This window comes from Pseudomonas sp. NFACC08-1 (genome assembly GCF_900106735.1).
GTDB lineage: Bacteria > Pseudomonadota > Gammaproteobacteria > Pseudomonadales > Pseudomonadaceae > Aquipseudomonas > Aquipseudomonas fluorescens_Q.
Genome location: NZ_FNNL01000005.1, coordinates 1 through 114,894 on the forward strand (window position 1 = coordinate 1; position 114,894 = coordinate 114,894).

104 protein-coding genes and 2 pseudogenes (1 of these 106 only partly in view) are annotated in these 114,894 nt (G+C 60.5%); 91 read left to right on the forward strand and 15 right to left on the reverse strand.

All coding sequences use genetic code 11. The features are described 5' to 3' along the window. The 59 genes and pseudogenes from BLU76_RS11940 to BLU76_RS12230 form a co-directional block, all read left to right on the forward strand. A partial coding sequence (locus BLU76_RS11940) for a calcium-binding protein (protein ID WP_092222818.1) occupies nt 1-2,034 on the forward strand: 2,034 nt, incomplete at its 5' end. A gap of 271 nt (nt 2,035-2,305) precedes the next feature. Beyond that, nucleotides 2,306-4,045 (forward strand): type I secretion system permease/ATPase, encoded by a 1,740-nt coding sequence (locus tag BLU76_RS11945; RefSeq protein ID WP_092222819.1) that lies wholly within the window; start codon nt 2,306-2,308, stop codon nt 4,043-4,045. Then, nucleotides 4,045-5,355: an HlyD family type I secretion periplasmic adaptor subunit gene (locus BLU76_RS11950; protein ID WP_092144997.1), complete on the forward strand. Its 1,311-nt coding sequence runs from the start codon at nt 4,045-4,047 to the stop codon at nt 5,353-5,355. The genes BLU76_RS11945 and BLU76_RS11950 overlap by 1 nt, the downstream gene beginning before the upstream one ends. 214 nt (nt 5,356-5,569) lie before the next feature. Then, the gene (rfbF, locus tag BLU76_RS11955) at nt 5,570-6,343 is read left to right on the forward strand and encodes a glucose-1-phosphate cytidylyltransferase (RefSeq protein ID WP_092222821.1); all 774 of its coding nucleotides are present in this window, start codon (nt 5,570-5,572) and stop codon (nt 6,341-6,343) included. Continuing rightward, nucleotides 6,325-7,407, forward strand: coding sequence for a CDP-glucose 4,6-dehydratase (gene rfbG, locus BLU76_RS11960; protein WP_092222823.1), 1,083 nt, complete (start codon nt 6,325-6,327; stop codon nt 7,405-7,407). Before rfbF ends, rfbG begins: the two co-directional genes overlap by 19 nt. Continuing rightward, entirely contained in the window at nt 7,404-7,964 is a 561-nt protein-coding gene (locus tag BLU76_RS11965) for a dTDP-4-dehydrorhamnose 3,5-epimerase family protein (RefSeq protein WP_092222824.1), read from the forward strand. Before rfbG ends, BLU76_RS11965 begins: the two co-directional genes overlap by 4 nt. Continuing rightward, a complete protein-coding gene (locus tag BLU76_RS11970) occupies nt 7,961-9,187 on the forward strand; it encodes a class I SAM-dependent methyltransferase (RefSeq protein ID WP_092222826.1) in 1,227 nt (408 codons plus the stop codon). Before BLU76_RS11965 ends, BLU76_RS11970 begins: the two co-directional genes overlap by 4 nt. Continuing rightward, the gene (locus BLU76_RS11975; RefSeq protein WP_092222828.1) at nt 9,184-10,305 is read left to right on the forward strand and encodes a DegT/DnrJ/EryC1/StrS family aminotransferase; all 1,122 of its coding nucleotides are present in this window, start codon (nt 9,184-9,186) and stop codon (nt 10,303-10,305) included. Before BLU76_RS11970 ends, BLU76_RS11975 begins: the two co-directional genes overlap by 4 nt. Beyond that, entirely contained in the window at nt 10,302-10,967 is a 666-nt protein-coding gene (locus BLU76_RS11980; protein WP_092222830.1) for a DapH/DapD/GlmU-related protein, read from the forward strand. The genes BLU76_RS11975 and BLU76_RS11980 overlap by 4 nt, the downstream gene beginning before the upstream one ends. Nucleotides 10,968-10,993: 26 nt before the next feature. Next, a complete protein-coding gene (locus BLU76_RS11985; RefSeq protein WP_092222832.1) occupies nt 10,994-11,722 on the forward strand; it encodes a cephalosporin hydroxylase family protein in 729 nt (242 codons plus the stop codon). A gap of 44 nt (nt 11,723-11,766) precedes the next feature. Then, a complete protein-coding gene (locus BLU76_RS11990; RefSeq protein WP_092222835.1) occupies nt 11,767-14,694 on the forward strand; it encodes a TIGR00180 family glycosyltransferase in 2,928 nt (975 codons plus the stop codon). 30 nt (nt 14,695-14,724) lie between these two features. Continuing rightward, nucleotides 14,725-15,724, forward strand: a pseudogene (gene pseB, locus BLU76_RS11995) (UDP-N-acetylglucosamine 4,6-dehydratase (inverting)). Further along, on the forward strand, nt 15,721-16,881 hold the full coding sequence (gene pseC, locus BLU76_RS12000; protein ID WP_092222839.1) for a UDP-4-amino-4,6-dideoxy-N-acetyl-beta-L-altrosamine transaminase: 1,161 nt from the start codon (nt 15,721-15,723) through the stop codon (nt 16,879-16,881). Before pseB ends, pseC begins: the two are co-directional and overlap by 4 nt. 4 nt (nt 16,882-16,885) lie before the next feature. After that, on the forward strand, nt 16,886-17,587 hold the full coding sequence (gene pseF / locus BLU76_RS12005; protein WP_092222841.1) for a pseudaminic acid cytidylyltransferase: 702 nt from the start codon (nt 16,886-16,888) through the stop codon (nt 17,585-17,587). Beyond that, nucleotides 17,584-19,087: pseudogene (gene pseG, locus BLU76_RS12010) on the forward strand (UDP-2,4-diacetamido-2,4,6-trideoxy-beta-L-altropyranose hydrolase). Before pseF ends, pseG begins: the two are co-directional and overlap by 4 nt. Then, the gene (gene pseI, locus BLU76_RS12015; RefSeq protein ID WP_092222843.1) at nt 19,080-20,132 is read left to right on the forward strand and encodes a pseudaminic acid synthase; all 1,053 of its coding nucleotides are present in this window, start codon (nt 19,080-19,082) and stop codon (nt 20,130-20,132) included. Before pseG ends, pseI begins: the two are co-directional and overlap by 8 nt. A gap of 197 nt (nt 20,133-20,329) precedes the next feature. Next, entirely contained in the window at nt 20,330-21,256 is a 927-nt protein-coding gene (locus tag BLU76_RS12020; protein ID WP_092222845.1) for a ketoacyl-ACP synthase III, read from the forward strand. 83 nt (nt 21,257-21,339) lie between these two features. Beyond that, nucleotides 21,340-22,632 (forward strand): motility associated factor glycosyltransferase family protein, encoded by a 1,293-nt coding sequence (locus BLU76_RS12025; protein ID WP_092222847.1) that lies wholly within the window; start codon nt 21,340-21,342, stop codon nt 22,630-22,632. Next, nucleotides 22,629-22,898, forward strand: coding sequence for a hypothetical protein (locus tag BLU76_RS12030; protein ID WP_092222849.1), 270 nt, complete (start codon nt 22,629-22,631; stop codon nt 22,896-22,898). The genes BLU76_RS12025 and BLU76_RS12030 overlap by 4 nt, the downstream gene beginning before the upstream one ends. Nucleotides 22,899-23,149: 251 nt before the next feature. Continuing rightward, on the forward strand, nt 23,150-24,001 hold the full coding sequence (locus BLU76_RS12035; RefSeq protein ID WP_092222851.1) for a flagellin domain-containing protein: 852 nt from the start codon (nt 23,150-23,152) through the stop codon (nt 23,999-24,001). 72 nt (nt 24,002-24,073) lie between these two features. Next, a complete protein-coding gene (locus BLU76_RS12040; protein ID WP_092222853.1) occupies nt 24,074-24,439 on the forward strand; it encodes a flagellar protein FlaG in 366 nt (121 codons plus the stop codon). An 82-nt stretch (nt 24,440-24,521) separates the two neighbouring features. Then, nucleotides 24,522-25,955 (forward strand): flagellar filament capping protein FliD, encoded by a 1,434-nt coding sequence (gene fliD / locus BLU76_RS12045; protein WP_092222855.1) that lies wholly within the window; start codon nt 24,522-24,524, stop codon nt 25,953-25,955. Nucleotides 25,956-26,086: 131 nt separating this feature from the next. Continuing rightward, the gene (fliS, locus tag BLU76_RS12050; protein ID WP_092222857.1) at nt 26,087-26,482 is read left to right on the forward strand and encodes a flagellar export chaperone FliS; all 396 of its coding nucleotides are present in this window, start codon (nt 26,087-26,089) and stop codon (nt 26,480-26,482) included. An 11-nt stretch (nt 26,483-26,493) separates the two neighbouring features. Beyond that, nucleotides 26,494-26,790, forward strand: coding sequence for a flagellar protein FliT (locus BLU76_RS12055; RefSeq protein WP_092144965.1), 297 nt, complete (start codon nt 26,494-26,496; stop codon nt 26,788-26,790). A gap of 168 nt (nt 26,791-26,958) precedes the next feature. After that, nucleotides 26,959-28,434, forward strand: a complete 1,476-nt coding sequence (locus BLU76_RS12060; protein WP_003199076.1) for a sigma-54 dependent transcriptional regulator — start codon at nt 26,959-26,961, stop codon at nt 28,432-28,434. 110 nt (nt 28,435-28,544) lie between these two features. Then, nucleotides 28,545-29,753, forward strand: a complete 1,209-nt coding sequence (locus BLU76_RS12065) for a sensor histidine kinase (RefSeq protein WP_092222859.1) — start codon at nt 28,545-28,547, stop codon at nt 29,751-29,753. A 5-nt stretch (nt 29,754-29,758) separates the two neighbouring features. Next, nucleotides 29,759-31,153: a sigma-54-dependent response regulator transcription factor FleR gene (gene fleR, locus BLU76_RS12070; RefSeq protein ID WP_092222861.1), complete on the forward strand. Its 1,395-nt coding sequence runs from the start codon at nt 29,759-29,761 to the stop codon at nt 31,151-31,153. A 200-nt stretch (nt 31,154-31,353) separates the two neighbouring features. Beyond that, entirely contained in the window at nt 31,354-31,680 is a 327-nt protein-coding gene (gene fliE / locus BLU76_RS12075) for a flagellar hook-basal body complex protein FliE (protein ID WP_003199082.1), read from the forward strand. 15 nt (nt 31,681-31,695) lie between these two features. After that, entirely contained in the window at nt 31,696-33,480 is a 1,785-nt protein-coding gene (fliF, locus tag BLU76_RS12080; protein WP_092144961.1) for a flagellar basal-body MS-ring/collar protein FliF, read from the forward strand. Beyond that, complete coding sequence (fliG, locus tag BLU76_RS12085; RefSeq protein ID WP_003199086.1) at nt 33,473-34,492, forward strand: flagellar motor switch protein FliG; 1,020 nt, start codon at nt 33,473-33,475, stop codon at nt 34,490-34,492. The genes fliF and fliG overlap by 8 nt, the downstream gene beginning before the upstream one ends. Before the next feature lie 7 nt (nt 34,493-34,499). After that, a complete protein-coding gene (gene fliH, locus BLU76_RS12090; protein WP_092144959.1) occupies nt 34,500-35,345 on the forward strand; it encodes a flagellar assembly protein FliH in 846 nt (281 codons plus the stop codon). Then, nucleotides 35,335-36,693: a flagellar protein export ATPase FliI gene (gene fliI, locus BLU76_RS12095; RefSeq protein ID WP_063322402.1), complete on the forward strand. Its 1,359-nt coding sequence runs from the start codon at nt 35,335-35,337 to the stop codon at nt 36,691-36,693. The genes fliH and fliI overlap by 11 nt, the downstream gene beginning before the upstream one ends. A gap of 6 nt (nt 36,694-36,699) precedes the next feature. Continuing rightward, nucleotides 36,700-37,149, forward strand: coding sequence for a flagellar export protein FliJ (gene fliJ, locus BLU76_RS12100; RefSeq protein WP_003199091.1), 450 nt, complete (start codon nt 36,700-36,702; stop codon nt 37,147-37,149). 102 nt (nt 37,150-37,251) lie between these two features. Then, on the forward strand, nt 37,252-37,557 hold the full coding sequence (locus tag BLU76_RS12105) for an STAS domain-containing protein (RefSeq protein ID WP_053182985.1): 306 nt from the start codon (nt 37,252-37,254) through the stop codon (nt 37,555-37,557). Nucleotides 37,558-37,562: 5 nt separating this feature from the next. Continuing rightward, nucleotides 37,563-39,269, forward strand: coding sequence for an ATP-binding SpoIIE family protein phosphatase (locus BLU76_RS12110; protein ID WP_072341619.1), 1,707 nt, complete (start codon nt 37,563-37,565; stop codon nt 39,267-39,269). Between the two features lie 31 nt (nt 39,270-39,300). Next, a complete protein-coding gene (locus BLU76_RS12115; protein ID WP_063322400.1) occupies nt 39,301-39,645 on the forward strand; it encodes an Hpt domain-containing protein in 345 nt (114 codons plus the stop codon). An 88-nt stretch (nt 39,646-39,733) separates the two neighbouring features. Further along, a complete protein-coding gene (locus tag BLU76_RS12120; RefSeq protein ID WP_092222863.1) occupies nt 39,734-41,110 on the forward strand; it encodes a flagellar hook-length control protein FliK in 1,377 nt (458 codons plus the stop codon). A 229-nt stretch (nt 41,111-41,339) separates the two neighbouring features. Beyond that, on the forward strand, nt 41,340-41,843 hold the full coding sequence (gene fliL / locus BLU76_RS12125; protein WP_013692537.1) for a flagellar basal body-associated protein FliL: 504 nt from the start codon (nt 41,340-41,342) through the stop codon (nt 41,841-41,843). A gap of 9 nt (nt 41,844-41,852) precedes the next feature. Continuing rightward, a complete protein-coding gene (gene fliM, locus BLU76_RS12130; protein ID WP_003184019.1) occupies nt 41,853-42,821 on the forward strand; it encodes a flagellar motor switch protein FliM in 969 nt (322 codons plus the stop codon). 72 nt (nt 42,822-42,893) lie between these two features. Next, entirely contained in the window at nt 42,894-43,352 is a 459-nt protein-coding gene (gene fliN, locus BLU76_RS12135) for a flagellar motor switch protein FliN (protein ID WP_003199107.1), read from the forward strand. Nucleotides 43,353-43,379: 27 nt separating this feature from the next. Then, entirely contained in the window at nt 43,380-43,790 is a 411-nt protein-coding gene (fliO, locus tag BLU76_RS12140; RefSeq protein ID WP_063325145.1) for a flagellar biosynthetic protein FliO, read from the forward strand. Next, nucleotides 43,790-44,539 (forward strand): flagellar type III secretion system pore protein FliP, encoded by a 750-nt coding sequence (gene fliP / locus BLU76_RS12145; protein WP_003199111.1) that lies wholly within the window; start codon nt 43,790-43,792, stop codon nt 44,537-44,539. The genes fliO and fliP overlap by 1 nt, the downstream gene beginning before the upstream one ends. Before the next feature lie 23 nt (nt 44,540-44,562). Continuing rightward, on the forward strand, nt 44,563-44,832 hold the full coding sequence (gene fliQ / locus BLU76_RS12150) for a flagellar biosynthesis protein FliQ (RefSeq protein WP_014337170.1): 270 nt from the start codon (nt 44,563-44,565) through the stop codon (nt 44,830-44,832). A gap of 4 nt (nt 44,833-44,836) precedes the next feature. After that, on the forward strand, nt 44,837-45,619 hold the full coding sequence (fliR, locus tag BLU76_RS12155) for a flagellar biosynthetic protein FliR (RefSeq protein ID WP_063322398.1): 783 nt from the start codon (nt 44,837-44,839) through the stop codon (nt 45,617-45,619). Between the two features lie 3 nt (nt 45,620-45,622). Continuing rightward, nucleotides 45,623-46,759 (forward strand): flagellar biosynthesis protein FlhB, encoded by a 1,137-nt coding sequence (gene flhB, locus BLU76_RS12160; protein WP_092144955.1) that lies wholly within the window; start codon nt 45,623-45,625, stop codon nt 46,757-46,759. A 339-nt stretch (nt 46,760-47,098) separates the two neighbouring features. Then, on the forward strand, nt 47,099-49,228 hold the full coding sequence (gene flhA, locus BLU76_RS12165; RefSeq protein WP_092223097.1) for a flagellar biosynthesis protein FlhA: 2,130 nt from the start codon (nt 47,099-47,101) through the stop codon (nt 49,226-49,228). Nucleotides 49,229-49,239: 11 nt separating this feature from the next. Further along, nucleotides 49,240-50,589, forward strand: coding sequence for a flagellar biosynthesis GTPase FlhF (gene flhF / locus BLU76_RS12170; protein ID WP_063322396.1), 1,350 nt, complete (start codon nt 49,240-49,242; stop codon nt 50,587-50,589). A 116-nt stretch (nt 50,590-50,705) separates the two neighbouring features. Continuing rightward, nucleotides 50,706-51,536 carry a flagellar synthesis regulator FleN gene (gene fleN, locus BLU76_RS12175; RefSeq protein WP_003184001.1) on the forward strand — a complete coding sequence of 277 codons (831 nt, stop codon included), beginning with the start codon at nt 50,706-50,708 and terminating at the stop codon, nt 51,534-51,536. After that, nucleotides 51,533-52,276, forward strand: a complete 744-nt coding sequence (fliA, locus tag BLU76_RS12180; RefSeq protein WP_014337177.1) for an RNA polymerase sigma factor FliA — start codon at nt 51,533-51,535, stop codon at nt 52,274-52,276. Before fleN ends, fliA begins: the two co-directional genes overlap by 4 nt. 167 nt (nt 52,277-52,443) lie before the next feature. Continuing rightward, nucleotides 52,444-52,815: a chemotaxis response regulator CheY gene (locus tag BLU76_RS12185; RefSeq protein WP_003199125.1), complete on the forward strand. Its 372-nt coding sequence runs from the start codon at nt 52,444-52,446 to the stop codon at nt 52,813-52,815. An 18-nt stretch (nt 52,816-52,833) separates the two neighbouring features. Further along, the gene (locus tag BLU76_RS12190) at nt 52,834-53,619 is read left to right on the forward strand and encodes a protein phosphatase CheZ (RefSeq protein WP_063322395.1); all 786 of its coding nucleotides are present in this window, start codon (nt 52,834-52,836) and stop codon (nt 53,617-53,619) included. Nucleotides 53,620-53,649: 30 nt separating this feature from the next. After that, complete coding sequence (locus tag BLU76_RS12195) at nt 53,650-55,917, forward strand: chemotaxis protein CheA (protein WP_092222865.1); 2,268 nt, start codon at nt 53,650-53,652, stop codon at nt 55,915-55,917. A gap of 48 nt (nt 55,918-55,965) precedes the next feature. After that, nucleotides 55,966-57,099: a protein-glutamate methylesterase/protein-glutamine glutaminase gene (locus BLU76_RS12200; protein ID WP_072341648.1), complete on the forward strand. Its 1,134-nt coding sequence runs from the start codon at nt 55,966-55,968 to the stop codon at nt 57,097-57,099. Then, complete coding sequence (locus tag BLU76_RS12205; protein WP_063322393.1) at nt 57,099-57,839, forward strand: flagellar motor protein; 741 nt, start codon at nt 57,099-57,101, stop codon at nt 57,837-57,839. Before BLU76_RS12200 ends, BLU76_RS12205 begins: the two co-directional genes overlap by 1 nt. Before the next feature lie 15 nt (nt 57,840-57,854). Beyond that, on the forward strand, nt 57,855-58,739 hold the full coding sequence (gene motD, locus BLU76_RS12210) for a flagellar motor protein MotD (RefSeq protein WP_072341651.1): 885 nt from the start codon (nt 57,855-57,857) through the stop codon (nt 58,737-58,739). A gap of 49 nt (nt 58,740-58,788) precedes the next feature. Next, nucleotides 58,789-59,580 (forward strand): ParA family protein, encoded by a 792-nt coding sequence (locus BLU76_RS12215; protein WP_053120309.1) that lies wholly within the window; start codon nt 58,789-58,791, stop codon nt 59,578-59,580. A gap of 96 nt (nt 59,581-59,676) precedes the next feature. Continuing rightward, complete coding sequence (locus tag BLU76_RS12220) at nt 59,677-60,552, forward strand: CheW domain-containing protein (protein ID WP_092222867.1); 876 nt, start codon at nt 59,677-59,679, stop codon at nt 60,550-60,552. 72 nt (nt 60,553-60,624) lie between these two features. Then, a complete protein-coding gene (locus tag BLU76_RS12225) occupies nt 60,625-61,110 on the forward strand; it encodes a chemotaxis protein CheW (protein ID WP_003199144.1) in 486 nt (161 codons plus the stop codon). A gap of 1 nt (nt 61,111) precedes the next feature. Further along, nucleotides 61,112-61,507 (forward strand): DUF2802 domain-containing protein, encoded by a 396-nt coding sequence (locus tag BLU76_RS12230; RefSeq protein WP_003183966.1) that lies wholly within the window; start codon nt 61,112-61,114, stop codon nt 61,505-61,507. A 259-nt stretch (nt 61,508-61,766) separates the two neighbouring features. Here the strand turns inward: BLU76_RS12230 and BLU76_RS12235 are convergent, their stop codons facing one another. Together BLU76_RS12235 and BLU76_RS12240 are read right to left on the reverse strand one after the other, a co-directional pair. Next, nucleotides 61,767-62,096: an EscU/YscU/HrcU family type III secretion system export apparatus switch protein gene (locus BLU76_RS12235; protein ID WP_063322390.1), complete on the reverse strand. Its 330-nt coding sequence runs from the start codon at nt 62,094-62,096 to the stop codon at nt 61,767-61,769. Beyond that, nucleotides 62,093-63,664: a flagellar hook-length control protein FliK gene (locus BLU76_RS12240; protein ID WP_092222868.1), complete on the reverse strand. Its 1,572-nt coding sequence runs from the start codon at nt 63,662-63,664 to the stop codon at nt 62,093-62,095. The genes BLU76_RS12235 and BLU76_RS12240 overlap by 4 nt, the downstream gene beginning before the upstream one ends. Nucleotides 63,665-63,863: 199 nt before the next feature. Here BLU76_RS12240 and ccmA point away from each other — a divergent pair, with 199 nt between their 5' ends. The 11 genes from ccmA to BLU76_RS12295 all read left to right on the forward strand — a co-directional run bounded on the left by ccmA (nt 63,864) and on the right by BLU76_RS12295 (nt 73,734). Next, nucleotides 63,864-64,499, forward strand: coding sequence for a cytochrome c biogenesis heme-transporting ATPase CcmA (ccmA, locus tag BLU76_RS12245; protein WP_092144947.1), 636 nt, complete (start codon nt 63,864-63,866; stop codon nt 64,497-64,499). Then, nucleotides 64,496-65,164 carry a heme exporter protein CcmB gene (gene ccmB / locus BLU76_RS12250; RefSeq protein WP_003199151.1) on the forward strand — a complete coding sequence of 223 codons (669 nt, stop codon included), beginning with the start codon at nt 64,496-64,498 and terminating at the stop codon, nt 65,162-65,164. The genes ccmA and ccmB overlap by 4 nt, the downstream gene beginning before the upstream one ends. Nucleotides 65,165-65,258: 94 nt before the next feature. After that, nucleotides 65,259-66,014: a heme ABC transporter permease gene (locus tag BLU76_RS12255; RefSeq protein ID WP_063322387.1), complete on the forward strand. Its 756-nt coding sequence runs from the start codon at nt 65,259-65,261 to the stop codon at nt 66,012-66,014. Beyond that, entirely contained in the window at nt 66,011-66,187 is a 177-nt protein-coding gene (gene ccmD / locus BLU76_RS12260; protein ID WP_003199159.1) for a heme exporter protein CcmD, read from the forward strand. The genes BLU76_RS12255 and ccmD overlap by 4 nt, the downstream gene beginning before the upstream one ends. After that, on the forward strand, nt 66,184-66,639 hold the full coding sequence (ccmE, locus tag BLU76_RS12265; RefSeq protein ID WP_063322386.1) for a cytochrome c maturation protein CcmE: 456 nt from the start codon (nt 66,184-66,186) through the stop codon (nt 66,637-66,639). The genes ccmD and ccmE overlap by 4 nt, the downstream gene beginning before the upstream one ends. Before the next feature lie 3 nt (nt 66,640-66,642). Next, a complete protein-coding gene (locus BLU76_RS12270) occupies nt 66,643-68,631 on the forward strand; it encodes a heme lyase CcmF/NrfE family subunit (RefSeq protein WP_063322385.1) in 1,989 nt (662 codons plus the stop codon). Further along, nucleotides 68,628-69,164, forward strand: coding sequence for a DsbE family thiol:disulfide interchange protein (locus tag BLU76_RS12275; RefSeq protein ID WP_063322384.1), 537 nt, complete (start codon nt 68,628-68,630; stop codon nt 69,162-69,164). The genes BLU76_RS12270 and BLU76_RS12275 overlap by 4 nt, the downstream gene beginning before the upstream one ends. After that, nucleotides 69,161-69,634 (forward strand): cytochrome c-type biogenesis protein, encoded by a 474-nt coding sequence (locus BLU76_RS12280; RefSeq protein ID WP_003199166.1) that lies wholly within the window; start codon nt 69,161-69,163, stop codon nt 69,632-69,634. Before BLU76_RS12275 ends, BLU76_RS12280 begins: the two co-directional genes overlap by 4 nt. Next, nucleotides 69,627-70,829, forward strand: coding sequence for a c-type cytochrome biogenesis protein CcmI (gene ccmI / locus BLU76_RS12285; protein WP_092222869.1), 1,203 nt, complete (start codon nt 69,627-69,629; stop codon nt 70,827-70,829). Before BLU76_RS12280 ends, ccmI begins: the two co-directional genes overlap by 8 nt. Before the next feature lie 14 nt (nt 70,830-70,843). Further along, entirely contained in the window at nt 70,844-71,251 is a 408-nt protein-coding gene (locus BLU76_RS12290; protein WP_072341675.1) for a hypothetical protein, read from the forward strand. A 389-nt stretch (nt 71,252-71,640) separates the two neighbouring features. Further along, nucleotides 71,641-73,734, forward strand: coding sequence for an LTA synthase family protein (locus BLU76_RS12295; protein WP_092222871.1), 2,094 nt, complete (start codon nt 71,641-71,643; stop codon nt 73,732-73,734). 63 nt (nt 73,735-73,797) lie between these two features. Here the strand turns inward: BLU76_RS12295 and BLU76_RS12300 are convergent, their stop codons facing one another. Continuing rightward, nucleotides 73,798-73,950 (reverse strand): DUF3309 family protein, encoded by a 153-nt coding sequence (locus tag BLU76_RS12300; RefSeq protein WP_018606531.1) that lies wholly within the window; start codon nt 73,948-73,950, stop codon nt 73,798-73,800. Nucleotides 73,951-74,182: 232 nt separating this feature from the next. Between BLU76_RS12300 and BLU76_RS12305 the strand changes: the two genes are divergently transcribed. The 3 genes from BLU76_RS12305 (at nt 74,183) to csrA (ending at nt 75,740) form a co-directional block, all read left to right on the forward strand. Next, the gene (locus BLU76_RS12305; protein ID WP_003199173.1) at nt 74,183-74,998 is read left to right on the forward strand and encodes an SDR family oxidoreductase; all 816 of its coding nucleotides are present in this window, start codon (nt 74,183-74,185) and stop codon (nt 74,996-74,998) included. A 57-nt stretch (nt 74,999-75,055) separates the two neighbouring features. Continuing rightward, complete coding sequence (locus tag BLU76_RS12310; RefSeq protein ID WP_063325143.1) at nt 75,056-75,388, forward strand: YnfA family protein; 333 nt, start codon at nt 75,056-75,058, stop codon at nt 75,386-75,388. Nucleotides 75,389-75,539: 151 nt separating this feature from the next. Beyond that, nucleotides 75,540-75,740 carry a carbon storage regulator CsrA gene (gene csrA, locus BLU76_RS12315; RefSeq protein ID WP_092144941.1) on the forward strand — a complete coding sequence of 67 codons (201 nt, stop codon included), beginning with the start codon at nt 75,540-75,542 and terminating at the stop codon, nt 75,738-75,740. Here the strand turns inward: csrA and BLU76_RS12320 are convergent. From BLU76_RS12320 to mnmC, 5 genes are all read right to left on the reverse strand, one after another. Next, entirely contained in the window at nt 75,729-75,956 is a 228-nt protein-coding gene (locus BLU76_RS12320) for a YheU family protein (protein WP_003199186.1), read from the reverse strand. The genes csrA and BLU76_RS12320 overlap by 12 nt on opposite strands. A 177-nt stretch (nt 75,957-76,133) precedes the next feature. Next, nucleotides 76,134-77,324 carry an osmoprotectant NAGGN system M42 family peptidase gene (locus tag BLU76_RS12325; protein WP_092222872.1) on the reverse strand — a complete coding sequence of 397 codons (1,191 nt, stop codon included), beginning with the start codon at nt 77,322-77,324 and terminating at the stop codon, nt 76,134-76,136. 179 nt (nt 77,325-77,503) lie between these two features. Next, nucleotides 77,504-79,249, reverse strand: a complete 1,746-nt coding sequence (gene ngg, locus BLU76_RS12330; RefSeq protein ID WP_092222874.1) for an N-acetylglutaminylglutamine synthetase — start codon at nt 79,247-79,249, stop codon at nt 77,504-77,506. Between the two features lie 3 nt (nt 79,250-79,252). Further along, on the reverse strand, nt 79,253-81,025 hold the full coding sequence (locus tag BLU76_RS12335) for an N-acetylglutaminylglutamine amidotransferase (protein ID WP_092222876.1): 1,773 nt from the start codon (nt 81,023-81,025) through the stop codon (nt 79,253-79,255). Nucleotides 81,026-81,302: 277 nt separating this feature from the next. Beyond that, on the reverse strand, nt 81,303-83,285 hold the full coding sequence (gene mnmC / locus BLU76_RS12340) for a bifunctional tRNA (5-methylaminomethyl-2-thiouridine)(34)-methyltransferase MnmC2/FAD-dependent 5-carboxymethylaminomethyl-2-thiouridine(34) oxidoreductase MnmC1 (protein ID WP_092222878.1): 1,983 nt from the start codon (nt 83,283-83,285) through the stop codon (nt 81,303-81,305). A 151-nt stretch (nt 83,286-83,436) separates the two neighbouring features. On the opposite strand from mnmC, the gene pap reads away from it, so the two are divergent. After that, nucleotides 83,437-84,954, forward strand: a complete 1,518-nt coding sequence (pap, locus tag BLU76_RS12345; RefSeq protein WP_092222880.1) for a polyphosphate:AMP phosphotransferase — start codon at nt 83,437-83,439, stop codon at nt 84,952-84,954. A gap of 103 nt (nt 84,955-85,057) precedes the next feature. Next, on the forward strand, nt 85,058-86,242 hold the full coding sequence (locus BLU76_RS12350) for a thiolase family protein (RefSeq protein WP_092222882.1): 1,185 nt from the start codon (nt 85,058-85,060) through the stop codon (nt 86,240-86,242). Nucleotides 86,243-86,393: 151 nt separating this feature from the next. On the opposite strand, the gene BLU76_RS12355 is transcribed toward BLU76_RS12350, so the two are convergent. Beyond that, entirely contained in the window at nt 86,394-86,591 is a 198-nt protein-coding gene (locus tag BLU76_RS12355; protein ID WP_063322371.1) for a DUF6316 family protein, read from the reverse strand. 190 nt (nt 86,592-86,781) lie between these two features. Between BLU76_RS12355 and BLU76_RS12360 the strand changes: the two genes are divergently transcribed. Continuing rightward, entirely contained in the window at nt 86,782-87,744 is a 963-nt protein-coding gene (locus BLU76_RS12360; RefSeq protein ID WP_063322370.1) for a DMT family transporter, read from the forward strand. Nucleotides 87,745-87,873: 129 nt separating this feature from the next. Here BLU76_RS12360 and BLU76_RS12365 read toward each other — a convergent pair whose 3' ends face one another. Next, nucleotides 87,874-89,268, reverse strand: a complete 1,395-nt coding sequence (locus BLU76_RS12365; protein ID WP_063322369.1) for a class II fumarate hydratase — start codon at nt 89,266-89,268, stop codon at nt 87,874-87,876. A gap of 202 nt (nt 89,269-89,470) precedes the next feature. On the opposite strand from BLU76_RS12365, the gene BLU76_RS12370 reads away from it, so the two are divergent. The 7 genes from BLU76_RS12370 to BLU76_RS12400 all read left to right on the forward strand — a co-directional run bounded on the left by BLU76_RS12370 (nt 89,471) and on the right by BLU76_RS12400 (nt 97,470). Continuing rightward, the gene (locus BLU76_RS12370) at nt 89,471-89,992 is read left to right on the forward strand and encodes a DUF2059 domain-containing protein (RefSeq protein WP_042732949.1); all 522 of its coding nucleotides are present in this window, start codon (nt 89,471-89,473) and stop codon (nt 89,990-89,992) included. 12 nt (nt 89,993-90,004) lie between these two features. Then, a complete protein-coding gene (locus BLU76_RS12375; protein ID WP_014337210.1) occupies nt 90,005-90,304 on the forward strand; it encodes a BolA family protein in 300 nt (99 codons plus the stop codon). Nucleotides 90,305-90,572: 268 nt separating this feature from the next. After that, nucleotides 90,573-91,514, forward strand: coding sequence for an oxygen-dependent tRNA uridine(34) hydroxylase TrhO (locus tag BLU76_RS12380; RefSeq protein ID WP_063322368.1), 942 nt, complete (start codon nt 90,573-90,575; stop codon nt 91,512-91,514). Between the two features lie 36 nt (nt 91,515-91,550). Then, nucleotides 91,551-92,153, forward strand: a complete 603-nt coding sequence (locus tag BLU76_RS12385; protein ID WP_170845901.1) for a DsbA family protein — start codon at nt 91,551-91,553, stop codon at nt 92,151-92,153. After that, nucleotides 92,146-93,972: an ABC transporter ATP-binding protein gene (locus BLU76_RS12390; protein ID WP_092144926.1), complete on the forward strand. Its 1,827-nt coding sequence runs from the start codon at nt 92,146-92,148 to the stop codon at nt 93,970-93,972. The genes BLU76_RS12385 and BLU76_RS12390 overlap by 8 nt, the downstream gene beginning before the upstream one ends. Before the next feature lie 190 nt (nt 93,973-94,162). After that, nucleotides 94,163-96,622 (forward strand): EAL domain-containing protein, encoded by a 2,460-nt coding sequence (locus BLU76_RS12395; protein ID WP_063322365.1) that lies wholly within the window; start codon nt 94,163-94,165, stop codon nt 96,620-96,622. Between the two features lie 77 nt (nt 96,623-96,699). Further along, a complete protein-coding gene (locus tag BLU76_RS12400; RefSeq protein WP_219737843.1) occupies nt 96,700-97,470 on the forward strand; it encodes an iron-containing redox enzyme family protein in 771 nt (256 codons plus the stop codon). A gap of 140 nt (nt 97,471-97,610) precedes the next feature. Here the strand turns inward: BLU76_RS12400 and BLU76_RS12405 are convergent, their stop codons facing one another. The 5 genes from BLU76_RS12405 to BLU76_RS12425 all read right to left on the reverse strand — a co-directional run bounded on the left by BLU76_RS12405 (nt 97,611) and on the right by BLU76_RS12425 (nt 102,566). Next, nucleotides 97,611-98,537 carry a GGDEF domain-containing protein gene (locus tag BLU76_RS12405; protein ID WP_092222884.1) on the reverse strand — a complete coding sequence of 309 codons (927 nt, stop codon included), beginning with the start codon at nt 98,535-98,537 and terminating at the stop codon, nt 97,611-97,613. 353 nt (nt 98,538-98,890) lie between these two features. Next, nucleotides 98,891-99,631, reverse strand: coding sequence for a YciK family oxidoreductase (locus tag BLU76_RS12410; RefSeq protein ID WP_018602937.1), 741 nt, complete (start codon nt 99,629-99,631; stop codon nt 98,891-98,893). Between the two features lie 167 nt (nt 99,632-99,798). Continuing rightward, the gene (gene mupP / locus BLU76_RS12415) at nt 99,799-100,470 is read right to left on the reverse strand and encodes an N-acetylmuramic acid 6-phosphate phosphatase MupP (RefSeq protein ID WP_060738596.1); all 672 of its coding nucleotides are present in this window, start codon (nt 100,468-100,470) and stop codon (nt 99,799-99,801) included. Nucleotides 100,471-100,474: 4 nt separating this feature from the next. Then, nucleotides 100,475-101,173, reverse strand: coding sequence for a bifunctional 2-polyprenyl-6-hydroxyphenol methylase/3-demethylubiquinol 3-O-methyltransferase UbiG (gene ubiG / locus BLU76_RS12420; RefSeq protein WP_063322361.1), 699 nt, complete (start codon nt 101,171-101,173; stop codon nt 100,475-100,477). A gap of 61 nt (nt 101,174-101,234) precedes the next feature. Continuing rightward, nucleotides 101,235-102,566 carry a TRZ/ATZ family hydrolase gene (locus BLU76_RS12425; RefSeq protein ID WP_092144920.1) on the reverse strand — a complete coding sequence of 444 codons (1,332 nt, stop codon included), beginning with the start codon at nt 102,564-102,566 and terminating at the stop codon, nt 101,235-101,237. Nucleotides 102,567-102,672: 106 nt separating this feature from the next. Here BLU76_RS12425 and mtnA point away from each other — a divergent pair, with 106 nt between their 5' ends. The 8 genes from mtnA to rpsA form a co-directional block, all read left to right on the forward strand. Further along, nucleotides 102,673-103,749, forward strand: coding sequence for an S-methyl-5-thioribose-1-phosphate isomerase (gene mtnA, locus BLU76_RS12430; RefSeq protein WP_092222886.1), 1,077 nt, complete (start codon nt 102,673-102,675; stop codon nt 103,747-103,749). Between the two features lie 442 nt (nt 103,750-104,191). After that, the gene (gyrA, locus tag BLU76_RS12435) at nt 104,192-106,870 is read left to right on the forward strand and encodes a DNA gyrase subunit A (protein ID WP_092222888.1); all 2,679 of its coding nucleotides are present in this window, start codon (nt 104,192-104,194) and stop codon (nt 106,868-106,870) included. Between the two features lie 304 nt (nt 106,871-107,174). Then, on the forward strand, nt 107,175-108,260 hold the full coding sequence (gene serC / locus BLU76_RS12440) for a 3-phosphoserine/phosphohydroxythreonine transaminase (protein WP_003199231.1): 1,086 nt from the start codon (nt 107,175-107,177) through the stop codon (nt 108,258-108,260). Then, on the forward strand, nt 108,260-109,354 hold the full coding sequence (pheA, locus tag BLU76_RS12445) for a prephenate dehydratase (RefSeq protein ID WP_003199233.1): 1,095 nt from the start codon (nt 108,260-108,262) through the stop codon (nt 109,352-109,354). The genes serC and pheA overlap by 1 nt, the downstream gene beginning before the upstream one ends. Nucleotides 109,355-109,367: 13 nt before the next feature. After that, complete coding sequence (hisC, locus tag BLU76_RS12450; RefSeq protein ID WP_072340459.1) at nt 109,368-110,480, forward strand: histidinol-phosphate transaminase; 1,113 nt, start codon at nt 109,368-109,370, stop codon at nt 110,478-110,480. Between the two features lie 28 nt (nt 110,481-110,508). Further along, nucleotides 110,509-112,716, forward strand: a complete 2,208-nt coding sequence (locus tag BLU76_RS12455) for a bifunctional prephenate dehydrogenase/3-phosphoshikimate 1-carboxyvinyltransferase (RefSeq protein WP_256572676.1) — start codon at nt 110,509-110,511, stop codon at nt 112,714-112,716. Continuing rightward, complete coding sequence (gene cmk / locus BLU76_RS12460) at nt 112,713-113,402, forward strand: (d)CMP kinase (protein WP_014337227.1); 690 nt, start codon at nt 112,713-112,715, stop codon at nt 113,400-113,402. Before BLU76_RS12455 ends, cmk begins: the two co-directional genes overlap by 4 nt. Before the next feature lie 119 nt (nt 113,403-113,521). After that, on the forward strand, nt 113,522-114,894 hold the 5' portion of the coding sequence (gene rpsA / locus BLU76_RS12465) for a 30S ribosomal protein S1 (protein WP_014337228.1). 322 nt of this gene lie beyond the right edge of the window; the window shows 1,373 of its 1,695 coding nt (coding positions 1-1,373); it begins with the start codon at nt 113,522-113,524; its stop codon lies beyond the right edge, outside the window.

The window sequence follows — 114,894 nt, forward strand, 5'->3', positions numbered from 1 at the left end:
AGCGGCAATAAGACGATCGAGTTGGCTGACGGCGGCTACGACGAAGTGCGCACTAATCAGGCCACCTTCACCCTGAACCCGTACATCGAAAAATTGACCTACACCGGCACGACGGCTTTCACTGCTTATGGCAGTGTCACCGATAACATCATCATCGGCGGCGCAGGTAACGACGTGCTGTTCGGCGGTGACGGCGCCGATCAGCTCTTCGGCGGCGAAGGGTTGGACGTCGCCGGTTATACCGACAGCAAGGTGGCGGTGAATATCAACCTCAAGACGGGGGTTCACTCTGGTATCGCTACCGGCGATACCTTTACCGACATCGAAGTGATTCGTGGCTCAAGTTACAACGACACCTTTGTAGCTGACGGTCTGGCGATTGGCTTCGATGGTGGTCTGGGAATAGACACGGTGGATTATTCGACCTCGGCCGAAGCGATCAATGTCGATATTCGCGTCTATAAAGGCTTGCCTGGGATTGGCGGTGATGCCGAGGGCGACACGCTGGAAGGTATCGAAAAAGTTATTGGTACGGTGTTCAATGACACGTTCACCAGTGCCTGGGGGGCTGTAACACTGGAGGGAGGGCTCGGTGACGACGTCTACATTGTCAACACCAGCGGGAACAAGACGGTCGAGCTGGCCGATGGCGGCTTCGACGAAGTATTTACTAATCAGGCCATCTTCACCATGGACCCGTTCATTGAGAAGATGACTCACACTGGCACGGTGGCATTCACAGGGTACGGCAACACCGGCGATAACATCATCATCGGTGGTGGCGGCAACGACGTACTGTTCGGCGCTGCTGGTGCAGATCAACTCATTGGTGGAGCAGGCGTGGATGTCGCCAGCTATGGCGATAGCCGGGTAGCGGTTACCCTTAATATGACCACAGGCGTCCATTCCGGTATTGCAGCAGGCGATACCTATCAAGAGATTGAAACGCTGCGTGGGTCGGGTTTTAACGACACCTTCATCGGCGGTTCGCAAGCGATGGGCGTGGATGGCGCGTTGGGAACTGATCTGGCCAGCTATGAACAGTCCTCCAGCGCGGTGACCATCGACCTGACAACCAATGTGAATGCCGGTGATGCGGCAGGTGATACGTTTACCGCGATTGAGATCTATCAGGGCTCCGATTTCGATGACACGCTATTGGGCTCTGCTAAAGCCGACATTTTTATTGGTGGTGCGGGCGCCGACGTCATTGATGGTCGCGATGGTGTGGATCAAGCCTGGTATATCAACAGTGCTGCCGCTGTGGATATCAACCTTCAGACGGGTATTCACCAGGGCGGCGACGCCCAGGGTGATGTGCTGACTAACATCGAGCGGGTCATGGGCAGCCAGTTCAATGATTCGATGACAGGAGACAGCCTGGCTAACTGGTTGGAGGGTGGGCTGGGCAATGACACCATCTACGGGGGCGATGGCGCCGATTACATCTATGGCGGCTTGTACACTGCTACAGGCCCGATGCTTCCCGGTGGCCCTGCCAACGTAGCCCAGGCCGATCAGCTCTATGGCGGCCTCGGCAACGATGCGCTTACCACGGCCAACCTGGACACCGGAGCAGTGGCCTATGGAGAGGCAGGCAACGACGGCATTGCCGTGTTCAGCGGCACTGCTGATGGTGGGGCAGGCAACGATATTTTGTTGGGCAGAGGGGATGGTTTCCGCTTGTTGGGCGGGGCCGGCGATGACACTTTAACTGTCGCCGAAGGTGGTCAGGGGTTCGTTAATGGAGGTCAGGATGACGATACCTACGTCATCGATACCTACGGCCAGGTCACGATCAAGGATGACGGTACAGGAGGGTTTGATCGGGTGTTGCTGAACGGAATGGAGTCGATGGACACGATAACGACCGTGCGCAGTGGCAATGACGCCTATATCTTCAATACCTCGAGCTACCATTCAGGCCAACCGCTTTCGGACATGGGCGTGAAGCTGCAGGATTGGTACGCGGGCTTCAACACCATCGAGCAGTTCCATACCTCTAATGGAGATGTCTTTACGATCCCCGCATAACAGCGTTCCCCCTTGCCCGGGGTGCTTGATATAGGACAGGGCTACAAAAACGCCTCTGGGTCAATAAGACCCAGAGGCGTTTTTTATTTGCCCGCGCAGCATGGGCGCAATCTTACGCAGGCGAGTCCAGCCGTAAACGGACTGTCTGGTGCGGAACTTGCAGCCCAGCGCAAAGCGCTCGAAGAGCGTCAAGTTTCCTTACGACCTCTGTCATCAAGTCAGTATTGACTGGTGACATGGATGTCATGAAAAACCAAGGGATGGATAACAGTTGAAAACCCCTAACGCTGTCAGTGCGCCTGTTGTTGCGCCTCCATTGAAATCGGCATTGCGCCGGGGGCTGATAGGCGCCGCGCTGTTTTCCGGGGTGATCAATATCCTGGCGCTGATTGGCCCGGTGTTCATGCTGGAAGTCTACGACCGGGTCATTCCCAGCCAGAGCGTCCCGACCCTGGTCGCCCTGGGGCTGCTGGCGCTGGGGGTTTATGCGCTTTCGGGCCTGCTGGATATCATTCGATCCCGAGTCATGGTGCGAATTGCTTCCTCGCTGGATCTGACGCTGTCTTCGAGAGTCTTCAACGTGATTGCCGGTGCTTCGCTGAAAACGCCGATTACCGGAGACGCTTTGAAACCGGCCCAGGAGCTGGATCAGATCCGCAGTTTTATTGGTGGTCCGGGACTTGTGGCATTTTTCGATTTGCCGTGGATGCCGGTTTACCTCGCGGTCTGCTTTTACATTCACCCGCTCTTTGGTCTTTTAACCGTCGCCTTGATGATTATCCTCATAGCGCTGACCGTACTCACTGACCGGCAGACCCGCAAATTGATGCAGGCGTCGGCCGATGCGTTGAACAAGCGCAATCACCTGGGCCAGCAAGCTCACCAGAACGCCGAAGCGCTGATGGCCATGGGCATGTTGGTCAACACGTCGACTATCTGGCAGAAGAATCACAGCACCTTCATTACCCTGCAACGACGCTCGATCGACATTGGTGGCTTTTACGGTGGCATTTCCAAAACCCTGCGCCAGGTCGTTCAGTCGGCCGCCCTGGCCTTGGGTGCATGGCTGGTGATCCAAGGCGACTTGAGCGGCGGCACGATGATCGCGGCCTCGATTATTGTGGCGCGGACGCTGGCACCGGCGGAGCAGGTCATTGCCTCGTGGCGCAGCCTGTTGGGTGCCCAGATCGCCTGGAAGAAACTAGTGGAAGTGTTCTCGCTGTTCCCGGATGCCCAGAGCAAGACCGAGCTTCCTGCGGCCCATCGCAACTTGCAGGTCGAAAGTGTTTTCGCAGCGCCACCCGGCGCGCAGCGCCTGACCTTGCAAAATATCAACTTCCTGGTCGCCGCGGGCACTGCTGTGGGGGTGGTGGGGCCGAGCGCATCGGGCAAGTCGTCATTGGCGCGGGTCCTAGTCAACGCCTGGGCCCCGGCGCGGGGGCATGTCCGGCTCGATGGCGCGCCGCTGGATCTGCTGACCGAACAGGCTCGAGGCAAGTTGATCGGTTATCTGCCGCAAAGCGTTGGGCTGTTTACCGGAACCGTCGCCCAGAACATCGCCCGCCTAGACCCTTCGGCACCGGACAGCGCGATTGTCAGCGCTGCGCAATTGGCCGGGGTTCATGAGCTGATCCTGCAGTTGCCCCGAGGCTATGAAACCCAAGTAGGCGAGGGCGGGGTCAACCTCTCGGCCGGTCAGCGACAACGGGTGGCACTGGCCAGGGCTTTATTCGGTGATCCGTTCCTGGTGGTGCTGGACGAGCCAAATTCAAACCTCGATGCCGAAGGCGAACAGGCGCTGGCCAAAGCCATCCTGGCGCTCAAGGCTCGTGGTGCAATCGTGGTGGTGATTGCCCATCGCACCAGTATCTTGTCGGTGATTGACCATGTGCTGATTCTCGAAAACGGCATGCAGGCAGCTTTCGGTCCCAAGGATGTCGTCCTTAAAAGGCCGCCTGCACCAGCTCCCAGGCCCGCCAACAATGTCGTGGAATTGGGAGTGCCCAACTGATGCAGGCCGATCAAGAAGCCAATCTGACCGATTCTTTATCCCGTCATCTGCGTTGGGGGGCGGTGTCATTGGTGCTGCTGCTCGGTGGAAGCCTGACTTGGGCGATGTTGACCAACCTGTCTGGTGCAGTCATTGCCTCGGGGGTAGTGGCCGTGGAGGGCAGCGTCAAGACGATTCAGCATCCTACCGGAGGTGTGGTGGCCGAATTACTGATCAAGGAAGGGCAGACAGTCGCGGCAGGGGACGTGCTGTTGCGCCTCGATGCCACATTGCCCGCCGCCAGCCAGGCCATTGTCAGTAAATCCTTGAACCAGGCTTGGGCGCGTCTGGCTCGCCTGGAGGCCGAGCGGGACGATGCCAGCGAGGTAGTGGTACCAACGGAGTTGCTGTCCCGCATGAGCCTGGAGGAGGCCGAGTCGGTCATGGCTATAGAGCAGCAACTGTTTCTTGACCGGCGCGCTTCCCGCGAAGGCCAGAAGAAGCAACTGCGCGAGCGTGTCCAGCAACTCAACGAAACCATTGCCGGTCACGACATCCAGCAGAAAACCAAGCTGGAAGAAATCGAACTGATCGATAGCGAATACCAGGCCGTCAAGAAACTGTTCGACAAAGGCATGATGACTCTCGATCGGGTCAATGCCCTGGCTCGAGGTATTGCCCGCTTGCGCGGAGAGAGGGGACAGTTGATGGCGTCCATTGCCGAGGCTCGGGGCAAGATCGCCGAAACCGAGTTGCAACGACTCCAGGTTGACCAGACTTTCCGCAGTGAAGTGTCCCAGGAACTGAGAGATTTGCTGGCCCGTCAGGGCGAATTGATCGAGCGGGAAATCACTGCCAGCGATCAGCTCAAACGCATCGACATCACCTCGCCTATTGCCGGACGCGTGCAGCAATTGGCCGTCCACACAATCGGTGGCGTCATCTCACCGGCCGAGGGGCTCATGCAGATCGTACCCGCCGACGATGAACTGCTGGTGGAGGCGAAAATCAGTGCCCAAGACATTGACCAGCTAACGGTCGGGCAATCCGCGACCTTGCGCTTGAGCGCGTTCAACCGCAGCACCACGCCCGAACTGACCGGCACCGTGGTGCGACTGTCAGCAGATCTGATTCAGGATGAGCGCACAGGGGCGGGGTTCTATCGGGCGGGTATCAAAATTCCTCAAAGCGAATTGGCGAAGCTGCAAGGGCTAGCCCTGGTGCCGGGAATGCCGGTTGAGTCGATGATCCAGACCGGCTCCAGAAACGTCATGTCTTACTTGCTCAAACCAATCAGCGACCATGCCCAGCGAGCATTCAGAGAGGGCTAGTTTTTAACGTTGAATGGCTTGGCGAGGTTATGAACGCTAGAGCTTTCGATATCAGGATTTGCTGGCGCGTTTCCTGCAAGCCCCCCTCATATCGCCATAAAACGAGCGCTCGCGGACCATCGCAGCGCCCGGATCGGCATTGAAGGTGTAATCCCCGCGCCAGCAGAGCGAAACAACGCTTGGCTGAGCCCGGTGATGGACAAGAGGGGAGACGATGAAGGCAGTTATCTTGGCAGGTGGTCTCGGCACACGGATCAGCGAGGAGTCGCACCTCAAGCCCAAGCCGATGATCGAGATCGGTGGCAAGCCAATTCTTTGGCACATCATGAAGCAGTATTCCGCCCATGGAATCCACGACTTCGTCATTTGCCTGGGTTACAAGGGCTACGCCATCAAGGATTTTTTCGCCAACTACTTTCTGCACACCTCCGACGTCACTTTCGACATGTGCAACAACCGCATGGACGTTCACCAGAACTACAGCGAGCCGTGGCGCGTGACCCTGATCGACACTGGTGAAGACACCATGACCGGCGGCCGGCTGCGTCGGGCGGCGCGTTATCTGGAAAATGAAGAAGCGTTCTGTTTTACCTATGGCGACGGCGTGTCGGATCTCAATATTGGCGCGCTGGTGGAATTTCACTTTTCGCACGGCAAGCTGGCCACGGTGACGGCCGTCCAACCGCCAGGCCGTTACGGGGCTCTGGACAGGGATAACGACCAAGTATTGGGTTTCACCGAAAAACCACGGGGGGATGGTGGCTGGATTAACGGCGGTTTCTTCGTATTGTCGCCCAAGGTGTTGCCGTTGATCGAAAACGATGCAACTTCATGGGAATCCGGTCCTCTGGACGGCCTTGCCGCGCAAGGCCAGTTGATGGCGTTCCAGCACGATGGCTTTTGGCAGCCGATGGACACCCTGCGGGATAAAAATCACCTCGAAGCCCTGTGGCAAAGCGGGGAGGCCCCATGGAAGCAGTGGGACTGAGCCCCGAGTTCTGGCGCGGCAAGCGGGTGCTGGTTACCGGTCACACCGGTTTCAAAGGCAGCTGGTTGACGCTGTGGCTGCAGAGCCTGGGCGCACAGGTCAGTGGTTTTTCCCTGGACCCGACCACTCAACCGAACCTGTTCGAACTGGCCCGGGTCGGCGAGGGCATCGATGATCGGCGCGCTGATTTGCGCGACCTTGGCGCCTTGCTGGAAGTGCTTGCCGACGTGCAGCCTCAGATCGTCCTGCACCTGGCGGCCCAGCCGCTGGTACGCGAGGGTTATCGCGACCCGTTGGGGACCTATTCCAGCAATGTCATGGGCACCCTGAACCTGCTCGAAGCAATCCGTCAGGTTGGCGGCGTGCGCGCCTGCGTATTGGTGACCACAGATAAGGTCTACGCCAACCAGGAGTGGCTGTGGCCCTATCGCGAAAATGAACCCTTGGGCGGCCACGACCCCTACAGCAGCAGCAAGGCCTGCTGCGAATTGCTGGCGCAGTCTTATGCCGCGTCGTTCTTTTCGGCCGAGCGATTCGCTGAGCACGGCCTGGCCTTGGCCACGGCGCGGGCTGGCAACGTATTGGGCGGCGGTGATTTTGCCCCTGAGCGCCTGATTCCGGACGTGCTCAAGGCCTGGTCGGCGGACGAGCCGGTGACGCTGCGTTATCCACAAGCCGTACGCCCGTGGCAGCACGCCCTGGAACCGCTGGCCGGTTATTTACAGTTGGCCGCAGGCCTTCATGAGCAGGGGCCGGAATTTGCCGGCGCCTGGAACTTTGGCCCCGGCGAAGCGGATATGTGCAGTGTCGGTGACGTCGTCCAGTTGCTGGCCGAGCGCTGGCCGCAAGCGCCGGGCCTGCGCATCGAGCCGAGTGATCTGCATGAAGCCGGCCTGCTGCGCCTGGACAGCAGCCGCGCCCGGCAATTGCTGGGCTGGCAGCCGCGCTGGTCGCTGCAGCAATGCCTGGCCCAGACCCTCGATTGGCACCTTGCCTGGCAGAACGGCGACGACATGCGCCAAGTCACGCTGGGGCAGTTGAACCTGTACCGAGGCACGTTGTGAGCGAGTTTTCAATGAAGGCATTACCGTTGGCCGGTTTGTTCACCGTCCAGCACAAGCGCTTCGAAGACCAGCGCGGGCATTTCGCCCGGCTGTTCTGCGAAGGCAGCCTGAGCGCGTTCGGCCAGCCATTCCATATCCGTCAGATCAATCATTCTTGTACCCATGAGCGCGGTAGCGTGCGTGGGTTGCACTATCAGAACGCGGCACAACCGGAAGCCAAGCTGATTACCTGTCTGCGTGGCGAAGTCTGGGATGTGGCTGTGGATTTGCGTCCCGACTCCGAGACTTTCCTGCATTGGCACGCCGAGCACCTGAAGGCCGGTGATGGCCGCAGCCTGTTGATCCCGGCTGGGTTCGCCCATGGGTTCCAGACCCTGACCGACGATGCCGAGCTGCTTTATCTGCACAGCGCCGATTACGCCCCGGAGCACGAGGGCGGCCTGTCGGTGAGTGATCCGCGGCTGGCGATTGCCTGGCCGCTGCCTGTCAATAATCTGTCGACCCGGGACAGCAGTCATCCCTTGCTCGATGAGCGTTTCGCTGGAGTGCGTGTATGAATTGCCGAGGTTGCGGGACTGCCCTGGTGTTGCCACTGATTGACCTTGGCACGTCGCCGCCGTCCAATGCATACGTGCGGGCCGACCAACTGGAGCAGGCCGAGCAGTGGGTCCCGCTCAAGGTTGCTGTATGTCAGCAGTGCTGGCTGGTACAGACCGAGGATTACACCCGCGCCGACAGTTTGTTCGACGCCGAGTATGCCTATTTCAGTTCGTTCTCCAGTACCTGGCTGGCCCATGCCGAGCGCTATGTGGCCGAGATGGTCGAACGCTTCGATTTGACCCCGAACAGCCGCGTGGTGGAGATTGCCGCCAACGACGGTTACCTGTTGCAGTACGTGGCCAAGCGCGGGATTGCGTGCCTGGGTGTCGAGCCAACTCGCAGCACCGCCAAGGCTGCCCGTGAAAAAGGCCTGGAAATTCGCGAGCTATTCTTTGGCCGCGATACCGCGTCGCAACTCATGGGGGAGGGTTGGGCAGCCGACTTGATGGCGGCCAATAACGTGCTCGCCCATGTGCCTGACATCAATGATTTCCTCGCCGGTTTCGCCACGCTGCTGAAGCCTACGGGCGTAGCGACGTTTGAGTTTCCGCAATTGCTCACGCTAATGGCCGGGCAGCAGTTCGACACCCTGTATCACGAACATTTTTCCTACCTGTCGCTGACGGCCGTGCAAACACTGTGCGAGCGCAACGGGCTGGAAGTTTTCGATGTCAGCCAACTGTCGACCCACGGCGGTTCGTTGCGGGTGTTCGTCCAGCGTACCGATGGCGTGCGTCGTCCGGTGCAGGCCACGGTGCAACAGCAACTGCAGGCTGAGCTTGATGCCGGTGTGAAAACTTCCGCATATTACGCCACCCTGGCGCCGGCCGCCGAGGCCATCAAGCATGGTTTGCTGCGTTTCCTGTTGCAGGCCAAGGCTGATGGCAAGCATGTGGTCGGTTATGGCGCGGCCGCCAAAGGCAATACGTTGCTCAACTATGCCGGGGTCAAATCCGATCTTTTAGCCTGGGTGGCGGACGCTAATCCGCACAAGCAGGGTAAATACCTGCCAGGTAGCCGGATTCCTATCGTCTCGCCGGAGCGTATCGCTCAGGAGGAACCTGATTACGTGTTGGTACTGCCTTGGAACCTACTGGCAGAGATCACAGGTCAGTTTGCCTCGATTAACAGTTGGGGCGCACAGTTCGTTGTGGCGGTCCCGGAGTTGAGTATTCAATGAGCAGAATTCATTACACCAAACCGAGCATCGGCGAACTGGAAGCGCGGTACGCACTTGACGCAGTGAAGAACGGTTGGGGGGAGCGTTGCTACGAGTACCTGAACCGTTTCGAGCGCGGTTTTGCTGAGCACCTTGGAGTGACTTATGCCATCGCAACCTCCAGTTGTACCGGGGCGTTGCACATGGGTATGGCGGCCCTGGATATTGGCATCGGTGATGAGGTAATCCTCGCCAATACCAATTGGATCGCGTCCGCGGCCCCCATAACTTACCTGAACGCCACGCCGGTGTTCGTTGACGTACTGCCAGATAGTTGGTGCCTGGACCCGGAACAGGTCCGACGTGCAATTACTTCGCGAACTAAAGCAATTCTGGCGGTGCACCTTTACGGCAACCTATGTGACATGGATGCTCTGCTGGCAATCGGCCGCGAGCACGGCATACCGGTAATCGAAGATGCTGCTGAGGCGATTGGTTCGCAATGGCGTGGTAAAGCTGCGGGATCCTTGGGAGCATTTGGTGCGTTTTCTTTTCATGGCACAAAGACCATGACTACCGGCGAGGGGGGGATTTTCGTTACTTCGGATAAGGGATTGTATGAGCGAGTTCTTACCCTGTCCAACCATGGTCGTGTTGCTGGTAGCGTCCGACAATTCTGGCCGGATTTTATTGGCTATAAATATAAAATGAGCAATTTGCAAGCGGCGGTGGGTTGTGCCCAGGTCGAGCGGATAGAGGAGCTCATTCAGCGCAAGCGCGTGATATTTGATGTTTATGCCCAAGCATTGACTTGTTTGCCGGGCCTGTACATGAATCCTGAACCGGCGCATTCCCGTAACGGCTATTGGATGCCTACTGTGGTTTTCGACGAGTCCACTGGTATTGATCGGGAGCATCTAATTGGCGCATTCCAGGCCGAAAACATTGATGCCCGAGTGTTCTTTTGGCCGCTCTCCTCGTTGCCGATGTTCTGTGGTAAGACGGTCGACACGCCAGTTTCCAATTCGCTGCCGGGGCGTGCGATTAATTTGCCGAGCTATCACGACATGACCTATGCCGATCAGCACAGGGTCATTGATGTTGTGCGAGCGGTTCTTGAGCATAAGGAAAAATTATGAAAGTTTATTTGTTGGGTGCGGCTAATCCCGAGTCGATTCGTATGATCCAAGCAGTGCGGCGCGCTACGCCAAACTTGGAGTTCGCGTTTCTAGATAACGATCCGGCCAAGCAGGGCACTTTATTTTATGGTGTTCCCGTTGTGGGAGGTCTGGATCGAGTGGGTGAACTCAAGGGTGATGATGTGCGTTTCGTCAATTTGATAACCGGTAACACTGTCACGCGTTATGAAACTACGTGTCGGCTGGTAGAGGCTGGTGCAACCCTAGGTAACTTCCTGCACCCCAATATTGATCTGACGATGACCGAAATAGGTTTGGGTAACTACCTGCAAGATGGAGTGATGGTGCAGGCCGAGGTTTCAATTGGAAATAATAGCAGCATTCACATGGGCACGCTGATCGGTCATGAGAGCCGTATCGGAAATTCGGTATTTATTGCTCACGGGGTCAGTGTTTCCGGTTGTTGTGAAATTGGCGACGGTTCTTTTGTTGGAACTAATGCAAGTATTCTGCCTCGCGTTCGCATCGGCCGCTGGGCAACAATTGGTGCGGGTGCGGTTATTAATAAAGATGTCCCGGATTACGCGGTTGTTGTAGGTAATCCCGGAAAAATTCTAAGAATTCAGGATGTTCCTTATCAGGATGCCCAAGTTCTCAAGTGATCCTAGCGTTTTTTGGAGAGTTTAAAATGAATCCTCAGGAACAGTTTCGCGAAGAAGTGGCTTCAAATATTGAAGGTTTGAAACACGACGAAGCCGTGCAAGCCGCATCTTTGGCTTGGGTATGCGATACCGCCAAACACAAATACACCTACAACTTTAGCTGGATGGGCCGTCCGATTATCCAGTTCCCTCAGGACATGATTGCCATGCAAGAAATCATCTGGTCCTTGCAGCCGGATGTCATCATCGAAACCGGCATTGCCCACGGCGGTTCAATTGTGTATTACGCTTCACTGCTTGAGTTGATCGGAAAGGGGGAGGTGATTGGGATTGATGTCGATATTCGTCAACACAATCGTGAGGCGATCGAAGCACATCCGATGAAGCGTCGTATCCATATGATCCAAGGCTCCAGTATCGACGAGGCCATTGTTGATCAGGTCCGCGCACGGGTAGCCGGTAAGAAAGTATTGGTGGTCCTTGATTCAAACCATACACACGAACATGTACTGGCCGAACTGCGTCTTTATGCACCATTGGTGTCGGTAGGCGGTTATTGTGTAGTGATGGATACGGTAGTGGAAGATATGCCTGCTGACTCCTTTCCAGATCGTCCGTGGAGTAAAGGCAACAATCCTAAAACTGCGGTGTGGGCTTACCTTCAGGAAAATCACGATTTCGAAGTTGACGAAAAAATTCAAAGCAAGTTGCTAATTACAGTTGCTCCCGATGGCTATCTGCGTCGGATTAGTTAAGTTAAAATCATCAGCGTTGGTTTGGTCGGTTGTGGGGAGGATTTATGCTAGGCAGTAATGGTTCGGGACAAAGGCTTTCATCAGAAGAGCGGTTTACCATCGTATTGATGACCCACAATCGACCTGCTTTCCTGCGTAGGGCATTGCATTATTACAGCGCGTATCCCTGCTCGATTATGGTGCTCGACTCGTCGGATGAGGCGTGTGTTGAACTTGCCAGACTCTACCCGAATATTGATTATCAGCATCTTCCTCAATTTGGCTATTGGGGTATTCAGTCAAAACTCGTCTATGGGGTAAGCCGAGTCACCACTGAGTTTATGGTTTTTGCCGCTGACGACGATTTCATTTTATTTGACGGTATTACCCAATCCCTTGAGTTTCTTAAGGCGAATAGCGATTACGGGCTGTGTCATGGTTATGGCATGATGTACTTGGCACATGCTACTTCGGTTGATTTTTACCGTCGGGATAAGATTGTTTGCGAGGATTATTGCTCACCCAGTGCTGCTGAGCGAGTGCAAAGTTATTTGGGGCAGTTTTTGCCACCGTTCTACGCGGTTACTCGAACCGATCTGCTACGTGATTGGTATAAGGTACTACCGGATGGAACTCGTTTTGAATGGCAAGAAATCGGTCATGCTTATTATTTGTTGGGGCGTGCTAAAGCTCGCTTGCTGCCCATCCCCTATTCATTGCGTGAAGTCAATTACGGCTATTCAGAGCACAGTACTAACGTGTTGACTGTGCTTGCAAATAGCGACGCAAAATCTGTGCAGGAGCGTGAACAGTTCGCTGAGTTTCTTGCTTCTTTACCCATCGGTGTCGAAGGGAACGCGGCACAGCGCCGACAAACTGCACTCGACAGCTTTACGGCCATGAGAGATGGCTTGCTGGGACGTCGGTCATTGACGCTTGAGGTTATTGTTAATTCCTATTGGCGTAATGCTTTCCAAGAGCCGCTACGCCAGTTTCGACCCAATCAGTACCTAGAGCTTCCGTTTTATAACAAGCCGTTCTTCGATCTGCTTCAGGATTTAGAGTTCATGTTGCATGCGATGCCGGCTGGCCGCCTGCAGCTTCAGGAACTGGAAGGCATTTTGGTGCGCCAGCATGAGTTGATGCGCGTCCATCCCAACGACAACGAACGCACTATCCGGGCTCGCCTGTGGGAGGCACTAGGCCTAAACGTATTCAATCGCTCGGTGGTCAAACGTCTGGCCGAGTCGCTTCAGGGCACCGAGGAATACCAAGAGGGGCTCAAGTTGCAGGTCTGGGCCGAGCGACTGGATTCGTTGCCGGGACAAGCAGGCGACGAACTGTTAAAAAACTTGCCTTCTGGTCGCCTGTTGAACTGGCTCGAAGCGCGTAACCCCGATGCGCAACAACTCAAGTCGATCGCTGCCCATTTGGCCGAGCATCAGGGCGGGCCGCGGTTCGGCATCCTGCTGCTGGATCTGGACGCTGACATGTTCAAGTTGCAGGCCACCTTCGACAGCCTGGTCAACAGCTATTGCAAAGCGTTCAACATAGTGGTGTTCACCACCGGTGACCTACCGGCTACAACCACGGCGCGTGACACCGTGCATTTCGTCAAAGTCAGCACGACCAATTACATCGACTTCATCAACCAGATCATCGGGCAATCTGCCGCCGACTGGCTGCTGCTGGCCGAGGCCGGTGACCAGTTCACTCCGAGCGGGCTGCTGCGCGCCAGCCTCGAACTGATCGGTGCCGAAGGTGTGCGCGCCGTGGCCATGGATGAAATCCAGCGCAAGGCTGATGGCAGTCTCACTGACGTATTCCGTCCGGGGGTCAACCTTGATCTGTTGCAGTCGGTGCCGTCGTTGATGGCGCGACACTGGCTGATTCGCCGTGAGGTGCTGACCCAGACCGGTGGCTTTACCGCGCAATACACCCAAGCCTTGGAGCTTGACCTGCTGTTGCGTCTGATCGAAGACGAAGGGCTGGCCGGTCTGGCGCATTTGGCCGAACCGTTGTTGATCTGCAATGCGCCATCGCAGGAGGAAAACCCTCAAGAGCGTCAGGTGCTGACTCGTCACTTGGCTGCCAGGGGCTATCGCGCTCAGGTCACTTCGGCCCAACCGCTGAGCTATCAGATCGATTACCAGCACGCCGAGCGGCCTCTGGTGTCGATCATTCTCGAGAGTCGCGACAACTTCGAGTACATCCAACAGGCGTTGGTCAGCGTGCTGCAACGTACGCGCTACCATCGTCATGAAATAGTGATCGCGGACAACCACAGCCAATCCGTGGAACTGGCCCAGTGGTTGGACAGTCTGGAAGGCAAGGGCGAGCGGATTCGCATTCTGCGCAGCGACCGACGTCTGAGCACTTCGGCGTTGTACAACTGGGCCAGTACCGAGGCCAAAGGGGATTATCTGGTGATGCTGTCGGCCCAGTCGCAAGTGGTCAATGCCAACTGGCTCGACAGTTTGCTCAACCAGGCCCAGCGGCCTGAAGTGGGGATCGTTGGCAGCAAACAGATGGACATTCGCGGTATCACCACTCAGGCCGGTCTGGTGCTCAAGCCCGATGGTCAGGTGGCCTCGGTGTTTGTCGGCGAGCGCAAGGACGCCAAGGGCTACCTCAACGGCCATCAGGTGGAGCAGAACTATTCGGCGGTGTCGGGCGTTTGCCTGATGATCCGCAAGGACTTGTTCGAAGCCGTGGGCGGCCTGGACGAGGAGCACTTCGCTGAAGCGTTTGCCGATATCGACCTGTGCCTCAAAGCGGCCGATGCGGGTTATCTCACCGTCTGGACCCCTCAGGCCCAGATGCTGCACCCCGGCACACTCGCCGAAGCGCCACAGGCTGCCGACGCTCTTCAGGACAAATGGCAGGCGCGCTTCGAACACGACGCGGCCCGTAACCCCAACCTGGCCTTGACCGGTACGGGCTTCGCGCTGGGCACCGCCACGGCGGTGGACTGGGCGCGGTTGTTGGCATAGGCCTGGCTGTCAGGCAAAAGGATTCAAAGCATGTTCAACGGTAAATCGATTTTTATTTCCGGTGGCACCGGTTCGTTCGGGCGCAATTTCATCCGCCGGTTGCTGGAGCAATACCAGCCCAAGCGCGTGGTGGTATTTTCCCGCGATGAGCTCAAGCAATACGAAATGCAGCAGACGTTCAACGCCCCTTGCATGCGTTATTTTTTGGGGGACGTACGTGACGCTGACCGTTTGCGTCAGGCCATACGCGGGATTGACTACGTGGTGCATGCGGCGGCCCTCAAGCAAGTGCCAGCAGCGGAATACAACCCCACCGAATGCATACGCACCAACGTCAATGGCGCCGAGAACATTATTGCCTCAGCCATCGACAATGGTGTGAAAAAGGTCGTTGCGCTGTCCACCGACAAAGCGGCCAGCCCGATCAATCTATACGGCGCGACCAAGTTGCTGTCGGATAAACTGTTCGTGGCGGCCAACAATATCGCCGGTGAACAGCAGACCCGTTTCGCCGTGGTGCGTTACGGTAACGTCGCCGGCTCACGAGGCTCGGTGGTGCCATTTTTCAGCAAGCTTATTGCAGAAGGCGCCACGCAGCTACCGATTACCGATGAGCGCATGACCCGCTTCTGGATCACCCTTGATCACGGCGTGCAATTTGTGCTCGACAGCTTTGCCCGCATGCACGGCGGTGAAGTATTCGTGCCGAAGATTCCGTCGATTCGTATCGTCGATCTGGCGTTGGGCATGGCTGGGCATTTACCTCACCAGAACGTCGGTATTCGTCCTGGCGAAAAACTCCATGAGCTGATGGTGCCGCTCGATGATGCGCATGACCATCGAGTTTGCCGATCACTACACTATCCAGCCGTCGATTCGTTTCACCAGCGTGGATGTGGATTTCGCACAGGACAACCTGGGTGAGCGCGGCAAGCCTGTGGCGGAGGACTTCGAATATCGCTCCGACACCAATCCGCACTTTTTGTCGGTGGATCAGATTGCCGACCTTCATGCCCGGTTGCCGACATGATCCCCTACGGGCGGCAAAGTCTCGATCAGGCTGATATCGATGCAGTGATCGCGGTATTGCACTCCGATTGGCTGACCCAGGGGCCGACTCTTGAGCGTTTCGAGCAGGCCATGGCCTTGCGTTGCCAGGCCGCTCACGCCGTGGCGGTGTGCAATGCGACCGCTGCGCTGCACATTGCCTGCGTGGCGGCGGGGCTTGGGCCAGGTGATCGTTTATGGACCACCCCCAACACCTTCTTGGCCTCGGCCAACTGCGGGCGTTACTGCGGTGCGCAGGTCGATTTTGTTGATATAGATCCACCGACCTGGAATCTCGATGCCGCTGCCCTTGCCACAAAACTTGAAGAGGCCGAGCGCGATGGGAGGCTGCCCAAGGTGCTGGTGGCGGTGGCGTTCTCGGGACAAAGCTGTGACATGCGCAGAATCGGTCAGCTATCCGAGCGATACGGCTTTACAGTGATAGAGGATGCTTCCCATGCCGTGGGGGCGTCTTATGCGGGCCGGCCGGTGGGCTGCGGCGAGTTCGCGGACATGACCGTGTTCAGTTTCCACCCGGTGAAAATCATCACCAGCGCCGAAGGCGGCATGGTCCTGACCAATCGCCCGGACCTGGCACAGCGCCTGCAACGCCTGCGCAGCCACGGAATGACCCGCGACGCCGGACAAATGACCGAGCCCAGCCATGGACCGTGGTATTACCAGCAAGTCGAGTTGGGTTTCAATTACCGCATGACAGACCTGCAGGCCGCGCTGGGGCTCTCGCAGTTGAACAAGCTGGATGGGTTTATCGCACGGCGCCGTGAGCTGGCAGCGCGATACCATCGTTTGCTGGGCGGTTTGCCATTGACCTTGCCCGGCTTACAGCCTGACGCGGAGTCGGCCTGGCATTTGTATGTGGTGCGCTTGCAACTCGATGCCATTACCCTCAACCATCTTCAGGTGTTCGAGGGCTTGCGTGCGGCCGGGATTGGCGTAAACCTGCATTACGTTCCGGTTCATTTGCAACCGTATTACCGTGACCTGGGATTCGCCACAGGTGATTTTCCCCAGGCCGAACGTTATTACAGCGAAGCCATCAGCTTGCCCATGTTTCCTTCCCTCAGTGATGAACAGCAGGACTATGTGGTCGAGCAACTGCGCCGATTGCTTGAGGAGTAACGAGGTGAACGCCATCGCGATCATTCCCGCCCGGGGCGGCAGCAAGCGGATTGCGCGCAAGAACCTGAAGCTGTTCGCTGACGTACCCATTATTGTCCACTCGATTCGCACGGCCCTGGCGTCGCGGCTGTTCGATGAGGTGATCGTCAGCACCGACGACGAAGAAATCGCCGAGCTGGCGCAGGTTCACGGCGCGAGGGTACCGTTTATGCGTCCGTCCGCGCTGGCTGATGATTTCACCGGGACGGCAGCGGTGATCGCCCATGCGGTGGGCGAGTTGCGCGAGCAGTCGTTCGATTTTGCCTGTTGTATCTATGGCACCGCGCCGCTGTTGCAGATGCGTTTCCTGCGTGAGGGATTTGAGTTGCTGCGCGAGCACCCTGACAAGTCGTTCGCGTTTTCAGTGTCCGGTTTTGGTTTTCCCGTACAACGGGCCTTGACCCTGGATGAGCAGGGCGCGCTGACCCCGCTCTATCCGCAGTTTCGCGACACTCGCTCCCAGGACCTGCCCCAAGCGTTTCAGGACGCCGGCCAATTCTACTGGGGGCGCCGGGAGGCATGGTTACGGGGGGACGTGCTATTTTCGTCCAAGAGTTTGCCGGTGATCCTGCCCCGCCATCTGGTGCAAGACATTGATACCCCTGAAGACTGGAAGCGGGCTGAATATCTCTACGCGGCCTTGAAAGCAGGCGGGGAGCTGCAATGAGGGTACTGATTCGCGCGGACGCTTCGCCAACCATTGGCAGCGGGCACATTGCTCGCTGCCTGACGCTGGCTCGCGAGTTGCGCGGGCAGGGGGCGCATGTCGCGTTTGCCTGTCGCTTGCTGTCAGGGCATCGATTACAGGCATTGGCAACCGAAGGCTTCGAAACCTTTGCCTTGCCGGATCTCTATCCCGACGAGGATCCGCTACAGGCGATCGAGTCGTTGCTGCCCTGGCAGGCGGATATCACTGCGTTGGAACAGGCCTTGAGCGGTCAGCGGGGTTTCGACTGGATCATCGTCGACCACTACGGCCTGGATCATCATTGGCAAACCGCCGCACGGCGCTTTGCGCCCAGGATCATGGCCCTGGACGACCTGGCAACGCATCCCTAGCGTCGATCTACTGCTCAATCAGAACCTGTCCGGCACCCGGGCCGCCTACGCAGGGCTATTGCCGGAGCATTGCCAGACACTGCTGGGGCCGCGGTACGCGTTGTTGCGTGATGAGTTTTGTGCTCGGGCGATTGAGCCAAAACCCAAGGTCAGAAGGGTATTGGTTAACTTCGGCGGGTTTGATGCAGCGATGCAAACCCATCACGCCATGCGGGCGATGGTGGATTTTCATAATCTTGACGTCGATTTTGTCGCCGGAGCCGACAACCCGGCCTGGGCTCAGATGCAGGCGATGGTGGCGAGTCGGCCGCGCTGGCGGTTGCACAGCTTCGTGCGTAACTTTCATCAGCTCATGTTCGAGGCCGACCTGTTCATTGGCGCCGGTGATGGTACCAGTTGGGAACGCGCCGTAATGGGGCTGCCGACAATTTGCATTGCGGTGTCGAACAATCAACAGGCCAATGGCGAGGTGATGGCGACGTTCGGCGCACACGTGTATCTCGGTCCTCGGGAAGCGGTCAGCGTCGAGCAGTTGCGCCAGGCCATTGGGTTCGTTGCGGACAATCACGGCATGCGCTGTAGTTTGGCCCAGCGCTCACGGCAATTGGTCGATGGCTTGGGCGCAAAAAGGGTCGCCGCGACGCTGGCCGGTGCCTTGCTCCAGATTCGCCCGGCCACGCAAGCCGACGCCCAGCTGCTTTTTGACGGTCGTAACGCCGAGGCCGTGCGCCGCGTATCGCTGGATACGTCGATCATTGACTGGGACCGCCATTGCCAATGGCTACAAGCAAGCCTGGTCAACGCACAGCGTCTGTTACTGATCGGCGAATCCACGGACGGGCCCGTGGGCGCCTTACGGTATGACTTGCAAGGCAGCGAGGCGCTGGTGTCGATTTATCTGTTCGAAAGTCGCCTGGGGTTTGGTTGGGGCAGGGCGCTACTGGCCCATGGCGAAGCCTTTGTCACCACCCATTGGCCTCAACTACGGACTCTCACTGCGCAAATATTACCCGGCAACCCAGCATCCCTGAACCTGTTTCGACAGGCCGGTTTTATTCAAGGTACCTGCGTGTTTACGCGTGTATTGAAGGATCACCCCCATGAGTAGTTTCAAGATTGGCCACCGCAGCATCGGGGCGCAGGTGCCACCGTTCATCATTGCCGAGATGAGCGGCAACCATAACCAGTCCTTGGAGGTGGCGTTGCAGATCGTCGAGGCCGCCGCCCGAGCCGGTGCCCACGCCTTGAAACTGCAGACCTACACCGCCGATACCATGACGCTGGATTTGAGCGAAGGTGAGTTCTTCATCAAGGACCCCAACAGCCTGTGGGCCGGGACCTCGCTTTATGACTTGTACGAAAAGGCTCATACACCGTGGGAGTGGCATGCGCCAATTTTCGCCCGGGCAAAGGCGCTGGGCATGCTGGCGTTCTCGACCCCGTTTGACGAGACAGCCGTGGATTTCCTTGAGAGCCTGGAGGTGCCGGCCTACAAGATCGCCAGTTTCGAGAACACGGACTTGCCGCTGATCCGCCGGGTCGCTGCCACCGGTAAGCCGTTGATTATTTCTACCGGCATGGCAAGCATCGCCGAGCTCGACGACACCGTGCGTGCTGCCCGCCAAGCCGGCTGCAAGGATCTGGTGCTGCTTAAATGCACCAGCACTTATCCGGCCACGCCAGTCAACAGCAATGTGCGCACCATCGCTCATTTGCGAGAGTTGTTCGGCTGTGAAGTGGGCTTGTCGGACCATTCCATGGGCGTTGGGGTGTCTGTCGCCGCCGTGGCGTTGGGGGCGACTGTGGTGGAAAAACATTTCACCCTTGACCGCGCCGCTGGCGGAGTCGACGCCAGTTTCTCCCTGGAACCGGCGGAACTCGCGGCGCTGGTGATTGAAACCGAGCGCGCCTGGCAGGCGCTTGGGCAGGTGCATTATGGCGTGACGGAGGCTGAGCGCAAATCGCTGGTTTTCCGTCGTTCGTTGTACGTAACGCAGGACATGAGCCCTGGCGATGTGTTTACACCGCAGAACGTCCGGGCCATTCGCCCGGGCTTGGGGCTGGCGCCCAAACATGCCGAATCCCTGATGGGCCGTCGCGCTCGCCAGGCGATCACGCGGGGTACACCTCTGGCCTGGTCGCTGGTGCACTAGCTTTATGATCGAGCTTAATCAGCAAAATCGCGTGACCTGCGAGTCATAACGCGCATCTTCACTGTATTGTATTGACCGGGAAGATGGCGCCTGGCCCTTATCAGGACCAGTGATAGCCCTTTACACTTCCCGCTTGTCGGCGCCCCTCGATTCCTTGCGAGCGGTGGTATTGGGCTGTTTTTGATTGGGAAGCCGTAATGATTGGCATAAAAAGCATTGCGAGCTACGTTCCTGTAGCCGGCGTGGACAATTACGCACAAGGTGCAAAATTTGAGAAGGATGAAGAATTCATCCTTGGCAAGATTGGTTCGGCCTTCTTGCCACGCAAGGATGACGGGCAGGAAACCTCGGACCTGTGTGTAGAAGCGGCCAATGCGCTGTTTGCCAACAATCCCGGCCTGAAACGCGAATCCATCGACGTGCTGATCGTCGTTACGCAGAACGGCGATGAAGAAGGCTTGCCGCACACGGCCGCCATCGTCCAGGACAAGCTCGGCCTGCCCACTACGGTGGCGGCGTTCGATATTTCCCTGGGTTGCTCGGGTTATGTCTATGGCATCTACGCCATCAAGGGCTTCATGGAGGCCGCTGGCCTGAAGAATGGCTTGCTGGTGACCGCCGACCCGTATTCGAAGATCGTCGACCCGGAAGACCGCAACACCACGATGCTGTTTGGCGACGCCGCCACCGCCACCTGGATGGGTGAAGATGCGCCGTGGCAACTGGGCAAGGCCAAGTTTGGCACTGACGGTTCCGGTGCGCCGCACCTCAAGGTCAGCGACGGTGTGTTCTTCATGAACGGTCGCCAGGTGTTCAACTTTGCGTTGCTCAAGGTGCCGGCTCATTTGCATGAGCTACTGTCCGAATCCAACCTGCAGCCCAGTGATATCGATGCGTTTTGCATTCACCAGGGCAGCGCGGCGATTGTCGATGCCGTGGCGCGGCGCTTCGAAGGCGAGCCGGAGAAGTTCATCAAGGACATGGTCGAGACCGGCAACACCGTGTCGTCGAGCATTCCACTGCTGCTGGAGAAGCATGTGCTCGATTCCGATTGGAAGCGCGTGGCCTTGAGCGGTTTCGGTGTGGGCCTGTCATGGGGCTCGGCGATCATCTATCGCCCGTGAGCCAATAAAACCCAGGCACAAAAATGGCGTCCAAGGTGTAACCTTGAACGCTATTTTTTTGCCTGACGCGAAAGCGAGACACCATGAGCGAGTTCTTCGAGCGCAATCTCCAAATAATCCAGCAGCGTTGGCCAGTCTTGGCTGAGCGCTTGTCGATGGAGGATGTCGGTGGATTGCAAGTCGATCTGGTAGAGGGGCTTGGGTCGACGTTGAGCGTCAATGGTATCCAACTGACCAGCCGGCATGACCGTCTCGCCGAGGCGGACCAGCAAGCCGCCAGTGTGGCGTTAGATGCCTCCATTGTGCATGTCTATGGTACCGGGCTCGGCGATCTGCAGAATCGCTTGCTGGAGCGGGCCGGACTTGAACGGTTATTTGTGCATGTCCTCAACGGTGCGGTATTCGCCCTGGTGCTGCAGGTGCTGGATCAATCTCCTTGGCTTGCCGATCCGAGAGTGGTGCTGCTCTATGCCGGTGATCTGGCGGAAATCCAACTGCCATTTTTCGCTCTTCCCGCCGAATTGGTGCTGGCCGATGATTACAGCGCCAAGATTCGTGATCGGTTGATCAGTGAAATTCATCTGGACTTCACTAACCGCGCGTTCGATCCGCAGTCCCCTGAGATTGTCGAGCGCTTGCAGTCGACTTTCAGTCTTGTGCGTGAAGATCGTGACGTTGCCGAGCTGTTCGGCACCTTGAACGGGCGTGAGGCGTTTGTCGTTGCTACCGGCCCCAGTCTCGAACAGCACTTCGAGAAACTGCGTCGTCTGAGCAAACAAACCGAGCGACCGTTGCTGATTTGTGTCGATACTGCTTACCGACCGTTGATCGATCGTGGCATTACCCCGGATATCGTGGTCAGCATCGACCAGCGTATCTCGGCGCGTCATCTTCCATCCGAAAGTACGGACGCCATTGCCCTGGTCTATCTGCCGATGGCCGACCCGTTGGTGATCGGGGCTTGGCAGGGGCCGCGTTACGCCGGTTACTCTTCGAGTCCCATCTACCTTCAGATGCGGGGACTGTTGCGCCGGGCCGAACTCCATGTAGGCGGCAGCGTGATTCATCCGGCTGTCGATCTGGCGGTGAAAATGGGGGCTGCGCAGGTCACGCTCTTCGGTGCTGATTTTGCCTTTCCCCATGACAAGACTCATGCAGGTTGGGGGGACGGTGACTTGGGACCGCAGTTGGCCGCGTCCAGGCATTGGGTGTTCGATGGGTATGGCCGGCGAGTCAAGACCCAGCTCAACTTCCGCGGTTACCTCTGCGAGCTGGAGCGTTTTATTGCCGGTAACCCCCAGGTGCGTTTCCATAACAGCAGTCGGGACGGGGCTATGATTGCGGGCACTGATTTCCACCCGGAGTATGTGCAATGAACCCGCTTCAAGGGGTGGTTGATGACGCCCGCGAATGCGCACGCCTGTTTCGTCTCGGAAGGGACATTGAGGCGGGATTGGCAATGGTCGTGTTGATCGAATCGGCTCAGCCCTTGGTTGAATCGATGCCGGGCGATGTCCCCTCGTCATGGAACACGCTACTTGCCTTGATGCTGGGTGATCAGCAGGCGCAGAACTGGATCTCCTTGGCCGATTATCTGGAGTACGAGTGGGTCCAACTGCTGACCGCTGATCAGTCGTTATGATTTTTTTGCCACCGCACCGCTGCCATTCATCTCCAGCGACATCGGCGGCGTTTCCCTGACGCCATTTTTCTACCTTTGCACGGCGGCCAAGTCCTTGATTTATGAGGGGTGGCACCCTGATGGCAAAAATTTTGAAAATTCTGCTAAAGCAAGTTCCGATTACGACGATAACTATTACGAAGGTTCTCTAGGCCACACCCGGCGGTTGCCAGGGCCGGAAGCCGCAGTACCCAACCAACGAGGAATTCGTCATGGCTTTAACAGTAAACACCAACGTCACATCGTTGAACGTTCAAAAGAACCTGAACAAGGCTTCCGATGCACTGTCCACTTCGATGACCCGTCTGTCTTCCGGCCTGAAAATCAACAGCGCCAAAGACGACGCCGCCGGCCTGCAAATCGCTACCCGTATGACTTCGCAAATTCGCGGTCAGACTGTTGCGATCAAAAACGCCAACGACGGTATCTCCATCGCTCAGACCGCTGAAGGTGCTCTGCAGGAATCCACCAACATCCTGCAGCGTATGCGTGAACTGGCTGTCCAGGCACGAAACGACTCCAACGGTACCGCTGACCGTGAAGCTCTGAACAAAGAATTTGCTCAGATGTCGGACGAACTGACCCGTATCGCCGAGTCGACCAACCTGAACGGCAAGAACCTGATCGACGGTTCCGCTGGCACTATGACTTTCCAGGTCGGTTCCAACACTGGTGCCACCAACCAGATCACCCTGACCCTCGATAGCGGCTTCGACGCAGCGACCCTGAGCGTTGATTCTGCAACTGTTACCATCACTGGTAACGACAGCGCCACCGCCGAAGCCAGCACCTCTGCTGCAATGGACGCGATCGATGCCGCTCTGGCAACCATCAACGCCAGCCGTGCTGACCTCGGTGCTGCACAAAACCGTCTGACCAGCACCATCTCCAACCTGCAGAACGTCAACGAAAACGCCGCCGCTGCACTGGGTCGCGTACAAGACACCGACTTCGCTGCTGAAACTGCCCAGCTGACCAAGCAGCAGACTCTGCAACAGGCTTCCACTTCGGTTCTGGCCCAGGCCAACCAGTTGCCATCCGCTGTACTGAAGCTGCTTCAGTAATAGCTGGATGAGTTTTAGCGGGGGAGTGCGCTTGCGTACTCTCTCGCTTTTTCCGTTCAAGAGGTGATGGACATGGATATGAGCGTGAAGCTGAACTTGTCTTATCCGGCGGTGAAACCGGCGCCCAGTGTGGCCGATAAGCCCGTGGAGAAGCCTCGGGCCGAGGTTGCGGTGGTAGCTCCGGTCAAAGAAGCCCCTAAGGATGCTGCTGCTGAGCAGGACAAACTGAAGAAGGCCGTTCAGGAAATCGAGAAGTTCGTTCAGTCGGTCAAGCGCAACCTGGAGTTCTCGATCGATGAGCCTTCAGGCAAAGTAGTCGTTAAAGTGATCGCCAGTGGTTCCGGTGAAGTGATTCGCCAGATCCCGAATGAAGAAGTTCTGAAACTGGCCAATAGTTTGAATGATGCAAACAGCTTGTTGTTCAGCGCAGAAGCCTGACAACCGGCACGAATTTTGTTGTTATGTTCTTTTGGGCGTTGTAAGGGTCAAAAGACCGGCGACACACTGAAGGGAGTCTCACATGGCAAGTCCAATTCTACCTGGCTTGGGTTTAGGCTCCGGCCTTGATACCACTGCTATCGTCAAGGCACTGGTTGATTCTGACAAGGCGGCCAAGCAAGGTCAGATCGACCGCGCCACCAAAACCAACACGGCCAATATTTCAGGGATCGGCACCCTGAAGTCGTTGCTGGCTACCTTTCAGTCCGCGCTTGAAAGCCTGGGTAGCACGACCACCCCTCAGTTCACCGGAGTTGCTGCCACGTCGGCCAACAACAGTGCCTTGACGGTGACGGCCGGCAACTCGGCGGTAAGCGGCACTTACGCGGTAAACGTCACTCAGTTGGCGACGTCATCAAAAGTCGCCACCGCCGCGTTCGCCGGTGGCGCTTCCAGTGCCGTAGAGGCTGGCACGCTGACCATTAGTCAAAGTGGTAAGGATTACACGCTTGATATTCCGGCCGACGCGACGCTGCAGTCGGTTCGAGACGCGATCAATAGCAAGTATTCTTCCAGTGGTTTGACTGCCAACATCGTCACGGACAATTTTGGTTCCCGTTTAGTGGTGGGATCGACAAAAACTGGCGCAGGCAGTGATATTTCGCTCAGCGGTATTGCCAGCCTGGCTGCCAACGGCTCCGTGGAGATGGGGACGCCTAGTGCAACCTCTTCGGGATCAATCGGCCTCGCCAAGGACGCGGTTTTTACGGTCGATGGGCTGTCGATGACCAGTCCAACCAACAAGTTGGATAATGTTATTTCTGGTTTGAATATGACATTGCTCGTCGCCGGTTCCGGACCGACGACTGTCACCGTCGCCACCAACGCCGATGGCCTGAAAGCTTCGATCCAAAAATTCGTCGATGCTTATAATGCCATTGCCAAGGCAGTCACCTCGTTGACCAAGCCTTCGACGGACGCTAATGGTAATTCGGTCCCGGCAGCGCTGACGGGCGACTCGTTGCCGCGTTCTCTGTTGGCGGCCATTCGTGCGCCTTTGTCCGAAACAGGAGCGGGCGACAAGCTCACCGTACTGTCTCAGTTGGGTATCACCACCAACCAGACAACGGGTGCGCTTGATTTCAACAGCGCGAAATTCACCGAAGCCTTGAACACCAAGCAGTTGGGGGGAGAGGTCCAGACGCTGTTCACCGGTGAAAACGGTTTGATCGAGCGTATGCAGAACGCGCTCAAGCCTTACACTGAGACTGGCAAAAAAGATTCCAACGGCAAGCCTGTCGATAACATCCTGACGGCACGCTCCAAAAATCTTGAAATCCTCAAGGCGAAATTGGGCGAAGATCAGTTGGCCTTGGACCGTCGGATCGAGACCCTGACTGCTGTGCTGACCAAAAAGTACAACGACATGGATACCTTGGTCGGCAAGCTGAAAGCCACCGCCAGCAACATCACTTCCATGTTCGAAGCATTGACGGCACAACAGAAGAACAGCTGATTTTCGACCGATGCAAAAAGCCCGGCAGCGATTTGACAGCGCTCCGGGCTTTCGGCTTTTCGACCTAAAGTTTTTTGACGCAGTGTCGATACGCTGTTTATACGAACCGAAGTTTTTTGATGAGGTAGAACATGAATCCGATGTTAGCCCTTCGCCAATACCAGAAGATTGGCGCCCAGGCGCAAACCTCCGAAGCAAGTCCCCATCGTCTCGTGCAGATGCTCATGGAGGGCGGGTTGGACCGTATCGCCCAGGCCAAGGGTGCGATGGAACGCAAGGATATTGCCAACAAAGGCGTACTGATCAGCAAGGCTATCGGTATCGTTGGCGGCTTGCGTGAAGGCCTGGACCTGGAGAACCAGGCTGAGTCGGTAGCCGAACTGGATGCTCTCTACACCTACATGATGAAGCGCCTGGCCGAAGCCAATGCCAAGACCGATCCGAAGATCCTCGACGAAGTCGCCGATCTGCTTCGCACGGTCAAGGAAGGCTGGGACGGCATTGCGCCACCTGGTCCGCAATTCTAAGGAGTACGCTCATGAGTCTTGTCTTGCAGCGAATAGAACAAACCCGTGACGCCCTGGTCGATGCTTTGGCAGCGCGTAACTGGGAGGCCATCGGTCAGTTGGACCTGGCGTGCCGTTCCTGCATGGAAGACGTCCTGGGTGAGCCTCAGGTGGACGAGGCGGCGTTGCGGATCAATCTTGAGGAATTGCTAGGGGTCTATCGGCAATTGCTGGAGGCTGCGACGGGAGAGCGTCAGGCGATCGTCGACGAGATGCAACAGATCCATCAAGCACAGAACGCCGCAAAGGTTTACCATCTGTTCGGTTAATGCTCAGTTAATCCGAGCCCGTTGCGCCATAAATTTGACTGTGCACGGTTTTTTGACTTAACTAGTAGCTGTTTACAGATTTAAGGCGTCTACAGGCATGACAAGTCTGCAAGCGTCTAGCTTGCCCCTAATTTCGGGCATTGGGTTGACTAGGGAAGTTGCTATTGCATGTGGCGTGAAACCAAAATTCTCCTGATCGATGACGATAGCGTCCGCCGCCGCGACCTGGCGGTGATCCTAAATTTTCTTGGTGAAGAAAATTTACCCTGCGGAAGCCATGACTGGCAGCAGGCTGTCGGCTCATTGTCGTCCAGTCGTGAAGTCATCTGTGTCCTTATCGGGACCGTAAATGCTCCCGCAACGCTTTTGGGCTTGCTAAAGACACTCTCAACCTGGGATGAGTTCCTTCCGGTTTTGTTAATGGGCGAAAATTCTTCCCTTGACTTGCCTGAAGACCAGCGCCGCCGGGTACTTTCCACGCTCGAAATGCCGCCCAGCTACAGCAAGCTGCTGGATTCTCTGCATCGCGCGCAGGTTTATCGCGAGATGTATGACCAGGCCCGCGAGCGTGGCAGGCATCGCGAACCCAATCTCTTCCGTAGCCTCGTCGGCACCAGCCGGGCGATCCAGCACGTGCGCCAGATGATGCAGCAGGTCGCCGATACCGACGCCAGCGTATTGATTCTCGGCGAGTCGGGCACCGGCAAGGAAGTGGTCGCGCGCAACCTGCATTACCACTCCAAGCGCCGCGAAGCGCCGTTCGTGCCAGTCAACTGTGGCGCGATCCCGGCCGAGTTGCTGGAAAGCGAACTGTTCGGCCATGAGAAAGGCGCCTTCACCGGCGCGATCACCAGCCGCGCCGGGCGTTTCGAACTGGCCAACGGCGGTACGCTGTTTCTCGATGAAATCGGCGACATGCCGCTGCCGATGCAGGTCAAGCTGTTGCGGGTCCTGCAGGAGCGCACCTTCGAGCGCGTAGGCAGCAACAAGACCCAGAGCGTTGATGTGCGCATCATTGCCGCTACGCACAAGAACCTCGAGAGCATGATCGAGGTTGGCAGTTTCCGCGAAGACCTCTATTACCGTCTTAACGTTTTCCCGATCGAAATGGCGCCGCTGCGTGAGCGGGTCGAAGACATCCCGTTGCTGATGAACGAACTGATCTCGCGCATGGAGCACGAGAAACGCGGTTCGATCCGCTTCAACTCGGCGGCGATCATGTCCCTCTGTCGCCATGGCTGGCCGGGTAACGTCCGTGAGCTGGCCAACCTGGTGGAGCGCATGGCGATCATGCACCCGTACGGGGTGATTGGCGTGAACGAACTGCCGAAGAAATTCCGCTACGTCGACGACGAAGACGAGCAAATGGTCGACAGCCTGCGCAGCGACCTGGAGGAGCGGGTGGCCATCAACGGTCACACGCCGGACTTTACCGCCAATGCCTTGCTGCCGCCCGAAGGCCTGGATCTCAAGGATTACCTGGGAGGCCTTGAACAAGGGCTGATCCAGCAGGCGCTGGACGATGCCAACGGCATCGTGGCCCGCGCCGCAGAACGCCTGCGCATCCGTCGCACCACCCTGGTGGAGAAGATGCGCAAGTACGGCATGAGCCGTCGCGAAGGAGATGAACAGGCGGATGATTGACGCCTGTTTTCCAACCGCCTGATTTTCAGGCGGTTTTTTTTCGGCACGGGTATTGCTATAGCCCTCGCAACGTTCCGTTTAACTGACGGTCAGCCAAGCGAGAGAGCACGATGACCCAAGTCGCCCAGATGTCTCCTGTCCCCGAGCCGGGACACATGCCCTCCGCCGAGCAGGCAAGCCGGCTTGGACTTGAGCAGGCATTTTCGCTGTTCAGCCAGATGTCCAGCCAACTGACGGATTCCTACAGCCTGCTTGAAGCCCGGGTCACCGAGCTCAAGGGTGAGCTGGCCGTGGTCAGCGCCCAGCGCATGCAGGAGCTGGCGGAAAAGGAGCGCCTGGCCAATCGTCTGCAAAATCTCCTCGACCTGTTGCCTGGTGGCGTGATCGTCATCGACGCCCACGGCCGTGTGCGCGAAGCCAACCCGGCGGCCTGCGAGTTGCTCGGCCTGCCCCTGGAAGGCGAGCTGTGGCGGCACGTCATCGCCCGCTGCTTTGCGCCCCGGGACGACGATGGTCATGAGGTCTCCCTCAAGGACGGTCGGCGCCTGTCCATCTCGACGCGCTCGCTGGACGCCGAGCCTGGGCAATTGGTGCTACTCAATGACTTGACTGAAACCCGGCACCTGCAAGACCAGTTGGCTCGCCACGAGCGCTTGTCTTCCCTGGGGCGGATGGTAGCGTCGCTGGCCCATCAGATTCGTACGCCGCTTTCTGCCGCGCTGCTCTATGCCAGTCATCTGACTGAACAGCAATTGCCGATGGAAACCCAGCAACGCTTCGCCGGACGCTTGAAAGAGCGCCTGCACGAACTGGAGCACCAGGTGCGGGACATGCTGGTATTCGCTCGCGGCGAGTTGCCGTTGACCGACCGTGTCACCCCCAAGGCCTTGCTGCAATCACTGCAGGCCGCGGCGTTGACCCATGTACAGGAGCTGCCGATCCGCTGGCAGTGCGACAGTCACGTCGGCGAAGTGTTGTGTAACCGCGACACGTTGGTGGGCGCGGTGTTGAACCTCATTGAAAACGCGATCCAGGCCAGCGGCGGCGACGTCCGGCTGAAAGTGCACTTATATACACGCGATCACACCTTGCGCCTGTGTGTCAGCGACAACGGCAGTGGTATCGAGCCGGTCGTGCTGGCGCGCTTGGGCGAGCCATTCTTCACCACCAAGACCACTGGCACCGGCCTGGGCCTGACCGTGGTCAAGGCTGTGGCACGTGCCCATCAGGGAGAATTGCAACTGCGCTCGCGGCTGGGCCGTGGCACCTGTGCGACGGTGTGCTTGCCGCTGTTTTCCAATGCGCCAGGGGTGGAGTGAAAGCAATGGCGATCAAGGTGTTACTGGTTGAGGATGACCGGGCCCTGCGCGAGGCGCTGGCCGATACCCTGGTGCTGGCCGGGCACGACTACGCCGCCGTCGGTTCGGCGGAAGAGGCGCTGCTGGCGGTGGGGCGCGAAGCGTTCAGCCTGGTGGTCAGTGACGTCAATATGCCGGGCATGGACGGCCATCAATTGCTCGGCCTGTTACGTGCCCGTCAGCCGCAACTGCCCGTCTTGCTGATGACCGCTCACGGCGCCGTCGAGCGCGCGGTGGACGCCATGCGCCAGGGCGCCGCGGATTACCTGGTCAAGCCGTTCGAGCCAAAAGCACTGCTGGACCTGGTCGCACGCCATGCCTTGGGCAGCCTCGCGGTCGAGGGCGAAGGCCCGGTGGCCATCGAACCGGCCAGTGCGCAACTGCTGGAATTGGCCGCGCGGGTGGCGCGTAGCGATTCAACCGTGTTGATTTCCGGCGAGTCCGGTACGGGCAAGGAAGTGCTGGCGCGCTATATCCACCAGCAGTCCCGGCGCGCCAGCGAACCGTTCATTGCCATCAATTGCGCGGCGATTCCCGACAACATGCTCGAGGCGACACTATTCGGTCACGAAAAGGGCTCGTTCACCGGCGCCATCGCGGCCCAGGCCGGCAAGTTCGAGCAGGCCGACGGTGGCACGATCCTGCTCGATGAAATTTCCGAAATGCCGATGGGCTTGCAGGCCAAGTTGCTGCGGGTGTTGCAGGAGCGGGAAGTGGAGCGGGTCGGCGCGCGCAAGCCCATCAGCCTGGATATCCGCGTGGTGGCAACCACCAACCGCGATCTGGCCAGCGAAGTGGCGGCGGGACGGTTTCGTGAGGACCTCTATTACCGCTTGTCGGTATTCCCGCTGGCTTGGCGTCCGTTGCGCGAGCGCACCGCCGATATCCTGCCGCTGGCCGAGCGGTTGCTGAACAAGCACGTCAATAAAATGAAGCACGCGGCGGCCCGGCTTTCAGCCGAAGCCCGGGCTTGTCTGGTTGCCTACCCGTGGCCGGGGAATGTCCGAGAGCTCGATAACGCCATCCAGCGGGCCTTGATCCTGCAGCAGGGTGGCTTGATCCAGCCGGAGGATTTCTGCCTGGCGGGGCCGGTGGCCTGCGCGCCGTTGCCTGCGCTGTCGCCGGTGCCAGCAGCGGCCTTTGCCCCCTCGGTGGAAGTGGAAGGCGAGTCGGCCGGCGCCTTGGGAGACGACCTGCGTCGTCGCGAGTTCCAGATGATCATCGACACCCTGCGCGCCGAACGCGGTCGTCGCAAGGAGGCCGCCGAACGCCTGGGGATCAGCCCGCGCACCCTTCGCTACAAGCTGGCGCAAATGCGCGACGCCGGCATGGATGTCGAGGCTTATCTGTTCGCCAGTTGAATAAGCATAAGACCCCGCTGTGGGAGCGAGCTTGCTCGCGATAGCGGCGGGTCAGTGATGTGATGGGCAAGTTCGCTCCCACAATGAGGCAGTGCGCGCATTTGTTTTCCATCGCCATGGAGCTGGCACCCTTGTTGCTAATACCTGAATACCCGCTGAGTAAGTGTCAAAAAAATGCGGGCCGCCAGAGAGAGTAGACCATGAGCCAAGGTATTGAATTTAATCGGTTGATGTTGGACATGCGGGCCATGCAAATGGACGCCATGGCCCAGCCTAAATCGGTCGCGGTCCCCCAGGTGGGTGGCAGCAGCTTTTCCGACATGCTCGGTCAGGCCGTCAATAAAGTGAACGATACCCAGCAGGCATCGAACCAGTTGGCCAGTGCTTTCGAGATTGGCAAAAGTGGCGTCGACCTGACGGACGTAATGATCTCCTCGCAGAAAGCCAGTGTCTCGTTTCAGGCGTTGACCCAGGTTCGTAACAAACTGGTTCAAGCCTACCAAGACATCATGCAGATGCCGGTTTAAGGAAATTATTGAGTCATGGCAGAAGCAGCCGTTGATAACGTTCCGGCCAAGGCCACTCCGGTAGACGGCAAACCGCCGCTGTTCGGTCTGTCCTTCCTGGAAAATCTCTCCGAGATGACCATGCTGCGTCAGGTGGGCCTGTTGGTCGGCCTGGCTGCCAGCGTGGCGATTGGTTTTGCCGTGGTGCTGTGGTCCCAGCAGCCGGACTACCGGCCGCTGTATGGCAGCTTGGCGGGCATGGACGCCAAGCAAGTCATGGAAACCCTGGCTTCCGCCGACATTCCTTACACCGTCGAACCCAATTCCGGCGCGTTGCTGGTCAAGGCTGATGACGTTGCCCGTGCGCGCCTCAAGCTCGCCGCCGCTGGCGTGACGCCTACCGATGGCAACATCGGTTTCGAGATCCTGGACAAGGACCAGGGCCTGGGCACCAGCCAATTCATGGAAGCGACCCGTTATCGTCGCGGCCTGGAAGGTGAGCTGGCGCGGACCATTTCCAGCCTGAACAACGTCAAGGGCGCCCGTGTGCACCTGGCGATTCCGAAAAGCTCGGTGTTCGTGCGCGATGAACGCAAGCCCAGCGCTTCGGTATTGGTCGAGCTGTATTCGGGCCGTTCCCTGGAGCCAGGCCAGGTCGTGGCCATCGTCAATCTGGTGGCGACCAGCGTACCCGAACTGAGCAAATCGCAGATCACCGTGGTCGACCAGAAAGGCAACCTGTTGTCCGATCAGGCGGAAAACTCCGAACTGACCATGGCCGGCAAGCAATTCGATTACAGCCGCCGCATGGAAGGCATGCTGACCCAGCGGGTGCACAACATCCTGCAACCGATCCTGGGTAACGATCGCTACAAAGCCGAAGTGTCGGCCGATGTGGATTTCAGCGCCGTCGAGTCCACTTCCGAGCAGTTCAACCCGGACCAACCGGCGTTGCGCAGCGAACAGTCGGTGAATGAACAGCGTACCGCCAGCAATGGCCCGCAAGGCGTACCGGGTGCCCTGAGCAACCAGCCGCCATCGCCGGCCAGCGCGCCGCAGACCACCGGTGGCGCCACCGCGGCCGCCGGCATGGTGCAGCCTGGGCAGCCGCTGATCGATGCCAATGGCCAGCAGATCATGGATCCGGCCACCGGCCAGCCGATGCTGGCGCCGTATCCGGCCGACAAGCGTCAGCAGTCGACCAAGAACTTCGAGCTTGACCGCTCCATCAGCCACACCAAGCAGCAGCAGGGCCGTTTGACCCGCCTGTCGGTCGCCGTGGTGGTGGACGATCAGGTCAAGGTCAACGCGGCCAACGGCGAAACCAGTCGTGCGCCATGGAGCGCCGACGAATTGGCGCGCTTTACTCGCCTGGTGCAGGACGCCGTCGGTTTCGACGCCAGCCGCGGCGACAGCGTCAGCGTGATCAACGTGCCGTTCTCCCTGGAGCGCGGTGAAGTGATCGCCGATATTCCGTTTTATTCGCAACCCTGGTTCTGGGATGTGGTCAAGCAAGTACTGGGTGTGCTGTTTATCCTGGTGCTGGTGTTTGGCGTGCTGCGTCCGGTGCTCAACAACATCACCGGTGGCGGCAAGAACAAGCAGTTGGCAGCTTTCGGCGATGTCGAGCTGGGAGGCATGGGCGGCCTGGATGGCGAATTGGCCAACGATCGCGTCAGCCTCGGCGGTCCGCAGAGCATTCTGCTGCCAAGCCCGAGCGAAGGCTATGACGCTCAGTTGAACGCTATCAAGAGTCTGGTGGCAGAAGATCCGGGTCGTGTGGCCCAGGTCGTGAAAGAGTGGATTAACGCAGATGAGTGATAATCGAGCCGCTGTTGCCAAATTGTCCCGGGTCGACAAAGCCGCGATCCTGCTGCTGTCCCTGGGTTCGACCGACGCTGCCCAGGTGCTGCGCCACATGGGGCCCAAGGAGGTCCAGCGCGTGGGCGTGGCCATGGCGCAGATGGGTAACGTGCACCGTGAGCAGGTCGAGCAGGTGATGAGTGAGTTCGTCGACATCGTCGGCGATCAGACCAGCCTGGGCGTCGGTTCCGACGACTATGTGCGCAAGATGCTCACCCAGGCACTGGGCGAGGACAAGGCCAATGGCCTGATCGACCGGATCCTGCTGGGCGGCAACACCAGTGGCCTGGACAGCCTCAAGTGGATGGAACCGCGGGCGGTTGCCGACGTGATCCGTTACGAGCACCCGCAGATCCAGGCGATCGTGGTGGCTTACCTCGACCCGGACCAGGCCGGTGAAGTGCTGGGTAATTTCGACCACAAGGTGCGCCTGGACATCATCCTGCGGGTGTCTTCGCTCAACACCGTGCAGCCGGCGGCGCTGAAAGAATTGAACCAGATCCTCGAGAAGCAGTTCTCGGGCAACTCCAATGCCTCGCGCACCACCCTGGGCGGCATCAAGCGCGCGGCGGACATCATGAACTTCCTCGACAGTTCGATCGAAGGTCAGTTGATGGACTCGATTCGCGAGTTCGACGAAGACCTGTCCGGTCAGATCGAAGATCTCATGTTCGTGTTCAACAACCTGTCCGATGTCGACGATCGTGGCATCCAGGCGCTGTTGCGCGAAGTGTCGTCCGACGTGCTGGTACTGGCCCTCAAGGGCTCGGACGAAGGCGTCAAGGAAAAGATCTTCAAGAACATGTCCAAGCGGGCGGCCGAACTGTTGCGCGACGATCTCGAGGCCAAGGGCCCGGTACGCGTCAGCGACGTGGAAACCGCACAGAAGGAAATCCTCACCATCGCCCGCCGCATGGCCGAAGCCGGGGAGATCGTTCTCGGTGGCAAGGGCGGCGAAGAGATGATCTAAGGTCGTTATGTCTGCCAAGAGTGATGAAGCACCCAGCGACCTGATCCGCGCCCGTGACGTCGGTGGTTTCGACGTCTGGTCGCTGCCCAGCTTCGACCCCCATGTTCCCGAGCCTGAGCCGGAACCGGTGGAAGAGCTGCCGGAACCGGAGGAAGTGCCGCTGGAAGAAGTCCAGCCACTGACCCTCGAGGAAGTCGAGAGCATTCGCCAGGAGGCCTACAACGAAGGCTTTGCCGTGGGTGAAAAGGAAGGCTTCCACAGCACCACGCTCAAGGTCCGCCAGGAAGCCGACGTGGCGCTGACGGCCAAGCTACGTGCGCTGGAATCGCTGATGCTCAACCTGTTCGACCCCATCGCCGAGCAGGACACCCAGATCGAGAAATCCCTGGTCGGGCTGGTGCAACACATTGCCCGGCAAGTCATCCAGCGTGAACTGGCCATCGATTCGACCCAGATCGAACATGTCATGCGCGAAGCGCTCAAGTTGTTGCCATTGGGCGTGGGCAATGTGCGGCTGTACATCAATCCCCAGGACTTCGAGCTGGTCAAGGCCCTGCGCGAACGCCATGAAGAAACCTGGCGTATCGTCGAGGACGCTTCGCTGCTGCCCGGCGGTTGCCGTGTGGAAACCGAACACAGCCGCATCGACGCAACCGTTGAAACCCGCATCAGCCAGATCATGGCCAAATTGTTCGACCAGTTGCACGAACAGGCCCTGCATCCGGCCGCTCCCGACCTGAGCCTGGAGTTGCCGGACGAACCCCTGATCAGCGCTGATACCGCGCCGGCCGATGCTGGCTTGGATGTACCTGAATTGGACGCTTCTGCACTGGACAGCCGCGATGCGCCTTGAGCGAACCAGCTTCGGCAAGCGCCTGGGCAGCTACGCCGAGGCCAGTGAGCTGGCCGGCCAACCGATCCTGGAAGGTCGCCTGCTGCGCATGGTCGGCTTGACCCTCGAAGCCGAGGGCCTGCGTGCCGCCATGGGCAGCCGTTGCATGGTGATCAACGACGACAGCTACCACCCGGTGCAGGTCGAAGCCGAAGTCATGGGATTTTCCGGCAGCAAGGTTTTCTTGATGCCGGTGGGCAGTGTCGCCGGTATCGCGCCCGGCGCGCGCGTGGTGCCCCTGGCCGATAACGGTCGCCTGCCCATGGGCATGAGCATGCTCGGGCGCGTGTTGGACGGGGCCGGGCGTGCCCTGGATGGCAAGGGCGGCATGAAGGCCGAAGATTGGGTGCCGATGGACGGCCCGACGATCAACCCCCTCAAGCGCGACCCCATCAGCGTACCGTTGGACGTGGGCATCCGCTGCATCAACGGTTTATTGACGGTCGGACGCGGCCAGCGCCTGGGCCTGTTTGCCGGTACCGGGGTGGGCAAGAGTGTGCTGCTGGGCATGATGACCCGTTTCACCGAGGCCGACATCATCGTGGTGGGACTGATCGGCGAGCGGGGTCGTGAGGTGAAGGAATTCATCGAGCACATTCTTGGCGAGGAAGGGCTCAAGCGTTCGGTGGTGGTGGCTTCGCCAGCGGACGATGCGCCATTGATGCGCCTGCGGGCAGCCATGTACTGCACGCGCATTGCCGAGTACTTTCGCGACAAAGGCAAGAACGTCCTGTTGCTGATGGATTCTCTGACCCGTTTCGCCCAGGCTCAGCGGGAAATCGCCTTGGCCATCGGCGAGCCGCCGGCCACCAAGGGTTATCCGCCTTCGGTATTCGCCAAGCTGCCGAAACTGGTGGAACGCGCAGGCAATGCGGAAAAGGGCGGCGGTTCCATCACCGCGTTCTATACCGTGCTGTCCGAAGGCGACGACCAGCAGGACCCCATCGCCGACTCGGCCCGGGGCGTACTCGACGGGCACATCGTGCTGTCCAGGCGCCTGGCCGAAGAAGGGCATTACCCGGCCATCGACATCGAGGCGTCCATCAGTCGGGTCATGCCGTCGGTGATCAGTGCCGAACACATGAAGCGAGCCCAGCAGTTCAAGCAGTACTGGTCGCGCTACCAGCAAAGCCGCGACCTGATCAGCGTCGGCGCCTATGTCCCCGGCGGTGATCGCGAGACCGACACCGCCATCAGTCTTTACCCGTCCATGGCCGTTTATCTGCGCCAGAGCCTGAACGACAACATCGGCATGGGCGCCAGCGAAGCGCACTTGCAGACTATTTTCGCCCCGGTCTCAGGCACGTAACCGGCCATGGCCACGAGTCGTGCGGCACGCCTGGCGCCAGTGGTGGACATGGCCGAAAAGGCCGAGAAGACCGCCGTCCAGCGACTGGCCTATTTCCAGGGCCAGGTCAAAGTCGCCGAAAGCAAGCTGGCTGACCTCGAAAACTTTCGACTCGAATACCAGGAACAGTGGATCGCCCGTGGCGCCCATGGGGTTTCCGGGCAGTGGTTGTTGGGTTACCAAGGATTCCTCGCGCAGTTGGGTACCGCTATCGACCAACAGCGTCAAAGCCTGGTCTGGCACCAGAACAACCTGGAAAAGGCCCGTCAGAGCTGGCAAGAGGCGTTTGCCCGGGTCGAAGGGTTGCGCAAACTGGTGCAGCGCTATATTGATGAGGCGCGGCAACTGGAAGACAAGCGCGAACAGAAACTGCTGGATGAGTTGTCCCAGCGCCTGCCGCGTCAGAATCCCTATTGATGAGAAACCAGGATTTTGTCGGATGATCGAGGCAAAACCTTGCTCAGACCTCTACCTGATGCTACACCTTGTACACGTATGTCCATGACAGGGAAGCTGAACATGTCAGTCGTTACAGAAGTATCCCAAGATGGGAAGAAATTGACGATTTCGATCGAAGGTCGATTCGATTTCGGACGGCACCAGGAGTTTCGCGAGTCTTACGAGAGACTCAATAACAAGCCCGAGTCCATTGTGGTGGATTTGAAGAAAGCCACCTATCTCGACAGTTCCGCCTTGGGCATGCTCTTGCTGTTACGTGATCATGCCGGTGGCGACGAGTCGGACATCCGGGTCGTCAACAGCAGCAGCGACGTCAAGAAAATCCTTGCGATCTCCAATTTTGACAAGCTGTTCGACATCAGTTGATCGCCATGCAATCGTCGTCGGAGCCACTGACGGTCCTGATTGCCGAAGACAGTGCCGCTGATCGACTGCTGTTGTCGACCATCGTCCGCCGCCAGGGGCATCATGTGCTCACTGCGGCCGATGGCGCCGAAGCGGTCGAGGTCTATCTGGAAAAGCGTCCGCACCTGGTGCTGATGGACGCAATGATGCCGGTAATGGACGGCTTCGAAGCCGCGCAGAAAATCAAGCAGTTGGCCGGGGACCAGTTGGTCCCGATCATTTTCCTCACCTCGTTGACCGAGAGCGAAGCCTTGGCCCGTTGCCTGGAGGCGGGCGGCGACGATTTCCTGGCCAAACCCTACAACCAAGTGATCCTGGCGGCCAAGATCAAGGCCATGGACCGTTTGCGTCGGTTGCAGGCCACGGTGGTGGAGCAGCGCGACCAGATTGCCCGGCACCATGACTACTTGCTCAACGAGCAACGGGTCGCCAAGGCCGTGTTCGACAAGATCGCCCACTCCGGCTGCCTGAGTGCGCCGAACATCCGTTACTTGCAATCGCCTTATGCCTTGTTCAACGGTGACCTGCTGTTGGCAGCGTTCAATCCGGCTGGCGACATGCACGTCCTGCTGGGGGATTTCACCGGCCACGGTTTGCCGGCGGCGGTCGGCGCGATGCCGCTGGCGGAAGTGTTCTACGGGATGACTGCCAAAGGCTATGGCCTGGCGCAGATCCTGCGAGAGATGAATGCCAAGCTCAAACGCATCCTGCCCGTGGACATGTTTTGTTGCGCGACGTTGTTATGCCTGAGCTTCCAGCGTTGCACGGTAGAGATCTGGAACGGCGGCATGCCCGATGGATACCTGCATGACAGCCTCAGCGGCGTGCGTACGCCATTGCCGGCGCGTCACCTGCCATTGGGCGTGCTCACCCCTCAATTATTCGATGACCGCACCGAGGTGCATACCATGTCGCTGGGTGACCGGGTGTTCCTGTTGTCCGATGGCGTGATCGATACCACTGACGAAGACGAGCAACTGTTTGGCGTTGAACGGCTGCAACAGGTGTTTGCCGCCAACCGTGAACCCGACCTGCTGTTTGAAGACATCCAGCAGGCCTTGCGAGATTTTCGCGGTGAGTCGCGGGATGACTTCAGCATGGTCGAGTTGCGACTGGTCGCCCCGACGCAACTCAATCCGCCGCCACCGGTCTATTCCGATAGCGGCCAGTCCAGCCCTCTGGATTGGTCGGTGAGCTTCGAATTCCGGGCGCAGACGCTCAAGCGCTTCAATCCGATGCCCTATTTGCTGCAGTTGTTACTTGAGGTCCATGGGCTCAGGGTGCAAAGTGGCGCCCTTTACAGCGTCATGTCGGAGCTGTATTCCAATGCCCTGGATCATGGGGTGCTGGGGCTTGACTCCAGCCTCAAGCGTGACGCGGTGGGTTTTGCCCGCTATTACAGAGAGCGCAATACGCGCCTGGATGAGCTGAGCGACGGCTATGTGCGGGTGCACTTGCATGTCTCGCCAAGCGGCGAGGGTGGTCGCCTGGCCATAGAGGTCGAGGACAGTGGCGAGGGTTTTGACGTCGCCAGGGTGCTGGCGCGTCCTGTGGACACTGATCGGTTGTCGGGGCGTGGGGTGAGCCTGGTACGCCAGTTGAGCCACCAAGCCAGTTGGTCAGACGATGGTCGTAGTGCGCGCGTGGAGTTTTTCTGGGAGGCTCCGGCATAATCGGCGCCATTCTTGATCAGGGAGCGAACAAGTGAACGAGATTCATCTGGACCGCGACGTGCTCAGCACGCTGAAGGAAGTCATGGAGGAGGGGTATCTGGAGTTGCTGGATACGTTTCTCAATGATTCGGAGGCTCGCTTGCGCGTGCTGCATGAGGCACGGGACGCTGAAAAACTGAGCGCCACGGCCCACAGCTTCAAGGGCAGCAGCAGCAACATGGGCGCTATCCGCCTGGCCGAGCTGTGTGGCGAACTGGAGCAACGTGCCAAGCAGCCGTCATTGGGCGGTATCGAGAAACTGGTCAACGAAATCGACAGCGAATTTGCTTATGTTCGCAAGCTTTGCAGGGAAGAGCGCGAAGGCTTTCACTGCTGAGATTTGACGGTCGGGCAGACGTTGGCCCGTGCCTTGCATTGCCTAGTCTCGACTGTACCTATGATTCCAGTGCAGCGGAGACCTTTTTATGCCCGTTACCCCCAATACACTGCTTCAGGCCTCTGTCCAGGCCAAGCCCAAGGCCGCCGTCAATTCACCGGCAGCGGCCCCGGATCTCGGGGATAGAGCCTCCAGCTTCGCTCAAGTCTTCGCCAAGCAGGCGCCTGACAAGGCTGCGGCGGCCCCTGAGCCACCAGTGAAATCGGCGCGCGACAACGCTTCCAGTAACACCGTCAAAAAAGACACCGGCAACCAAACCCCTGCCACCTCGGAACCGACAGTTGCCGATAGCGGCAAACCCTTGCCCGCGGACAAACCGGTTAGCGCCGACGACGAGACTGCCAGTGACGACAACGCCGACTCGGCTGAGACGCCAGTGGCGGATGCTGCACCCGTCGATCCGAGCCTTGATCCAGGATTGCTACCCGACGTGACGGTGCCGGTGGCGACAATCGCGCCGGAATCTGCGCCTGTGGCCACGACCGAGACTCAGGTCACCACAGCCGTCGCGGCACCGCTTGCCCCGCTGGTGGCGCCAGCCCAGGCTGCGGTGGTCCCGGAGGTCGACCCAGCCTTTGACCCTGAAGCCGACCCGCTCGACGCATTGCCCGCCTTGCGGTTGGCGATGGAACAGGGCGGTCATGTTTCCGCCTCCAGCCAGGCGCAATCCAAGACTGCTGCCTCGGCGTCGCTCGACGGTGAGCCGACTTCGGCGCAGACCTTCGCCGCAGGCATGGCGAGCATGCTCACCGTGCAGGCCGACCAGAACAGTACCGATTCTGGTAGCCAGCAGGGCGGTGACAAGGCATTCGGCGGCTTGATCAGCGAGGGTCTCAAGGACTTGAGCGCCGCTTCCAGTGATACTCGCGTGGACGATTTCGCCAACCGCCTGGCCGCACTGACCCAGGCTGCTACGCCCAAGACCGCCAACGCGGTGCCGGTCAATCAACCTATCGCGATGAATCAGAGCGGTTGGACCGAAGAGGTGGTCAACCGGGTGATGTACCTGTCCAGCGTCAATCTCAAGGCGGCCGACATCCAGCTGCAACCCGCCGAACTCGGACGCCTGGATATCCGGGTGAACATGGTTCCGGACCAGCAGACCCAGGTCACGTTCATGAGTGCCCATTCCGGCGTTCGCGAAGCTCTCGAGGGGCAGATGCATCGCCTGCGGGACAGTTTCGCCCAGCAGGGCATGGGCCAGGTCGATGTCAGCGTGTCCGATCAATCCCGAGGCTCGCAGAACCAGGGGCAGCAGGCCCAGCAGCAAGCCCAGGCCGGGCGCACGACGTCGTCCGGTGGGCGAGTGGACTCAGCGGATGAACACCTGCCGGCCAGCGTTGCGGAAGTGGCGGCCAGTACCACCAGCGTCATTGGCTCCAGTGCGGTCGACTACTACGCCTGATGTCAGCCCCCCCTCAGTGGGAGCGAGCTTGCTCGCGATAGCGGCTTGTCAGTTACCTTGCAGGTAACTGATCCTTCGCTATCGCGAGCAAGCTCGCTCCCACATTGGTTTCAGGGCGATCAAAGATTGCATCCGCCCAGCCATCTTCTCTCTTGCCACTTCTGGCATAACACTTGCTCCAGCCTTGCCGTGCAACAGTGAAAACCCCGATTAGTGACGGATTATTGGCATGGCGAAGAGTGAAGCAGCAGCTGTAAAAGACCCTGCAACCAAAGGCAAACTCAAGCTGATCATCATGATCGTAGTGGGTTTGCTCCTGGCGATCGGTGTATCTGTGGGCGCGACCTGGTATTTCATGCACAGCGCTCAAAGCAAGCCGGCAGTGGCGGTCGAAGCTGCGCCAGTGGGCAAGCAGCCGGCGATTTTCGAACCGATGGCGCCAGCCTTCGTGGCCAACTACACCCAGAACGGTCGTCAACGCTACATGCAGGTGAGCATTACCCTGCTGGGTCGCAACCAGGCTGACCTGGAGGCGCTGCGGGTGCATATGCCCCTGATCCGCAATAATCTGGTGATGCTGTTTTCCGGACAGAATTTCGACACCCTGGCCACCCCGGTCGGCCAGGAAATGTTGCGTCAGAAAGCCACGGCCAGCGTGCAGGAAGTCGCTCAGAAAGAGCTTGGCAAAGTGGTGATCGAACAGTTGCTCTTCACTAACTTCGTATTGCAGTAGGAACACGACATGGCCGTGCAGGACCTGCTGTCCCAGGACGAAATCGATGCGCTGTTGCATGGTGTCGACGACGGTCTGGTACAGACCGAAAACGCTGCTGAACCGGGCAGCGTCAAAAGCTACGACCTGACCAGCCAGGATCGCATCGTTCGCGGACGCATGCCGACCCTGGAAATGATCAACGAACGTTTCGCCCGCTACACCCGCATCAGCATGTTCAACATGCTGCGCCGTTCGGCCGATGTGGCCGTCGGTGGCGTGCAGGTGATGAAGTTCGGCGAGTACGTGCACTCGCTGTACGTGCCCACCAGTCTCAACCTGGTGAAGATCAAGCCGTTGCGCGGCACCGCGTTGTTCATCCTTGACGCCAAGTTGGTGTTCAAGCTGGTGGACAACTTCTTCGGTGGTGACGGCCGTCACGCCAAGATCGAAGGTCGGGAATTCACCCCAACCGAGTTGCGGGTGGTGCGCATGGTGCTGGAGCAGGCCTTCGTCGACCTGAAGGAAGCCTGGCAGGCGATCATGGAAGTGAACTTCGAGTACATCAACTCGGAAGTGAACCCGGCCATGGCCAACATTGTCGGCCCGAGCGAGGCCATTGTGGTCTCGACCTTCCACATCGAACTCGATGGCGGTGGCGGCGATCTGCACGTGACCATGCCGTACTCGATGATCGAGCCGGTGCGTGAAATGCTCGACGCCGGTTTCCAGTCGGACCTCGACGATCAGGACGAGCGCTGGATCAATGCCTTGCGCCAGGACGTGCTAGATGTCGACGTGCCGATCGGTGCGACGGTCGCTCGCCGGCAACTGCGCCTGCGGGACATCCTGCACATGCAGCCGGGGGACATCATCCCCGTAGAGATGCCGGAAGACATGATCATGCGCGCCAATGGCGTGCCGGCCTTCAAGGTCAAGATGGGCTCTCACAAAGGCAACCTGGCGTTGCAGGTGATCGAGCCGATCGAACGCCGCTGAGCGGTGTCGAACGCCTTAAGTTTGTAACGGTTTTTTGCTTCTAACTGAATTTTTGCCCGCCGAGGAAACATGATGGCTGACGATATGAATACCCAGGATGACCAGGCGCTGGCCGACGAATGGGCCGCGGCCCTGGAAGAAACCGGCGATGCCGGGCAAGCCGACATCGACGCCTTGCTGGCGGCCGATACTGGCGCCCATGCGTCCAGTCGCCTGCAGATGGAAGAATTTGGCAGCGTGCCGAAGAGTCATGAGCCGGTGACGCTCGATGGTCCGAACCTGGATGTGATCCTCGATATCCCGGTGTCGATCTCCATGGAAGTGGGCAGCACCGACATCAACATCCGCAACCTGCTGCAGCTCAACCAGGGTTCGGTGATCGAACTGGACCGCCTGGCCGGCGAGCCGCTCGACGTACTGGTCAACGGTACCTTGATCGCCCATGGCGAAGTGGTGGTGGTCAACGAGAAGTTCGGCATTCGCCTGACGGACGTGATCAGCCCGAGCGAACGCATCAAGAAGTTGCGCTGAGTGAAAGGTTTCTTCGCTGCAGCCGCGATGCTGCCATTGAGTGTGCTGGCGGCCGAACCGGTTGCCACGGCCGCCGCTGCGCCGGTAGCAGGCAGTGGTATCGCCGGGCAATTGGCGCAGTTGGTGCTCGGCTTGCTGCTGGTTCTGGGCTTGATCTTCTTTCTCGCCTGGTTATTGCGGCGTGTGCAGCAGGCGGGGCCGGCTGGCAAGGGGCAGGTCATCGACATCGTCGGTTCGCGCGCGCTCGGGCCACGCGACCGGCTGGTGCTGGTACAGGTCGGTAACGAGCAGATCCTGCTCGGCTTGAGCCCGGGCACCATCACCGCCTTGCACGTCCTCAAGGAGCCGGTGCAGGTGCCCTCCGCCGAGCAGGCCAGCCCCGAATTTGCCCAGCGCCTCATGGAACTGTTGGGTAAAGACCAGAAGGATAAAAAGTAATGCCATTGCGCATTCTGTTGGCATTGGCCTTGATGCTGGCCGCACCGTTGGCGTTCGCCGCCGATCCGCTGTCGATCCCGGCGATCACCCTCGGAACCAACGCCGAAGGGGCCCAGGAATACTCGGTCAGCCTGCAGATCCTGCTGATCATGACCGCGCTGAGTTTCATCCCGGCGTTCGTCATGCTGATGACCAGCTTCACCCGGATCATCATTGTCTTTTCGATCCTGCGCCAGGCCCTGGGCCTGCAACAGACCCCCTCGAACCAGATCCTCACCGGTATGGCGCTGTTTTTGACCATGTTCATCATGGCGCCGGTGTTCGACCGGGTGAACCAGGATGCGCTGCAACCCTACCTGGCAGAAAAAATCACCGCCCAGGATGCCGTGGCCAAGGCTGAAGTGCCGATCAAGGATTTCATGCTGGCCCAGACTCGCAGCAGCGACCTGGAGCTGTTCATGCGCCTGTCCAAGCGCACCGATATCCCCAGTGCCGACCAGGCGCCGCTGACCATCCTGGTGCCAGCGTTCGTGACCTCTGAACTCAAGACCGCGTTCCAGATCGGCTTCATGATTTTCATCCCGTTCCTGATCATTGACCTGGTGGTCGCCAGTATCCTGATGGCCATGGGCATGATGATGCTCTCTCCGCTGATCATTTCCTTGCCGTTCAAGATCATGCTGTTTGTGTTGGTGGATGGCTGGGCGCTGATCATCGGTACCCTGGCGGGCAGTTTCGGCGGTGTTTAGGCCTTTTGTGCGGGGAGGGCGATATGACGCCTGAAGTAGCGGTAGACCTGTTCCGTGAAGCACTCTGGCTGACGACCATAATGGTTGCCATCCTGGTGATCCCCAGTCTGCTGGTGGGGTTGCTGGTGGCAATGTTCCAGGCCGCGACCCAGATCAACGAACAGACCTTGAGCTTCCTGCCGCGCCTGCTGGTGATGCTGGTGACGCTGATCGTTGCTGGCCCCTGGCTGGTACAAACCTTCATGGAATACATCCTGCAGCTGTATGGCAGTATTCCGCAGTTGATCGGCTGACCCCATGTCGATGCTCGCGCTGACGGACACCCAGATCAGTACCTGGGTGGCGTCGTTCATCCTGCCGCTGTTTCGCGTCACCGCGGTGCTGATGAGCATGCCGGTCTTCGGTACGACCCTGGTGCCGACCCGCGTGCGGCTGTATTTCGCCTTGGCCATCACGGTGGTCATTGCGCCTGGGTTACCACCGATGCCGCCGGTCAATGCCTTGGATCTCAGCGGCCTGATGTTGATCGCCGAGCAGATCCTCATCGGCGCCTTGATGGGGTTTTCGCTGCAGCTGTTCTTCCAGGCCTTCGTGGTGGCCGGGCAAATCATCTCGATCCAGATGGGCATGGCCTTCGCGTCCATGATCGACCCTACCAACGGCGTCAACACGGCGGTGATCGGTCAGTTCCTGACGATGCTGGTGACTCTGTTGTTCCTCGCCATGAACGGGCATCTGGTGGTGTTCGAGGTGTTGACCGAGAGTTTCACCACGATGCCGGTGGGCAGTGCGTTGCTGGTCAATCATTTCTGGGAAATCGCCGGCAAGCTCGGCTGGGTCCTGGGTGCGGCGATGGTGCTGGTATTGCCGGCGATCACCGCGTTGCTGATAGTCAACATCGCGTTTGGCGTGATGACCCGCGCGGCGCCGCAGTTGAATATTTTCTCCATTGGTTTCCCGCTCACCCTTGTGCTGGGCATGGTGATTTTCTGGGTCAGCCTGGGGGATATCCTCAATCAGTATCAGCCGCTGGCTACCCAGGCCTTGCAGCTTTTACGCGACATGGCACAGGCGCGCTGAACCATGGCCGAGAGCGAGAGTGGTCAGGACAAGACAGAAGACCCCACGGATAAGCGCAAGAGGGAGTCCCGGGAAAAGGGTGAGATCGCTCGCTCCAAGGAACTCAATACCCTGGCGGTGATGCTGGCCGGGGCGGGCGGGTTGCTGATTTATGGTGGTGGGTTGGCCTTGGACTTGCTGGAAATCATGCGGCTGAATTTCTCCCTGCCCCGTGAAGTGCTGCTGAGTCCGGGAGCGATGGGGCAGTATCTGCTGCACTCGGGAAAAATTGCGATTCTGTCGGTACAGCCAGTCCTGCTCTTCTTGTTGTTGGCTGCCATCATTGGCCCGATTTCCCTCGGTGGCTGGCTGTTCGCCGGCAAGAGCTTGGCCCCTAAATTCAGCCGGATGAATCCGGCCGCCGGCATCAAACGTATGTTCTCTACTACGGCGCTGATGGAGCTGCTCAAGGCTTTTGGGAAATTCCTGCTGATTCTGTTTGTGGCGCTCACCGTCTTGCAGTCCGACATTGACGACCTGTTGCGCATCGCCCATGAGCCTCTGGAGCAGGCCATTATCCATAGTGTGCAGTTGGTGGGCTGGAGCACATTGTGGATGGCCTGCGGCCTGATCCTGATCGCTGCCATCGATGTGCCAATCCAGCTGTATCAGAGCAAGCAGAAGTTGATGATGACCAAGCAGGAGATACGCGACGAGCACAAGGACCAGGAGGGCAAGCCGGAGGTCAAGCAGCGGATTCGCCAGTTGCAGCGCGAGGTGTCCCAGCGGCGGATGATGGCGGCGATCCCCGACGCCGATGTGGTTATCACCAACCCGACTCACTACGCCGTAGCCCTCAAGTACGACCCCGAAAAAGGCAACGCTCCGGTGTTGCTGGCCAAGGGCAGTGACTTCCTGGCGCTGAAAATCCGTGAAATCGCCGTGGCCAATGAAGTGATGTTGCTCGAATCCCCGGCCCTGGCGCGATCGATTTACTACTCCACCGAACTCGATCAGGAAATCCCTGGCGGCCTGTACCTGGCCGTGGCCCAGGTACTGGCCTACGTCTACCAGATCCGCCAACACCGCGCCGGCAAGGGCAAGCGCCCCGAGCCACTCAAGGATTTGCCGATTCCGCCGGATTTGCGACGGGATTCCTGAGTCTGGCTATTGCAGGCGTTGAACCAGGTGCAGAACTGTTTGGAGCGGGGACACGGTGGACCTGTGGCGAGGGAGCTTGCTCCCGCTGGGCTGCGAAGCGGCCCCAAACCAGACCCACTCAATTCCCCAGGCATACCTGAATATCCCAGATTCAGGGGCCGCTTCGCAGCCCGTCGGGGATAAATCCCCTCACTACAGGTTCTGCGTTCGGCGGGGCATGATTTTTCCTGTAGCGCCCTCCGTTCCTACCTGCGGCCAAAGTTGGAAGGCTTCTTGCAATACCCCGTCTGCGCCCGTCCGGGGCGTCAAAAGTTTGCTTTACAGGCACGGGGATTATTGGTGGATCGCTCTCAGTTACTCAGCACCGCTCGCAGCAACGTAGCAGACCTCAGCCGGGGTAACCTGGGTGTGCCGCTGTTGCTGCTGGTCATGCTCGCCATGATGATGCTGCCGGTGCCGCCGTTCCTGCTGGACGTGTTCTTCACGTTCAACATCGCGCTGTCGATCGTGGTGCTGCTCGTTTGTGTCTACGCCTTGCGGCCATTGGATTTCGCAGTATTCCCCACCATCCTGCTGGTAGCCACGTTGATGCGCCTGGCGTTGAACGTGGCCTCCACCCGGGTCGTGATGATCCACGGGCATGAAGGGCACGCTGCCGCCGGTAAGGTGATCCAGGCGTTCGGTGAGGTGGTGATCGGCGGCAACTATGTGGTCGGTATCGTGGTCTTCGCCATTTTGATGATCATCAACTTCGTCGTGGTGACCAAGGGTGCCGGACGGATTTCCGAGGTGAGCGCGCGTTTTACCCTCGATGCGATGCCTGGCAAGCAAATGGCGATCGACGCCGACCTCAACGCCGGCTTGATCGACCAGGGCCAGGCCAAGCTGCGTCGTCTGGAAGTGGCCCAGGAGGCCGAGTTCTACGGTTCCATGGACGGTGCCAGCAAATTCGTGCGCGGTGACGCCATCGCCGGTTTGCTGATTCTGTTCATTAACCTGATCGGCGGTATGGCCGTCGGTATCTTCCAGCACGGCATGACTTTTGGCGACGCCGGTAAGGTGTACGCCCTGCTGACCATCGGTGACGGTTTGGTGGCGCAATTGCCATCACTGTTGCTATCCACAGCTGCTGCGATCATGGTGACCCGCGCTTCGGGCTCCGAAGACATGGGCAAGCAAATTGGTCGTCAGATGTTCGCCTCGCCCAAGGCCTTGGCCGTGGCCGCAGGCTTGATGGCGGTGATGGGGATCGTGCCGGGAATGCCGCACTTTTCCTTTCTGACCATGGCTGCCATGGCTGCCGGTGGCGCCTACCTGTTCTGGAAAAAGCAGAACGTGCAGAAAGTCCAGGCCCTGCAAGAGGTCAAGCGTCAGCAGGAGCTGCTGCCGTCGCCGGCCCGCGCCATGGAAACCAAGGAACTGGGCTGGGATGACGTGACGCCTATCGACATGATCGGCCTGGAAGTCGGTTATCGCCTGATTCCATTGGTCGACCGCAACCAGGGTGGTCAGTTGCTGGCGCGGATAAAGGGGGTGCGCAAGAAGCTCTCCCAGGACCTGGGCTTCCTGATGCCCACCGTGCATATCCGCGACAACCTCGATCTGGCGCCGAGTGCCTACCGTCTGACGCTGATGGGGGTGATCCTGGCCGAAGCCGAGATCTACCCCGACCGCGAGTTGGCGATCAACCCGGGGCAGGTCTACGGCAGCCTCAACGGCATCACCGCCAAGGATCCGGCTTTTGGCCTGGAAGCGGTGTGGATCGAAATCAGCCAGCGGGCCCAGGCGCAGTCCCTCGGCTATACCGTGGTGGACGCCAGTACGGTGGTGGCGACCCACTTGAACCAGATCCTGTACAAACACTCCAGCGAGCTGATCGGCCACGAAGAAGTCCAGCAACTCCTGCAAGTACTGGCCAAAGGCTCGCCGAAGCTGGCCGAAGAGCTGGTGCCGGGCGTGGTTTCGTTGTCGCAGTTGCTCAAGGTGCTGCAGGCGCTGTTGGCCGAACAGGTGCCCGTGCGCGACATACGCAGTATTGCCGAGGCTATCGCCAACAACGCTTCCAAGAGTCAAGATACCGCCGCCCTGGTGGCTGCGGTTCGGGTCGGCGTGTCCCGTGCAATCGTCCAAAGCATTGTAGGCACTGAGTCTGAGCTGCCTGTGATCACCTTGGAGCCAAGGTTGGAACAGATATTGCTCAATAGTCTGCAGAAGGCAGGACAAGGCTCGGAAGAGGGTGTTCTGCTGGAGCCAAGCATGGCCGAGAAGCTGCAGCGTTCGCTGATCGAAGCAGCCCAGCGGCAAGAGATGCAAGGCCAACCGGTGATCCTGCTGGTGGCCGGTCCGATTCGCGCGATGCTCTCGCGATTCGGGCGCCTCGCGGTTCCGGGGCTGCATGTGCTGGCGTACCAGGAAATACCGGACAACAAGCAAGTGACCATCGTTGCGACAGTAGGGCCCAACGGCTGAGGTAGTGGTTTATGCAAGTGAAGCGTTTTTTCGCCGCCGATATGCGTCAGGCCATGAAGCTGGTTCGTGACGAGCTGGGCGCTGAAGCGGCCATCATCGGTAATCGCCGGATCGCTGGCGGTGTCGAACTGACGGCTGCGCTGGATTATAAATTGTCGGCGCTGGCTCCCCGGGTTCCGAACATGGAACTTGAAGACGAGCTGCGCAAGACCCAATCGCGCATCGCCAGCGCCCAGGCCGAGCTGAGCCTGCGCAGCAGCGAAGGCGAGGGCGCGGCAGGCACCAATCGTCAATTGTTTGCCGGTCAGCCGCTGACGGCCGGCCTGCCTTTGACTGCTGCCGAACCGCTGATCGAGCAGGCCCACGCCGAACCGCGTCGTCCTGAGCCAGCGCCCGCAGCGCCTGCCCGGGGTGTCGATCCGCGGGCCCTGGATTCGATGCGCTTTGAACTCAACAGCCTGCGTGAGCTGATGGAAGTCCAGCTCGGCTCCCTGGCCTGGAACCAGCTGCAAGGCAGCCGTCCAGCCCAGGCCAACCTGTGGCGTCGCCTGCAACGCATCGGCCTGTCCGGCCCGTTGTCCCGGGACCTGCTGGCGCTGATCAATGATATCGAGGAGCCTCGTCAGGCCTGGCGCATGTTGCTGGCGCACTTGGCGCGGATGATCGCGACCCCGGAAGTCGAGCCGTTGGAAGAAGGCGGGGTAATCGCCATGGTCGGTCCTGCCGGCATGGGCAAGACCACCACCCTGGCCAAGCTCGCCGCCCGTTATGTACTCAAGTACGGCGCCCAGAGCATTGCCCTGGTGAGCATGGACAGTTTCCGTATCGGCGCCCAGGAACAACTCAAGACCCTCGGCCGGATCCTCAATGTGTCGGTGACCCATGTGGATCCGGGTCAGTCCCTGGCCCAGGCGCTGGAGCCGCTGCTGCGCAAACGCGTCGTGCTGATCGATACCGCAGGCCTGCAAGCCAGCGATCCAGCCCTGCGCATGCAGCTCGAAAGCCTGGCCGGACGCGGTATCAAGTCAAAAAATTATCTCGTATTGGCAACCACCAGCCAGAAACAGGTTCTAACCGCCGCATACCACAGCTACAAACGCTGCGGGCTGGCCGGCTGCATCCTGACTAAGCTGGACGAAACGGCAAGCCTGGGCGAGGTGTTGAGCCTGGCGATCGGTCATGAATTACCGGTGGCCTACCTGACCGACGGGCCGCGGATCCCGGATGATTTGCATCTGCCGCGCCGTCATCAACTGGTCAGTCGTGCCGTGAGTGTGCAAATGCAGGAAGAACCCAGCGAAGAAGCCATGGCTGATATGTTCGCTGATATCTACCACAGCCCGACCAAGCAGGTCGGCTGAGGTAATCATGAATATTTTTTGTACCTACATCGATGGTCTGCCATGCATTGTTCCGTATGTGAACGCGCAGCCAGTAATGTGGCCTCCGTCTAAGTAAGACAAGGTAAAGAACGAACATGGGCAGCATGCATCCCGTACAGGTGATCGCGGTGACCGGCGGCAAAGGTGGCGTCGGGAAGACTAACGTGTCAGTGAACTTGTCCCTGGCTCTGGCAGAGCTTGGCCGACGGGTCATGCTGCTGGACGCCGACCTGGGCCTGGCGAACGTCGACGTGTTGTTGGGGCTTACACCCAAACGCACGCTGGCGGACGTGATTGAAGGGCGCTGTGAGCTGCGTGACGTATTGTTGCAGGGGCCGGGCGGGATTCGCATCGTGCCGGCTGCCTCAGGCACCCAGAGCATGGTTCACCTGACCCCGGCCCAGCACGCGGGCCTGATCCAGGCTTTCAGCGACATCGGCGACAACCTCGATGTGCTGGTGATCGACACCGCAGCCGGTATCGGTGACTCGGTCGTCAGTTTTGTCCGCGCGGCCCAGGAAGTGCTGCTGGTGGTCTGCGACGAACCGACGTCCATCACCGACGCCTATGCCCTGATCAAGTTGCTTAACCGCGACTATGGCATGAACCGCTTCCGCGTCCTGGCCAACATGGCCCAGAGCCCGCAGGAAGGACGCAACCTGTTCGCCAAGTTGACAAAGGTCACGGATCGTTTCCTGGACGTCGCCCTACAATACGTCGGCGCAGTGCCTTACGACGAAAGCGTACGCAAGGCCGTCCAGAAGCAACGTGCCGTTTATGAAGCCTTTCCACGTTCCAAATGCGCGCTGGCGTTCAAGGCAATCGCCCAGAAGGTCGATACCTGGCCACTGCCGGCCAACCCTCGCGGGCATCTGGAATTTTTCGTCGAGCGTCTTGTGCAACAAACAGCAGGGCCCGTGCTATGACAGCCAGCGGTTACAACCATCTCTACAAAAAATCGGCACGGGACGCCCAATACGAATTGATCGAGCGTTACGCGCCACTGGTCAAGCGTATCGCCTATCACTTGCTGGCGCGGTTGCCGGCCAGTGTCCAGGTCGAGGACTTGATCCAGGCGGGCATGATCGGCCTGCTCGAAGTGTCGAACAAATACGACGCGAGCAAGGGCGCGAGTTTCGAGACGTATGCCGGTATTCGCATTCGCGGTGCGATGCTCGATGAAGTCCGCAAGGGCGATTGGGCGCCGCGTTCGGTACACCGCAATACCCGCATGGTCAGTGATGCAATTCGGGCAATTGAAGCTAAAACCGGGCGTGACGCTAAAGATCACGAGGTTGCGGCCGAACTCCAGTTGAGTCTCGACGATTATTACGGGATTTTGAACGATACCTTGGGCAGTCGCCTGTTCAGTTTCGACGACCTGTTGCAGGACGGCGAGCATGAAGGGCTGCACGAGGATAATGCAAGTGCTCACATGGAGCCGTCGCGTGACCTGGAAGATGAACGTTTCCAGAGCGCGCTGGCGGATGCGATTGCCAATCTGCCGGAGCGTGAGCGGCTGGTCTTGGCGCTGTACTACGACGAAGAGCTGAACCTCAAGGAAATCGGTGAGGTCCTGGGGGTCAGCGAATCGCGGGTCAGCCAGTTACACAGCCAGTGCGCGGCCCGTTTGCGGGGGCGTTTGGGGGAGTGGCGAGCGCGTTGACAGGCAGTGTGGGGACACTGCGAACGAGGCTGGCCTGGCAGGTGCTGTACCAGTCTCCATCCGTTGTGCTCCAGACCGTTGTCGAGTGTTGTGCCGGATTGATTGAAATGGCGCGTCCAGGTGCTGGGCGCGTTTAAGACTGCTTGGAGGTCGAATTGGACAAGAACATGAAAATCCTCATCGTTGATGACTTCTCAACGATGCGGCGGATCATAAAAAACCTGTTGCGTGACCTTGGGTTCACCAACACGGCCGAAGCAGATGACGGGACCACTGCGCTCCCGATGTTGCACAGTGGCAACTTCGATTTCCTGGTCACCGACTGGAACATGCCGGGCATGACCGGTATCGACCTGTTGCGCCAGGTGCGTGCCGACGAAAAACTCAAGCATCTGCCGGTGCTGATGGTCACTGCCGAAGCCAAGCGCGAGCAGATCATCGAAGCGGCCCAGGCCGGTGTAAACGGCTATGTGGTCAAACCCTTCACGGCCCAGGCGTTGAAAGAGAAGATCGAAAAAATCTTCGAACGCATCGGTTAACGGCGCCACGGGGGAGCTATGGATAACGAATCTTCAATGGGCGATTTCGAATCGACCCTGAAAAAACATGCCCGCGAACTGGTCGACAGCCTTGAAAAAGGTCGCTTTGGCGATGCGGTTCAAATGATCCATGAGCTCAACCAGACCCGTGACCGCGGTCTGTATCAGGAGGTGGGCAAGCTCACGCGTGAATTGCACAGCGCGATTGTCAATTTCCAGATCGACCCGAATATGCCGCAGGCCGAGGAAGTCTCGCAGATCACCGACGCCACCGAGCGTCTGGGTTATGTGGTCAAGCTGACCGAGGCTGCGGCCAACCGCACCATGGACCTGGTGGAAAGCGCAACGCCCCTGGTCAATGGCCTGAGCGACGAAGCCCAGGCCTTGAGCACCGACTGGGGTCGGTTCATGCGGCGCGAAGTCGGCGCCGAAGAGTTTCGGGAGCTGGCCCGTCGGGTCGACGGTTTCCTGACGCGCAGCAGCAACGAGAACCGCGCCGTGGCCAGTAACCTCAACGACATCCTGCTGGCTCAGGACTATCAAGACCTGACCGGCCAGGTGATCAAGCGCGTGACCCAGTTGGTCACCGAAGTCGAAAGCAACCTGCTCAAACTGGTGTTGATGGCCAGCCAGGTCGACCGCTTTGCAGGCATCGAACACGACCGTGAAGCGATGCTCGCTGAAAAAGATCCACAAAAACATCTCTCTCAGGGTGAAGGTCCGCAGATTCATGCCGATAAAAGAGAAGACGTTATGTCCGGTCAGGACGATGTGGACGATTTGCTGTCCAGCCTTGGATTCTGAGTTTTAGCCCTGTTTTAGGAGCAGCCATTAATGAGCTTCGGCGCCGATGAAGAGATCCTTCAGGATTTCCTGGTTGAGGCCGGCGAGATTCTAGAGCAACTGTCTGAACAGCTGGTCGAGCTGGAAAGCCGACCAGATGATGCGGATCTGCTCAATGCAATTTTTCGCGGTTTCCACACTGTAAAAGGAGGCGCCGGCTTCCTCCAGCTCAACGAGTTGGTGGAGTGCTGTCACATTGCCGAAAACGTGTTCGACATCCTGCGCAAGGGTGAGCGTCGCGTTGATTCGGAACTGATGGACGTGGTGCTTGAAGCGCTGGATGCGGTCAACAGCATGTTCAGCGAAGTGCGTGAGCGCTCGCCGATCACCGCTGCCACCCCCGAACTGCTCGCTGCGCTGGCGCGCCTGGCCGAGCCGCAATCGGCTGATGAAGCGGCTCCGGTTGCCGAGGCTGCGGTTGAAGAACCGGTCGCCGAGGCATCGGGCGACATCACCGATAACGAATTCGAACAACTGCTGGACTCCCTGAATACCGTCAAGGCCCAGGCCGAGGCGCCGGTCGCTCCGGCTGCACCTGCTGCACCGGTCGCCGATGGGGTGGCCAGCGATGAAATCACCGATGCCGAGTTCGAGTCACTGCTCGACCAGCTCCACGGCAAGGGCCAGTTCGCGCCGGATGCGGTCGTGCCGCCGGCGGCTCCGGCCGCCCCGAAAGCCGCGGGCGACAGCTCGGACATCACCGACGACGAATTCGAAGCCTTGCTCGATCAGTTGCATGGCAAGGGCACCTTTGCCGTTGACGCGCTGGATTCAGCCATCGCTTCGGCGCCGACACCGGCCAAGCCTGCCGCTGCTACCGCGGGCAGCGACCTGATCAGCGATCACGAATTCGAATCACTGCTCGACGAGTTGCATGGCAAGGGCAAGTTCAGCGAAGTCGGTACCGCTTCTGCTGCGCCTGCTGCGCCTGCTGCCGCTGCCGCAGCGGCTGCACCGGCGGCCAAGGCTGCGCCCAAACCCGCTGCCAAGGCACCGGAACCGAAGGCCGAACCCGCCAAGCCTGCCGCTGCTGCTCCGGCGCCCGCCCGTGCTGCGGCGGCTGCGCCAGCGGAAAAACCGGCCAGCGAAGCCGAGACCACTGTTCGGGTCGATACCGCGCGCCTGGACGAGATCATGAACATGGTCGGCGAACTGGTGCTGGTGCGTAACCGTCTGGTGCGCCTGGGCCTCAACAGCCAGGATGAAGCCATGTCCAAGGCCGTGTCGAACCTCGACGTGGTCACGGCGGACCTGCAGACCGCGGTCATGAAGACCCGGATGCAGCCGATCAAGAAAGTCTTCGGGCGCTTCCCGCGCCTGGTTCGCGACCTGGCTCGCCAGCTCAAGAAAGAAATCAACCTGGAACTGGTGGGTGAAGAAACCGACCTCGACAAGAACCTTGTCGAGGCCCTGGCCGACCCGCTGGTCCACTTGGTGCGCAACGCGGTCGACCACGGCATCGAGTCGCCGGAAGAACGCGAAGCCTCGGGCAAGGTCCGCAGCGGCAAGGTGATCCTGGCCGCCGAGCAGGAAGGCGACCACATCCTGCTGTCGATCTCCGACGACGGCAAAGGCATGGACCCTAACGTGCTGCGTTCCATCGCGGTGAAACGCGGTGTGATGGACAAGGATGCCGCTGACCGCCTGAGCGACACCGAGTGCTACAACCTGATCTTCGCCCCGGGTTTCTCGACCAAGACCGAGATTTCCGACGTGTCGGGCCGTGGCGTGGGCATGGACGTGGTGAAAACCAAGATTTCCCAGCTCAACGGTTCGATCAACATCTACTCGACCAAGGGCCAGGGCTCGAAGATCGTCATCAAGGTCCCGCTGACCCTGGCGATCATGCCGACCCTGATGGTGATGCTGGGCAACCAGGCGTTCGCCTTCCCGCTGGTCAACGTCAACGAGATTTTCCACCTCGACCTGTCGCGCACCAACGTGGTGGACGGCCAGGAAGTGGTGATCGTACGGGACAAGGCACTGCCGCTGTTCTACCTCAAGCGCTGGCTGGTCAGCTCCGCCGCTCATGTGGAGCAGGGCGAAGGCCATGTGGTGATCCTTTCGGTGGGCACCCAGCGGATCGGCTTCGTTGTCGACCAGTTGGTGGGCCAGGAAGAAGTGGTCATCAAGCCGTTGGGCAAGATGCTCCAGGGCACCCCGGGCATGTCCGGCGCCACCATCACCGGCGACGGCCGCATCGCGTTGATCCTCGATGTGCCAAGCATGCTCAAGCGTTACGCCGCTCGGCGTATTTGATTCTGGAGGGGCGTGGCCCAGGGCCGCGCCTCGTCTAACGGAGTGTTTATGGTAGTTAAAGTCCTGGTGGTGGACGATTCGGGGTTTTTCCGCCGCCGCGTCTCGGAAATTCTTTCGGCGGACACGAGTATTCAGGTCGTCGGTACCGCGACCAATGGCAAAGAGGCGATTGATCAGGCCCTGGCGCTCAAGCCGGACGTGATCACCATGGACTACGAGATGCCGATGATGGACGGCATCACGGCCGTGCGGCATATCATGCAGCGCTGCCCGACCCCGGTATTGATGTTCTCGTCCCTGACCCATGAAGGCGCTCGGGTGACCCTCGATGCGCTGGACGCCGGGGCGGTGGATTTCCTGCCGAAGAATTTCGAAGACATTTCGCGCAACCCCGACAAGGTCCGGCAGTTGCTGTGCGAAAAGGTCCACAGCATTTCCCGCAGCAATCGCCGTGTCGGTGCCTACAGCGCACCGGCGCCAGCCCCGGTTGCGGCACCAAGCCCTGCGCCAGCGCCGACGGCATCGAGCAGTTTCAATCCGGCCCCGGTACGCAGCGCGCCGGCACCTGCGCCGACGCGTTCGGCACCCGCCAGTGCAACGTCGCCGGCACCCAAGCGCAAAGCCTACAAGCTGGTCGCTATCGGTACGTCCACGGGTGGCCCGGTGGCACTGCAACGGGTCCTGACCCAGTTGCCGGCCAACTTCCCGGCCCCCATCGTGTTGATCCAGCACATGCCGGCGGCGTTCACCAAGGCTTTCGCGGAGCGTCTGGACAAGCTGTGCAACATCAGCGTCAAGGAAGCCGAGGATGGCGACATCCTGCGCCCCGGCCTGGCGTTGTTGGCACCCGGTGGCAAGCAGATGATGATCGATGGTCGGGGCGCGGTGAAAATCCTGCCCGGTGACGAGCGTCTGAACTACAAGCCTTGCGTGGACATTACCTTCGGTTCCGCGGCCAAGTCCTACGGTGACAAAGTTCTGGCGGTGGTGCTCACCGGCATGGGCGCCGACGGTCGTGAAGGTGCGCGCCTGCTCAAGCAAGGCGGCAGTGCGATCTGGGCCCAGGACGAAGCCAGCTGCGTGATCTACGGCATGCCGATGGCCATCGTGAAGGCGGACCTCGCCGACGCGGTGTACGGGCTGGACGACATCGGTAGACACCTGGTCGAGGCCTGCCTGTAATGGATGTGCTCAGCCTGATCGGCATCGTCATGGCGTTCGTCGCCATCATTGGCGGCAATTATCTGGAAGGTGGGCATCTGGGCGCGCTGGCCAACGGCCCGGCGGCGTTGATCGTGCTCGGTGGCACCATTGGCGCGGCGCTGTTGCAGTCGCCCATGAGCGCTTTCAAACGCGCCATGCAGGTGCTGATCTGGATTCTGTTCCCGCCCCGTGTCGACTTGGCCGGTGGTATCGACCGGGTGGTGAACTGGAGCCTGACCGCGCGCAAGGAAGGCTTGCTGGGCCTGGAAGGGGTGGCCGATGCCGAACCTGACAGCTACTCACGCAAAGGCCTGCAATTGTTGGTGGACGGCGCCGAGCCGGAAGCCATCCGCAGCATTCTGGAAGTGGATTTCTACACCCAGGAAAGTCGCGATATCGAGGCGGCCAAGGTATTCGAAAGCATGGGCGGCTACGCGCCGACCATCGGCATCATCGGTGCGGTGATGGGCCTGATCCATGTAATGGGCAACCTGGCCGATCCATCGCAACTGGGCAGCGGCATCGCCGTGGCGTTCGTCGCCACGATCTATGGCGTGGCCAGCGCGAACCTGGTGCTGTTGCCGATCGCCGCCAAGCTCAAGTCCATCGCGTTGCGCCAGTCGCGCTATCGCGAAATGCTGCTGGAAGGGATCCTGTCGATCGCCGAAGGCGAAAACCCGCGCTCCATTGAGTTGAAGCTCCAGGGCTTCATGGACTGATGGGAGACATGGAAAATGGCTCGTCGCAGGCATCATGAAGAACACGTCAACCATGAACGCTGGCTGGTTTCCTATGCCGACTTCATTACGCTGCTGTTCGCCTTTTTCGTGGTCATGTACTCGATTTCGTCGGTCAACGAAGGCAAGTACAAAGTGATTTCCGAGGCGTTGATTGGGGTCTTTTCCGACTCCGACCGCGCCCTCAAGCCCATCCCCATAGGTGATGAGCGACCCAAGACCACGACGCCGGCCAAGCCGCTGGTCAGGGATGCCGAGCAGGTCGATGCCGGTATCGCCGGTGGCAGCGATCCGCTGAAAAGCATCGCTGATGACATCAGCGCGGCGTTCGGTGACCTCATCAGCTCGAACCAGATGACCGTGCGTGGCAATGAGCTGTGGGTCGAGATCGAGCTCAACTCCAGCCTGTTGTTCGGCAGCGGCGACGCCATGCCCAGTGATATGGCATTCAATATCATCGATAAGGTGGCGGCGATCCTGAAACCGTTCGACAACCCGATCCATGTCGAGGGCTTCACCGATGACCAGCCGATTCGTACCGCACAGTACCCGACCAACTGGGAGCTGTCCTCGGCCCGTTCGGCAAGCATCGTGCGCATGTTGGCCATGCAGGGCGTGAACCCCGGTCGCCTGGCGTCGGTGGGCTATGGCGAGTTCCAGCCGGTGGCCAATAACGCCACGGCCGAGGGGCGCGCGCGTAACCGGCGCGTGGTGTTGGTCGTGTCGCGTAACCTCGATGTGCGCCGCAGCCTGACCGGTACCGGCACGGCCAATGCAAAACCGGACGCCGCCTTGAAGCGGGCTGGCACACAAACTGCACCGGCTCCGGTCAAGTCGCCGGGAAGACAGAGTGCCGTCAATTCTCCGTCACCCGCTTTATAACCGAGCTATTTCTCGGTCGAGCCTGTTTCGGCCGGGAGGAACGATCCGAATGAGAGTCTGGGCAGTCGCCAATCAAAAAGGTGGTGTGGGCAAGACCACATCTTCCATCGCTTTAGCCGGGTTGCTGGCCGAGGCGGGCAAGCGCGTGGTCATCGTCGATCTGGACCCCCATGGCTCGATGACCAGCTATTTCGGCTACGATCCCGATAGCCTGGAGCACAGCAACTACGACCTGTTCCTGCACAAGGGCGTTGTGCCCGAGGGCCTGCCGGGGCAGTTGCTGTTGTCCACCAGCGACGAGCGGATTTCCCTGCTGCCATCGAGCACCGCTCTCGCCACCCTGGAGCGACAGTCGCCCGGGCAGAGCGGGCTGGGCTTGGTGATCGCCAAGAGTCTGGCGCAGCTGTGGCAGGATTTCGATTACGCGATCATCGACAGCCCGCCGTTGCTGGGTTTGCTGATGGTCAATGCCTTGGCTGCCAGCCAGCAGTTGGTGATCCCGGTGCAGACCGAGCACTTGGCCGTCAAGGGCCTGGAGCGCATGGTCAATACACTGGCGATGGTCAACCGCTCGCGCAAGCAGACGCTGGCCTTCAACATCGTGCCGACCTTGTTCGATCGTCGCACCCAGGCGTCCCTGGGCACCCTGCGGGTGTTGCGGGACATGTACCCGGAGGACATCTGGCAAGGCTATATCCCCGTCGATACCCGCTTGCGGGACGCCAGCCGCGCGGGTGTGACGCCCTCGCAATTCGATGGCAAGAGCCGTGGCGTGCTGGCCTACCGGGCGCTGCTCAAGCACCTGTTGGCCCAGCAGCTTGTTCCACAGCAGGTGGCTTAAGGTGACGAGGCTTTCCACTGGCACTGCGTTCGCTTGCGAACGCTCAAGTCCTACCGCATTCATGCCGATAACCTCTTCAAGTGGCGCACTGTTCCTATGAGCCGCCCGATAAAGACAACTTCGCGTCCGCAAATGGCCCTGCAATCCTATCTGGATGGGCTGTTGCAGGAAGCGACCGAAGAATTGCCACCACAGCCCAGCCTGATCGAGGCGTTGCCCGAGAATGTCGAAGCCAAGGGTGTGCTGGATGAGTTTCAGGCGGCCGTGCTCGAAGAGCAGGCCCGTGATGCACAGAAATCAGTAGTGGCTGCGGCGGTCGAGGCACCGTTCATCAAGCCTCAGGTGGCGATCATGGACGCGCCTGCGCCGATCCTGGCGCCGGTCTCGACCGTTGCCCCGTTGCTGCAAGGCCTGGTGACGCCGGTGGTGGAAATCCACCTGCCGCCGAGCAGCCCGCCTCCGCCGGTGCCGGGCGACGACCGTCCGGCCTGGGCCGCCGAGCCGTTCGAGTGTTTGTTGTTCGATGTGGCCGGGTTGACCCTGGCGGTGCCGCTGGTATGCCTGGGATCGATTTATTCCCTGGCCGGGCAGGAATTGACGCCGTTGTTTGGCCAGCCGGAATGGTTCCTCGGGATCCTGCCGAGCCAGGCCGGCAACCTGAAGGTGCTGGATACCGCGCGCTGGGTCATGCCGGACCGTTATCGCGATGATTTTCGCCAGGGCCTGCAATACGTGATTTCGGTGCAAGGTTACGAGTGGGGTTTGGCGGTGCATCAGGTCAGCCGTTCGCTGCGCCTGGACCCGAACGAGATCAAGTGGCGCAGCCATCGAGGGCAACGGCCATGGCTGGCCGGTACGGTGATTGAGCATATGTGCGCCTTGCTGGACGTTTCCGAGCTGGCGGAGCTGATCGCCAGCGGCGGGGCAAAACACTTGGGCGGCAGCAAGAAGCCGGTCCAGAAACCGAAATAAGACAACCGGCGGCGCACAGCGTCGCCGGACAGAATACACGCCGCCACAGGCGGTTTTTCGAGGGGTCAGGGTATGAATGATAAGGCGTCGTCTCAAAAGGGTTCTGAAGATCCGATTCTGCAATGGGTAACCTTCAAGCTCGATAACGAAACCTACGGCATCAACGTGATGCGCGTTCAGGAAGTGCTGCGCTATACCGAGATCGCCCCGGTACCGGGTGCGCCGAGCTATGTGCTGGGCATCATCAACCTGCGTGGCAACGTGGTTACAGTGATAGATACCCGCCAGCGCTTCGGCCTGATGAATGCCGAGATCAGCGACAACACCCGGATCGTCATCATCGAAGCCGACAAGCAAGTGGTTGGCATCATGGTCGACAGCGTCGCTGAAGTGGTTTACCTGCGTCAGTCGGAAATCGAGACTGCGCCGAACGTGGGTAACGAAGAATCCGCCAAGTTCATTCAGGGCGTGTGCAACAAGAACAACGAGTTGCTGATTCTGGTTGAACTGGACAAGATGATGAGCGAAGAAGAGTGGTCGGAACTGGAGAGTATCTGATTTGATTCTTGAGGTAGCAGTCATTGTCCTGTTCCTTTTCTGGGCAGGCACGCTGGCGATGTTCTTGGCGTATATACGTGGCCAGCGGCAGATCGCCGCTCAGCAGGCCCAGGGCGATGCGCTGCGCGACCAGCGCATCAAGGACCTGGCCAAGCGCGTCGATGATTACCAGAACGGCACCGTGCGCATGGGCGAAGCGCTCCATGAGCTGCGTGCCGTGGTCGCGCCGTTGCCGGATAAACTCGCCCAGTTGGAACAGCGCGACCCCTCCAGCCTGTCCTTCGCCCAGGCTGCCCGCCTGGTGGGCATGGGCGCCAGCGTCGACGAACTGACCCAAGCTTGCGGCCTGACCCAGGCCGAGGCGGAGTTGATGAGTAAGCTGCACAAGGGCGGCTGATCGCCTTCACCCCAATCCAATGTGGGAGCGAGCTTGCTCGCGATAGCGGTGTAACAGTCAACACAACTGTGCGCCCGCCATCGCGAGCAAGCTCGCTCCCACAGGTTTTTCTGGCGTTCCCCTAAAGTCCAGCCAACAAACAGCCCCTGTGGCGAGGGAGCTTGCTCCCGCTGGGTCGCGCAGCGGCCCCATCTTTTTGCGGTTGCTGCGCAACCGAGCGGGAGCAAGCTCCCTCGCCACGGGAACAGCGTTGCTGTAATCAGTAATCCTCGCCGCGGTCCGTCACGTCCTTCTCGGCACTCGGCGCATTCGGGTCGTAGCCCTGGGGAAACTTGCCCTTGAGGTTCCAGGCAAACGCAATGATCTCGGCAATCGTGCGGTACAGCTCCTCCGGAATGCTGTCGCCCAATTCCATCCGGGCCAACAGCTTCACCAACTCAGCGTTTTCATAAATCGGTACTTCGCTTTCCCGGGCGATCCGCAGGATTTCCTCGGCCAGGGCTTCGTCGCCCTTGGCGGTGAGGGTCGGGGCGTGGTGGCCGTCGTACTTGAGGGCGATGGCCTGGCGGGGTTCGGTGTGGGTTGTCATGCGGTTTCGTCCACCCAGCGTTGTTCCAGACGAGTCTTGGGGCCTTGGGGCGGAGTGCCGAGGTGGCAGTCCAGGTCGCCGACGTTCAGGCCACAGGTCACCAGGCGCTCACGCAGCGCTGTCAGGTTGCTTTCGATCAGGCTCGCGGTGTACGGCCGTTCGGCCCACAGCTGGCTCGACAGGCTGCCGCTGAGCAATTGCGCCTGAACCTGCAGCGGCCCCAGCGGTTCCATGTCGAACGCCAATTCCACCCGCCAGAGCTGCTGTTTCGGCTCGCGTTCTTCACGGCGTTCGTCTGGTTGCTCCCGGGGCGGGGTTTCCTCGCGCTGGAACTTGACCTGCAAGGACACGATGTCCTGCAGATTGCGCATCGGGATTTCCAATTGCCAGGTGCTCATCAGCCGACCGTCGTCAGTCAGGCCAGTTTGCTCCAGGCTCGACAATTGATGGCTTTGCAGGCGCGACACGGCGGCAGCGGCCAGGCGCAGCAGGTGTTCGAGGTCGCCTTCTTCGTCCTGGCCTTTCGTCTGGCGCGAGGGCAGGGGGAAGCTGGTGGGTTGCGGCTTGGCGCTGACCTGGCCGAGGGTTCCCAGGGCGTTGCGGACAAAACTGGGCAGTACTTGGGCCAGGGTGTTGGCGGCAATGATGGCCGTGAGGTTGGTGGATGCGGGCAGGGCTGGCGTCAGTTGGGCGATCAGCTTGAGCAGGTCGCCTTTGAGGTCGGGTGCCGGCCCCGGCGGCTGTCCTGCGAGTAACTTGCTTTCCAGGAACACACCGCTGGCGACCATGGCCTGGGCCAGCCCCTTGGGCGTGCTCAGTTGCTGGACATCCGGCAGGCTGGCCAACAGGCGTGTCACCGCGGCGCGCAGCTCGGCACCGGTGTCATCGTTGGCCGGAAGGTTTTGCAGGACGGTGATCAGATTGTCCAGCGAGCCCTGCTGGCTCATTTGCGTGACCAATTGCTGGCTCACCGCCAATTGCTCGTGGCGGTTGCTCAGCGGAACGAACTTCAGCGTCTGGGCATCTTGCACCTGGGCACTCAACAGCGTGCCGATTCGCAGCGGTTGCGGGCTGTCGATGTCCAGGGTGCTGCCGGCCTGGGCGGTGTTGAGCAGGCTCACCAACGAGCGATACACCGCCGGTTGCCCCGGCAATTGCGGCAGGGCCTGGCTGGTCAGCACCTTGCCTTGCAGCAGGGTACCGACCGGCAACTGTGCGGTGTCGATCCGGGTCAGGGTGGCGACGCTGGAAGCGACGGCCTGTTGCACGGTGATGGCCAGGTTGCTGGCGGACGGTTGGGTCACGGCCAGGCTGGTGCCCTGTGGCAACGGCTGGGTGCTGCTGGCCTGCACGGTGGTCTGGCGGCCGCTTTCCAATGTGACCTTGAGCAGCAACTGGAAGGTCTGGTCCGCCTGCTTGAGCGACAGCACTTCGGCCTGGGCGGTCTGGCCGGGGCCGATCAGCCCTTCGGCCGGTGCCAGCAATTTGAGCAGCTCGCCCGTCACCGCTGGCATACGCGTCGTTGCCGTGGCCTGGGGCAGCGGCAGGATGTTGATGTCGCCTGTCATCTGCGGTCTTACCCTGGGGAAAATAAGCCCTCTTGAGAGTAGGGCATCACATGTATAATGCCGCCCGTCTTTCAGGGAGTGGCGAAAACCTTGCAATTGTTTGACGCAGCTCTGTGGAACAGGCCGTCAAAGCATCTATGCTGCACCTCTTTAACGGCCGCTGCACCGCCGACTTGAACCGTATAAGGCCCGCGATCCCTTGACCAGTCCTCTCCTGCAAACCGTTGGCCTCGCCTGTGAGCGAGACTTGCGGCTGCTTTTCGAAAATCTCGAATTGAGACTCTCGCCCGGCGATATGGTGCAGATCAGTGGTCCCAACGGCAGCGGCAAGACCAGCCTGCTGCGCCTGCTCGCCGGATTGATGCAGCCCACCGCCGGCCAGGTGTTGCTCAATGGACAGCCCTTGCACGGCCAGCGTAGCGAGCTGGCCCGCAATCTGCTCTGGATCGGCCATGCCGCCGGTATCAAGGATTTGCTGACCCCCGAAGAAAATCTCAGTTGGCTCTGCGCATTGCATACGCCGGTCGGCCGCGAAGCGATCTGGCAGGCGTTGGCGGCGGTAGGGCTGCGCGGCTTTGAAGACGTGCCGAGCCACACCCTGTCTGCCGGCCAGCAACGCCGCGTGGCGCTGGCCCGGCTGTACCTGGACAGCCCGCCGCTGTGGATTCTCGACGAGCCATTCACCGCCCTGGACAAGCAGGGCGTCGCGCAACTCGAGGAACACTTGGCCCAGCACTGTGAAAACGGTGGCATGGTGCTCTTGACCACCCACCACACGCTGGCGCGGATGCCGGCCGGTTATCGCAACATTGATCTGGGGAACTGGGCCGTATGAGTGTGTTTGGCCTGTTGCTTGCCCGCGAGGCGCGCCTGCTGTTCCGTCGTCCGGCCGAATTGGCCAATCCGCTGGTGTTCTTCGCGATTGTCATTGCATTGTTCCCGTTGGCGGTCGGGCCGGAGACTCAATTGTTGCAAACCTTGTCTCCGGGACTGGTCTGGGTCGCCGCGCTTTTATCGGTCCTGCTCTCGCTGGACGGGCTTTTCCGCAGTGATTTCGAAGACGGCTCGCTGGAACAGTGGGTCCTTTCGTCGCACCCCCTGGCCCTTCTGGTTTTGGCCAAGGTACTGGCACACTGGGTTTTTTCCGGGCTGGCACTGGTATTACTCTCGCCATTGCTGGCAATGATGCTGGGGCTGCCCGGCGCGTGCATGCCGGTGCTGCTGGTGTCGCTGCTGCTGGGCACGCCGGTGTTGAGCCTGCTCGGTGCGGTGGGCGCGGCGTTGACGGTGGGGTTGAAGCGCGGCGGCCTATTGCTGGCGCTGCTGATCCTGCCGTTGTATATCCCGGTCCTGATCCTGGGCAGTGGTGCCTTGCAAGCGGCGCTGCAAGGCATGCCCGCGACCGGTTATCTGCTGTGGCTTGGGAGCCTGACCGCCCTGGCGATAACCCTGACACCCTTTGCAATAGCCGCTGGCCTGAAGATCAGCGTCGGCGAATAATAACGAGGCCTGGTCAAAAATTGACCACTTCTTTGGAAGTAAAGGCTGCCCCGGCGGTTCGTGACGGCGAGCCGCAACCGTGATGGAAACAACAATGAACTGGACCTGGTTTCACAAGCTCGGCTCACCCAAGTGGTTCTACGGCATCAGCGGCAAACTGCTCCCATGGTTGAGCATCGCTGCATTGTTGTTGATTGGTTCTGGCGTGGTCTGGGGCCTGGCCTTCGCACCGCCGGACTACCAGCAAGGCAACAGCTTTCGCATCATCTACATCCACGTGCCCACGGCGCTGCTGGCCCAGTCCGTCTACGTGATGCTGGCGGTGTGCGGTGTGGTCGGGCTGGTGTGGAAGATGAAGCTGGCCGACGTAGCCCTGCAATGCGCCGCGCCCATCGGTGCCTGGATGACGGCCGTGGCGCTGGTCACCGGGGCCATCTGGGGCAAGCCGACCTGGGGCTCATGGTGGGTCTGGGATGCGCGACTGACATCGATGCTGATCCTGCTGTTCCTGTACTTCGGTCTTATTGCGCTGGGCAACGCCATCAGCAATCGTGACAGTGCCGCCAAGGCCTGCGCAGTGCTGGCGATTGTCGGCGTGATCAACATCCCGATCATCAAGTACTCGGTGGAGTGGTGGAACACCCTGCACCAGGGCGCAACCTTCACCCTTACCGAAAAACCGGCGATGCCCGTCGAAATGTGGCTGCCGCTGTTGCTGACGGTGTTGGGTTTCTACTGTTTCTTCGGCGCGGTGCTGTTGCTGCGCATGCGTCTGGAAGTGCTCAAGCGCGAGTCCCGGGCCAGTTGGGTGAAGGCCGAAGTGCAGAACAGTCTGGAGGCCGTTCGATGAGTTTCGCTTCATTCGGCGATTTCCTCGCCATGGGCCATCATGGCCTGTATGTCTGGTCAGCCTATGGCATTTGCCTGGTGGTGCTGGCCCTCAACGTGGCGGTGCCGATCCTGGCCCGCAAGCGGTATCTGCAACAAGAGGCGCGTCGTCTGCGCCGGGAGAACGGTCAGTGAATCCGCTGCGCAAAAAACGTCTTGTCATCATCCTTGCGATCCTGGTGGGTGTCGGTGTCGCGGTCGCCCTGGCCCTGAGCGCCCTGAAGCAGAACATCAACCTGTTCTACACCCCGACCCAGATCGCCAACGGTGAAGCACCCAAGGACACCCGCATCCGCGCTGGCGGTATGGTGGAAAAAGGCTCGCTGGAGCGCTCCGGGGATTCACTGGATGTGAAGTTCAATGTCACCGACTTCAACAAGACCGTGACCATCACCTATCGCGGCATCCTCCCGGACCTGTTCCGCGAAGGGCAGGGCATCGTCGCCCTGGGCAAGCTCAACGCCGACGGCGTGGTGGTGGCCGATGAAGTGCTGGCCAAGCACGACGAAAAATACATGCCGCCGGAAGTGACCAAGGCGCTGAAAGACAGCGGCCAGTCGGCGCCCGCTCCCGTGAAGGAGGGCTGATCGATGACTGCTGGCATCTTTATTCCCGAGTTGGGCCACCTGGCGATGATCCTGGCCCTGTGTTTTTCCCTGGTGCAGGCCGTGGTGCCGTTGCTCGGTGCCTGGCGCGGCGACCGTTTGTGGATGAGCCTGGCCCAGCCGGCGGCATGGGGCCAGTTCGCCTTCATGCTGTTTGCCTTCGGTTGCCTGACCTATGCCTTCATGGCTGACGATTTTTCGGTGGCGTACGTCGCCAGCAACTCCAACAGCGCCTTGCCCTGGTACTACAAGTTCAGCGCGGTGTGGGGCGCCCATGAGGGGTCGCTGTTGCTCTGGGCGTTGATCCTTGCCGGCTGGACCTTCGCCGTCTCGGTGTTTTCCCGACAGTTGCCCCAAGTGATGCTGGCCCGGGTGCTGGCGGTGATGGGCATGATCAGCACCGGTTTCCTGCTGTTCTTGATCGTCACCTCCAACCCGTTCGAGCGCATCCTGCCGCAGATGCCGACGGATGGTCGCGACCTCAACCCATTGCTGCAAGACATCGGCCTGATCGTTCACCCGCCAATGCTCTACATGGGCTACGTCGGCTTCTCCGTGGCCTTCGCCTTCGCTATCGCCGCGTTGCTCGGTGGGCGCCTCGATGCCGCGTGGGCACGCTGGTCGCGTCCGTGGACCATCGTCGCCTGGGCCTTCCTCGGCATCGGCATCACCCTTGGCTCGTGGTGGGCCTACTACGAGCTCGGCTGGGGCGGCTGGTGGTTCTGGGACCCGGTGGAAAACGCGTCCTTCATGCCCTGGCTGGTGGGCACGGCGCTGATTCACTCCCTGGCCGTCACGGAAAAACGCGGGGTGTTCAAGAGCTGGACCGTGTTGCTGGCCATCGCGGCGTTCTCGCTGAGCCTGCTGGGGACCTTCCTGGTGCGTTCCGGCGTACTCACGTCGGTGCACGCCTTTGCCTCTGACCCCGAGCGCGGTGTGTTCATCCTGATGTTCCTGCTGTTCGTGGTCGGCGGTTCGCTGACGCTGTTCGCCCTGCGTGCGCCGGTGGTCAAGAGCCAGGTCGGCTTCAACCTCTGGTCACGGGAAACCCTGTTGCTGGGCAATAACCTGGTGTTGGTGGTGGCCGCGTCGATGATCCTGCTGGGGACGTTGTACCCACTGGTGCTCGATGCGTTGTCCGGCGCCAAGCTGTCGGTGGGGCCGCCGTACTTCAATGCGTTGTTCATCCCGCTGATGGCGATCCTGATGGTGGTGATGGCCATCGGTGTGCTGGTGCGCTGGAAAGACACCCCGGTCAAGTGGCTGCTGGGCATGTTGACCCCGGTGCTGCTGGGCACGGCCGCTCTGGCCGTGGTGGCCGGCGTGGCGTATGGCGATTTCAACTGGGCGGTGTTGGCGACGTTCGTGCTGGCGGCCTGGGTATTGCTGGCGGGTGTGCGGGACATCTTCGACAAGACCCGGCACAAAGGCCTGATCAAGGGCCTGCCGACCCTGACCCGCAGTTACTGGGGCATGCAGGTCGCCCACCTGGGCATCGCCGTCTGCGCCCTGGGCGTGGTGCTGTCCAGCCAGAACAGCGCCGAGCGCGACCTGCGCCTGGCGCCGGGTGAGTCCATGGACCTGGCCGGCTATCAGTTCGTTTTCGAGGGCGCCAAACATTTCGAGGGCCCGAACTTCACGTCCGACAAAGGCACTGTACGGGTCATTCGCAACGGCCAGGAAATCACCGTGCTGCACCCGGAAAAACGTCTCTACACGGTGCAGAACTCGGTCATGACCGAAGCTGGCATCGATGCCGGTTTCACCCGCGATCTCTACGTGGCGCTGGGCGAGTCCCTGGGCGACGGCGCGTGGGCGGTACGGGTCCACGTCAAGCCGTTCGTACGCTGGATCTGGTTCGGTGGCTTGCTCACCGGCCTGGGTGGGGTGTTGGCGGCGCTGGATCGTCGTTATCGAGTCAAGGTGAAAACCCGGGTGCGTGAGACCCTGGGCATGACGGGAGCCACTGCATGAAACGTTGGTTGATGTTGGTGCCGCTGGCGCTGTTCCTGTTGATGGCGGTGTTTTTGTACCGCGGGCTGTACCTGAACCCGAGCGAGTTGCCCTCGGCGATGATCGGCAAGCCGTTCCCGGATTTTTCCCTGCCATCGGTGCAGGGCGACAAGACCTTGACCCGCGCCGACCTGCTGGGCAAGCCGGCGCTGGTCAACGTGTGGGGCACCTGGTGCATCTCCTGCCGGGTCGAGCACCCGGTGTTGAACAAGCTGGCCCAGAACGGGGTGGTGATCTACGGCGTCAATTACAAGGACGTCAATGCCGACGCCTTGAAATGGCTGGCCGAGTTCCACAATCCGTATCAACTGGACATTCGCGATGAAGACGGCTCCCTGGGCCTGAACCTGGGTGTCTACGGCGCGCCGGAAACGTTCTTCATCGATGCCAAGGGCATCATCCGCGACAAGTTCGTCGGCGTGATCGACGAGCAGGTCTGGCGCGAGAAACTGGCCGCCAAGTATCAGGCACTGGTGGACGAGGCCAAGCCATGAAGCGCTGGTTAGCTGCCGCCATCCTCGGCCTGAGCCTTGCCGGTGTGGCCCATGCCGCCATTGATACCTACGAATTCGCCAACGACGGCGAGCGCGAGCGATTTCGCGAACTGACCAAGGAACTGCGCTGCCCCAAGTGCCAGAACCAGGACATCGCCGACTCCAACGCGCCAATTGCCGCCGACCTGCGCAAGGAAATCTTCCGCATGCTCGGTGAGGGCAAGGACAACCAGCAGATCATCGATTTCATGGTCGATCGCTACGGTGAGTTCGTGCGCTACAACCCCGCCCTGTCCTCCAAGACGGCGCTGCTCTGGTTCGGCCCCGCCGGGCTGTTGTTTGGTGGTTTCGTTGTCATTGCAGTGATCGTGCGCCGCCGCCGGGTCCAGCGCACCGCCGCCCCGGACACGCTTTCTGTCGAAGAGCGCCAGCGCCTCGACCAACTGTTGGATAAAACCAAGCATGATTGATTTCTGGCTCGCCGCAGGTCTGCTTCTTCTGGTTGCCCTGAGTTTTCTGTTGATCCCTGTGCTGCGCGGTCGCCGCGCCCAACTGGAGGAGGACCGTACCGCACTCAACGTGGCGTTGTATCAGGAACGTGTCGCCGAATTGCAGACCGAGCGGGAGGAGGGTGTGCTCAACGCGGCGCAACTGGACACCGGTCGCGCCGAAGCCGCCCGTGAACTGCTCGCCGACACCGAGGGCGCCGACACACCGCGCGAATCCCGGTTGGGCAAGCCGTTGCCGTTGCTCGCCGCCGTGCTGGTACCGTTGTTGGGCCTGGCGCTGTACCTGCATTTCGGTGCCAGTGACAAGGTCGAGCTGACCCGTGAATTCGCCCAGGCGCCGCAGTCGATGGAAGAGATGACCCTGCGCCTGGAACGCGCCGTGGCGGCGCAGCCGGATAATGCCGAGGGGCTGTACTTCCTCGGGCGAACCTACATGGCGCAGGATCGGCCGGCGGACGCGGCGAAGCTCTTCGAGCGCACCGTGGCCGTCGCCGGTCGTCAACCGGAACTGTTGGGCCAGTGGGCCCAGGCGCAGTATTTCGCCGATGGCAAGAAATGGTCGGATAAAGTCCAGGCCTTGACCGACGAAGCGCTCAAGCTCGATCCGAAGGAAGTCACCAGCCTCGGCCTGTTGGGCATCGCCGCGTTTGAAGGCGAGCGTTATCAGGATGCGATCGACTACTGGGGGCGTCTGCTCGCGCAACTGCCGGAGGGCGACAAGTCCCGGGAGGCGCTGCAGGGCGGCATTACCCGTGCCACCGAGAAGCTGCAGGGCAGTGGCGGCAAGGTCGCCCAGGCGCCTATCGCCAAGGCTGCGGCATTGCTCAAGGTGCGCGTCGACCTGGCGCCGGCACTCAAGGCTAAGGTGCAGCCGGGCGACAGTGTATTCATCTTCGCTCGCGCCGTTTCCGGCCCACCTGCGCCGCTGGCCGCCAAGCGCCTGACGGTCGCCGATCTGCCGGTCACGGTGGAACTGGGCGACGCGGACGCCATGATGCCGCAGTTGAAACTGTCGAACTTCCCCGAAGTCCAACTGGTGGCGCGCATCTCCCGGGCCGGCCAGCCGACCGCGGGTGAGTGGATCGGCCGCAGCCAGCCCCTGGCGAGCAGCACCACGGCGCAGCAACAATTGACCATCGACAGTCCGGACAAATAACAGGAATTCGCACCATGACCGCCATCGCTCGTATCACCCTGCTCACGCTCGTCATGGGCCTGAGCGCTTGTGCGGTCCAGCGTCCGTCGGAGCCCTCGGCGCCGCTGCCACCGATCCCGCCGTCGACCCCGACCAGCAAACCGGCCCCGTCCACACCGCCGGGCAAACCTGTCATCCCGAACAAACCGGCCAAACCGCTGCCGCGTACATCCGCCAGCTTCGCCCCGCCGCCGGGTGGCAACAGCCATTGGGACGCCAAGCTTGGGGTCTATGTGCTGGACAACCAGACGAACACGTTCTATCGCCAGCGAACCTATTACCGCTGGAACAATGGTTGGAGCCGTTCCGTCAGCCCGAATGGCCCATGGGAAGACACCACCATCGAAGGCGTGCCGGCGGGTCTTGGACGCCAGTTTCATTAAGGTCCCTGTGGCGAGGGGATTTATCCCCGCTGGGCTGCGAAGCAGCCCTGAAACCTGATGACTCGGTATGTCAGGCAGATTGAATCCACAGTGATGGGGTCGCTTCGCGACCCAACGGGGATAAATCCCCTCTCCACAACAGCGTTCGGCTCAACTTCATCAGCAGACCGGGGATTTTGTGTTTCTGGATATTCTTTGAACGAAATTTTCACTAAATCTTGCGGACAATCCCCCGCGCTCATATCGCCGTCGGTTATTTAATGGCAATGCCATAGCCGTTCGTGCAACATTTGCGCACTCGCGCAAGCCCCGGGGCCAGGCTTTGGCCAACAGAGGGCGCGCCGTTGTTTCTTTTTGTCACTCCAATTCCGATAGGGTCCTTAAACGACATGGCAATCCCGGACGCCCTGAGTCAGCAGCGTACTACGCATCGCCTGCTGCAACCGACTGTCAAATCGCACCTGGCCTACACGTTGCTTTGTGCCTTGGTGATGATGGTCATGTTCAGCCTGCTGCGCGTGGCGCTGCTGGTTTATAACCGCGAGATGATCCTCGACACGCCGGCTTCGACCTTCGTTGAAGCCTTCGTCAACGGCCTGCGTTTCGACTTGCGCCTGGTGGTCTACCTCTGCATCCCGTTGTTGCTGGCGTTGTTCAGCGCAAGGGCCATGGCGGCCCGTGGGTTCTTTCGTTTCTGGCTGACTGTCACTTCCAGCATCGCGCTGTTCCTGGGCTTGATGGAGATGGATTTCTACCGTGAATTCCACCAGCGCCTCAACGGCCTGGTCTTCCAGTATGTAAAGGAAGACCCGAAAACCGTGATGAGCATGCTCTGGTACGGTTTCCCGGTGGTGCGCTACCTGCTGGCGTGGGCCGGCGGCACCATTATCCTCAGCCTGGCGTTCAAGGGTGCCGACCGCGCCACGCGTCCCCGCGGGCCGTTCAGTGGCGGCACCATTGGCACTCGGCAGATCGCCCCGTGGTATGGGCGTGTCGCGGTGTTTGTCGTTTGCCTGCTGGTCGCCGTGACCGCCGCGCGCGGCACCTTGCGCCAAGGGCCGCCCCTGCGCTGGGGCGACGTCTACACCACCGATTCGAACTTCGCCAACCAGTTGGGCCTCAACGGCACCTTGTCGCTGGTGGCGGCGGCCAAGAGCCGGATGTCCGAAGACCGCGACAACATCTGGAAAGCCACCCTTGAGCAACCGCTGGCGCAGCAGACCGTGCGCGACATGCTGGTGATGCCTGACGATAAACTGGTGGACACCGCGACAGCCGCCGTGCGCCGCGACTACACGCCACCGGCGGACAAGACCCTGCCGATCAAGAATGTGGTCGTGATCCTCATGGAAAGCATGGCCGGTCACTCGGTGGGCGCCTTGGGCGCGCCGGGCAACATCACGCCTTACCTGGACAAACTGGCCAAGGAAGGCCTGCTGTTCGACCGTTTCTTCTCCAACGGCACCCACACCCACCAGGGCATGTTCGCCACCATGGCGTGCTTCCCGAACCTGCCGGGTTTCGAATACCTGATGCAGACGCCGGAGGGCAGCCACAAGCTGTCAGGCCTGCCGCAACTGCTCAGCGCCCGTGACTACGACGACGTGTATGTCTACAACGGCGATTTCGCCTGGGACAACCAGTCGGGGTTCTTCAGCAGCCAGGGCATGACCAACTTCATCGGGCGTAACGACTATGTGAACCCGGTGTTTTCCGATCCCACCTGGGGTGTGTCCGACCAAGACATGTTCGACCGTGGCCTGATCGAGCTCAAGGCGCGGGAAAACGGCAAGCCGTTCTATGCCTTGCTGCAAACCCTGTCCAACCACACCCCTTATGCATTGCCGACGCCGTTGCCGGTCGAGCCGGTCACCGACCGTGGTCGGCTGAACGAACACCTGACCGCCATGCGCTACTCCGACTGGGCCCTGGGCCAGTTCTTCGAGAAGGCCCGCAAGGAGCCTTACTTCAAGGAAACCCTGTTCGTCGTGGTCGGCGACCATGGCTTTGGCAACGAACGCCAGATCACCGAGATGGACCTGGGCCGTTTCAACGTGCCGATGCTGTTGATCGGCCCGGGCGTCCAGGAGAAATTTGGCCAGCGTAATCACACCGTAGGTACTCAGGTCGACATCGTGCCGACCATCATGGGCCGGATCGGTGGGCAAGTACGGAACCAGTGCTGGGGCCGCGACCTGTTGAACCTGCCGCAAGGCGATCCCGGTTTTGGTGTGATCAAGCCGTCGGGCAGCGAGCAGACCACGGCGATCATCCGCGATGACCATATCCTGGTCCTGCCGAAGGAAAAGGAAATGGAACCGAAGATGTATCGCTATGAACTGGGCGCCAACCCAGGTGCGGAAATCATCCCGAATGCACCGGACACCGCGCCGATGAAACTCAAGCTCGAATCTTTCCTGCAAACCGCGACCAAGAGCCTGCTGGATAACACCGCCGGCGTTGTTGACGGCAAGCCGGACTGATAAACGGCGCACATAAAAAAGAGGCCTGCCAAGGCCTCTTTTTTTTTGCGCTTACTGAGTGGTTTATATCTTGCCCAGTAGTAGCAGGATCAACAGCACTACCAACACCACACCGATGATACCGGACGGGCCGTAACCCCAACTTCTTGAGTGCGGGAAGACGGGAAGACCACCGATCAGCAGGAGGATCAGGATAATGATAAGTATTGTGCCCATTGTAGATTTCCTTATTGGTCAGTTCTGGAGTGATACAACTTCCAACTACCAGCGCGCATGCGTTAAATCCGGGCGGCTTAATAAGTCCGACCGTTGCGCCTTGTAGAAAATTCAAAGTTTTTGTAGCGCCTACGGTTTGCCCTCGCCATTCAGCACTCTGATGGAGCGTGGGTCCGTTGAACGCCTTCGCTACACTCGGCCTATCTCTCCCGGAACAACAAGGCTGTCTGCTATGCAAAATCGCATGATGATCACTGGTGCCGGCTCTGGCCTGGGTCGCGAAATCGCGCTGCGCTGGGCCCGCGAAGGATGGCGCCTGGCCTTATCGGATGTCAGCGAACCGGGCCTCGTGGAAACCCTCAAGCTAGTGCGTGGTGCCGGTGGCGACGGCTTCATCCAGCGCTGCGATGTGCGCGACTACAGCCAATTGACTGCGTTCGCCCAGGCCTGCGAAGAGAAATTCGGCGGTATCGATATCATCGTCAACAATGCCGGCGTGGCCTCGGGCGGCTTCTTCAGCGAGCTTTCCCTGGAGGATTGGGACTGGCAGATCGCGATCAACCTCATGGGTGTGGTCAAGGGCTGCAAGGCGTTCTTGCCGCTGCTGGAAAAAAGCCGTGGCAAGATCATCAACATCGCCTCCATGGCAGCCCTGATGCAGGGCCCGGCCATGAGCAACTACAACGTGGCCAAGGCGGGTGTCGTGGCGCTGTCGGAAAGCCTGCTGGTGGAGCTGGCGCAGCAGGAAGTGGGTGTACACGTAGTGTGTCCGTCGTTCTTCCAGACCAATCTGTTGGACTCCTTCCGTGGCCCGACCCCGGCCATGAAAGCCCAGGTCGGCAAGTTGCTGGAAAGCTCACCGATCAGCGCCACGGATATTGCCGACTACATCTATCAGCAGGTCGCCCAGGGCCAGTTCATGATCCTGCCCCACGAACAGGGACGCATGGCTTGGGCCCTCAAGCAGAAGAACCCACAGTTGCTGTACGACGAAATGACCGTCATGGCTGACAAGATGCGCGCCAAGGCCCGGCAAAACCTCAATTGACCTGGGTGCCCGATGTCCTCAGGATGGCGCCATTCGGCCTTCCTGATGGACATCTGCATGCTCAATTACCTGTGGTTTTTTCTCGCCGCCCTGTTTGAGATCGCGGGCTGCTACGCCTTCTGGATGTGGTTGCGCCAGGGCAAGAGTGCCTGGTGGATCGCCCCGGCGTTGCTCAGTCTCACGTTGTTCGCCCTGTTGTTGACCCGCGTCGAAGCGACGTACGCCGGGCGCGCCTACGCCGCTTATGGCGGCCTCTATATCATTGCGTCGATCGGCTGGCTGGCGGTGGTTGAGCGGGTGCGGCCACTGGGGTCCGACTGGATTGGCGTGGCACTCTGCGTCTTGGGGGCGAGTGTGATTCTATTCGGCCCGCGGTTCTCGGCACCCTGAAATAACCGGTAGTCCGACAGGGTTTTGCAGGAAGTTTCCGTCAGTCGCAAGAACTTTGCTTGTAGGGCCTTACTGAATTCTCGCGGGTGTCTTGAGAACGGGGAACAGGCCGGGCATGGTCAGGGTCCAGACATTCTTAAGGACAAGAACCATGCTTGTATTAAGCCGCGCTGTAGGTGAGTTGATTTCCATTGGTGACGATATTTCCGTCCGTGTGCTGTCGGTCAGCGGCGGCACGGTGCGTTTCGGCGTGGAAGCGCCAAGGCACGTCGATGTCCATCGCTCCGAAATCTACGACAAGATCCAGAAGAAAAAGGCCCAGGCCACTCGCAAGGCCTGTTCAGTCGAATAGGTGTTTTGGCACGTCGTGCTTGAGCATCAGTTGACACTGTTCACTTTCGGGGTCGAAGACGATCAACGCCTGGCCTTTGGTCAGGGCTTGCCTGACCCGCAGAACCCGCGTTTCCAGGGGGGTGTCGTCACCATTGTCGGTGCCGTCGCGGGTCACGAAATCCTCGATCAGGCGGGTGAGCGTGTCGACTTCGAGTTGGTCGTGGGGGATGAGCATGGGGTACCTCGGCTAGACAATGGGACGATGCTACGGCCAATGGGCTTTTGCGGCTAGCCTTGGGTTTGTGGGGCCGTTCTGGCCTCATCGTGAGCAAGCTCGCTACCACAGGAATGCATTTCAAGTGTGGGAGCGAGCTTGTTCGCGATGGTAATAGCCCAGACAGTGAATGTTGGATCAGCTATCGGAGCGCTGCCCCACCAGGCTATCCACCGATGGCACCCGGGTATCGCTTTCCATCTGGGTATCGTGTTCGATCTGATGACTGAAGCGGTCCAGTGAGCCTTGGGCTGGTTGCGCGTCGCTGGCGAACACCGGCGGGCTGAGGATGTAGGCGCCGAGCAGGCGACTGAGGGCGGCCAGGCTGTCGATGTGGGTGCGTTCGTAGCCATGGGTGGCGTCGCAGCCGAAGGCGAGCAGGGCGGTACGGATGTCGTGGCCGGCGGTGATGGCCGAATGAGCGTCGCTGAAGTAGTAGCGGAACAGGTCGCGGCGTGCCGGTACCTCGTTCTCCTTGGCCAGTTTCAGCAAGTGCCGCGACAGATGATAGTCGTAGGGGCCTCCGGAGTCCTGCATCGCCACGCTGACCGAATGTTCGCTCGAGTGCTGGCCAGGGGCGACGGGCGCGATGTCGATGCCGACAAATTCGCTGACATCCCAGGGCAGTGCTGCCGCTGCACCGCTGCCGGTTTCCTCGGTGATGGTAAACAGTGGGTGACAATCGATCAGCAGTTCTTCGCCGCTCTCGACAATCGCCTTGAGCGCCGCCAACAGGGCTGCGACCCCGGCTTTGTCGTCCAGGTGCCGGGCGCTGATGTGGCCGCTTTCGGTGAATTCCGGCAGGGGATCGAAGGCGACGTAATCACCGATGCCCACCCCCAGGGTTTCGCAATCGGCGCGCGTGGCGCAGTAGGCGTCCAGGCGCAGCTCGATGTGGTCCCAACTGATGGGCAGTTCATCCACGGCGGTATTGAACGCGTGCCCGGACGCCATCAACGGCAGCACGCTGCCACGGATCACGCCGGTGTCGGTAAACAGGCTGACCCGGCTGCCTTCGGCAAATCGGCTGGACCAGCAACCCACCGGGGCCAGGGTCAGGCGGCCGTTGTCCTTGATGGCCCGCACTGAGGCACCGATGGTATCCAAGTGCGCCGACACGGCCCGGTCGGGGCTGCTCTTGCGCCCCTTGAGCGTGGCGCGGATTGTGCCACGGCGGGTCATTTCAAAAGCGATCCCCAGCTCTTCGAGCCGCTCGGCGACATAACGCACGATGGTGTCGGTAAAGCCGGTAGGGCTGGGAATGGCGAGCATTTCCAGCAGGACTTTCTGCAGGTATTCGAGATCCGGTTCTGGAATTTTGCTGATCATGGAAACTCCTCACGGAACATTAAGTTGAATTAGGGGAACCTTGTGGCGAGGGAGCTTGCTCCCGCTGGACCGCGAGCGGTCCCCTTTGAGCTCCAGGTCAATGCACAGACCCGGAGGGCAACGGAGAAGGGCTGCTTCGCAGCCCAGCGGGAGCAAGCTCCCTAGCCACAGAAGAAGGGCTAGGCCACCGCCTGGCTATGGGGAAACAACAGATCCACAAAGCGCTCGGCGGTGGGTTGTGGTTCGTGGTTGGCCAAGCCTGCGCGTTCGTTGGCTTCGATGAACACGTACTCGGGTTGATCGGCCGCCGGTACCAGCAGGTCGAGGCCGACCATGGGGATGTCCAGCGCCCGTGCGGCGCGCACCGCCGCATCGACCAGGGTCGGATGCAGGATCCCGGTGACATCCTCCAGCACGCCGCCGGTATGCAGGTTCGCCGTACGCCGTACGAACAGGTGCTCCCCAGCGGGCAGCACGCTGTCGTAGTCGAACCCCGCCGCGTTGAGTGTGCGCAAGGTCTCGCCATCCATCGGGATTTTACTTTCGCCGCCCGTGGCCGCTTGGCGTCGGCGGCTCTGGGCTTCGATCAACGCGCCGATGGTGTGCCGGCCATCGCCGATCACCTCCGCCGGGCGCCGGATCGCCGCCGCCACCACTTCAAAACCGATCACCAGGATGCGCAGGTCCAGACCCTCGTGGAAACTTTCCAGCAAGACCTGGCTATCGAATTGCCGGGCCGCTTCGATGGCGCTCTGCACCTCCTCGATGGTGCGCAAATCCACCGCCACGCCTTGGCCCTGTTCGCCGTCCAGCGGCTTGACCACCACCCGTTCGTGCTCGTCGAGAAACGCCAGGTTGTCATCGGCATTGCCCGCCAACTGTTGGGCCGGCAGGTTCAGGCCGGCGCTTTTCAGCACTTTGTGGGTCAGGCTTTTGTTCTGGCACAGCGTCATGCTGATGGCGCTGGTCAGGTCGCTCAAGGATTCGCGGCATCGGACCCGGCGGCTGCCATGGACCAGGGTGAACAAGCCGGCTTCGGCATCGTCTACCTGTACGTCGATGCCTCGGCGGTGAGCTTCTTCGACAATGATGCGCGCATAAGGATTGAACTGCGCTTCGGGGCCTGGCCCCAGGAACAACGGCTGGTTGATGCCGTTCTTGCGTTTAATGGCGAAGGTCGAGAGATTGCGAAAACCGAGTTTGGCGTAGAGGTTTTTCGCCAGGCGATTGTCGTGCAACACCGACAGGTCGAGGTAACTCAAGCCACGGCTCATGAAATGCTCGATGAGGTGACGCACCAGCACTTCGCCAACACCGGGCCGCGGACATTGCGGGTCCACGGCCAGGCACCAGAGGCTGCTGCCGTTTTCCGGGTCGTTGAAGGCCTTCTGGTGATTCAGGCCCATGACGCTGCCGATCACCGCACCGGTGTCGTCATCTTCGGCCAGCCAGTAGACCGGGCCACCCTCATGGCGCGGGGTCAGGCGCAGTGGGTCGATGGGCAACATGCCCCGGGCTTGGTAGAGCTGGTTGATGGCCTGCCAGTCGGTCTCGCCTTGGGCCCGGCGAATCCGAAAGCCGCGAAACACCCGCGTGGCCTGGCGATAGTCGCTGAACCACAGGCGCAAGGTGTCGGACGGATCGAGGAACAGTTGGGCCGGTTCCAGCCCCAGCACTTGCTGGGGCGCGGCCACGTATAAGGCAATGTCCCTTTCGCCGGGGTGTTCGTTGAGCAGTTCCCGGGCCAGGCTTGCCGGGTCCGGGAAGGTGTGGCCGATCAAAAGTCGGCCCCAGCCGCAATGCACCGCGATCGGGTCGGCGCCCAATTCGCTGCCGTCTTCGGCCAGGCGTGCCTGCAGGCGTTCGTAGGAGGGCGCCTGGCCGCGCAAGAGGCGTTGGTTGTGAACCGTTGCATGAGGTTTCATCGATCAGATTCCTTGCTCGCTGAGCCACAGGTTCAGCGCCGCCAGTTGCCACAGTCGTGAGCCGCGCAATGGCGTGAGCTGGCCGTTGGGGTCGGTCAGCAGGCGGTCGAGCATGGCCGGGTTGAACAGGCCGCGGTCCTGGCTCGGATCCAGCAGCAGTTCGCGAACCCAGGCCAGGGTGTTGCCTTCCAGGTGCTTGAGGCCTGGTACCGGGAAATAGCCTTTTTTGCGGTCGATGACCTCGCCGGGGATCACCCGCCGGGCGGCTTCCTTGAGTACCTGTTTGCCGCCATCGGGTAGCTTGAACTTCGCGGGGACCCTGGCCGAGAGTTCCACCAGGCGGTAGTCCAGGAAGGGTGTGCGCGCTTCCAGGCCCCAGGCCATGGTCATGTTGTCGACGCGCTTGACCGGGTCGTCCACCAGCATCACGGTGCTGTCCAGGCGCAGGGCCTTGTCTACCGCGGCATCGGCCCCGGGCTGGGCGAAATGTTCCTTGACGAAGTCGCCGGCGGCGTCGTTGGCCGTCAGCCATTTGGGCTGCACGGTGGCGGCATATTCTTCATGGCTGCGGTCGAAGAACGCGGCGCGATAGGCCGCGTAGGGATCGCTGGCACCATCGACCTGCGGGTACCAATGGTAACCGGCGAACAGCTCGTCGGCGCCCTGGCCGCTTTGCACCACTTTGCAGTGCTTGGCCACTTCCCGCGACAGTAGATAGAAGGCGATGCAGTCGTGGCTGACCATCGGTTCGCTCATGGCACGGAACGCTGCCGGCAGTTGCTCGATGATCTCTTTTTCGTCGATACGCAGTTGGTGGTGGCGGGTGCCGTAGTGCTTGGCGATCAGGTCCGAATACTGGAACTCGTCACCGCGCTCGCCACCGGCATCCTGGAAACCGATAGAGAAGGTCGACAGGTCCTCTACGCCGACTTCCCGCAGCAGGCCCACGAGCATGCTTGAATCCACGCCACCGGAAAGCAGTACGCCGACATCCACGGCGGCGCGTTGGCGAATGGCGACCGCTTCACGGGTGCTGTCGAGCACGCGCTCGATCCAGTCTTCCAGGTTCAGGTGCAGTTCGTCGGCCCGTGGTCCGTAGGGCAGGGTCCACCAGGTTTTCTGCTCGGTGCTGCCGTCGGCTTCGATGCGCATCCAGGTCGCGGGCGGCAGTTTTTCAACACCCGCCAGCAAGGTGCGGGGCGCCGGGACCACCGCGTGGAAATTCAGGTAATGGTTGAGGGCCACCGGGTCGAGCATCGGGTTGATATCGCCGCCCTTGAGCAGCGCCGGCAATGCCGAGGCGAAACGTAGCCGTTGGCCGGTGCGCGACAGGTACAGCGGCTTCACGCCGAGGCGGTCGCGGGCGATGAACAGGCGCTTGGCATCGCGTTCCCAGATGGCGAAGGCGAACATGCCGTTGAGCTTGGGCAGCAGCGCTTCGCCCCAGGCGTGATAGCCCTTGAGCAGCACTTCGGTGTCGCCACCGGAATGGAAGGTGTAGCCCAGGCCTTCGAGTTCGCTGCGCAGCTCCGGGTAGTTGTAGATCGCGCCGTTGAAGGCCAGGGACAGGCCCAGCTGATTGTCGATCATCGGCTGGGCCGAGCCGTCCGACAGGTCCATGATTTTCAGGCGCCGATGCCCAAGGGCAATGGGTCCCTGGCTATGAAAACCCCAGGCGTCGGGGCCGCGAGGGGCCAGGTGATGGGTGATTCGCTCTACGGCCGCAAGGTCCGCAGGTTGTTGATCGAAACGTAACTCTCCAGCTAATCCGCACATAAGTCCTTACCGGTTTTTCCGTTGGGGAGGGGTCAAGCCGCACCCACCAAAAGGGCGGGTACCCTGAAACTGACCGGAGGGATTGCTGTGAGTTTTAGATCGATGCGTTATAAGCCGGCGGGTAGGGGGTGCCCCATGCCTCACGGGATAAGAGGAACCTGTGGAAGCGAGCTTGCTCGCGATAGCAGTGGGGCAGTCAACTCAGATGCCAACTGATCCACCGCCATCGCGAGCAAGCTCGCTCCCACAAGGGATTGGGGCACACCATTAAAGGGTGTCAGGCCTTGCCCCGAATCAATGCCCGCAACGCAAATCGGTTCGGATGGCAGGCCTCGGCCACGCTGCGGGGCAGCGGCAAAGGCTCGTTGTCCAGCCAGGCGGCGATCAGTTCGCCCGACAGCGGTGCAGTGATCAGGCCACGGGAGCCATGGCCGCTGTTGATGTACAAACCCTCGGACCACGGGCAGGGGGTGTCTGGCACTTGGCGGGCGTCTTTGCCCAGGGCCGAATAGGCCTCGCTGAACGCCTGCCTATCCGCCAACGGTCCGACAATCGGCAAGTAATCCGGGCTGGTGCAACGGAATGCCGCACGGCCTTCGAGGCGTTCCGGGTCCAGGCTGCCGGCGTTCAGGCGATCCACCAGGTCTTGGGAGATTTCTTCGAGCATCTGCAGGTTGCCGGCGTGCTCGGCGGCGGTGGGCGTCAGGTCGTCGCTGTTGAAATCGAAACTGGCGCCCAGGGTGTGCTCGCCCAGCCGCGACGGGGCCACATAGCCTTCGGCGCAAACCACGGTCGCCAGGCTCTGGCTGCGGGTGGTTTGCGGCAACCGGGTGATTTGCCCGCGAATACGCTTGAGCGGCAAGTCGGCGGCCGGTTCGAAACGTTTGATTTCGGCGGCGCTGGCGAGGATCGCCACCGGTGCGCTGGCCAGGCATCGTTCGCCGTCCCATGCCTGCCACTGGCCGTCCACGCGGCGCAATTGCAGCACTTCATGATGGGGCTGCACGTCGATCGCCGTGCCTGAGGCTTGCCAGCGACACAAGGCCGGTGGATGCACCCAGCCGCCCTCGGGATAAAACAGACCACCACAGGCCAGGCCGATGCCGGACCGCACTTGCGCCTCGCACTGATCGAGGGGGTGCAGCAAATCCCTTGGGAACGCCTCGGCCAGTTGTGCCTGACGCTCGGCTTCCTTGCTGTTGAAGGCCAGTTGCAAGACCCCGCAGGCGTCCCAGTCAATGCCGCGTTGCAGTTGTTCCAACACGCGCCGGGTGTAGCCGAAACCGCTGAGGATCATCTGCGACAACGCCGTGCCGTGGGCCGATAGCTTGAGATACAGCACGCCCTGGGGGTTGCCGGAGGCTTCCTCGGCCAAGCCGGCATGACGCTCCAGCAGCGTCACCTGCCAGCCACGCGCGGCGAGGCTGGCAGCGCTGGCACAACCGGCCAGGCCGCCGCCGATCACCAGGGCCCGGCGCTCGCCGATGGGCGGCAAGGGGCGGGCATACCAGGGTTTTGCCGAGGCCGGCGCCGGTGTCTGCTCCGGCCAGCCAAGAAACACACCGCGCAGGATTTCCCACTTATGGCCGATGCCCGGCGTGCGCTTCATCTTGAAGCCCGCCGCGTTCAGCAAACGCCTGACCCAACCGGTGCTGGTGAAGGTGCTGAGGGTGGCGTCGGGAGCGGCCAGCCGGGCCAGTTCGGCGAACAGCTCGGCGGTCCACATCTCTGGGTTTCGGGCCGGTGCGAAACCGTCCAGGAACCAGGCGTCGATCTGCCCGTCCAACTGCGGCAATTGCTCCAGGGCATCGCCGATCAACAGGGTCAGCGTCACCCGCCCATTGGCCAGGACCAGGCGCTGGAAACCCTGATGTATCGCCACGTATTGCTTAAGCAGTTGCTCGGTCTGGAGGGCGAGCTGCGGCCAGAGGGCCAGGGCCCGACACAGGTCCTGCGGGGTCAATGGGTACTTCTCGACGCTGACGAAATGCAGCCGCGCCCCGGTCGGCGCGCATTGTTCGAACAACTGCCAGGCGCAGAGGAAGTTCAAGCCGGTGCCAAAGCCGGTTTCGCCGATCACCAGGCGCCCGTCGGCGGGCAGCGCGGCAAAGCGCTCGGCCAGGTTGTTCTGCTCGAGGAACACGTAACGGGTTTCTTCCAGCCCGGACTGATCGGAGAAATACACGTCGTCGAATACCCGCGAGCGCGGGCGACCCTGGTCGTCCCAGTCGAGTTGGGCGTGGTGCTGTACAGGCGTCATGGCAGGCTCGGTCGAAACTGAGCGGCCATTCTAGCCGATCGGTATCGGCTTGCTTGACCCATCGCAACACAGCGTTGTTCTTGATGGAATCTGCTGCACAGGGCCGCATCCAATCCGCTAGTCTTGCCCCAATCCCTGGAAGGAGCTGTCCATGTTCGAATCCGCTGAAATCGGTCACGTCATCGATAAAGAAACCTTTGAAGCCGAGGTGCCGGCCCTGCGTGAAGCACTGCTGGAAGCGCAGTTCGAGTTGCAGCAGCAGGGTCGGTTTCCGGTCATCGTGTTGATCAACGGCATCGAAGGCGCGGGCAAGGGCGAGACGGTGAAGTTGCTCAACGAATGGATGGATCCGCGGCTGATCGAAGTGCGCACCTTTGACCAACAGACCGACGAGGAATTGGCGCGGCCTCCGGCGTGGCGCTATTGGCGAATGCTGCCGGCCAAGGGGCGCATGGGAATTTTCTTCGGCAACTGGTACAGCCAGATGCTGCAGGGCCGGGTCCATGGCGAGTTCAAGGACCCACGGCTCGACCAGGCGATTGCCGGTGCCGAGCGCCTGGAAAAAATGCTCTGCGACGAAGGCGCGCTGATCTTCAAGTTCTGGTTCCACCTGTCCAAGAAGCAGATGAAGGCCCGGCTCAAGGGGCTCAAGGATGACCCGCTGCACAGCTGGCGCATCAGCCCGCTGGACTGGCAGCAATCCCAGACCTATGACAAGTTCGTCAAATACGGCGAGCGTGTGCTGCGCCGCACCAGTCGCGATTACGCGCCGTGGCATGTGATCGAAGGCATGGACAGCTATTATCGCAGCCTCACCGTCGGGCGGATCTTGCTCGACGGTTTGCGCCAGGCCCTGGACCGGCCGAAGATCAGGCCGCAAAAGGTCAGCGTGGCGCCGCTGCCCGAGTTGGATGGCCAGATCACGTTGCTCGACAGCCTGGACATGACCCGGCGCCTGGACAAAGCCGACTACGAAGAACAATTGATCACCGAGCAGGCGCGCTTCTCTGGCCTGCTGCGGGACAAGCGCATGCGCCAGCATGCCCTGGTAGCGGTGTTCGAAGGCAATGACGCGGCGGGCAAGGGCGGGGCTATCCGGCGGGTCACGGCGGCCCTGGACCCGCGCCAATACAGCATCGTGCCCATTGCCGCGCCCACGGAAGAAGAGCGCGCCCACCCCTACATGTGGCGCTTCTGGCGGCATATTCCCGCACGCGGCAAGTTCACCATGTTCGACCGCTCCTGGTACGGTCGGGTGCTGGTGGAGCGGGTCGAAGGGTTTTGCAGCCAGGCCGACTGGCTGCGGGCCTACGGGGAAATCAACGATTTCGAGGAACAGCTCGCCGACGCCGGCGTGGTGGTGGTCAAGTTCTGGCTGGCCATCGACAAGCAAACCCAGCTGGAGCGTTTCCAGGAGCGCGAGGATATTCCGTTCAAGCGCTTCAAGATCACCGAGGATGACTGGCGCAACCGCGACAAGTGGGACGCTTACCGGGCCGCGGTGTGCGACATGGTCGACCGCACCAGCACCGAGATTTCCCCCTGGACCTTGGTGGAAGCCAACGACAAGCGCTGGGCGCGGGTCAAGGTGTTGCGCACCCTCAACCAGGCGCTGGAAGCGGCTTTCGAGCGGAGTGCAAAGCAGGCTCGCAAGAAAAAGAAGGGCTAGGGCGATGGAGGCGCATACGCGAGGTGAATGATTGTCGCAGTCGGTTATGCAGTGGATTTATGCTCGATTCACTCTCAACCGACTACAACAATGAGGTACAGCCATGCGTGAAGTGGTGATCGTCGACAGCGTACGGACCGGCCTGGCCAAGTCCTTTCGCGGCAAGTTCAACATGACCCGTCCAGACGACATGGCGGCCCATTGTGTCGATGCCTTGCTGGCGCGCAACGACATCAACCCCGCCAGTGTCGAGGACTGCATCGTCGGGGCCGGGTCCAATGAAGGCGCCCAGGGCTACAACATCGGGCGTAACGTGGCGGTGCTCTCGCGATTGGGCACCGGCACCGCCGGCATGACCCTCAACCGCTTCTGTTCCTCGGGCCTGCAAGCCATTGCCATCGCCGCCAACCAGATCGCTTCCGGTTGCAGCGACATCATCGTGGCGGGCGGCGTGGAGTCCATCAGCCTGACGATGAAAAGCGTCAACACCGACCACCTGATCAACCCGCTGCTCAAGGAGCAGGTGCCCGGGATCTATTTCCCCATGGGCCAGACGGCCGAGATCGTTGCCCGTCGTTACCAGGTCAGCCGCGAGGAACAGGACCGCTACGCCTTGCAGAGCCAGCAGCGCACCGCCAAGGCCCAGGCGGCCGGGTTGTTCGATGACGAAATCATCCCGATGGCGGTCAAGTACCGGGTCGAGGACAAGAACACTGGCGCTGTGCAGGTCCTCGACGGTGTGGTCGATCGCGACGATTGCAATCGCCCGGACACCACCTATGAAAGCCTGGCAGGCCTGAAACCGGTGTTCGCCGAAGACGGTTCGGTGACGGCGGGCAACTCGTCGCAGTTGTCCGACGGGGCTTCGATGACCTTGGTGATGAGCCTGGAAAAAGCCCTGGCGCTGGGGCTCAAGCCCAAGGCGTTTTTTCGCGGCTTCGCCGTGGCCGGTTGCGAGCCGGACGAGATGGGCATCGGCCCGGTGTTTTCAGTGCCCAAGCTGCTCAAGGCCAAGGGCTTGCAGATCGCCGATATCGATCTGTGGGAACTCAACGAAGCCTTTGCTTCCCAGTGCCTGTACAGCCGCAACCGACTGGAAATCGATCCCGGGAAATACAACGTCAACGGCGGCTCGATCTCCATCGGCCATCCATTCGGCATGACCGGCTCGCGGCAAGTGGGGCACCTGGTGCGCGAGCTGCAGCGACGCAACCTGCGCTACGGTGTCGTAACCATGTGCGTGGGCGGTGGGATGGGGGCTACGGGGTTGTTTGAGGTGGTTCGTTAACCGTTTGCCGAAGAGGTTGGGGGGGCAATCTGTGGCGAGGGAGCTTGCTCCCGCTCGGCTGCGAAGCAGTCGCCGGCTTATCAGTACCGTGCTGATTGAACAGGGGCCGCTTCGCGGCCCAGCGGGAGCAAGCTCCCTCGCCACATCCTGCCTAGCTGGCAACCTGCGTCAGCTGTAGCATCCGGCCGATATACGCCTCTATTTCCCGCTCTGCCGCCTCGCGGGTGGCGAACGGACCCTCCTGGGTGCCCTCACGTGTATTGAAATAAAACTCGCCGTTGACCCGGCAGATCCGGTCACTGCGAAAAATAGTCGTAGGGGCGGGATCCAAGGCGCGTTTTCCAAGCATGTCGGGTCTCCAGAGTGCAGCAAGGTCTGTTTCAAATGAGCATATGTGTTGTCCCTGATTCCCGCCTGCCCAGCCGATCGACGGCTACGACCCATACAATCCCGTGGGCGGCCTCTGCCCAACTGTCCCTGTGTCGTGACGCAATAGACGCCTAGAATGGACGTCCTTTGTCTTGGGCTTCGAGGGTTGCATGCACATATCGTCCGGTCGCTGGGTCTACGGCCTGTTCCTCGCCCTGCTGACTGCCCTGCTCTGGGGAATCCTGCCGATCAAGCTCAAGCAAGTGCTGCAAGTGATGGACCCGGTCACCGTGACCTGGTTTCGCTTGCTGGTGTCCGGCGGTTTGCTGTTCATCTATTTGGCGGCCACCCGGCGTCTGCCCAGTCACAAGGTCCTTGGCCCGCGCGGAGGCTGGCTGGTGGCGATGGCGGTGCTCGGGCTGGTGGGCAACTACGTGTTGTACCTGATGGGCCTGAATCGCTTGAGCCCCGGCACCGCGCAACTGGTGGTGCAGATGGGGCCGATCATGTTGCTGGTCGCCAGCCTGTTCGTGTTCAAGGAGCGCTTCAGCGTGGGGCAGGGCATCGGCCTGCTGGTGTTGCTGATCGGTTTTACGCTGTTTTTCAACCAGCGCCTGGGTGAGTTGCTGACGTCCCTGAGCGACTACACCGCCGGGGTGCTGATGGTGTTGCTGGCGTCGACGGTCTGGACCTTCTATGCCTTGGGCCAGAAGCAACTGTTGACGGTGTGGAATTCGTTGCAGGTGATGATGGTGATCTACCTGTTCTGCGCGTTGCTGCTCACCCCCTGGGTGCACCCGTTGGAGGCGCTGCAATTGAGTCCGTTGCAAGGCTGGTTGTTGCTCGCTTGCTGCCTCAACACGTTGATTGCCTATGGCGCGTTTGCCGAAGCCTTGGCCCATTGGGAGGCGTCGCGGGTCAGTGCGACCTTGGCGATCACGCCGCTGGTGACGTTCGCCGCGGTGGCGATGGCGGCCTGGTGGTGGCCTGATTATGTCCATGCCGAGCAGATCAATTTGCTGGGGTATGGCGGGGCGGTGCTGGTGGTGCTGGGTTCGGCGTTGGTCGCCCTGGGGCCCTCGCTGATCGCCGGGCTCAAGGCCCGGCGGCAGCGGATGGTTGTAGAGCGATAGACCGCGTTATCGTTCTTCGCGAGCAAGCCCCCACATTCGATCTCATCGGACACAGGTTGTGTATCCGACCCCAATCCATTGTGGGAGCGGGCTTGCTCGCGAAGACAGGTTATCGGTCACCGCAAATCTTCAGCCCTGGCTACCGGCCTCCAGCATATTCTCCGGTCGCACCCAGGCATCGAACTCTTCATCGGTCAGGTACCCCAGTTGCAGTGCCGCTTCACGCAAGGTCAGCCCTTCGCCGTAGGCTTTCTTGGCGATCTCGGCGGATTTGTCGTAGCCGATGTGCGGGTTCAGCGCGGTCACCAGCATCAACCCGCGTTCCAGGTGCGCGGCCATCTGCTCGGCATCCGGCTCGAGCCCGGCGATGCAGTGCTGCTGGAAGTTGCTGCAGCCATCGGCCAGCAGCCGGATCGATTGCAGCAGGTTGTGGATGATCACCGGTTTGAACACGTTCAACTGCAAATGCCCCTGACTGGCGGCAAAGCCGATGGTCACGTCGTTGCCCATGACCTGGCAGGCCAGCATCGACAAGGCTTCGCACTGGGTCGGGTTGACCTTGCCGGGCATGATGGAACTGCCCGGTTCGTTGGCCGGCAATTTCACTTCGGCAAACCCCGCCCGCGGCCCGGAACCCAGCAGGCGCAGGTCGTTGGCGATTTTCATCAGGGTCACGGCGAGGGTTTTCAGGGCGCCGGACAAGGCGGTCAAGGGTTCATGGCCGGCCAGCGCGGCAAACTTGTTCGGCGCGGTGACGAATGGCAGGCCCGACAGCGCCGCCAGTTCAGCGGCAATCGCTTCGCCGAAACCATGGGGCGAATTGAGCCCGGTGCCGACCGCCGTGCCGCCTTGGGCCAGTTCGCAGACCGCCGGTAGCGCGGCGCGGATCGCTCGTTCGGCGTAATCGAGTTGAGCAATGAACGCCGACAGTTCCTGGCCAAAGGTGATTGGCGTGGCATCCATCATGTGGGTACGGCCAGTCTTGACCAGTTTCATGTGGCGCGCCGCCAGTTCCGCCAGGCCGCCGGACAGCTCACTGATGGCCGGGAACAATTGCTGGTGGACGGCCTGGGCAGCGGCAATGTGCATCGCGGTGGGGAAGCAGTCGTTGGAGCTCTGCGAGCGGTTGACGTGATCGTTGGGGTGCACGGGGCTCTTGCCACCGCGGGGGTTGCCGGCCAGTTCGTTGGCGCGCCCGGCGATCACCTCGTTGACGTTCATGTTGCTCTGGGTGCCGCTGCCGGTCTGCCAGACCACCAGCGGGAACTGGTCGTCATGCTGGCCGGCCAGCACTTCGTCGGCGGCCTGTTCGATCAGGCGGGCGATGTCGGCGGGGAGGTCGCCATTGCGATCATTGACCCGTGCGGCGGCTTTCTTGATCAGTGCCAAGGCGTGCAACACCGACAGTGGCATGCGTTCGTTGCCAATGGCGAAGTTGATCATGGAACGCTGCGTCTGGGCGCCCCAGTAGGCGTCGTCCGGGACTTCAACCTGGCCAAGGCTGTCGGTTTCGATACGGCTCATCGGGTCAAACTCCTTAAGGGCTGAATGCGCAGTTTAGGCCCAGATGGGCGGCACCGGTTCCCTCAATCATCCTTCAATCCAGGAGCGGTGGGTTCGGCCCGTCAATCGGACCCGGCAAGCATCGGGGTTGAGGCCCAGCGTTTTTTAGGCGCAGAATGGTCGCCCTTGGGGTTCTACCTCGCCTGTAATGAAAGGAAACTCGATGACCCGTCTTCGTGCCATCTGTACCGCAGTTGCTCTGGTGTGTGCCAGCGGCCCTGTTTTCGCCGATACCGCCAGCCACAACGCCAGCGCCGAAGCGTTCCTGACCCTGGCGCACGCTGACAAACTGGGCACTCCGGTATACATGCAAGTGCAGCAGATGTTTGCCCAGCGCTTTGAACAGACCAAGGCCCCTGAGTCGAAAAAAGCCACCCTGGAAACCTACCAGGCCAAGGCCAATGCCGCGTTGGACCAAGCTATCGGCTGGAACAAGCTCAAGCCGGACATGGTCAAGCTCTACACCAGCAACTTCAGCGAATCGGAGCTCAAGGACCTGGTCGCTTTCTATCAATCGCCACTGGGCAAGAAAGTCCTGGAAAAAATGCCGCAACTGACCCAGCAATCAGCCCAACTGACCCAGGCCAAGCTTGAAAGCGCGGTGCCGGTGGTCAACAAGCTGCTGGCGGACATGACGGCCGAGCTCGAGCCAAAAGCCGCCGCCCCTGCCAAGAAAAAGCCGTAAGCGGAGCCTGGTATGAGCATGCAACAACGCATCGAATCGACACTCGGGCTCTTGCAGCCCGAGCACTTGCAAGTGCTGGATGAAAGCCACATGCACAGCCGTGGCCTGCAGACCCACTTCAAGGCCGTGGTGGTCAGCCAGCAGTTCGAAGGGCTCAATCGTGTCAAGCGTCACCAGAAGGTCTACGGCACGCTGGGCGAGCTGATGGGCGAATTCCATGCGTTGGCGCTGCACACCTACACCCCTGAAGAATGGGCCCAGATCGACGCGGCCCCGGCTTCGCCGACGTGTGCCGGCGGCAGCAAGCACTGAAAGTGGTTGTTTGTCGCGCGGATGTTTGTTGTGGCGAGGGAGCTTGCTCCCGCTGGACCGCGAAGCGGTCCCCTGGAAACTGATCCAGACGACGGCTTCGCCGCCGAGCGGGAGCAAGCTCCCTCGCCACAATGGTCCGGCTCACAGGCGCGTGCAGCTCCTAAAGCCACCGTGTTTTTGCTAGAATCCGCAACGCGCCGCTCACCCGGCGCGTTTTTTTTCGCATCCGGTTCACCCTTTACGAGGGTAGCCACCTGGAGAAACACCCATGGCACAACCCATTGTCGTGGCGGCACTGTATAAGTTCGTCACCCTTGAAGATTACGTCGAGCTGCGTGAGCCCTTGCTCAAGGCCATGCTCGACAACGGCATCAAAGGCACGTTGCTGATCGCCGAAGAAGGCATCAACGGCACGGTTTCCGGCACTCGCGAAGGCATCGATGGCCTGCTGGCCTGGCTCAAGAATGATCCGCGCATGATCGACATCGACCATAAAGAGTCGTACTGCGATGAACAGCCGTTCTACCGCACCAAGGTCAAGCTCAAAAAAGAAATCGTCACCCTCGGCGTCGAAGGCGTGGATCCTAACAAGCAGGTCGGCACCTATGTCGAACCACAGGACTGGAACGCACTGATCAGCGATCCGGAAGTGTTGTTGATCGACACCCGTAACGATTACGAAGTGTCCATTGGCACCTTCGAGGGCGCCATCGACCCCAAGACCACCAGCTTTCGCGAATTCCCTGAATACATCAAGGCCAACTTCGACCCGGCCAGGCACAAGAAAGTCGCGATGTTCTGCACCGGCGGCATTCGTTGTGAAAAAGCCTCCAGCTACATGCTTGGCCAGGGTTTCGACGAGGTCTATCACCTCAAGGGTGGCATCCTGAAATACCTCGAAGAGGTCCCCCAGGAAGAAACCAAGTGGCGCGGCGACTGCTTCGTGTTCGACAACCGCGTAACCGTCCGCCACGACCTCAGCGAAGGGGACTACGATCAATGTCACGCTTGTCGTACTCCGGTAAGCGTAGAAGACCGCGCCTCGGAGCACTATGTGCCTGGCATCAGTTGCCCGCACTGCTGGGACAAACTGAGCGAGAAGACCCGTCGCAGTGCCATCGACCGGCAAAAGCAGATCGAGTTGGCCAAGGCTCGCAACATGCCGCACCCGATCGGCTACAACTACAAGCAATCATCTTCCGAGGCTTGAACCATGGCGTCACGCCTGCTCTATGTGATGGACCCGATGTGTTCCTGGTGCTGGGGTTTTGCGCCGGTGGCCGAGGCGCTGGTAGAGCAGGCGCAGGCCGCGGGGGTGGAGTTGCACCTGGTGGTGGGCGGCTTGCGCACCGGCAGCGGTTCGGCGCTGGAGCCGACCACCCGGCGCTACATTCTTGAACACTGGCAGGCCGTTACCCAGGCCACCGGCCAGCCCTTCAAGCTTGAAGGCGCGTTGCCGGATGGTTTCGTCTACGACACCGAGCCTGCCTGCCGGGCACTGGTCACGGCCCGCAGCCTGGCTCCGGACCTGGCCTGGAAGTTGGTGAAGCTGATCCAGCAGGCTTTTTATGTGCAAGGCCGCGACGTGACCCACGCCAGCGTGCTGGTGGAGCTGGCCGAACAGGCCGGGCTGCCACGCATCGAATTCGCCGCGGCCTTCGATCGCGCCGATCAACATGCGGCCACGGCTGCGGATTTCACCTGGGTACAGGACCTGGGCATTGCCGGGTTCCCCACACTGTTGGCCGAGCGCGATGGCCAGTTGGCCTTGCTGACCAACGGTTACCAGCCCCTGAGCCAACTGTCGCCTTTGCTTGGCCGCTGGCTGGAGCGCGCGACCTGTGCCTGACCGGCCACCAGATACATCGGCCTCGCAGCGCATCGACCGGTTGAGTTGGGCGGAAATCCGTCGCCTGGCCCTCAAGCATAAAAAAGCCCTGTGGATCGCCAATGGCGTGGCCGTGCTGGCCACGCTGTGCAGCGTACCGATCCCGTTGCTATTGCCGTTGCTGGTGGATGAAGTCCTGCTGGGGCATGGCGATACGGCCCTGAAAGTCATGAACCAGGCGTTGCCCATGGGCTGGCAGCGCGCGGCCGGCTACATTGGACTGATGTTGCTGGTAACCCTGGCCCTGCGCTGTGGCGCATTGTTGTTCAACGTGCTGCAGGCGCGCTTGTTCGCCCGCTTGGCCAAGGACATCGTCTATCGCATTCGCATCCGCTTGATCGAACGTCTCAAGCGAATTTCCCTGGGCGAATACGAAAGCCTGGGCAGCGGTACCGTGGCGGCCCATCTGGTCACCGACCTGGACACCCTGGACAAATTCATCGGCGAAACCCTCAGTCGTTTCCTGGTGGCGATGCTGACCCTGGTGGGCACCGCCGGGATCCTGGTGTGGATGCACTGGGAGCTGGCGCTGCTGATCCTGCTGTTCAATCCGTTGGTGATCTACGCCACGGTGCAGTTGGGCAAGCGGGTCAAGCACCTCAAGAAGCTGGAGAACGACAGCACCTCGCGCTTCACCCAGGCCTTGACCGAAACCCTGGATGCCATCCAGGAAGTGCGCGCCGGTAACCGCCAGGGGTATTTTCTTGGCCGCTTGGGGATGCGCGCCAAGGAGGTCCGCGATTACGCCGTGAGTTCGCAGTGGAAAACCGATGCCTCGAACCGCGCCAGTGGTTTGCTGTTCCAGTTCGGCATCGATATTTTTCGCGCGGCGGCCATGCTCACCGTGGTGTTTTCCGACCTGTCCATCGGCCAGATGCTGGCGGTGTTCAGCTATCTCTGGTTCATGATCGGTCCGGTCGAGCAACTGTTGAACCTGCAGTACGCCTATTACGCCGCCGGCGGTGCCTTGAACCGGATCAATGAACTGCTGGCCCGGGCCGACGAGCCCCAGTACACGGGCGTCGTCGATCCGTTCAAGGGCCGTGACACGGTGGGCATCGAGATCCAGGGGTTGAGTTTCGGCTACGGCGAGGAACTGGTGCTCAACCAGTTGAACCTGTCCATCTCGCCGGGCGAGAAAGTCGCCATCGTCGGGGCCAGCGGCGGTGGCAAGAGCACCCTGGTGCAGTTGTTACTGGGGCTGTACACGCCACAGTCAGGCAGCATTCGTTTCGGTGGCGCCACGCAACAGGAGATCGGCCTGGAGACCATCCGGGAGAATGTTGCAGTGGTGTTGCAACATCCGGCGCTGTTCAACGATACGGTGCGGGCAAACCTCGCCATGGGCCGTGAGTGCAGTGACGACGACTGCTGGCGTGCTCTGGAAATCGCCCAGCTCGATGCCACCGTACGGGCGCTGCCCCAGGGCCTGGAGAGCGTCGTTGGGCGTTCCGGGGTGCGGCTGTCGGGCGGACAGCGTCAACGGCTGGCCATCGCTCGCATGGTATTGGCCGACCCACGGGTGGTGATTCTCGACGAAGCCACCTCGGCACTGGACGCGGCGACCGAGTACAACCTTCATCAGGCACTGGCGCGTTTTTTGAGCGCACGCACCACGCTGATCATCGCCCACCGGCTCTCGGCGGTGAAGCAGGCCGATCGGGTATTGGTGTTCGACGGTGGGCAAATCGCCGAAGACGGCGACCATTTGCAGCTGATTGCCGAAGGTGGCCTGTACGCGCGACTCTATGGTCATTTGCAACAGATTCAGCAGCCTTGAGTTTCTAGCGCTTTTCTGCGCTTAGTATCGGAAAAAAAGCAGGCAAACACGCCGATTTTTCTGAATTCCACGCAAAGTCTGTCGATCTGTTCATCCATTCATTCGAAAGGTTGAAAACTAGCCTAGGCTATTGAGTCAGGAGCGGAATTCTGGCGGGTGTTCGTCTGGCAATACCTGTGCAAGGGACCTCATGAAGCAAAAGCAGACTCTCGGAACACCACGGCTGCTAGGCATCGTCTGGCCCTTTATTGCCGTCGTGCTATTTCAGGCATTGCTTGGCGGCGTCAGCCTTTACGTGCTGTCTGCCGTTCGCGGCTATGTGGCGGGGGAGAGTCTCTGGTCCAAGGGCCAGAAAGACGCCATCTATTATCTCAACCTCTACGCCGACAGCCGCGACGAGGCGATTTTCCGCAAATACCAGCAAGCCATCGCCGTCCCCGAGGGCGGCCATGAACTGCGCGTGGCGCTGGATCGCGAACCGCCGGATCTCGAAGCTGCACGGGCCGGGATTCTCCAAGGTGGCAACCATCCGGATGACGTTTCCAGCTTGATCTGGTTGTACCTCAATTTTCGTCACTTCAGTTACCTGGAGGAAGCCATCGATCTCTGGACGGTGGGCGACGGCTACCTGATCGAGCTGGATAACGTCGCCCGGCAGATGCACAACAGCATTACCGCAGGCCAGGCGTCGGAGGTGGATATCCGCGGCTGGAAGGCCCAGATCTTTGCGATCAACGATTCCGTTACCCCGGCTGCCAAGGCCTTCAGCGACGCATTGGGCGAGGGCTCGCGTTTCATCCTGCAGCTTTTGTTGGTGACCAATTTCGCCACCGCCCTGGGACTGATCGTCCTGGCGTTGTTGCGGACCCATAAATTGCTCGCCCAGCGGCAGGTGTTCGCCAACGCGCTGCAGATGGAGAAAGAGCGGGCGCAGATCACCCTGCAATCCATTGGCGACGGGGTCATCACCACCGACGTCGAAGGTGCCATCGCCTACATGAACCCCGCTGCCGAAGCGATGACCCATTGGAAGGCTGAACATGCGACGGGCTTGCCCTTGGCCGCGTTGTTCAATTTGCTCGATGACAATGCCCAGACCGAGGGACTGACCCTGATCGAGCACATCCTCAGCGGTCGGCTCAGCGGTGCCAGCGAACATTCCAAGCTGATCCAGCGCCTGGATGGCAGTACCGTGTCGGTCACCCTGGTGGGCGCGCCAATCCGTCATGCGGGCAAGGTCAGCGGCGCCGTGCTGGTGTTGCATGACATGACCCAGGAGCGCCAATACATCGCCAACCTGTCGTGGCAGGCTACTCATGATGCCCTGACTGGCCTGGCGAACCGCCGGGAATTCGAGTATCGCCTCGAGCAGGCCTTGCACAACCTCACTCGCCAGGTCGGGCGTCATGCCTTGATGTTTCTCGACCTGGATCAGTTCAAGCTGGTCAACGACACCTGCGGCCATGCAGCGGGTGACGAATTGTTGCGCCATATCTGCGCCTTGCTGCAATCGGGGCTACGGGAAAACGACACCCTGGCCCGGCTGGGCGGGGATGAGTTCGGGATCTTGCTGGAGAACTGTTCGCCGGAAGCGGCGGAAAAAATTGCCGAAGGGCTGCGCCAGACCGTGCAGAACCTGCACTTTGTCTGGAAGGGCCGGCCGTTCGTGACCACCGTGAGCATCGGCCTGGTGCATATCGCCCAGACACCGACGACCCTCGAGGCGTCCCTGCGGGCTGCCGACATGGCCTGCTACATGGCCAAGGAAAAGGGCCGCAACCGGGTCCAGGTCTATCATGCCGACGACTCGGAGCTGTCCCTGCGTTTTGGCGAAATGGCCTGGGTCCAGCGCTTGCACATGGCTTTGGAGGAAAATCGCTTCTGCCTCTACGCCCAGGAAATCGCCGCGTTGGGCCCGGGCGACCATGGCGGCGGGCATATTGAGATCCTGTTGCGCCTGCATGACGAAGCCGGGCGGATGATCCTGCCGGACAGCTTCATTCCCGCGGCGGAACGCTACGGCCTGATGACCTCCCTGGACCGTTGGGTGGTGGAGAATGTCTTCAAGATCATCCGCCAGTGCCTGAATGATTCGCGACAGGGGCCTATGGCGATGTGTGCGATCAATCTGTCAGGCACAACGATTGGAGACCAGGCATTCCTCGATTTCCTGCGTAAACAGTTCGTGGCCTACTCGATTCCGCCGGAAATGATTTGTTTTGAAATTACAGAAACCAGCGCTATTTCGAATTTGGGCAGTGCGATCCGCTTTATCAATGAACTCAAGAGCTTGGGATGTTACTTCTCGCTGGATGACTTTTGCGCCGGAATGTCTTCATTCGCCTACCTGAAACATTTACCTGTAGACTTCCTGAAGATCGACGGGAGTTTCGTAAAGGATATGCTGGACGACCCGATTAACCGAGCAATGGTCGAAGTGATCAATCACATCGGCCACGTCATGGGTAAGCGCACGATTGCCGAGTTTGTTGAGACCGCCCAGATCGAGCAGGCATTGCTGGAGATAGGGGTGGATTACGCTCAGGGGTATGTGATCGAACGCCCGCAATTGTTTACCTGTGACACGTTGCAATGTCGGCCGGCCCGGCCGCAGCCGTTGTTATTCAAGGCCCCCGGCACGTTCCGCTGAAACTCTTGCTGATCTGGAAAATCACAATCAAAAGGAGCCCGACAGTGATCGACACATTCAACCGAACAGGCCCGCTCATGGACGCCACGAGCTATCCGAAATGGGCACAGCAGCTCATTACCGATTGCAGCGAGAGCAAGCGCCGGGTTGTCGAACACGAACTGTACCAGCGCATGCGCGACAACAAGCTCAGCGCCAGGACCATGCGCCACTACCTCATTGGTGGTTGGCCGGTCGTCGAACAGTTCGCTTTATACATGGCACAGAACCTCACCAAGACCCGCTTTGCCCGCCACCCCGGTGAGGACATGGCGCGTCGCTGGCTGATGCGCAACATTCGTGTCGAACTCAACCATGCCGACTACTGGGTCAACTGGAGCGCCGCCCACGGCGTGACCCTGGAAGACCTGCAAGCCCAGCATGTGCCGCCTGAGCTGCATGCCTTGAGCCACTGGTGCTGGCACACCAGTTCCTCGGATTCGCTGATCGTGGCCATCGCCGCGACCAACTATGCCATTGAGGGGGCCACGGGTGAGTGGTCGGCGCTCGTGTGTTCCAGCGGTGTCTACGCGGCCGCTTTCGCCGAGGAAGACCGCAAGCGGGCGATGAAATGGCTGAAGATGCATGCCCAGTACGACGATGCCCATCCTTGGGAAGCCCTGGAAATCATCTGTACGCTGGCGGGGATGAACCCAAGCAAAGCCCTGCAAACGGAGCTGCGCCAGGCCGTCTGCAAGAGCTATGACTACATGTACCTGTTCCTGGAGCGTTGCATGCAACTGGAGCAGTCGGAGACGGTGAGCAAGTCCTCATCCACCCGTGAGCGCCTGGCACTGGCCGGGAGCTGATTACTACCGCTACAGATAGCCACAACCTGTGGGAGCGAGCCTGCTCGCGAAGAGGTCTGGACAGTCGACGGGGAGGTTGACTGCAAGACCGCTATCGCGAGCAAGCTCGCTCCCACACAATCTCGCTTGCACAGAGGTTTTCAGCCAGCCATCGCCAGTCGATTACGGCCTTCGCGCTTGGCCACGTACAGTGCGCTGTCAGCCCTGCGCAGCAGGCTTTCCGATGATTCCCCCGGTAGCAGGGTGGCGCAACCCAGGCTGACCGTCAGCTCGATCCTTGTGCTCGCGGCGAAATAATCCTGGGCCTGGGCGGCGTAGCGCAGTCGTTCCCCGACCATGGCCGCAGCATCCCGGCTGGTATTGGCCAGCAGGATCAGAAACTCTTCACCGCCGAACCTGAACACCATGTCCACGTTGCGCAGTTGGCCCTTGATCGACTCGGCCACGGCCTTGAGCACTTCGTCGCCAACGCCGTGACCATGGCTATCGTTGATGCGCTTGAAATGGTCGATGTCGAGCATCAGCACCGACAAGGGTTGCGAATGACGCTTGGCCATGTCGATTTCACGCATCAGCGTCTGGTCCATGGCAATGCGGTTGCCGGTACCTGTCAGCGGATCGCGCAGGGCGCTCTGGGTGGCGGCCCGATAGAGCAACGCGTTGCGCAGTGGATACAGCAGCGCCGACATGCTGGATTCAAGGTCGCTTTGTTCGGCTTCGGTGAAGCGCTGGTTGCGACGGAATACCAGTTCGCCCAGGTGTTCGCCTTCATGGCTGAGGTTATAGCTGAGGGTGTGATGCCCGCGTTGCCCGAACTCCAGGCGCAAATCACTGGCTTTGTGCTGGTAAGCCAGCGCATCCAGGGGCACCAGCCGCTGGATTTCCCGGAAAAACAGGCCGAGGATTCGCTGTGGCTCCAGGCTGGTCTGCAGCTGTTGGCTCAGTTGCTGGCGCAATTGCGAAAGACTGATGGAGCGTGCCGCGAGCGGCGATGGCTGGCCAAGACCCAGACGCTGCAATTTGGCGCTGTCGAAGTCAATCGCGTTGATCTGGGTGGGCGTTTTCATATGGCGTTAGCCCCTAAGCTAAATCTGTCCTGGCAGGTTGGGTGTGGCGGCTTTGGGCTGCGCGTCGTACTGGTCCTTCAGTCCCGTAGGACACTGATTTGAGTTTAGTCTGCTTTCCCTGGCAGGCATAAGTCTCGTCTCAACGTCCACTACTTGCCGAACATGGCATGTTTGAGGAAGTTTAGAGCGAAAGTCGTGCCATTCGGTTCACTTCAATAAAAACCGCTTAGGAATCAATTTATTGGCGGCAAATAGGGATATTTCCAGCGACGTGGGTTTGGCGGTTCGCTTGGTTGGGCATCGAATGGAGCCTGCATCGCGACGGTAAGTCGTCGCGATGCAGGCCGTGGCCATTATTGCGCGTTGAACGCCTGGCCATTGACGCCGGTGCTGTCCGGGCCCATGAGGTACAGGTAGACCGGCATGATCTCCTCGGGCGTCGGATTGTTGAGCGGGTTTTCCCCCGGGTAGGCCTGGGCTCGCATGCTGGTGCGGGTGGCACCGGGGTTGATGCTGTTGGCGCGCACGGCGGCGACGGTGTCGACTTCGTCGGCCAGGGTCTGCATCAGCCCCTCGGTGGCGAACTTGGACACGCCATAGGCGCCCCAGTACGCCCGGCCCTTGCGCCCGACGCTGCTGGAGGTGAACACCACGGACGCATCCTGGGACAGCTTGAGCAGGGGCAGCAAGGTGCTGGTAAGCATGAACATCGCGTTGACGTTGACGTGCATCACCCGCATGAAATTCTCACCGGACAACTGTTCCAGCGGTGTACGCGGGCCGATGATCGAGGCGTTGTGCAGCAGGCCGTCCAGGTGACCGAACTCGGTTTCGATCATGGCCGCCAGTTCATCGTACTGATGAGGCAGTGCGGTTTCGAGGTTGAACGGGATCACCGCTGGCTGCGGATGACCGGCCGCCTCGATTTCATCGTAGACCTGGGTCAGGTTGGCTTCGGTCTTGCCCAGCAGCAGCACGGTGGCGCCATGGGCGGCATAGGCTTTCGCCGCTGCGGCACCGATACCGCGACCGGCGCCGGTGACCAGAATCACCCGGCCATTGAGCAGGTCGGGGCGGGCGGAATAATCAAACATAAAAAACCTCAACAATTAGAGCAGCACAGTACCGGTGACGAGGAAGCTTTTGTGGCAAAGAGGCTTTTGTGGCGAGGGAGCTTGCTCCCGCTCGGCGGCGCAGCCGTCGTCCAGGGGACCGCTTCGCGCTCCAGCGGGAGCAAGCTCCCTCGCCACAAGGGCTCAGTTCAGCAACTGCACAACGCGTTATCCAGCACTTCACGCAGCGCCGAAGGGTGGTCGATCACGACGTCCGCGCCCCAGTGCCTCGGGTTGTCGTCCGGGTGGATGTAGCCGTAGGTCACCGCGCAGGTCTTGGTACCGGCGCTGCGTCCGGACTCGATGTCCCGCAGGTCATCGCCCACGAACAGCACGCTGGCCGGATCCAGGTCGAGCATCTTGCAGGCCAGGGTCAGCGGTTCCGGGTCTGGCTTGCTGTTCTTCACGTGATCAGGGCAGATCAGCACTTTCGAGCGCTCGGCCAGGCCCAGTTGCTGCATGATCGGCTCGGCGAAACGCACCGGCTTGTTGGTGACCACGCCCCAGATCAGGTTGGCCGCTTCGATATCGGCCAGCACCTCGGCCATGCCGTCGAACAAATGACTGTGGACCGCGCATCCCTTGAGGTAGCGGTCGAGGAACTCCTGGCGCAGTTCCTCGAACCCCGGTGATTCAGGGTCCATGGAAAAGGTCACCGCGACCATCGCCCGGGCACCGCCGGAAATCTCGTCGCGAATGTGCTGCGTGTTCATCGGTGGCAAGCCACGGTCGGCGCGCATGGCCTGGCAGATGGCGATGAAGTCCGGCGCGGTGTCGAGCAGCGTGCCGTCCATGTCGAAGAGAACCGCTTTGAGACGCATCGACTTACTCCTCGCGCAGGGTCTGGATCATGTAGTTGACGTCAACGTCGGCGGCCAGCTTGTAGTGCTTGGTCAGCGGATTGTAGGTCAGGCCGATGATGTCCTTGACGGTCAGCCCGGCCGCGCGGCTCCAGGCGCCCAGTTCGGAAGGGCGGATGAATTTCTTGAAGTCGTGAGTGCCGCGCGGCAGCAGCTTCATGATGTATTCGGCGCCGATGATGGCGAACAGGTAGGCCTTCGGGTTGCGGTTGATGGTGGAGAAGAACACCTGGCCGCCGGGCTTGACCATACGGAAGCAGGCGCGGATGACCGACGACGGATCCGGCACGTGCTCGAGCATTTCCAGGCAGGTGACCACGTCGAATTGGCCGGGCATTTCTTCGGCCAGGGCTTCGGCGGTGATCTGCCGGTATTCCACGCTGACGCCCGACTCCAATTGATGCAGTTGCGCCACGGCCAGTGGCGCTTCGCCCATGTCGATGCCCATCACCGTCGCCCCGCGCTGGGCCATGGCTTCGCTGAGGATGCCGCCGCCACAACCGACGTCGAGCACCTTCTTGCCAGCCAGGTTGACCCGTTCGTCAATCCAGTTGACCCGCAGCGGGTTGATGTCGTGCAGCGGCTTGAATTCGCTTTCACGGTCCCACCAGCGATGGGCCAGGGCTTCGAACTTGGCGATTTCGGCGTGGTCGACGTTGCTCATGTGCAGATCCTCGAAAAGCTTGAAAAATCAGGTGCCCCGAGCCGTGGCTCAAGGGGCGTGGTTATTCGTTGTGGCCGCTGATGCGCCGACCCCAGGCCTGGGCCGTGGCGATCAGTCTTGATTCGTCCATGCGGGTCAGTCGGCCATCCTCCAATAACGGCTTGCCGCCCACCCACAGGTGTTTTACGCAATCGCGACCGGTGGCATAGATCAACTGCGACACCGGGTCGTAGATCGGCTGCTGGGCCAGGCCCGACAGATCGAAGGCCACCAGGTCGGCGGCCTTGCCCACTTCCAGCGAGCCGACAATCGCCTCGATGCCCAGCGCCCGGGCGCCATTGAGCGTGGCCATGCGCAGCGCCCGGTGGGCATCCAGGGCCGTGGCCGAGCCGGCGACGGCCTTGGCCAGCAGGGCCGCGGTGCGGGTTTCGCCCAGCAGATCCAGGTCGTTGTTGCTCGCCGCACCGTCAGTGCCGAGCGCCACATTGACGCCGGCCTGCCACAGGCGCTCCACTGGGCAGAAACCGCTGGCCAGCTTCAGGTTCGATTCCGGGCAGTGGATCACGCTGCAATTGCTTTCTACCAGCAAGGCCTGGTCTTCGTCGCTGATTTGAGTCATGTGCACGGCCTGAAAGCGTGGCCCCAGCAGGCCAAGTCGTCCCAGGCGCGCCAGCGGTCGCTCCGCGGTGTTATCCACAGCCTGCTGCACTTCGAAGGCGGTTTCGTGAACGTGCATATGAATGGCCGCGTCCAGTTCCTCGGCGATCACGCGGATTTTCTCCAGGTTCTCGTCGCCCACGGTGTAGGGGGCGTGCGGGCCGAATGCGACTTTGATCCGTGGGTGGTGCTTGAGGTCGCCAAACAATTCGATGCCCTGACGAATGGCTTCGTCGGCGCTGGCGGCACCGGGGATCGGGAAATCGAGGATTGGAATCGCGATTTGCGCACGAATACCGCTGTCGTGGACACACTCGCTGGCGATCTTGGGGTAGAAATACATGTCGGAGAAGCAGGTGATGCCGCCCTTGATCTGCTCGGCGATGGCCAGGTCGGTGCCGTCGCGTACGAAATGCTCATCGACCCATTTGGCTTCCGCCGGCCAGATGTGCTGTTCGAGCCAGGTCATCAAGGGCAGGTCGTCGGCCAGGCCGCGGAACAGGGTCATGGCTGCGTGGCCATGGGCATTGATCAGGCCGGGGCTGAGCAGCATGCCGGGCAGCTCACGGACCTGGGCGGCGTCACACCGGAGGGCTTCTGCCCGTGGACCGATGAACGCGATGCAGCCGTCGCGAATGCCCAGGCCATGATCCTTGAGCACTACACCGGCGGGTTCGACAGGCACCAACCAGGTCGGCAGCAATAATAAGTCGAGCGCAACGGCAGGCTTGGGCATCGTGGAACGGTTCCATGGGGTATAAAGGATGGCGAAGTATACCCGAGCGTCTTCGCGGAGGGATCGCTATAATCGGCGGCTTTTGTTCATGAGTACGGGGTGAAGGATGCGCGATCGACTATTGGCTGCGGAGAAGGTGAAGGCCATCGATTGGCGTGATGGCGTCCTGTACCTGTTGGACCTGCGTGTCTTGCCGTTCGAGGAAAACTGGATCGCCTGCACCTGTGCCGCCGATGTGGCCGAGGCCATTGGCTCGCTGGTGGTGCGCGGCGCGCAGGCCATCGGCATCAGCGCGGCTTATGGTGTCGTGCTGGCGGCGCGGACCAGGGTGGTCGAGGGCGGTGACTGGCAATCGGCCCTGGAGGCTGATTTTGCCTTGCTGGCCGAGGCCCGGCCGACAGCGGCGAACCTCTTCTGGGCGCTGGATCGGATGCGCGACCGGTTGGGGCGCTTGAAAGAGCACGCCGAGCCGCTGGCGGTACTTGAGGCTGAAGCCATCGCGATCCACGAAAGTGACCGCGAAGCCAACCTGACCATGACCCAGCTCGGTGTCGACCTGATCCGCAAGCACCAGGGCAACGCCCAGGCCATCCTCACCCACGGCAACACCGGCGCCCTGGCGAGCGGTGGCTTCGGCACGGCCTTGGGTGTCATCCGTGGCGCGTATATCGAAGGCATGGTGGAGCGCGTCTATGCCGACGAAACCCGTCCATCGCTGCAAGGCTCGCGCCTGACGGCGTGGGAGCTGGCCCGTGAGAGCATCCCGGTGACCCTCAACGCCGATTCCGCCGCCGCCCACATCATGAAGACGAAAGGTGTGACCTGGGTGATTGTCGGTGCCGACTGCATCACCGCCAATGGCGATGTGGCGAACAAGATCGGTACCTATCAACTGGCGGTCTGTGCCATGCACCATGGCGTGCGTTTCATGGTGGTGGCGCCGAGTTCGACCATCGATATGAGCCTGGCCTGCGGTGATGACGTTCCGGTCGAGGAGCGCGATGGACGTGAACTGCTGGAAATCGGCGGCAAGAGGCTCGGTGCGGAGGTGGACGCCTTCAACCCGACGTTCGATATCACCCCGGCGGATTTGATCGACGTCATCGTCACGGAGAAGGGCATCATCGAGCGTCCGGACACCGCCAAGCTGGCGCAGTTGATGTGCCGCAAGCGGTTGCACTGACGATTTCCAGAGGGTGATCTGCCGCCATCGCGGGCAAGCTCGCTCCCACAGTGGACAGGGCATGTCTGAAATTTCTGACATAAGAGTCCTTGTGGGAGCGAGCTTGCTCGCGATGAGGTCCTCAAAGGCAACAAATGCCTTGCATTTTCGCCCTGATTCTCCATCCGCAGCGCTTCTAAGCCCCTCTGGTCCCATATCAGCCTGTCACCGGTCAACTAACTACGCACCATGCGCATCTGGGGGATAGGTGCGTGGCGGCTCTTGTGATAACATCCGGCGGTTTCCAAGGCTGCCTCGCGAGGTGGCCTTTACTGCGCAGATCCATGGCATAACTCGTTGATTTGTCGTAAGTCGCTGCACGGCACTTGTTCTGCAGCGGCGAGCTTCGTTCGTCCCATCTGGATGTGACGAGGTTTCACCAGAAAAAGGAATCAGGCTTCTCATGGGCGAACTGGCCAAAGAAATCCTCCCGGTCAATATCGAAGACGAGCTGAAACAGTCCTACCTCGACTACGCAATGAGCGTAATCGTCGGGCGGGCGCTGCCGGATGCGCGCGATGGCTTGAAGCCCGTGCACCGGCGCGTGCTGTTCGCGATGAGCGAACTGGGCAACGACTTCAACAAGCCGTACAAGAAATCTGCCCGTGTCGTCGGCGACGTGATCGGTAAGTATCACCCCCACGGCGACACTGCCGTGTACGACACCATCGTTCGTATGGCGCAGCCATTCTCCTTGCGCTACCTGCTGGTAGACGGCCAGGGCAACTTCGGTTCCGTGGACGGCGACAACGCCGCGGCCATGCGATACACCGAAGTGCGCATGACCAAGCTGGCCCACGAACTGCTGGCCGACCTGCACAAGGAAACCGTGGACTGGGTGCCGAACTACGACGGCACCGAAATGATCCCGGCGGTCATGCCGACCCGTATCCCGAACCTGCTCGTCAACGGCTCCAGCGGTATCGCCGTGGGCATGGCGACCAACATCCCGCCGCACAACCTCGGTGAAGTCATCGACGGTTGCCTGGCCCTCATCGACAATCCCGAGCTGACTGTCGATGAGCTGATGCAATACATCCCGGGTCCGGACTTCCCGACCGCCGCGATCATCAACGGTCGCGCCGGCATCATCGAAGCCTACCGCACCGGCCGTGGCCGCATTTACATGCGCGCCCGTTCCACCGTCGAAGACATCGACAAGGTTGGCGGCCGCCAGCAGATCGTCATCACCGAGCTGCCGTACCAACTGAACAAGGCTCGCCTGATCGAGAAGATCGCCGAGCTGGTGAAAGAGAAGAAGCTCGAAGGCATCACCGAGCTGCGTGACGAGTCCGACAAGGACGGCATGCGCGTCGTGATCGAGTTGCGTCGTGGTGAAGTGCCTGAGGTGATCCTCAACAACCTCTACGCCCAGACCCAACTGCAAAGTGTGTTCGGCATCAACATCGTTGCGCTGATCGACGGCCGTCCGCGGATCCTGAACCTCAAGGACCTGCTGGAAGCTTTCGTACGTCACCGTCGCGAAGTGGTTACCCGCCGCACCGTGTTCGAACTGCGCAAGGCTCGCGAGCGTGGCCACATTCTTGAAGGCCAGGCCGTTGCCCTGTCGAACATCGACCCGGTGATCGCCCTGATCAAGGCCTCGCCAACGCCGTCGGAAGCCAAGGAAGCGCTGATCAGCACGCCTTGGGAGTCCAGCGCGGTGGTGGCGATGGTGGAGCGTGCCGGTGCCGATTCGTGCCGTCCGGAGAACCTCGACCCGCAATACGGCCTGCGCGAAGGCAAGTACTTCCTGTCCCCGGAACAGGCGCAAGCCATCCTGGAACTGCGCCTGCACCGCCTGACCGGCCTGGAACACGAGAAGCTGCTGGCCGAGTACCAGGAGATCCTCAACCAGATCGGCGAACTGATCCGCATCCTCAACAGCGCCACGCGCCTGATGGAAGTGATCCGCGAAGAGCTGGAAGTGATCCGCGCCGAGTACGGCGACGTGCGTCGCACCGAGATTCTCGATGCGCGCCTCGACCTGACCCTGGGCGACATGATCCCGGAAGAAGAGCGCGTGGTGACCATTTCCCACGGCGGCTACGCCAAGACCCAGCCGTTGGCCGCCTACCAGGCCCAGCGTCGCGGCGGCAAAGGCAAGTCGGCGACCGGCGTCAAGGACGAGGACTACATCGCTCACCTGCTGGTCGCCAACAGCCACACCACGCTGTTGCTGTTCTCCAGCAAGGGCAAGGTGTACTGGCTCAAGACCTACGAAATCCCCGAAGCGTCCCGCGCAGCCCGTGGTCGTCCGCTGGTCAACCTGCTGCCGCTGGACGACGGTGAATACATCACCACCATGCTGCCGGTGGAGGAATACACCGAAGGTCACTACATCTTCATGGCGACCGCCAACGGCACCGTGAAGAAGACCCCGCTGGAATCCTTCAGTCGCCAGCGTAGCGTCGGCCTGATTGCCCTGGAGCTGGACGAAGGCGACGTGCTGATTTCCGCCGCCATCACCGACGGCGAGCGTGAAGTCATGCTGTTCTCCGACGGCGGCAAGGTCACTCGCTTCAAGGAATCCGACGTTCGCGCCATGGGCCGTACCGCCCGCGGTGTGCGCGGCATGCGCCTGCCGGAAGGCCAGAAGCTGATTTCCATGCTGATCCCAGAAGAGGGCAGCCAGATCCTCACCGCTTCGGCGCGTGGTTATGGCAAGCGCACGGCCATCAGCGAGTTCCCTGAGTACAAGCGTGGCGGCCAGGGCGTGATCGCCATGGTCAGCAACGAGCGTAACGGCCGTCTGGTTGGCGCTGTCCAGGTGCTTGATGGCGAGGAGATCATGTTGATCTCTGACCAGGGTACCCTGGTGCGTACGCGGGTCGCCGAAGTCTCGAGCCTGGGTCGTAACACCCAGGGCGTGACGCTGATCAAGCTGGCCAGCGACGAAACGCTGGTAGGGCTTGAGCGGGTGCAGGAGCCATCGGAAGTCGAAGGCGAGGAGCTGGAAGGCGAGGAGCTGGAAGGCGAGGAAGGCGTGGCGTTCGACGGCACCCTGGGTGCCGATGTCGACGACATGACCGGTGACCAACCGCTCGACGCTGCCGCAGACGAAGAAGAACCGCAGGACTAAGCGGACACGCGGGGGGCGGATGAAGATTCGCCCCCTTGTTGTTTGTCTCGTTTGAAAATTTGCGACACTGCACATTCTCCTGTGGGGCTGATGCTGCTCACTTAAGGTTTGTTTGATTCATTGTGGCGAGGGAGCTTGCTCCCGCTTGGGTGCGAAGCGCCCATAGAATGGGTCTGCTGCGCAGCCCAGCGGGAGCAAGCTCCCTCGCCACAGGTTCAGGGCAATCCTTACATGAGCGGTAGCTACCATCGGGTGATGGGTGAATGAAGATTTAAGTGACCACCAGATCAGAGCGAGATTGGATGTGAGCAAGAGAGCCTATAACTTCTGTGCCGGCCCGGCGGCGTTGCCTGAAGCGGTCCTGAAGCGTGCCCAGGGTGAACTTCTCGACTGGCACGGCAAGGGCCTGTCGGTCATGGAAATGAGCCATCGCAGCGATGAGTTCGTGTCCATTGCCACCAAGGCCGAGCAGGACCTGCGTGATCTGCTGAACATCCCGTCCAATTACAAGGTGCTGTTCCTGCAGGGCGGCGCCAGCCAGCAGTTCGCCCAGATCCCGTTGAACCTGCTGCCGGAAAGTGGCAAGGCCGACTACATCGACACCGGTATCTGGTCGCAGAAAGCCATCGAAGAAGCTTCGCGCTACGGTCACGTCAACGTGGCTGCCACCGCCAAGCCCTACGACTATTTTGCGATTCCCGGCCAGAACGAATGGAACCTGTCCAAGGACGCGGCCTACGTTCACTACGCGCCGAACGAAACCATCGGTGGCCTGGAATTCAACTGGATCCCGGAAACCGGCGACGTGCCATTGGTGGCCGACATGTCCTCGGACATTCTCTCGCGCCCTGTGGATATCTCCCGTTTCGGCATGATCTACGCCGGCGCCCAGAAAAACATCGGCCCTAGCGGCATCCTGGTCAGCATCATTCGTGAAGACCTGCTGGGGCGTGCCCGCTCCCTGTGCCCGACCATGCTCAACTACAAGGTCGCGGCCGACAACGGCTCGATGTACAACACCCCGCCGACCCTGGCCTGGTACCTCTCTGGCCTGGTATTCGAATGGCTGAAGGAGCAGGGCGGTGTCGAGGCCATCGGCAAGCTCAACGAAGTCAAGCAGCGCACGCTGTATGACTTCATCGACGCCAGCGGCCTCTACAGCAACCCGATCAACAAGACCGATCGTTCGTGGATGAACGTGCCGTTCCGCCTGGCCGACGACCGTCTGGACAAGCCGTTCCTGGCCGGTGCCGACGAGCGTGGACTGCTGAACCTCAAGGGCCACCGTTCGGTCGGTGGCATGCGTGCCTCCATCTACAACGCCGTCGACATCAACGCCGTCAATGCGTTGATCGCCTACATGGCAGAGTTCGAGAAGGAACATGGCTGATGTCTGAGCAAGAACTCAAGGCGCTGCGCCTGCGCATCGATGCCCTGGACGAAAAGGTCCTGGAGCTGATCAGCGAGCGTGCGCGCTGCGCCCAGGAAGTCGCCCGGGTGAAGATGGCCTCCCTGGCCGAAGGCGAAGTGCCGGTGTTCTATCGTCCTGAGCGTGAAGCCCAGGTGCTCAAGCGTGTCATGGAGCGCAACAAGGGGCCGCTGGGCAACGAAGAGATGGCGCGGTTGTTCCGTGAAATCATGTCCTCGTGCCTGGCGCTCGAGCAGCCGCTGAAAGTCGCCTACCTGGGGCCGGAAGGGACCTTCACCCAGGCCGCCGCCATGAAGCACTTTGGTCACGCCGTGATCAGCAAGCCAATGGCGGCCATCGACGAAGTCTTCCGCGAAGTGGCGGCCGGCGCGGTGAATTTTGGCGTGGTGCCGGTGGAAAACTCTACCGAAGGCGCGGTCAACCACACGCTGGACAGCTTCCTCGAGCATGACATGGTGATCTGCGGCGAAGTCGAGCTGCGTATCCACCATCACCTGTTGGTCGGCGAGAACACCAAGACCGACAGCATCAGCCGGATCTATTCCCACGCCCAATCGTTGGCCCAGTGCCGCAAGTGGCTGGACGCCCATTACCCGAACGTCGAGCGCGTAGCGGTATCGAGCAACGCCGAAGCGGCCAAGCGGGTCAAGGGTGAGTGGAACTCGGCGGCGATCGCTGGTGATATGGCGGCCGGCCTCTACGGGCTGACGCGCCTGGCCGAGAAAATCGAGGATCGCCCGGACAACTCCACGCGGTTCCTGATGATCGGCAGCCAGGAAGTACCGCCGACCGGCGACGACAAGACCTCGATCATCGTCTCCATGAGCAACAAGCCCGGCGCGCTCCATGAACTGCTGGTGCCGTTCCACGACAACGGTATCGACCTGACGCGGATCGAGACCCGTCCGTCGCGCAGTGGTAAATGGACCTACGTGTTCTTCATCGATTTCGTCGGCCACCACCGCGATCCGCTGGTAAAAGGTGTGCTGGAGAAAATCAGTCAGGAAGCAGTGGCACTCAAGGTGCTGGGTTCCTACCCCAAGGCAGTTCTTTAAGGGCGGATAGCAAATGAGTGGCAACTTCCTCGCTCTGGCTCAGCCAGGCGTGCAACAACTCTCGCCTTACGTTCCGGGCAAGCCCGTCGACGAACTGGCCCGCGAGCTGGACCTGGATCCGGCCAACATCGTCAAGTTGGCGAGCAACGAAAATCCGTTGGGCGCGAGCCCCAAGGCACTGGCGGCGATCCGCGACGAACTGGCCGAGTTGACCCGTTACCCCGATGGCAATGGGTTTGCGTTGAAAAGCCTGCTGGCCGAGCGCTGTGGCGTCGAGCTGAACCAGGTGACGCTGGGCAATGGCTCCAACGACATTCTTGAGTTGGTCGCCCGTGCGTACCTGGCACCGGGTCTCAACGCTGTGTTCAGCGAGCACGCGTTTGCGGTCTACCCGATCGCGACCCAGGCCGTGGGCGCGGATGCCCATGTGGTTCCGGCCAAGGACTGGGGGCACGATCTGCCGGCCATGCTGGCCGCCATCGATGCCAACACGCGGGTGGTCTTCATTGCCAACCCGAACAACCCGACCGGCACCTGGTTCGACGCCCAGGCCTTGGACGACTTCCTGCAAGACGTGCCCGCGCACGTGCTCGTGGTGTTGGACGAGGCCTACATCGAATACGCCGAAGGCAGCGATTTGCCCGATGGCCTGGATTTCCTCGCGGCCTACCCGAACCTGCTGGTTTCGCGCACCTTCTCGAAAGCCTACGGCCTGGCCTCGCTGCGGGTTGGCTACGGCTTGTCCACCGCCGTGGTGGCCGACGTGCTGAACCGCGTGCGCCAGCCATTCAACGTCAACAGCTTCGCCCTGGCAGCCGCCTGTGCCGCCTTGCAGGATGAGGCCTACCTGGCCGAAAGCCGTCGCCTGAACGCGGCCGGTATGCAGCAGTTGGAAGCGGGGTTCCGTGAGCTGGGCTTGAGCTGGATTCCATCCAAAGGTAACTTCATCTGCGTCGACCTGGGGCGTGTCGCTGCGCCGGTGTACCAGGGGCTGCTGCGCGAAGGCGTGATCGTGCGTCCGGTGGCTAACTACGGCATGCCGAACCACCTGCGCGTCACCATCGGCCTACCGGCGGAAAACAACCGTTTCCTTGAGGCGTTGAGCAAGGTTTTGGCTCGTGGTTGATGTCACTTCGCTGCAACCTGCTGCCCCTATGATCGGTCGCCTGGTGGTGGTCGGCCTGGGGTTGATTGGCGGTTCGTTTGCCAAGGGCTTGCGTGAAAGCGGTCTGTGCCGCGAGGTGGTCGGTGTCGACCTGGATCCGCAGTCGCGCAAGCTGGCCGTGGAGCTGGGGGTGGTCGATCGCTGCGAGGATGACCTGGCGATCGCTTGTCAGGGCGCGGACGTGATCCAATTGGCGGTGCCGATCCTGGCCATGGAAAAACTGCTGGCGCGTCTGGCGACCATGAACCTGGGGCAAGCGATCCTGACCGACGTCGGCAGCGCCAAGGGCAACGTCGTGCGTGCGGCCACCGAGGCCTTCGGCGGGATGCCGGCGCGCTTCGTGCCCGGCCATCCGATTGCCGGTTCCGAGCAGAGCGGGGTGGAAGCCTCCAACGCCGAACTGTTTCGTCGCCACAAAGTGATCCTCACGCCGCTGGACCAGACGGATCCAGCCGCGCTGGCGATGGTGGACCGTTTGTGGCGCGAACTGGGCGCCGATGTCGAGCACATGCAGGTCGAGCGTCACGATGAAGTGTTGGCGGCCACCAGCCACTTGCCGCACCTGTTGGCGTTCGGCCTGGTGGATTCGTTGGCCAAACGCAATGAAAATCTTGAGATCTTCCGTTACGCTGCCGGCGGTTTCCGCGATTTCACGAGAATCGCAGGAAGCGACCCGGTCATGTGGCACGACATCTTCCTCGCCAACCGCGAAGCTGTCTTGCGCACACTCGATACATTTCGCAGCGACCTCGACGCCTTGCGCGACGCGGTCGATGCAGGGGACGGGCACCAATTGCTGGGCGTTTTCACACGCGCCAGGGTGGCCCGCGAGCATTTCAGTAAAATCCTGGCCCGTCGGGCCTATGTGGACGCTATGAACTCCAACGATCTGATTTTCCTGGCACAACCTGGTGGCTCCCTGAGCGGGCGTATTCGTGTACCGGGCGATAAATCGATTTCCCACCGTTCGATCATGCTCGGCTCCCTGGCCGAAGGTGTGACCGAAGTGGAAGGTTTCCTCGAGGGCGAAGACGCCTTGGCGACGCTGCAAGCGTTTCGCGACATGGGGGTGGTCATCGAAGGTCCGCACCACGGTCGCGTGACCATCCATGGTGTCGGCCTGCACGGCCTCAAACCTGCTCCGGGGCCCATCTACCTGGGTAACTCCGGGACCTCGATGCGTCTGTTGTCCGGCCTGCTGGCCGCGCAAGACTTCGACAGCACCCTGACCGGTGACGCCTCGCTGTCCAAGCGCCCGATGAATCGCGTCGCCAATCCGTTGCGGGAAATGGGCGCGGTCATCGAGACGGCCGCCGACGGTCGTCCGCCGATGATCATTCGTGGTGGCAACAAGCTCAAGGGCCTGACCTACACCATGCCGATGGCCAGCGCCCAGGTAAAATCCTGCCTGCTGCTGGCGGGTCTCTACGCCGAAGGCAAGACCACCGTCACCGAACCGGCCCCGACCCGCGACCATACCGAGCGCATGCTGCGCGGCTTCGGCTACCCGGTCACGGTCGATGGCGCCACGGCGTCCGTCGAGTCTGGCAGCAAGCTGACCGCTACCCACATCGAAGTGCCGGGTGACATCTCCTCGTCGGCATTCTTCCTGGTGGCCGCTTCGATTGCCGAAGGTTCCGACCTGGTGCTCGAACATGTCGGCATCAACCCGACCCGCACCGGCGTTATTGACATCCTGCGCCTGATGGGCGCTGACATCACCCTGGAAAACCAGCGTGAAGTCGGCGGCGAGCCCGTGGCGGACTTGCGCGTACGAGCAGCTAAACTCAAGGGTATCGAGATTCCCGAGGCGTTGGTTCCGCTGGCTATCGATGAATTCCCGGTGCTGTTCGTGGCGGCCGCCTGTGCAGAAGGGCGCACCGTATTGACGGGCGCCGAAGAGCTGCGGGTCAAGGAGTCGGATCGCATCCAGGTGATGGCTGATGGCTTGCTCGCCCTGGGCGTCAAGTGCCAGCCAACGCCGGACGGCATCATCATCGACGGCGGCCAGATCGGCGGCGGCGAAGTCCATGGTCACGGTGACCATCGTATCGCCATGGCCTTCAGTGTTGCGTCTTTGCGCGCCAGCGCGCCGATTCGCATCCATGATTGCGCCAACGTCGCGACGTCGTTCCCGAACTTCCTGGCGCTGTGCGCGCAGGTCGGTATCCGAGTAGCACAAGAGGCGCAGTCGTGAACATCAAGGCACCGGTCATCACCATCGATGGCCCAAGCGGTTCGGGCAAGGGCACCGTCGCCGGGATCCTGGCCAGGCAGTTGGGCTGGAACCTGCTCGATTCGGGTGCCCTGTATCGTCTATTGGCGTTCGCTGCCGCGAACCATGGCGTCGACCTGACCAACGAAGAGTTGCTCAAGGCGCTGGCGGCTCATCTGGACGTGCAATTCATTGCCGCGACCGACGGTCAGCTCCAGCGCATCATTCTGGAAGGTGACGAAGTCAGCGACGTCATTCGTACCGAAAGCGTGGGGGCCGGGGCCTCCCAGGTCGCCGCGCTGCCGGCGGTACGCGAAGCCTTGCTGCAACGCCAGCGTGCCTTCCAGGAGCCGCCGGGGCTGGTGGCCGATGGTCGTGACATGGGCACGGTGGTCTTTCCTGACGCGCCGCTGAAGATTTTCCTCACCGCCAGTGCAGAGGAGAGGGCGCGTCGCCGATATTTGCAGTTGAAGGGCAAAGGCGAGGATGTTAGTCTGTCGAGTCTGCTAGATGAGATCCGTGCACGCGATGAGCGTGACACCCAGCGCGCAGTAGCCCCGCTCAAGCCGGCGGCCGACGCGATACAGCTGGATTCCACGGAGTTGTCCATCGATCAGGTGCTGCAACGCATCATGAGCGAGATCGCCATTCGCGATATCGCCGGGTGACAGGAAGCTCCGCAGGGGACCAGTCATAGTCCTGCGGCGCTTCTTTTATATGAAACTAACCCACATCGTCTGGGGTGTGGAGATGGGCGTTTACTTCGCCCTAATCAACAGGAATTAAAATGAGCGAAAGCTTTGCGGAACTCTTTGAAGAAAGCTTGAAAACCCTGAACCTTCAGGCAGGCTCCATCATCACCGGCGTTATCGTTGATATCGATTACCAAGCTCGCTGGGTAACCGTTCACGCTGGTCTGAAGTCTGAAGCGCTGATCCCGCTTGAGCAGTTCTACAACGACGCTGGCGAACTGAACATCAACGTCGGTGACGAAGTTCACGTTGCGCTGGACTCGGTTGAAGATGGTTTCGGTGAAACCAAGCTGTCCCGTGAAAAAGCCAAGCGCGCTGAATGCTGGATCGTTCTGGAAGCGGCCTTCGCAGCTGAGGAAGTGGTCAAGGGCGTTATCAACGGTAAGGTTAAAGGCGGCTTCACTGTCGACGTTAACGGCATCCGTGCGTTCCTGCCAGGTTCCCTGGTTGACGTCCGTCCAGTGCGCGATACCACGCACCTGGAAGGCAAAGAGCTGGAATTCAAGGTCATCAAGCTGGACCAGAAGCGCAACAACGTTGTCGTTTCCCGTCGCAGTGTCCTGGAAGCCGAGAACTCCGCCGAGCGTGAAGCTCTGCTGGAATCGCTGCAGGAAGGCCAACAGGTCAAGGGTATCGTCAAGAACCTCACCGATTACGGCGCATTCGTCGATCTGGGTGGCGTCGATGGCCTGCTGCACATCACCGACATGGCCTGGAAGCGTATCAAGCATCCTTCGGAAATCGTCAACGTTGGCGACGAGATCGATGTCAAGGTTCTGAAGTACGATCGCGAGCGCAATCGTGTTTCCCTGGGCCTCAAGCAACTGGGTGAAGATCCATGGGTCGCTATCAAAGCCCGTTACCCAGAAAGCACCCGCGTCACCGCTCGTGTTACCAACCTGACCGACTACGGCTGCTTCGCTGAGCTGGAAGAAGGCGTTGAAGGCCTGGTACACGTTTCCGAAATGGACTGGACCAACAAGAACATCCATCCTTCGAAAGTCGTACAAGTCGGCGACGAAGTGGAAGTCATGGTTCTGGACATCGACGAAGAGCGTCGTCGTATCTCCCTCGGCATCAAGCAGTGCAAGTCCAACCCATGGGAAGACTTCTCTGGCCAGTTCAACAAGGGCGATAAAATCTCCGGCACCATCAAGTCGATCACCGATTTCGGTATCTTCATTGGTCTGGACGGCGGCATCGACGGTCTGGTTCACCTGTCCGACATCTCCTGGAACGAAGTGGGCGAAGAAGCCGTACGCCGTTTCAAGAAGGGCGACGAGCTGGACACCGTTATCCTGTCGGTTGACCCAGAGCGCGAGCGCATCTCCCTGGGCATCAAGCAATTGGAAAGCGATCCGTTCTCCGAGTACGTTCAAGAGAACGACAAAGGCGCAATCGTTAAGGG

What these genes read in the sequence shown, in the direction of transcription:
- BLU76_RS11950 (WP_092144997.1), top strand. Translation starts at nt 4,045, where the DNA reads ATGCAGGCCGATCAAGAAGCCAATCTGACCGATTCTTTATCCCGTCAT.
- rfbF (WP_092222821.1), top strand. Translation starts at nt 5,570, where the DNA reads ATGAAGGCAGTTATCTTGGCAGGTGGTCTCGGCACACGGATCAGCGAG.
- rfbG (WP_092222823.1), top strand. Translation starts at nt 6,325, where the DNA reads ATGGAAGCAGTGGGACTGAGCCCCGAGTTCTGGCGCGGCAAGCGGGTG.
- BLU76_RS11970 (WP_092222826.1), top strand. Translation starts at nt 7,961, where the DNA reads ATGAATTGCCGAGGTTGCGGGACTGCCCTGGTGTTGCCACTGATTGAC.
- BLU76_RS11975 (WP_092222828.1), top strand. Translation starts at nt 9,184, where the DNA reads ATGAGCAGAATTCATTACACCAAACCGAGCATCGGCGAACTGGAAGCG.
- BLU76_RS11980 (WP_092222830.1), top strand. Translation starts at nt 10,302, where the DNA reads ATGAAAGTTTATTTGTTGGGTGCGGCTAATCCCGAGTCGATTCGTATG.
- BLU76_RS11985 (WP_092222832.1), top strand. Translation starts at nt 10,994, where the DNA reads ATGAATCCTCAGGAACAGTTTCGCGAAGAAGTGGCTTCAAATATTGAA.
- BLU76_RS11990 (WP_092222835.1), top strand. Translation starts at nt 11,767, where the DNA reads ATGCTAGGCAGTAATGGTTCGGGACAAAGGCTTTCATCAGAAGAGCGG.
- pseC (WP_092222839.1), top strand. Translation starts at nt 15,721, where the DNA reads ATGATCCCCTACGGGCGGCAAAGTCTCGATCAGGCTGATATCGATGCA.
- pseI (WP_092222843.1), top strand. Translation starts at nt 19,080, where the DNA reads ATGAGTAGTTTCAAGATTGGCCACCGCAGCATCGGGGCGCAGGTGCCA.
- BLU76_RS12020 (WP_092222845.1), top strand. Translation starts at nt 20,330, where the DNA reads ATGATTGGCATAAAAAGCATTGCGAGCTACGTTCCTGTAGCCGGCGTG.
- BLU76_RS12025 (WP_092222847.1), top strand. Translation starts at nt 21,340, where the DNA reads ATGAGCGAGTTCTTCGAGCGCAATCTCCAAATAATCCAGCAGCGTTGG.
- BLU76_RS12030 (WP_092222849.1), top strand. Translation starts at nt 22,629, where the DNA reads ATGAACCCGCTTCAAGGGGTGGTTGATGACGCCCGCGAATGCGCACGC.
- BLU76_RS12035 (WP_092222851.1), top strand. Translation starts at nt 23,150, where the DNA reads ATGGCTTTAACAGTAAACACCAACGTCACATCGTTGAACGTTCAAAAG.
- BLU76_RS12040 (WP_092222853.1), top strand. Translation starts at nt 24,074, where the DNA reads ATGGATATGAGCGTGAAGCTGAACTTGTCTTATCCGGCGGTGAAACCG.
- fliD (WP_092222855.1), top strand. Translation starts at nt 24,522, where the DNA reads ATGGCAAGTCCAATTCTACCTGGCTTGGGTTTAGGCTCCGGCCTTGAT.
- fliS (WP_092222857.1), top strand. Translation starts at nt 26,087, where the DNA reads ATGAATCCGATGTTAGCCCTTCGCCAATACCAGAAGATTGGCGCCCAG.
- BLU76_RS12055 (WP_092144965.1), top strand. Translation starts at nt 26,494, where the DNA reads ATGAGTCTTGTCTTGCAGCGAATAGAACAAACCCGTGACGCCCTGGTC.
- BLU76_RS12060 (WP_003199076.1), top strand. Translation starts at nt 26,959, where the DNA reads ATGTGGCGTGAAACCAAAATTCTCCTGATCGATGACGATAGCGTCCGC.
- BLU76_RS12065 (WP_092222859.1), top strand. Translation starts at nt 28,545, where the DNA reads ATGACCCAAGTCGCCCAGATGTCTCCTGTCCCCGAGCCGGGACACATG.
- fleR (WP_092222861.1), top strand. Translation starts at nt 29,759, where the DNA reads ATGGCGATCAAGGTGTTACTGGTTGAGGATGACCGGGCCCTGCGCGAG.
- fliE (WP_003199082.1), top strand. Translation starts at nt 31,354, where the DNA reads ATGAGCCAAGGTATTGAATTTAATCGGTTGATGTTGGACATGCGGGCC.
- fliF (WP_092144961.1), top strand. Translation starts at nt 31,696, where the DNA reads ATGGCAGAAGCAGCCGTTGATAACGTTCCGGCCAAGGCCACTCCGGTA.
- fliG (WP_003199086.1), top strand. Translation starts at nt 33,473, where the DNA reads ATGAGTGATAATCGAGCCGCTGTTGCCAAATTGTCCCGGGTCGACAAA.
- fliH (WP_092144959.1), top strand. Translation starts at nt 34,500, where the DNA reads ATGTCTGCCAAGAGTGATGAAGCACCCAGCGACCTGATCCGCGCCCGT.
- fliI (WP_063322402.1), top strand. Translation starts at nt 35,335, where the DNA reads ATGCGCCTTGAGCGAACCAGCTTCGGCAAGCGCCTGGGCAGCTACGCC.
- fliJ (WP_003199091.1), top strand. Translation starts at nt 36,700, where the DNA reads ATGGCCACGAGTCGTGCGGCACGCCTGGCGCCAGTGGTGGACATGGCC.
- BLU76_RS12105 (WP_053182985.1), top strand. Translation starts at nt 37,252, where the DNA reads ATGTCAGTCGTTACAGAAGTATCCCAAGATGGGAAGAAATTGACGATT.
- BLU76_RS12110 (WP_072341619.1), top strand. Translation starts at nt 37,563, where the DNA reads ATGCAATCGTCGTCGGAGCCACTGACGGTCCTGATTGCCGAAGACAGT.
- BLU76_RS12120 (WP_092222863.1), top strand. Translation starts at nt 39,734, where the DNA reads ATGCCCGTTACCCCCAATACACTGCTTCAGGCCTCTGTCCAGGCCAAG.
- fliL (WP_013692537.1), top strand. Translation starts at nt 41,340, where the DNA reads ATGGCGAAGAGTGAAGCAGCAGCTGTAAAAGACCCTGCAACCAAAGGC.
- fliM (WP_003184019.1), top strand. Translation starts at nt 41,853, where the DNA reads ATGGCCGTGCAGGACCTGCTGTCCCAGGACGAAATCGATGCGCTGTTG.
- fliN (WP_003199107.1), top strand. Translation starts at nt 42,894, where the DNA reads ATGGCTGACGATATGAATACCCAGGATGACCAGGCGCTGGCCGACGAA.
- fliO (WP_063325145.1), top strand. Translation starts at nt 43,380, where the DNA reads ATGCTGCCATTGAGTGTGCTGGCGGCCGAACCGGTTGCCACGGCCGCC.
- fliP (WP_003199111.1), top strand. Translation starts at nt 43,790, where the DNA reads ATGCCATTGCGCATTCTGTTGGCATTGGCCTTGATGCTGGCCGCACCG.
- fliQ (WP_014337170.1), top strand. Translation starts at nt 44,563, where the DNA reads ATGACGCCTGAAGTAGCGGTAGACCTGTTCCGTGAAGCACTCTGGCTG.
- fliR (WP_063322398.1), top strand. Translation starts at nt 44,837, where the DNA reads ATGTCGATGCTCGCGCTGACGGACACCCAGATCAGTACCTGGGTGGCG.
- flhB (WP_092144955.1), top strand. Translation starts at nt 45,623, where the DNA reads ATGGCCGAGAGCGAGAGTGGTCAGGACAAGACAGAAGACCCCACGGAT.
- flhF (WP_063322396.1), top strand. Translation starts at nt 49,240, where the DNA reads ATGCAAGTGAAGCGTTTTTTCGCCGCCGATATGCGTCAGGCCATGAAG.
- fleN (WP_003184001.1), top strand. Translation starts at nt 50,706, where the DNA reads ATGGGCAGCATGCATCCCGTACAGGTGATCGCGGTGACCGGCGGCAAA.
- fliA (WP_014337177.1), top strand. Translation starts at nt 51,533, where the DNA reads ATGACAGCCAGCGGTTACAACCATCTCTACAAAAAATCGGCACGGGAC.
- BLU76_RS12185 (WP_003199125.1), top strand. Translation starts at nt 52,444, where the DNA reads ATGAAAATCCTCATCGTTGATGACTTCTCAACGATGCGGCGGATCATA.
- BLU76_RS12190 (WP_063322395.1), top strand. Translation starts at nt 52,834, where the DNA reads ATGGATAACGAATCTTCAATGGGCGATTTCGAATCGACCCTGAAAAAA.
- BLU76_RS12195 (WP_092222865.1), top strand. Translation starts at nt 53,650, where the DNA reads ATGAGCTTCGGCGCCGATGAAGAGATCCTTCAGGATTTCCTGGTTGAG.
- BLU76_RS12200 (WP_072341648.1), top strand. Translation starts at nt 55,966, where the DNA reads ATGGTAGTTAAAGTCCTGGTGGTGGACGATTCGGGGTTTTTCCGCCGC.
- BLU76_RS12205 (WP_063322393.1), top strand. Translation starts at nt 57,099, where the DNA reads ATGGATGTGCTCAGCCTGATCGGCATCGTCATGGCGTTCGTCGCCATC.
- motD (WP_072341651.1), top strand. Translation starts at nt 57,855, where the DNA reads ATGGCTCGTCGCAGGCATCATGAAGAACACGTCAACCATGAACGCTGG.
- BLU76_RS12215 (WP_053120309.1), top strand. Translation starts at nt 58,789, where the DNA reads ATGAGAGTCTGGGCAGTCGCCAATCAAAAAGGTGGTGTGGGCAAGACC.
- BLU76_RS12220 (WP_092222867.1), top strand. Translation starts at nt 59,677, where the DNA reads ATGAGCCGCCCGATAAAGACAACTTCGCGTCCGCAAATGGCCCTGCAA.
- BLU76_RS12225 (WP_003199144.1), top strand. Translation starts at nt 60,625, where the DNA reads ATGAATGATAAGGCGTCGTCTCAAAAGGGTTCTGAAGATCCGATTCTG.
- BLU76_RS12235 (WP_063322390.1), bottom strand. Translation starts at nt 62,096, where the DNA reads ATGACAACCCACACCGAACCCCGCCAGGCCATCGCCCTCAAGTACGAC.
- BLU76_RS12240 (WP_092222868.1), bottom strand. Translation starts at nt 63,664, where the DNA reads ATGACAGGCGACATCAACATCCTGCCGCTGCCCCAGGCCACGGCAACG.
- ccmB (WP_003199151.1), top strand. Translation starts at nt 64,496, where the DNA reads ATGAGTGTGTTTGGCCTGTTGCTTGCCCGCGAGGCGCGCCTGCTGTTC.
- BLU76_RS12255 (WP_063322387.1), top strand. Translation starts at nt 65,259, where the DNA reads ATGAACTGGACCTGGTTTCACAAGCTCGGCTCACCCAAGTGGTTCTAC.
- ccmD (WP_003199159.1), top strand. Translation starts at nt 66,011, where the DNA reads ATGAGTTTCGCTTCATTCGGCGATTTCCTCGCCATGGGCCATCATGGC.
- BLU76_RS12270 (WP_063322385.1), top strand. Translation starts at nt 66,643, where the DNA reads ATGACTGCTGGCATCTTTATTCCCGAGTTGGGCCACCTGGCGATGATC.
- BLU76_RS12275 (WP_063322384.1), top strand. Translation starts at nt 68,628, where the DNA reads ATGAAACGTTGGTTGATGTTGGTGCCGCTGGCGCTGTTCCTGTTGATG.
- BLU76_RS12280 (WP_003199166.1), top strand. Translation starts at nt 69,161, where the DNA reads ATGAAGCGCTGGTTAGCTGCCGCCATCCTCGGCCTGAGCCTTGCCGGT.
- ccmI (WP_092222869.1), top strand. Translation starts at nt 69,627, where the DNA reads ATGATTGATTTCTGGCTCGCCGCAGGTCTGCTTCTTCTGGTTGCCCTG.
- BLU76_RS12290 (WP_072341675.1), top strand. Translation starts at nt 70,844, where the DNA reads ATGACCGCCATCGCTCGTATCACCCTGCTCACGCTCGTCATGGGCCTG.
- BLU76_RS12295 (WP_092222871.1), top strand. Translation starts at nt 71,641, where the DNA reads ATGGCAATCCCGGACGCCCTGAGTCAGCAGCGTACTACGCATCGCCTG.
- BLU76_RS12300 (WP_018606531.1), bottom strand. Translation starts at nt 73,950, where the DNA reads ATGGGCACAATACTTATCATTATCCTGATCCTCCTGCTGATCGGTGGT.
- BLU76_RS12305 (WP_003199173.1), top strand. Translation starts at nt 74,183, where the DNA reads ATGCAAAATCGCATGATGATCACTGGTGCCGGCTCTGGCCTGGGTCGC.
- BLU76_RS12310 (WP_063325143.1), top strand. Translation starts at nt 75,056, where the DNA reads ATGCTCAATTACCTGTGGTTTTTTCTCGCCGCCCTGTTTGAGATCGCG.
- csrA (WP_092144941.1), top strand. Translation starts at nt 75,540, where the DNA reads ATGCTTGTATTAAGCCGCGCTGTAGGTGAGTTGATTTCCATTGGTGAC.
- BLU76_RS12320 (WP_003199186.1), bottom strand. Translation starts at nt 75,956, where the DNA reads ATGCTCATCCCCCACGACCAACTCGAAGTCGACACGCTCACCCGCCTG.
- BLU76_RS12325 (WP_092222872.1), bottom strand. Translation starts at nt 77,324, where the DNA reads ATGATCAGCAAAATTCCAGAACCGGATCTCGAATACCTGCAGAAAGTC.
- ngg (WP_092222874.1), bottom strand. Translation starts at nt 79,249, where the DNA reads ATGAAACCTCATGCAACGGTTCACAACCAACGCCTCTTGCGCGGCCAG.
- BLU76_RS12335 (WP_092222876.1), bottom strand. Translation starts at nt 81,025, where the DNA reads ATGTGCGGATTAGCTGGAGAGTTACGTTTCGATCAACAACCTGCGGAC.
- mnmC (WP_092222878.1), bottom strand. Translation starts at nt 83,285, where the DNA reads ATGACGCCTGTACAGCACCACGCCCAACTCGACTGGGACGACCAGGGT.
- pap (WP_092222880.1), top strand. Translation starts at nt 83,437, where the DNA reads ATGTTCGAATCCGCTGAAATCGGTCACGTCATCGATAAAGAAACCTTT.
- BLU76_RS12350 (WP_092222882.1), top strand. Translation starts at nt 85,058, where the DNA reads ATGCGTGAAGTGGTGATCGTCGACAGCGTACGGACCGGCCTGGCCAAG.
- BLU76_RS12355 (WP_063322371.1), bottom strand. Translation starts at nt 86,591, where the DNA reads ATGCTTGGAAAACGCGCCTTGGATCCCGCCCCTACGACTATTTTTCGC.
- BLU76_RS12360 (WP_063322370.1), top strand. Translation starts at nt 86,782, where the DNA reads ATGCACATATCGTCCGGTCGCTGGGTCTACGGCCTGTTCCTCGCCCTG.
- BLU76_RS12365 (WP_063322369.1), bottom strand. Translation starts at nt 89,268, where the DNA reads ATGAGCCGTATCGAAACCGACAGCCTTGGCCAGGTTGAAGTCCCGGAC.
- BLU76_RS12370 (WP_042732949.1), top strand. Translation starts at nt 89,471, where the DNA reads ATGACCCGTCTTCGTGCCATCTGTACCGCAGTTGCTCTGGTGTGTGCC.
- BLU76_RS12375 (WP_014337210.1), top strand. Translation starts at nt 90,005, where the DNA reads ATGAGCATGCAACAACGCATCGAATCGACACTCGGGCTCTTGCAGCCC.
- BLU76_RS12380 (WP_063322368.1), top strand. Translation starts at nt 90,573, where the DNA reads ATGGCACAACCCATTGTCGTGGCGGCACTGTATAAGTTCGTCACCCTT.
- BLU76_RS12385 (WP_170845901.1), top strand. Translation starts at nt 91,551, where the DNA reads ATGTGTTCCTGGTGCTGGGGTTTTGCGCCGGTGGCCGAGGCGCTGGTA.
- BLU76_RS12395 (WP_063322365.1), top strand. Translation starts at nt 94,163, where the DNA reads ATGAAGCAAAAGCAGACTCTCGGAACACCACGGCTGCTAGGCATCGTC.
- BLU76_RS12400 (WP_219737843.1), top strand. Translation starts at nt 96,700, where the DNA reads ATGGACGCCACGAGCTATCCGAAATGGGCACAGCAGCTCATTACCGAT.
- BLU76_RS12405 (WP_092222884.1), bottom strand. Translation starts at nt 98,537, where the DNA reads ATGAAAACGCCCACCCAGATCAACGCGATTGACTTCGACAGCGCCAAA.
- BLU76_RS12410 (WP_018602937.1), bottom strand. Translation starts at nt 99,631, where the DNA reads ATGTTTGATTATTCCGCCCGCCCCGACCTGCTCAATGGCCGGGTGATT.
- mupP (WP_060738596.1), bottom strand. Translation starts at nt 100,470, where the DNA reads ATGCGTCTCAAAGCGGTTCTCTTCGACATGGACGGCACGCTGCTCGAC.
- ubiG (WP_063322361.1), bottom strand. Translation starts at nt 101,173, where the DNA reads ATGAGCAACGTCGACCACGCCGAAATCGCCAAGTTCGAAGCCCTGGCC.
- BLU76_RS12425 (WP_092144920.1), bottom strand. Translation starts at nt 102,566, where the DNA reads ATGCCCAAGCCTGCCGTTGCGCTCGACTTATTATTGCTGCCGACCTGG.
- mtnA (WP_092222886.1), top strand. Translation starts at nt 102,673, where the DNA reads ATGCGCGATCGACTATTGGCTGCGGAGAAGGTGAAGGCCATCGATTGG.
- gyrA (WP_092222888.1), top strand. Translation starts at nt 104,192, where the DNA reads ATGGGCGAACTGGCCAAAGAAATCCTCCCGGTCAATATCGAAGACGAG.
- pheA (WP_003199233.1), top strand. Translation starts at nt 108,260, where the DNA reads ATGTCTGAGCAAGAACTCAAGGCGCTGCGCCTGCGCATCGATGCCCTG.
- hisC (WP_072340459.1), top strand. Translation starts at nt 109,368, where the DNA reads ATGAGTGGCAACTTCCTCGCTCTGGCTCAGCCAGGCGTGCAACAACTC.
- BLU76_RS12455 (WP_256572676.1), top strand. Translation starts at nt 110,509, where the DNA reads ATGATCGGTCGCCTGGTGGTGGTCGGCCTGGGGTTGATTGGCGGTTCG.